Here is a 115,343-nt window from a genome sequence, read left to right on the forward strand (position 1 = left end):
ACACGTACTTTAATGTACACACTGAGAGCTGATGACGAGGTCCTACGGGACTGAAGTAGTTGATGCCATGCTTCCAGGAAAATCTTCTAAGCTTCAGGTTAGTGGGAATCGTACCCCAAACCGACACAGGTGGTCGGGTAGAGAATACCAAGGCGCTTGAGAGAACTCGGCTGAAGGAACTAGGCAAAATGGTACCGTAACTTCGGGAGAAGGTACGCTCCTGTTGGTGATGAGACTTGCTCTCTAAGCTGACGGGAGTCGCAGATACCAGGTGGCTGCAACTGTTTATCAAAAACACAGCACTGTGCAAACTCGCAAGAGGAAGTATACGGTGTGACGCCTGCCCGGTGCCGGAAGGTTAATTGATTGGGTTATCGCAAGAGAAGCTCATGATCGAAGCCCCGGTAAACGGCGGCCGTAACTATAACGGTCCTAAGGTAGCGAAATTCCTTGTCGGGTAAGTTCCGACCTGCACGAATGGCGTAATGATGGCCACGCTGTCTCCAGCCGAGACTCAGTGAAGTTGAAATTGCGGTGAAGATGCCGTATACCCGCGGCTAGACGGAAAGACCCCGTGAACCTTTACTATAGCTTGGCACTGAACATTGAACCTACATGTGTAGGATAGGTGGGAGACTTTGAAGTTGTGACGCTAGTCATGATGGAGTCGTCCTTGAAATACCACCCTTGTAGTTTTGATGTTCTAACCTAGGTCCCTTATCGGGATTAGGGACAGTGCCTGGTGGGTAGTTTGACTGGGGCGGTCTCCTCCCAAAGAGTAACGGAGGAGCACGAAGGTTGGCTAAGTACGGTCGGACATCGTACGGTTAGTGCAATGGCATAAGCCAGCTTAACTGCGAGACATACACGTCGAGCAGGTACGAAAGTAGGTCATAGTGATCCGGTGGTTCTGAATGGAAGGGCCATCGCTCAACGGATAAAAGGTACTCCGGGGATAACAGGCTGATACCGCCCAAGAGTTCATATCGACGGCGGTGTTTGGCACCTCGATGTCGGCTCATCACATCCTGGGGCTGAAGTCGGTCCCAAGGGTATGGCTGTTCGCCATTTAAAGTGGTACGCGAGCTGGGTTCAGAACGTCGTGAGACAGTTCGGTCCCTATCTGCCGTGGGCGTTGGATGATTGAAGGGAGCTGCTCCTAGTACGAGAGGACCGGAGTGGACGAACCGCTGGTGTTCGGGTTGTCATGCCAATGGCATTGCCCGGTAGCTACGTTCGGAATCGATAACCGCTGAAAGCATCTAAGCGGGAAGCGAGCCCTAAGATGAGTCATCCCTAGGAATTTAATTCCTCTAAAGAGCCGTTCGAGACTAGGACGTTGATAGGCATGGTGTGTAAGCGTTGTGAGGCGTTGAGCTAACATGTACTAATGACTCGAGAGGCTTAACCATACAACCCAGATGGGTTTTACTGAAAATGTTCCAGACATTTTCTAGCACTTCCTCCTTCCATGGAGGTCGTACGAAAGCCTTAGACAGAATACAGATACTTGATAAAGTTAAAGACTCAACAGAAAATCAGCTTTCCGAATTATTATTAACGTGAGCCAGAGATGGACACGGTAATAAACAGAATTTGCTTGGTGACAATAGCCTTGTGGAACNATAGGCATGGTGTGTAAGCGTTGTGAGGCGTTGAGCTAACATGTACTAATGACTCGAGAGGCTTAACCATACAACCCAGATGGGTTTTACTGAAAATGTTCCAGACATTTTCTAGCACTTCCTCCTTCCATGGAGGTCGTACGAAAGCCTTAGACAGAATACAGATACTTGATAAAGTTAAAGACTCAACAGAAAATCAGCTTTCCGAATTATTATTAGCGTGAGCCAGAGATGGACACGGTAATAAACAGAATTTGCTTGGTGACAATAGCCTTGTGGAACCACCTGATCCCATCCCGAACTCAGAAGTGAAACGCAAACGCGCCGATGGTAGTGTGGGGTCTCCCCATGTGAGAGTAGGTCATCGCCAAGCGCCTAATTATCTCATTGAGATGTAACGAAGCCAGCTGAATAAGCTGGCTTTTTTGCGTATGCAATTTGTTAAATTGTCATTTAAAGACCAATGCTATCTAGCATTTTTCTATTCATTTTAGTTTTGGTTCTTCTGCTAGTTCTTTACGTTTTTTCCTTCCTTTATTTCAGACTTTTCTACTCTAAGTTGATTATTTACATGAAGATCTCGCTTAGTTTGATAAGTCCTTTTGCTTAGTGGTTAGTTTCCCGTTAGCATACAAAAATATTAATTTTTTTGTTAACGGCCATCTGTTGCCTATGCTTCGTAAGCTTTCGCTCGCGGTACTGCTTCCTCTTTGTATGCTGACCCTATATTTAGTGTTGGTCATAGGTGAGTACCTGTTCGAAAGTGACCAAGTTAGGGCTGAACTTGCGCAGCGACAGTCGGCTTTGATAAAGCAACAGTTGTTCCGCATGCAGAATGTGGTTCAATCGGCGCAAGCTTTACAGGATGTGGAGCGGATTGAGCAGGAAGTTTCCTTGGCTGCACTGGATATGGGCACTATGGTGTATATCTTGGTTGATGCTGAAAGCCGTATTCGTTTTGCTAATCATACTGTGTGGCGTGATAGCAATGCGACTCAAGTCATCGATGGTTATGATGTAGATCTTCACCGCTCTGTGGTTCAAGCTTTTCTTCCGCAGATCCTCGTTAATCTCGACCGTTTAACTATTCAAGCATATTATCCCGTTCTTCCCCAGTATGGTGGGGCTGTTGATTTGATTTATCTTGAAGCCGATTTAGCCCCTTTAGTTGCCGAAGCTTCTGCTAAGTTGCAGCAACGTTTTATGCGGGTTTGGGGCCTTGGCGGATTATTGCTGATTGGCTTTACCTTTATTTTATATTTCCTGCTGATCCGCCCATTCCAAATGTTGAGCGAGGCAGCTAAGCTGGTAGGTACTTCTTCCTTTTCGACATCGATACCTTGGAGTTCATCTGAAGTTTTATCTTTGCAAGCCAGTTTGCAGCAGGCACATGAGCGTTTAAGTCGGGCAGTTAAACAGCTGAATGACAGTGAATTGCGTTGGTTATTTGCTGTGGAAGGTTCGCGTAACGGTATTTGGGATTGGGACATCAGTACGGGGGAGGTTTTTCTTTCTGATCGCTGGAAAGAGATGATTGGTTATGCGCCTGATGAATTGGCTGGAGTATTCCAGACATGGGAGACGCGGCTACATCCCGATGATAAGCAGATTGTGTTAGATGCTTTGCAGGAATACGTTAGCGGAAAGAGTAAAGAATTTGAAAGTGTTCACCGCTTACGGCATAGAGATGGCCATTATGTGTGGGTGTTAGACCGCGGTATGTTAGTTGATTGGGATCCCCAAGGCCGCCCGACTCGCATGATAGGCATTCATATGGATGTGTCAGAAAGCGCGAAGAACCATGCTGCAATTACTGAGCTTGTGGATCAATCTGTTGTCGGTCGCAAGATGTTGCCCGATGTCTTTATGGGGCGTTTATCGCAATTTTTAACCCAAGGTAATAGTTCGGGGCAATGGGGAGCATTGCTGCTCGTTGAGGTGGATCGCTTAGGATTGGTCGCCACTTTAAATTCCCATGAATTAGAGCGCTTGTTAACGCAAATCGCGGCCCGTTTATCGAGTTATTTCACTGAAAATATAACGGTCGGTCGATTAGGGTCTGGTAATTTCGTTTTGCTTGCTAAAGATTTAGCGGCAGATGCGTCAGCCGCTGCTCGTCGTGCTTTAGCCCTTGCGAGTGAGTTAAGGCAAGTGATTGCTCGACCATTCCATTACGGTCATCATCACTTTGAGCTGAGCGCGTGTGTGGGAATCTGTTTACTCGATAGTATAGAAACCTTAGATCCCGCTTTAGTGATGCGTCGTGCCGAGTTAGCAACGTTAAGATCTAAGCAAGCAGGTCAAGCTGGGTGCGCTTTTTACCATGCTGAAATGGACTTTCGCCAGAGCCGTGATGAGCTGTTGCAACAGGAATTACAAACCGCATTACAACAAGATAGCTTAACGTTAATGTTCCAGCCTGTGATCAATGCGACCAGTGAACTTGTCTCGGCTGAAGTGCTCACGCGTTGGTATCGTGCTGATGGAGAGTTTATTCCGCCAGCTGAATTTGTGGCGTTAGCAGAACAAGGGGGAATTATTGCTGAGCTTGATCTTTGGGTGGCTAAGCGGGTGTGTCTGTTTATTCAGAAATCGCGGGCTCAAGGAAGGAGTTTGCCTCCTTTGACTCTCAATATCAGTGCATTCTCATTTGGTCAGGCAGATTTTGTTGATACATTCGTTGGGTTGGTTAAGGAGCATGGTATTGGTGCTAATCAACTGGGTATTGAGCTCAATGAGGCCGCATTTTTAATGCAACCACAGTTTGTGGATGAGCGTGTCTCTAAGTTAGTTGAAGCAGGTGTAGGCATCATCCTCGATCATTTCGGTTCGGGCTCGAGTGCCTTGAGCTGCTTAGCGAATCAGCCATTAGTTGCGGTTAAATTGGATATGAGTTGTATTGATTCATTAACCACAATGCCAACAAAAGTGAATGTACTTATTACCTCTGCGCGGCAATTCAATTTGAGCGTTGTCGCCAAAGGTGTCGAATCATCCCAACAATATCAAGCTTTTGTTGAACTTGGCTGTGATGGCTATCAAGGCTATTTATTCAGTCGAGCCTTAAACCAAGCGGACTTTATCCAGCTTGTTTGTCCTCGTCCTTTATTGCGTAGCGTTTAAAGAAGTCGAGAGCATAGTTTAAGGCTTGGTTTCGGCAGGCGTCTTTTTCCATAAAAATCTCATGGGCAGCCCCAGCGATTACTTTCAATTGGCAATGGGTACTCACGGCGAGATTCTGGGCCGCATTATCAACAATCTTATCTTCACTCGCTTGCAGTATCAGTATCGGAGTGCGAATTTGTGCCGTTGCCAGTACGCAAGTATCTGCCGCATCTAAAGATTCAGTCAACCAACGGTTAGTGGGTGAACCGAGTTGTAACTTAGGGGCAGCATCATACAATTCTCGGTAGGCTTGGTATCGGGTTTGGCTGTGAGTTAGCTCATTCCCTTTGAACGGAACAGGTTTATAGTTTTGTCCTGCAAGTACATAATTAGGCTCGCCGCCATTGAGTGTGGTATCGAGTTTACTGGCTAACCAGCGCACGAACGCTTTTGGCATAGGTAATTTAATGCCATACATGGGCGCTGAAAATGCCGCGGCGGTAAAAATATCGGGATGCTGTTTGAGATACAAAGTGCCAATCGCGCCACCCATTGAATGGCCAAGTAGCATGAGTTGTTTGTCGTTTTGTGGTAACACTATCTTCTGCATAAATAGTGCAAAATCATCAATATAATCATTGAATCTTCGCACATGGCCCATGTGTGGATTGATTGTCATACGATCCGATAGCCCTTGGCCACGGTGATCTATGGCATAAACAGAGTAACCTTGTTGGTATAAGTCGAAGACCAATTCTTGATACTTTAAATAGGACTCGACTCGGCCACTGCTGAGAACGATTGCGGTATGCGCTTGGGGATGTTTGACCATCATATAGGCCAGCGTAACGCCGTCGGCAGAGGCTAGCGTGTCTTGAACAACGCTTTGCCAGAAGGCTTGCTGCTCTGAGGTATTTAAATCGTGTTCAGTCGAAAATGTCGCTTTGGCTTGGCTCATACTCAGTCGCAAATCATTTGGCTTGAATGGTTTGTTAGAGTGTAACAGACAACCATGGGAGTCTGAAAATACCGACTCCCATGAATTTCATTAACTTAGCGTGTCGCCTTTTTCGCTTCAATAAAATCATTGATTTGCTGTTCGAGGATCGACATAGGCACTGAGCCATTTTCGAGCACAGCATCGTGGAAGGCACGAATATCAAATTTGTCGCCGAGTTCCTGTTCTGCCTTGGCACGTAATCGTTTGATTGTTAACTCACCAATTTTGTAGGATAAGGCTTGTCCTGGCCACGAAATATAGCGGTCAATTTCGGTAGTGACATTGTGCAGTGATAGTGCGGTATTGCTGGCCATAAAGTCGATGGCTTGTTGACGACTCCATCCTTGGGCGTGCATGCCAGTATCTACGACTAAACGCGCCGCGCGCCACATTTCATAGGTTAAGCGACCAAAGTTACTGTATGGATCTTGGTAGAAACCAGCTTCTAAACCTAAATATTCGCAATATAGCCCCCATCCTTCACCAAAGGCAGAGATATAGCCATAACGACGGAAATCTGGGAGTGAGGTTAGCTCAGAGTTGAGTGAAATTTGCAGATGATGACCGGGTACGGCTTCGTGCAAGGTTAAGGCTTCTAGCTCGTAGAGTGGGCGTTTATCCAATGCATAAGTGTTGACCCAGTAGTAACCGGGTTCATCATCGCTGTTCGATCCTGAATATCGCCCAGTGGTGTATTTCGGTGCAATTTCGGCGGGCACTGGCGCTATACCATAGGGTTGGCGTGGGAGTTTGCCGAAGTACTTAGGTAGCATGGCATCGGCTTTTTTGGCAATAAATGCCGCTTCTTTGAGTAACTGCTCGGCACTGGTGGTGTAGAACTGGGGATCGGTCCGCAGGAAATGTAAGAAGTCGGCAAAGTTGCCTTTAAAACCTACTGACGCGATGATTTGTTCCATTTCTTGGCGGATACGTTGTACTTCTTTTAAACCCAGTTCATGCACTTCTGCTGATGTCATATTCAAGGTCGTATAGTAACGTACCCGATTCTCATAAAATTCAGCACCGTTAGGTAAGCTACTGGCCGCGATATTTTCCCGTGCATTGGGAATGTACTCTTTAGTCATAAAATCATAGAAGTTTTGGTACAGAGGTAGAACTTTTTGCTCAACTAAAGCGTGGCCTTCTTGGGTCAGCTGAGTTTTTTGTGCCTCAGTGAAATAGCTGGGATATTGAGTAAAAGGTTTGAAATAACTGCTCTTTTCAACAGGGACGATATAAGCACTGATACTGTCTTCAAAGCCATTGAGTGTTACTTTTGGCGGCGTTATTCCCTCGGCTAATCCTTGTTTTAGCCAGTGGGTTTGCTGGGCGAAATAGGTAGGGAGAGTATTGAGTTTGGCAATATAGTTGCGGTAATCCTCAAGGGTGCTGAATCTTCCCTGTGCGATTGACGTGATATAAGCGTGGAAGCCGCTTTCCGCCGTAATGGGCAGGTAATAATCCTTGAAACGATATAGGTCGACATCGTTTTGGATCTGATCTTCCAGTATTTGAGCGTTAATCTTATCTTCTTTACTCAAGTTGCTGCGGTCGAGTGCTTTGAGCTGCGCTAGTACTGCTATTTGACCTTGATTAAGCTTAGCGAGCGCGGCTGGCGAGAGATCCGCTAATTTTCCTGCTGCACTGGCATCGCCCATGCTGTAAGCCATTTCAGGACTCGCACTGAGCTGTAATTGCCAGCTTTGGTCGATAATCGCTTGCAGCGCTGGGGCGATTGGCTCAACTTGCGACTGTGCTGCTGATATTGTCTGTGACGATGGGGTTTGAATATCTTTTGTGGTTTGAGTGGCACTGCAGGCGCCTAATGCGCATATCAATAAACTGGGGGTTAAGAGTTTATGCATGTTAGATCTCTGATATTTTCGTTGTTATTGAAGTCATTATGCCTGATGAATGCGGCCGTTCCTTGTATGGATATTAAGCAGAATTGTGACTGAATGTGAATTTAAATGCGTTTGGCGCATAAATGCCCCCGAAAATGCGTGTTAAACTTAGTGTCCGCCCTCGACCAAATAACAAAAGCATTGGCTGGGTAGTTCAAATAGGGGTTAAATATGATTGATACATCCATTCCATTGGTGGATCTGCATCGTCACCTAGACGGTAATGTGCGGGTAAATACCATTTGGGAACTAGGACACCAACACGGCATTGCGCTACCTGCCGATTCTTTAGAGACACTCGCACCTTTTGTGCAAATTCAGGGGAAAGAAACTAGCTTAGTCGCCTTCTTAAAGAAGCTCGATTGGATGGTTGCTGTACTCGCAGATTTGGATGCGGTTAAACGCGTCGCCTATGAAAACGTTGCCGATGCGGCGTTATCTGGCTTAGATTACGCTGAGTTACGTTTTAGTCCTTACTATATGGCGATGAACCATAAGTTACCGATTGAAGGCGTAGTTGAGGCGGTAGTTGACGGCGTTAAAGCGGGCTTAAAAGACTATAACGTGAAGATCAATTTGATTGGCATTATGTCACGTTCATTTGGTCAAGCTGCTTGTACTCAAGAACTTGAAGGCTTACTCGCCCATAAACAACATCTCGTGGCTATGGACTTAGCCGGTGATGAATTAGGCTTCCCTGGCGAGTTATTTAACGATCACTTTAAACGTGTTCGTGATGCTGGCCTTGCGATTACGGCTCACGCCGGTGAAGCTGCAGGTTCACAAAGTATGTGGCAAGCGATTCAAGAACTTGGCGCAACTCGAATTGGTCATGGGGTGAACGCGATTCACGATCCTAAGCTGATGGAATATCTTGCTAAGCACCGTATTGGCATCGAATCTTGCCCAACCAGTAACTTGCATACTTCTACTGTGGCTTCTTACGCTGAGCATCCATTCAGAACCTTTATGGATGCAGGCGTGTTGATAAGCCTAAATACCGATGATCCCGGTGTGAGCGCTATCGATATTAATCATGAGTATCGTATCGCCAAATCTGAACTCAAGTTAACCGATGCTGAGTTAGCGCAGGTGCAACGTAACGGCGTTGAAATGGCATTTTTATCGGACAGTGAGCGCAAAGCACTGTATGCCGCTAAGGTATAAGTCGATTCTGAGTCGTTAATAAAAATAGCTATGAATAAAAAATCCGACTCTAGAGTCGGATTTTTTATGAGCGTTTACGAGTGCTGCGATAGGCGTTTTAGATCACGCGTGAGAACTGTTGCTGACGCGCTTTTTTACGATAGTAAAGATCGAAGCACATACAGATATTGCGGATCAATAAACGGCCAGTAGGGCTGATAGTGATCTGTCTGTCGACGATTTCAACTAACTTATCATCGATAAATGTCTGCATTAACTTAAGATCTTCCGCGAAATAGGTTTCGAAGTTAATCCCCAGTTTCTCATCAATTTTCGCCATATCCAGTTCGAAGTGGCAAATCAGCTGTTTAATCACTACACGGCGGATTTCATCGTCACGGTTTAGGCTGCAACCTTTCCACAAAGCATGGCCTTCCTTATCTATGGCCTCATAGTAAGGGCGGATATCTTTCTGGTTTTGCGCATAGCAATCGCCAATCTGACTGATGGACGATACGCCAAGACCTAACAAATCACATTCTTCTTGGGTTGTATAACCTTGGAAGTTGCGGTGCAGTCTGCCTTCGCGCTGTAACTTGGCTAACTCGTCATCGGGTTTAGCAAAGTGGTCCATACCGATATATTGGTAGCCTGCGCCAGTTAAGGTCTCGATAGTTTGGTGCAGCATTTCGAGTTTTTGTTTTGGCGAAGGTAAATGCTCGTCTTTGATCTTACGTTGAGCGGCAAAGCGCGCAGGTAAGTGAGCATAGTTAAATACCGACAGACGGTCAGGCGATAAATCTAAAACGCGCTGCATAGTAACGGCAAAGGTTTCTGGCGTTTGGTGTGGCAAACCATAGATTAAATCTATGTTGGTTGACACAAAACCCATGGCTTTCGCTTTAGCCATTAAGTCGAAGATAAATTGCTCATCTTGTTCGCGATTAACGGCAATTTGCACTTCTTTATTGAAATCTTGTACACCGATGGAGATCCGGTTAAAGCCCGCTTCTTTCAACGTGTCGAGCATTGACAGCTCAATCTCGCGAGGATCGACTTCAATTGAGTACTCGCCTTCTTCCGCAAAGTTAAAGTTGGCTTTAATCAATGACGTAAGTTTAAGAATCTGCTCTGGATTTAAGAACGTGGGTGTACCGCCGCCCCAATGCATTTGGGTCACACTGTAATGTTTGAACAGGGGCGCACGTTTAATAATTTCTTGGCTTAAATATTCAATGTATTGATCGGCTTTGTGTTGGTGGCGGGTGATGACTTTATTACAGCCGCAGTAATAACAAAGCTTGGCGCAGAACGGGATATGAATATACAGCGACAGTTTATCGCTTTTGCTATTTTCAATGGCCGTCAGCAGATTTTGTTCGGTGAATGTATCATCGAACTCTAATGCCGTTGGGTAAGAGGTATAACGGGGACCGCTGTAGTTATATTTTTCGATCATCGACTGATCCCAGCTAATCTGAGTGGGCTGCTTCAAGGCGTGTCCTCCGTGGGTAAATTAGCAACAAGCGAAGTATGCAAGGTTCTTAAGTAAATAACCTTGATCTAGGTTGTAAAAATGACGTCTGTCTTTTTAGAAGTTACGCAATATCTATCAAAAAAGTACGCTTGTCTGTCGATATTTGGCGGTTTTGTGCGCAGGCTCACGGGAGTAAGGAGGGTAAGATTGTTGTGGGTTTTATCGAGATAACCTCAAAACCACAATATAAGTGGTCTTGAGGTATAGCAATGGGCTGGTTTAATGCATCGCTTTGGCTTGGTAATCCGACAGTTTTTTCGCATCATCACTGATGCCTTGTTCTAATGCGGCTTCAGACTTCATTCTGATCAAGTCTAACTTCATTCTTTCTTGCTTAGGCAAGGCTTGACGAGCATCCATGATGGGATGATTTTTAATTAACTCAAAGTGTTTGAATAATGAAGGGTAATCGGGAGCCACACGCTCACTTAATGACAGGATTTCAAATAATCGCCCAATCCTGACCACGCCTTCAGAGATCTCACAGCGGTCTTCAATCATGGCTGTGGCGATATAGCGGATATCATCTAAAACTTGGGCACGTTTTGCGTTCGCAGTCACTTCACGCTCGGCTTGTTCAGCCTGCTGACGCTTTTTTTGTTGCTTGAGTTTTAGGATTAAGAAGGTGGCGTAGCTACTTAGCGCTACTATGATGATAAAACCGAGAATAATGATAGTCGTAGACACAAAGACTCCTTATATGAATGGCATAAGGAGCCACAGCTAAAAACTGAGTTCCCTATGCCTTAGCACTGAGAGGTTAGAACTTGTCTTGATAATCTTTTAGTAAGTCAGCGCCTGATTCGAACTTGTCGAATAACTCATCGTCAGACAAAGACTTAGCAGGTGATGAAGGTGTGTCATCATCCATATCGTCGCTAATGCCCAGTTTAATCATCAGAGCTTCAATCTTATTTAGCTGTTGATCTAACCACTTTTGGTCAACCTCGTTGAGGTCGCGGCCTTCTTCAAGCATATCTAACAGCTGATTTAGTCTTGGATCTTCTTCCAATTTCAGCAATTTTTGCTCGTCAGTCAGCTTAGCTTGTTTAACTTTTGGCTGAGCGGCTTTATCTGTTACCACTGCCGCAGGAATCGCTAAAGCCACAGGCTTTTTACTGCCATGACGCGGGTCTTTTTTCTTAGCGGCCTGCTGTTGCGGCGCTTGCGCTAAAATTAAGCTTTCGTTATGACGACTACCTGATTTATTGCCAGAATCTTTACGTTTGCCAGTCGCTACAGCGCGATCTTGCTTCTTCACTCTTGGCTGTAACTTAGGGCTGTTCTCGCCGCCCTTGCGTGTTTTCTTGCTACGAGACATGGTCTTCTCAATTATTTACAACGTATGGCCTTGCAGACTAAGGGTGAGCTTGTCTACAAGGTGCGAAATTAGGCCGAGTATTATACCAGATTATGATGTTTTTTGCATCAAAACGAGGTCCTTTGCGGCAAATAATAGTTCAAAATCGCTATTGTTTGCGAGGTACTCGAAGGTTTGTCGCTGATAAAAGCTCACATGGGTGAGGTTGTTCTTATAATGCCACTTAGCAAAACCATCTAATTCAGTCAGTAATGGTGTGCTTATCGCTAACCAACCACCAGAATGCAGTAGCCGAGAGAGCAAAGTCCACTCTTTTATAGGGTTTTGAAAATGCTCAAATACCCGATAACAGCAGATAAAATCATACTCTAGCTTTAACACGTCATGATTAGGGGCAAAAAAGGGATCATATTGATTTAACTTGTGGCCCGCATTTTCTATGGTCGTCAGGCTCTCATCATCGAGTATGCGGCCAAAATTCAATCCTAATAAACTGCCCGCTTGTTGCTGCTCTAATTGCGCTAACAGCGGCAAAATAAATTGCGATAACTGTTTTTGCTTCGACGCTATGCGTGAACGACCGTATCTTTGCTTCTCTGCCGCGGGGGGTAAATGGCTATTCGCATCCGCAAAGGTTAACTCACATGTCTTGCAAACATAAAAACTCCGCTTTTTATCTTGATGAAGGAGTCGTGTCTGACTGTTATGACAAAGAGGGCATCTGGGCATTGAGTCTGCTGAAGTGGTTATTAAGGCTTTGATTGTACCAATTATATTGGTTGAGTGCACATTTTAGACACTAATGGGGTGTTACAAAAGAAAAAAGGCGGCAGTTAAACTGCCGCCTTACAAAGGGTGCTTTAGCACCTTATCCTGATTCCAAGTATCCATACTTGCTATGCGACTTTCCCGGTCGGTATCCTTCTTTTTTTTACTGCTTTCCCTGCATTATTTTTGTTAATGGTCTTCCAGACACTTTATTTTTTTCTGTCGCCATCCTGACTACAGTTTCCGTAGATGGTCTCGCGACACATCTTTTAAAGCATCGTCATCATTGACGTCGAGTTAACCATCCATGTTACTTAAGTACCTTCCTGTGATAACAAGCATCCAGCCAGTGCATCCTAAGCTTATCGCTTCCTTTGCTACAGTTTACATCATGTAAACTATGTCCTGATGGGGCAAGTTACCCTTAGTGTAAGGTGTTTTGCTAGAAGCAAATTGGCGTTATCGGCCATCCCTTACAAAATTGTGCTGACCTGGATTTCAAGTGGAAATCACGACTCTTGTTATTATTAGAGAGTGGTCTTAAGTATATTATTGTTATTGAGTATCTTTATTCTTATATCTTGAATGTTAATTATACCGAAACCTGTAAGTTATTATTAATCTTTTTGTACAAACAGATGGGTTTATCTCGGTACGGGGCTTATTAAACCGAAATCTGTGATCTATGTCAAGCACGAATCTTAGCAGTTTACGTCCACGTCAACTTTGTGGTGTAAAAAAGGGTGACAATACACCCTTCTTTTCACTCGCGAAGATTACTTCAGGCTAGAAAGATACTTTGATAGCGCGTCGATATCGCTATCATTTAGTTTTTTAGCCACATCTTGCATCATGCCATTCAAGTCATTATGGCGGCCCGCTTCACGGAATTTTGTCAGCTGGATCTTGATGTAGTTTGCGTGTTGGCCTGCCAGCGTTGGAAAACCTGCAAGCTCAGCGCCTTTACCATCTGGGCCATGACATGCCATACAAGCGGTAATGCCACGAGAAACATCACCACCTTTGTAAAGTTTAGCACCTAACTCAGGAACATCTTTTGCTTCAGCCACTTGGATTGCTTGGCTAGAAAAATATGCGCTAATGTCGAGAATATCCTGATCGCTTAGAGGCATTGCCATGCCACTCATGATAGGATCCATACGACCATCTTTACCACCAGTTTGTGCTGCGCTACGGAAATCATGTAGTTGCTTTTGGAGGTAAGTGGCGTGTTGGCCCGCAATTTTGGGGTACATATCGATCATACTGTTACCGTCCATACCGTGACAGGCCGAACAGACAATGATTTTCGTTTTTCCCGCTTCAGCATTACCTTCAGCAATCGCAGGTGAAGATATGGCGGCAATTACAACAGACAGCGCAAGAGCTAGCTTTTTCATGGCGTTCCAACTTCTGGTTAAATTATTATCCTGAGCTTACTAGGGTGACCCGCAAGCGTGGTAAAATATGATTAATGTGATCGGAGTAATATTTTACACGAAAACGTGGGAAAGTAAGTAATTCTTCATAAATTATGGTATTGCGTAGAAAAATTTCGGAGTAAATAGTGACTGAATCTCGTATAGATTTTCGTAGGGCAAAGTTTTTAATCAGTGCACCTGACATTGCACATTTGGATCAATATCTGCCCGGCGATGTTGGAGTTGAGATTGCATTTGCTGGCCGCTCTAATGCTGGAAAGTCTAGTGCACTCAATGCATTAACTGAGCAAAAAAGTTTAGCAAGAACCAGTAAAACACCGGGCCGTACTCAACTAATTAACGTATTTGAGTTAGATGCTCAGCGTCGTTTAGTTGACTTGCCTGGTTATGGCTTTGCGCAAGTCCCACTTGCGTTGAAAAATAAATGGCAGCAAGCATTGGGTGAATATTTGCAAAAACGCGCTTGTTTAAGTGGCGTGGTTGTCTTGATGGATATTCGTCATCCATTAAAAGATCTCGATATGCAGATGATTGAATGGGCAGTTGCTAGTGAAATTCCTGTATTAGCTTTGCTAACGAAATCAGACAAATTAGCCCAAAGTGCTAAGATGAAAACCGTAAATGAAGTGCGTCTCGCACTAAGTGAGTTTGGCGACTGGGTGCAAGTTGAACCCTTCTCATCACTTAAAGGAACCGGTAAGCCTAAAGTGTTGGCAATTCTTAATGAATGGTGTCATCCACAGTGGTTGACTGATGAGTTAGATGCAGCGAATAACGCTGAATAATATCGCCTGTTTTGGTGTACATGGTAGAATTTGACTGTGTATACCTCCTCTTTGTTTTTACTGCAATTTTTTCTCTTTTGTTCAGTCTCATTCCCATCGGTTATTCGTTAATCTCAGGCAAAAAAATAGCCGATGATATTATCATCGGCCAAAAATATTAGCTCTTTTGGGGAGAAGCTAAATTCAACAAGACTCAAGCACCATCAAATTAGCTTCAATGGTTCTCAATGAAACTAGCATACAGCCAATCCATCCCTTATTAAAGCAAATACTCTAAAATTTACTTAAAGTCTGAAAAAAGAGCAAAAAAAAGCCTCAGCAAACAAGTTGCTGAGGCGCCAGAATTTGGCTCATCACTATAAGTGAAATAAAGGTCTGAAAGATAGAACATCTTAACCTCTGTACCCTACGCAGAGAATATTACTCTATTTATCTTTAAATGGAAAACAGTTTTTTCAAAAAAGAGGTAATTATGTGCGCTTGATCTCAGGTTGTGAGTGAAAAAGCATCTCAAATTGATCCTAAAATTTCAGTGAAAATGGTTAATTGGCTGATTTAAAGAGAAAACTCGAAATTTATATACAAAAGTGATCAATATTTGAGATTTGATTTTTTACTCTAATCCTGACCTAAGATTTTGGTGTACGCGTGAGAGAACAACCGTTATGGCATTCTTGAGCATATATGGCTGACTTGAATGCAGTTTCAATTCGAGTAAATCACACCTTTTAATATCCATCTGCTGTGGCAGTGTATCGATGAACTCTACTGCCAAATGTATCAGGTAAAGATTGTTTGGCTGTGAGTGAATCATTTTCTGCCGATGAAGTTTGTCTAACTTAACGAGCTAATTTGTATTGTGAAAGGGTTATTTATGCTGAGTGATGAAAAGGACTCTGTATTGATGTTCTTAGAGGCGATTAAGACGGGAGAGAGCTAATCTGAGCTCAAAATATTGAAGTCAGATTAGCTTTATTTTCAGTTAAATCATATTGATAGTGTTCTTCTGGATATTACTGAGATTAGTGGGCTTCATCCCAGTTATCACCAATGCCTGCTTCGGCAAGCAGTTCAACATCGAGATTAGCTGCTTGCGCCATCAAGGTGCAGATTGTCTTTTTAAGTGCCTCTGCTTTATCCGCATCGACTTCAAACACTAATTCATCGTGAACCTGCATGATCATAGTGATTTCGCCTTGGGTTTCTGTTTTGATCCACTGGGCAATATTGATCATGGCCTTTTTGATGATGTCAGCAGCCGTACCTTGCATTGGCGCGTTAATCGCAGCACGTTCAGCACCTTGGCGGCGCATCGCATTACGATCACGGATTTCGGGCAAGTAGAGGCGACGACCAAACAGAGTCGACACATAACCTAAGTCAGCAGCACCCGCGCGCGTTTCTTCCATATAACGTAATACGCCAGGATAACGGGCAAAGTAGGTATCGATATAGGTTTGTGCTTCATGGCGTGGGATATCAAGCTGACGCGCCAAACCAAAGGCTGACATGCCATAAATTAAGCCGAAGTTAACCGCTTTGGCACGGCGGCGTTGTTCTGTGGTTACTTCATCAAAGTCGGTACCAAATACTTCTGCAGCAGTGGCTCTATGAATGTCTTTGCCCTCGGCGAAGGCTTTGAGTAAGCCAGCATCTTGGGATAAATGGGCCATGATCCGTAGTTCGATTTGCGAGTAGTCGGCGGCCAAAATTTTACGGCCTGCTGGGGCGATAAAGGCTTGGCGAATACGGCGACCTTCTTCGGTGCGAATCGGAATATTTTGCAGGTTAGGTTCGCTTGACGATAAGCGACCTGTTGCCGCATTAGCTTGATGATAGCTAGTGTGTACGCGACCCGTTTTGGCGTTGACCATCAGTGGCAGCTTATCGGTGTAAGTGCTCTTTAACTTAGATAGACTTCGATGTTCGAGGATCACCTTTGGCAGTGGGAAATCTAAGGCTAATTCGACTAATACTTCTTCCGCGGTCGATGGCGCACCCTTTGGGGTCTTTTTGGTGATCGGATAACCTAGCTTTTCATAAAACAATACTTGCAGCTGCTTAGGTGAACCAAGATTGAATTTTTCACCGGCAATGTCGTAGGCTTTTTCTTCTAAGGTATCGATTTTACGCGCCAGTTCATCGCTCTGTTGGCCGAGTAACATGCTGTCGATTAAGACCCCTTGACGTTCAATGTCCGACAACACTTGGATTAGCGGTAATTCGACTTCGGTAAACATGGCGGCAAGTTCGGCTTCTTTCTCGAGTCTTGGCCATAAATGTTGGTGTAAACGCAGTGTGATGTCAGCATCTTCTGCTGCATAAGGTGCAGCCGTCTCTAGCGGGATTTGGTTGAAGGTCAGTTGTTTTGCACCTTTGCCAGCAATTTCTTCAAAACTGATATTTTTATGGCCTAAATACTTGAGTGCTAAACCATCCATATCATGGCGCGAAGCCACTGAGTTGAAAACATAGGATTCGAGCATAGTGTCGAAAGCGACGCCCTGTAGTTTGATCCCTGCATTGGCTAAGATACTGATGTCGTACTTAAGATTTTGACCGACTTTCTTAAGTTTTGGATCCTCAAGCAGCGGACGCAGTTTTTCTAACGCGACCGTTTTATCGATTTGAGTCGGTGCACCAACGTAATCGTGGGTCAAAGGAAGATAAGCGGCTTTTCCTGTCTCAACGGCGAAGGAAATCCCGACTAATTCGGCCACCATGTAATCTAAGCTGGTGGTCTCAGTATCGACTGCCATTAAGTCGGCTTGTTTAAGCTTAGCAATCCAAGTGTCTAATTCGGCTTCGGTGAGAATGCAGTCGTACTGTGTTTCAATCGCTTCGACTGGAGATGAGTATTCTTGTGTTTCTGTGGATGCCGCATCAATTGAGGTATTTGCCGTCATTTTATTATCTAAGACTTCAGCTAACCAACGTTTAAACTCCATCTCGCCGTAGCATTTGATCAGTTCATCTTTGTCTGCTGGCATGAGAGTGAGTTCGTGCCAATCTTGCTCAAGTTCGACATCGGTTTTGATGGTGGCGAGTTCGTAAGAAAGCTTGAGCATGTCGGCATTTTCAATGATTTTTGCCGCCATGGTTTTAGAACCTCTAAAGCCGAGCTCGGCGACTTTTTCGGGTTCAGCTAATAAGTTACTCACACTGCCGGCTCCCGTGAGCATAGCGAGCGCCGTTTTCTCTCCCACGCCGGGTAAGCCTGGAATATTGTCAGCCTTGTCGCCCATCAGTGCGAGTAAATCTATGATACGGTCTGGACCGACACCAAATTTGGTGACGACTTCTTCTGGGCCCATTATGGTGTCTGTCATGGTGTTGATGAGCGTAACGTTCTCATCCACTAACTGGGCCATGTCTTTATCGCCTGTGCTGATAAGCACGGCACGGTTTTCTAAGCTGGCTTGGCGGGCAATAGTTCCAATCACGTCATCGGCTTCGACGCCGGAAATTGAAATCAGTGGTAAACCCAGTGCGCGAATAATGCGATGCAAGGGTTCGATTTGCGAACGTAGATCATCAGGCATAGGTGGGCGCTGTGCTTTGTATTCGCTGTACATGTCATTGCGGAAGGTTTTTCCCTTGGCATCGAACACGACTGCTATATGGCTTGGCTGATAACGGGTCAACAAGCTGCGTAACATATTCACTACGCCATAAACGGCACCCGTTGCTTCGCCCTTTGAGTTTGTTAGGTGAGGAGGCGCATAATAAGCGCGATACAAATAAGAAGATCCATCCACAAGCACAAGTGGGTTTTTAGCGACGGTTGGCATAGGTATTTTTCGTTTATCGATGACTTAGATGGCGCTAAGCATGCCACAGAAGCACTATTTCAGCCATGGCAAAATGACTCTCAGCCTGTGGATAAGTCTGTGAGTGAAAAAGTCAACTGAGAATAATGGCGATGATTACGGCTTAGTGCGATTTTTTTAAGTTGTTGTTTTTTATGTTTATAAAAGATTTGTGTGAGTTCAATACTGTTTCTTAAAAAATCTTCCCAATTTGTGGATTTTTTATTGACTCCGTAAAATACATCTAAGGATTGGCTTAATTTTCGGCACTCGTCAGATTCGACGAATTAAGTTAGCACGATTTTTAATCAGATCAACTAGTTTGTTTATGGTTTGTTAAAACTTAATGACATAAGAAGGATATTTTTAATGAAAAAAGTCGCAGTGTTACTGAGTGGATGTGGTGTTTTCGATGGAACTGAGATACATGAATCGGTTTTAACGCTTTTATGCTTATCCCGATCAGGGGCTCACTACCAGTGTTTTGCACCAGATATCAAACAGATGCATGTGGTAGATCATCTCACTGGTGAGGTCGATGCTGCTGCAAGTCGTAACGTGCTGGTGGAGTCGGCACGTATCGCCCGTGGCGAAGTCAAAGCGACCACAGAATTAGATATCGCCGAATTTGATGCCTTGATCATTCCCGGTGGCTTTGGTGCGGCGAAAAATCTGTGTAACTTTGCGACGAATGGCAGTGAGTGTGAATTGGAACCGCTGGTGACTGATTTTATCAATGAGTTCATTCTGGCGAAAAAGCCCGTTGGTTTTATCTGTATTGCTCCTATGATGATCCCGCGTTTATATCCCCAGGGAGTAAAAGGCACTATCGGTAATGATAGCGATACTGTTGCAGCGTTTAATTTGATGGGCGGTGAGCATCAGGTTGCGACAGTACATGAGATAGTCGTGGATGAAGCGAATCGCATTGTCAGCACTCCCGCTTATATGTTGGCTGGTAATATTGCTGAAGCGCATTCAGGCATCGAGAAGCTAGTCGTTAAGCTACTAGAAATGACTGATCTGAGTTAGTTTGAGCGGTTTGCAGAGGGGTGAAGCGAGTTATTGAACCAAGATAAATTTTAGGATTTATCTTGGTTCACTATATTAGATTGAGTTATTAGATTGAGCTCGAGGATTTGCGGCTATCAAATAAACCTTGGGCTAAACCTATGAGTAAGCCGCCAATGTGGGCGCCGTTAGCAACCGAAACCCCTAGAATATCTGTGAATCCCAATGCCAACCATATCATCATAAAGCCCATATATGATGGTGGGAAATCTATTCCTGCTGCGGGTTTACGTATACCCATGATCCAAGTGTAACCCACCACTGCATACACAACGCCGGACAGCCCGCCAAAGTTAGGTCCACCGACATAATATTGGATAACGTTTGGCAGTGTTCCTGCGACAAACAGCAGGATGAGTAATGGTGCAGTACCAATACGGGTTTCGATTTTACCGCCTAAATACCACCACCAGAGCAAATTAAAGATGACGTGCATGGCGGAAAAATGCAGCAGGCTCGGTGTAAAAACACGCCAGAACTGGCTGAACTCTGAATGAGGTACTGCCCCAAAATAGGACAGTGCTTTGTAGGTTTGGTTGGCGAATCCTAAGTTCATCGCTGCAAAAATGAGTACGCAAGCCGCAAATATGATCAGCGTGACTGGGCCTGCGCCAGTAATAAATTGGGTGAACAACTGCAGCGAAGGGGCACCATAATCGAGTTTGGTTTGGGTATCGCCGTGTTCCCATGAGGCTTGCAGATATTTATTGTCGTAAGGGTGAGCAATAAAGTGGGCAAACTCTTTGCGTGCTTGCTCCACATCTTTGTCATGGATAACCAGAATGGCAACACCCTGAACCAGCGGCTCAATTTGGCAGTCAATGTCTTCCCCTTTGAGGTAATCGACAAATGCCTGCGCGGCTCTGCTGTTGGGGAGTCTGCCAATTTCTATCATGCATTCGCCTCATGCCAAGCGCTATAGCCGCCGTCTAGGCTGTAAACGTCATCAAAACCTTGTTCGCATAAATATTGCGCCGCATTTTGGCTGCTCATGCCGTGATAACAAACCACCACCAGTGGGCTATCCATATCGGCTTGGCTAATAAATTGCGCTAGGTTTTCGTTATTCAGGTTAGTTGCACCTGCAATATGGCCGTTGGTGAAGCTATTGCCATCGCGGATATCGACGATTTGCACTGGCTGTGCTTCGGTCATTTGCAGCAATTGATTAACGCTTAAGTGTTTAAAGGAAGACATAATAAAACCTGACAAAGCTAAGAGATGGAAATCAAGATGGGATAAGTGTGCAACAAGGGGCTGCGAGTGTACAGCCCCTATCTAGGTAATGCTCTGGAGGATTAATCCCAGCTGAGGATTACTTTACCTGATTGGCCCGAGCCCATAGCGTCGAAACCTTGTTGGAAATCGTCAATCTTGAAGTGGTGAGTGATGATAGGTGAAATATCTAAGCCTGATTGGATAAGACTGGCCATCTTGTACCAAGTTTCGAACATTTCACGGCCGTAGATGCCTTTGATGACCAAACCTTTGAAGATCACTTTGCTCCAGTCGATGGCCATTTCACCACTAGGAATACCGAGCATAGCGACTTTGCCGCCGTGGTTCATGGTATCTAACATGGCGTGGAAGGCTGAGGGTACGCCAGACATTTCTAATCCAACGTCGAAACCTTCGGTCATGCCCAGTTCTTTCATCACGTCTTTTAGGTTTTCTTTTGACACGTTCACAGCGCGCGTGGCGCCCATTTTACGGGCCAGTTCTAAGCGGTATTCGTTGACGTCGGTGATCACCACATGGCGAGCACCTACGTGACGACATACTGCTGCCGCCATTATGCCGATGGGACCTGCGCCGGTGATCAACACGTCTTCACCGACTAAATCGAAGGATAATGCTGTGTGCACAGCGTTACCAAAGGGGTCAAAGATTGAGGCTAAATCATCGCTGATATCATCAGGGATTTTAAAGGCGTTAAAGGCGGGGATAACTAAGTATTCTGCAAATGAACCTTCACGATTGACACCCACGCCAGAGGTGTTACGGCATAAATGGGTGCGGCCTGCGCGGCAGTTACGGCAGTGGCCACAGGTAATATGACCTTCGCCAGACACGCGGTCTCCAATCTTAAAACCACGAACTTCTTGGCCTATATCAACCACTTCGCCTACATATTCATGACCAACAACCATAGGGACTGGAATGGTTTTTTGTGACCATTCGTCCCAGTTGTAGATGTGCATGTCGGTGCCACAAATCGCAGTTTTTTTAATTTTGATCAGCAGATCGTTGTGGCCCATCACTGGCTTAGGCGCATCGACTAACCAAATACCTTTTTCGGCTTTTAACTTGCTTAGTGCTTTCATTGTCTTAAGTCCTAAATAATGCCCATTTCTTTGGCAATACGGGTAAAGGCGGTGATCGCTTTGTCGAGTTGCTCACGGGTATGTGCCGCTGACATTTGCGTACGGATACGGGCTTGTCCCTTAGGAACGACTGGGAACGAGAAGCCAATAACATAAATATGTTCTGCTAATAAGCGGTTAGCAAAGTCGCCCGCCAGTTTCGCATCACCAATCATCACTGGGATAATCGCGTGGTCGGCGCCGCCCAAAGTAAAGCCTGCTGCTGACATTTGCTCACGGAAATAACGGCTGTTTTCCCATACGGCTTCGCGCAGGGCTTGGCCTGATTTGAGCATTTCTAACACATGGATAGATGCAGTCACGATTGACGGCGCTAATGAGTTAGAGAACAGGTAAGGACGTGAACGCTGGCGTAACCAGTCGATGACTTCTTTTTTACCCGAAGTGAAACCGCCCGATGCGCCGCCTAAGGCTTTGCCTAAGGTGCCGGTGATGATGTCCACTCTGTCCATCACATTGCAATATTCGTGGGTTCCACGGCCGTTTGCGCCAATAAAGCCTACCGCGTGAGAGTCATCGACCATCACCAGTGCGCTGTATTTATCGGCTAAATCACATACGCCTTGCAGGTTAGCAATCACGCCGTCCATCGAGAATACGCCATCGGTGGCGATCAAGATATTACGGGCGCCCGCTTCTTTCGCGGCGATCAACTGAGTTTCTAAATCGGCCATATCGTTGTTGGCATAACGGAAACGCTTTGCTTTACATAAACGTACACCGTCGATGATAGAAGCATGGTTTAACGCATCAGAAATGATGGCGTCTTCTGCATCTAACAAGGTTTCGAATAGACCTGCGTTCGCATCAAAACATGAAGAGTAAAGAATGGTGTCTTCAGTGCCGAGGAATTCGCTCAGGCTAGCTTCTAGCTTTTTATGTATGTCTTGGGTACCGCAAATAAAACGTACTGATGCCATACCAAAGCCGTGGCTGTCTAAGCCCTGTTGGGCGGCTTTGATTAGCTCTGGGTGATTCGCTAGGCCTAGGTAATTATTCGCGCAAAAGTTAACAACTTCTTGGTGATTAACTTGAATGGCAGTTTGTTGCGGTGAGGCAATAACACGCTCGCTTTTATATAAGCCTTCGGCTTTGATGTCTGCAAGCTGTTGATTAATCTGTGCGTAGAATGAGGTAGAGGCCACCTGATATCTCCTTAGTTAACTTTATTCTGATTTTGGGAGTGGCGGCATTCTAACTCTAAACCTAATCGGCCTACAGCCTTTTTTTCATGCAGGTTCGCAAGATAAACTAGTTTAGGGCTAAAGTGGTTTTTACATTATAAAAACTAATGTGCAACATAAGTTTGCCACTGTTTGACTGAGTATTCTTTTAAGCGTTGTAGAGCGAAAACGGGTTCGCACTCAGTACTATAATTGCTTTGAGTTTAGTTCCGAATGCGAGTTCCCAACATAGGCGTTTGGGATGATGTTATAGGGATTCTTGACTCGCTAGCGCGTGGTAATGTTGCTCTAGGCGAGTAAAAGTCGCAACGGAAGTCGGGGTTGCATAGGCTTTGAAAATCATCAGCACCCTTAAAACGCCTTCATAAAGTGTCGCTTTAGTAATGGTGGACGTGCTGGATTGTGTGAGTTGATAACCAATCCAAAAGCTGACGATCATCTTAATGGTATCCGCCAGTGGCGTGATTTTGTCAGCATCGACACACAGAAATCCGTCTTGTGTGAGTTTATGCAGCACATGGCTTGAACGCGTTAAGACTTGCTGCTGTGCGTGCAAATAGCGTTTTTTTAGTTCTTCATCGCGAGCGAGAATATCCGCAAGATTGGCGTACATGAAGCGGAATTGCCACAAGGTATAGAACATAGCATCGAAGTAGCCGATTAACAGTTCTACATCCACTTGCTTATCTTCATAGGGTTGGAAACCCGATTCGAGATGATTCTCATAGAGACTGAAAATACAGCGGATAATGTCTTCTTTATTGCGAAAATGGTAATAAAGATTCCCGGGACTCATATTTAAGTGAGCGGCAATGTGATTGGTGGTGATGTTTCTTTCGCCATGCTCGTTGAACAGTTCAAGACTGGCATAGATTATTTTGTCGCGGGTTTTCATAAGTTATCCAAATTGCTAGTGAACGCCACATAATTGATCAAAGAAAGCTAACCAACGACCGCCGAACTGCTGGTAAATTATCCCTAATTTGGTGCATATGCTAACATTGCCGCTATTCATCAGGCAAAACTCATAAGCACGTTTTTAATGAATCGTTTTCTCTATTCCACGATCTTATATTTATTATCCCCTTTGCTAATCGTCTATTTAGCATTTCGTGCTATTAAAAGCCCTGATTACCGCGGTCGTTGGGGGGAACGTTTTGGATTAACCCGACTTAAATCGACGGATGTACTGGTCCATTCTGTGTCTATGGGTGAAACGCTTGCGGCAATCCCATTGATCCGTTTGATTATGCAATCACACCCTGAGTTAAGCATTACGGTTACCACAACCAGCCCAACAGGGTCTGCCGAAGTGCGTAAAGCCTTTGGTGACTCAGTGCAGCATTGTTATTTACCCTTTGACTTACCTTGGTGTGTGCGGCGTTTCTTGCGCCAAGTCTCACCTAAATCTTGCATCATTATGGAAACCGAACTGTGGCCTAACTTGGTTGCCTTAGCGGCCAAGCGAGGTGTGCGCTTGATGTTGGCCAATGCACGTCTGTCGGCCAAGTCGGCGGCGCAATATGCTAAGCGCCCTAAACTCAGTCGACCTATGTTGCAACGACTCGATGTTATTGCGGTGCAGACTCGAGTGGAAGCGCAGCGTTTTATCGAGTTAGGTGTATCGCAGGACAGAGTAACAGTATGCGGTAGCTTGAAGTTTGATCTCAGTATTACGCCCGAGCGTTTAGCCAATGCCAAGCTGTTGCGTCAGACTTGGGGGCGTGAAACCTCGCCGATTTGGGTCGCTGGCAGTGTGCATCCTGGAGAATTTGACGCCATGCTCACCGCCCATAGGCAATTATTGGCTCAGTGGCCTGATGCCTTGCTGATTATTGCACCGCGTCATCCTGAGCAGTTTTCTGCCGTTGCTGAGTTTGTTGCCAGCCAAGGTTTTGAATCTGTTCGCCGCAGCGGTAATCTTCCTGTGACGGCCACGACTCAAGTGCTGGTAGGCGATACCATGGGTGAACTTCTGACCTTTTATGGCGCCGCGGATCAAGCTTTTGTCGGTGGTACGCTGATCACTAACGGTGGTCATAATCCCTTGGAGCCTGTTGCTATGGGCGTACCTGTTATGGTGGGGCCGAACCATTGGGACTTTGCCCAAATTACGCAGATGTTGGCGGATGCTGGTGGGTTAAGGGTTGTCACTTCGGCGGATGAACTGGCGGCTAACTTGATTGCCTATTTTGCGAAATCTGAGTTACGCCTTCAGGCGGCAAACGCGGGATTGGCTGTGGTTGAGGCAAATCGCGGTGCCTTGCAACGACAATTTCTTCTCGCGCAATCTTTAATAACCGCTTAATTCAACAAGATAATTTGTTTAGTGGATCAGGCGCTTTGCATCGTCGCTTGATAGCCCAGCAGCAGTGATGACCAGTTATCAGCGGTGAAGGCAAGGTTTGGTAGCTTGGCTTGTTCTTTATTAAAGGAACGTAACAGTCTGTCTAGATTCGATTTCTGCCATTGCGGGCTCGGTGTTTTTAACTCACCACGGTCGAAATCGATAAGATAAAACCGCTCTGGCGTTAAGGGTTCAGTTTGTGCGGGCTGGAACAGAATATTCTTGGCATTGAGGTCGGCGTGGTACACACCACGCTGGTGGAATTGGGCGATAGTTGCTCCCAATGCTTGCCATTGCTCAGTACTCATGACCCCTTTGCCGAGTTTAGCGACTAAATCCTCGGCGCCTTCGACCCGTTCGATAATGATATCGGCGCGGTAAAATAATCCATCACGCACTATGTTGGCGGCAATCGGTTTAGGTACAGCAAAATCTTCGCGATACAAAATGTCTAATAAGCGTAACTCACCCATGGCGCGGGTATTTTCGAGGCCAGTATAAACGTAAGCATCTTTGCTGAATTTCTCCATTAAGCCGCCACGCCAATAATGACGCAATACCCAATGACTGTGCTCAAAAGCCACAAACCAAGTGGTGTAGCGGCCTTTGGATGAGCCGACGACAGCATTTTTAGCCCGCCAAAAATCCACCGAGAACCACGCGGGATCGATATCTGTTGGCGTATCTTGGCAAACTGCCATGTGACCTTGGGCGGTTTTTATGAGCTGTATCTGAGCATTCATCGGAGATTTGTTGACTTAAGCGTGGCACCTAGGGCCATTCTACATTAAGATCCTTAGCTTGCGCCAAATAACCTTAAGAGCTTTTAGCTTCAATCCCAATGAGTTTAAATCCCAATACCATGAATTCCCTTTGTTTGCTGCGCTTATCCGCTATCGGTGACGTCTGTCATGCCGTGGCTATGGTGCAGGCGATTCAGCGGCAATACCCCGAGCTCAAAATCACATGGGTGATCGGTAAACTCGAATATCAATTGTTGAAGTATTTACCCGGCATTGAGTTTGTTATTTTCGATAAATCTCAAGGATGGCGCAGCTATTTTAATTTGCGTAAGGCCTTAAAAGGCCGACGTTTTGACGTGCTGCTGCATATGCAGGTTGCGCTACGTGCTACCTTGGCTTCATTAGCCATTTCGGCAAAGGTGCGCATAGGCTTCGATCGTGCCCGCGCCAAAGAAGGTCAGTGGCTAGTGACAAATCACAGGGTGGAGCCCTTGGCCAAGCCCCATGTGCTCGAAGGATTTATGGGATTCGCTAAGGCGATTGGCGTTAACGATCTCACTCCTCAATGGCATATTCCTGTGCCAATTGCGGATACTGAATTTGCCCAGACGCAGATTAAAGACAATGAAAAAGTCTTTATCATTTGCGCTGCAGCCAGTAAGGCAGAACGTAACTGGTTACCAGAGCGTTATGCCGCCGTTGCGAGCCATGCGATTGCGAAAGGGTTTAGAGTCATGCTGTGCGGTGGTCCAACGCAGCTTGAGAAGGATTTAGCAGAGCAAATCTTGCAGGCGTGTCCCTCTAAAATCGATAATTTAGTGGGCAAAACCAGTCTGACTCAATTATTGGCCCTGCTAAAACGCGCAAGCTTAGTGTTAGCTCCGGATACGGGCCCTGCGCATATGGCGGTTACCCAAGGTACCCCAGTCATTGGTTTATATGCCCATTCCAATCCTGGGCGCACAGGTCCTTACCTATCGCAGCAATATGTGGTGAGTGCCTATGATAAGGCCATGAGATCGCAACATAGTGGACAAATTAAGTGGGGAACTCGCGCCAAAGGCGAGCATTTGATGGCTTTGATCGGTGTTGAAGCCGTGATTGAGAAGTTTGAGTTAGTGGTTCAGCAGACACTCAGTTAAGGCTTGTTAGTATCGTGCATTCTTGTTCAGCACTCTTGAAATATCGCTGCATTAGCGGTGGGTATTCAGAATATCATTTAGGAGATAAATCATGCGGATAGCCATTGCCATTGACAGTTTAGCGGGTGGCGGAGCCGAAAAGGTCATGATTACCTTAGCCAAGCAATTTATTCGCTTAGGGCATGAGCCGCATTTTTTAGTCATGGAAGATAATCGCTATTATGAAATCCCAGATGACTTACCCATTCATCAATGTTTTGCCCCTAAGGATAAAGATTTCGACCATTTTGGGCGATTGAATGCTTCGGTTAACAAACTCAGCGCAAAAATCGCGGAAATTGAATCTCAAGTGGGCAAGTTTGATTTGTTTTTATCAAACTTAGATAAAACCAATTTGATGATGACCAAAACCGGTGTTTCACCGCTTTATGTCATAGTCCATTCTTCTGTAGAAGAAGAGTTGAGCCGCCAATTTAAACTGGGACCGTTTGCTTATTTCAAGAAGCTAAAATCCAAAAAAGCGCTCAATGGCCAGCATTTGATTACTGTCTCAAATGGCATTGCAAAGGAGATTAAAGATAAAGGTCGTTTGCATCCAGCATCTATGCAAACTATCTATAATCCATTTGAATTTAACGAAATCACATCTCAATCACAGCAAGATAATCCGCAAATCCCTCAGGGAGATTATCTTATTCATGTCGGTCGCTTTGCTAAGCAAAAGCGCCATGATGTGTTGTTTGAAGCCCTCAAGCTCACGCAAAATCAACTTCCTGTCGTGCTCTTGTGTCATAACCACAAAAAAGCGATAAAAGCAGCGAAAAAGTTTGGTATTGAAAAGCGATTAATTATTCCCGGTTTTCAAAGTAATCCTTTTCCATGGATTAAGCAGGCTAAGGCATTAGTGCTCAGCTCTGATTTTGAAGGTTTACCGACAGTCTTGATTGAATCTTTAGCTTGTGGGACTCCTGTTGTGAGCACTGATTGCCCACATGGACCCAGTGAAATTTTAACGGGGAATTTAGTGCCTTATCTCGTGCCGCGTCGTGATCCCAAAGCGTTAGCTAAAATGATAGACGAGGTTGTTAGCTTGCCGCCATCCCTCGAGCAGGTTGAGATTTTGGCCAAAGTCGATGCGACCTTAATTGCCGAACAATATTTAGCATTGGCAAAATAATTTATTCGTTTGTGTTTTAGGAGCATGCTTGTGGAAGAAGCCAAACAAGCCAAACAAGCCAAAAGACGTTATTTATTTTACATAGCGCAAAACTATTCCTATGCGATGTTAAGGCCACTTCAACAAGTCATTTTGGAAAGAGGTGATGAGGTTAGCTGGTTCTTAGAGGGAAATGAGGTCGATCCTAAGTTTTTAAAAACCGATGAACTGCGCTTGCAGAGCATCGATGCTGTGAAAGCGTGGAAACCAGATGCGGTATTCGTCCCTGGGAACGTTGTCCCTCGTTTTATTCCTGGGGTTAAAGTGGGCGTATTCCATGGATTTAATGCGGGTAAAATGAATCATAAGGGCCGAGAAGATCACTTCGAAATCAGAGATTGTTTTGATTTGTATTGTACCCAAGGCCCTGCGACGACTCTGCCCTTTCTGAAACTAGAGAAAAAGTTTGGTACTTTTACTGTCGTTGAAACGGGATGGCCTGCGCTCGACCCCCTATTTCTTGAGAATAAAGATAATCCCTATATCAAAGCTGATGACCCAAGGCCAGTAGTACTCTTTTGCTCAACATTTTCCCCAAGTTTGACCTGCGCACCTGTGGTATTTGAGCAGATTAAAGCCCTGTCGCAAAAGAGCCAATGGCGCTGGCTCGTGCAATTTCATCCAAAGATGAACCCTAAGATTGTTGAGCAGTACAAGGCTTTAGAAAACGAGAATTTACAGTTTGTTGAAACTGATAATGTGATCCCTTTGTTGCAGGCGGGGGATGTGATGTTGTGTGACACTTCATCGATTCTGTTGATGTTTTTAATGCAGCGAAAACCAGTGGTGACCTTTAAAAATCAGTCACCGAAAGATCATTTAATCGATATCAGTCGGGTTGAGGATATTGAATCTGCATTAACGCGAGCACTGAGTCGTCCTGATGATTTGATGGCGCACATCCATGATTATTGCAATCAAATTCACCCTACGGGCGATGGTCAATCTAGCCAGCGAGTTTTAGCCGCAACAGATGCTTTGATTGATAAAGGCACAGATTGGCTAAAACCTAAACCATTGAACTTGTTGCGCCATTTTAAGATGCGGCGCAAGCTAGGTTATTGGAAGTTGTTTTAGCTAGTTGTCGTTACTTATGGGCCGATATTGAAATATCGGCCCATTTTGTTAGCCTTGCAGTTTCGTTTCTTCAACCAGTTTAAAGATGATTTCTTGCATATTTTTCTGGAAATCTTCAATACTGTGGTTTGCTTTGATGTAGTCAACTGCCTTAACCGCGAGTTCTTGTCTTAGTTGTTCGTTTTCCATCAGATGGCGTATACCATCGACAAATAAATCGACTTTATCAAAACCATCTCCGAGCACTGTACCTGTAAATACGCCAAATTGACTCGTCAGCTCGTCGGGGTCACGGCAACTGACGAGAAGGGTGCCATAAGATAACGCTTCTAAGAAAGAAATTGGTAGAGCTTCGTGAATTGAAGTGTTGACTAAAATTTTAGCATCTTTGATTAGCTGGTTTTTTCGATCGCCTTCTACATGCCCTACAAAATGTAGGTTGGGAATATTTAGGTAGTCATTCATGATGGACTGATTTTTCTTTGACTGCCTAAATGACTGACCTAACATGAAAAATTCATATTCAGGCATCAGTTTAGCTATCTCGCAAAATAACCAACCACGTTTGACTGACTCAATTCGTCCCAGAAAGATAATGTGATTTTTCTTCGGGTGTGCTTCTACATCGAAATTATGATCGATCTCGATAGGATTGGGTAAATATTTGATTTCTGTTTTATCATCGAGATTGTAGAGATCTCTGGCTTTACGATCTAAAAAGCGTGCCTGAGAAATAAATGAGACTTTCCCTGCCGCCCAAAGGTCATGAACAAACTGATAAATATTACTGTCCCAATAACTTTTCTCAGGGAAAAGTTTTACGGTATTAATTTCATCCCATTCATAATCAGGTCTTGGATCTTGAACCCAAAAGAGGAGTTTTTTATCAATATTGGGGATAGTTTTTAGAATACGATATGAGTGGGTTGTCATTTCTATTGACAGAAATATATCGTAATTCTTCTTTTTCAGAAACCTAATATTAAGGAAATCCATAAACTTAGCCGCTAAGCGGTAAACTTTAATGCCATCTATCATATAGCGACGAGGTATTAATCTTTGCTTGCTGCAGTCTTTTTTTATCAGCACTTCTACTTCAATATTTTCGTTGGGTAAGTGTTTGGCGATTAAGTGGCGTGCTAGAAAACCGTATCCACCATACACTGTTCCTGTACCACCAAAGTACTCATCAACTAATAAAGCCACTTTAAGCTTACTCATTACTACCCCAAAAAATCATTTATTGCTAATTCTACTTAGGTAGAATTATTTGATGGGAAGTATTTTGATATTTTTCAAATAGACTATCAATGAATTTATTTATTCATAAATACAGAATGGTTAACCTTATAATAAACTGTTTTATCGATGTTCAATAATAGTAATTATACAGGCTAAATGTATTGTATTTCTGTGTGTTATCACTCTTTGTTTGATGCATTTGTTAATGCATTGTGTTTTCGGGGGCTAATTCAAATGAGCCGTCATACTGTATCAGAGTGTAACAGGTGTTGGAGGTTAAGTAGAAACTCTACTTATATTCAATAGAGTTTCTACTTTTTACCGTATAAAGATATTTATTCGGCTAAGTCAAAATATTGCTTTGCAATATTTTGACTATCTACGGCTTTAAGAATAGCAAGGTCTTCAAGCGATGGAGGCGATGCCAGACATTCCAGAGCCTTTTGTGCCAACAATGCAGGTTGGCGAACGGGAACCAAATATTTAGCTAAATGTCCGGTAAGGATTTCATTCGGGCCGTGAGGGCAGTCAGTGCTTACGACGGGGGTGCCACAGGCCAATGACTCAATGACTACCGTTGGCAAGCCTTCAAAATCTGAGCTCAGTAGCATTAATTCTGCGTTGGCAATCCAAGCATAGGGATTATGTTGAAAACCGGGTGTGATAATTCGGTGCTCAACACCGTATTTTTTGGCTAATTTACGCGCTTTATTTGGTCGATTACAGAGAAGCACGAGTTTAGGTGCTGTCGGCATATCCCTCAATGCTTTGAAGAGAATGTCATGGCGCTTTTGACGAGTGACTCTACCCACATGGATCATATAAGGCTCATTGGGAATTTCGGCGATAACTTCTTGAGTCTTAATTTTTATTTCTTCTAAGCGAAAAGGGTTGTAGATGGTTTGCACGCTCTGGGGTTTTAACCAAGAAGTGGCTCTGAGTTCGTCGGCAATACCATTTGAGACTGTGATGATTTTTTTGCCGATCAGAGCCTTGGCTTTTTTCCATCTGCGCCAGAAGTGTACTGGACCGCGTTTTAACTCCATCAATAACTCTTGTTTTAACGCACAATGACAGAAGTAGTAGCAAGGATCGAAATGACAGCCGGAAACAACAACATCGCAGTCAGTTGAATTACTTAGAAAGAGTGAAAACTTGCCCGTTTTTTCGGCGGCGCTCACTTTAGCTTTGAGTTGTTGTATCTGCTCCTGTAGCGAAGGTTTTTGACCCGCTTCAAACAGATAATGAATGGTCACATTTTGCGGAGGTATAAAATCGCCTTCCCTGTGAAACACAAACAAATGCACATCTTGTCCTGCTTCCTGTAACACTTCTGCCTGCGACAAGGCGACTTTCACTGTGCCGTTGGAGAAAAAGTTATGGCAAAAAATCGCGATTTTCTTCATATATGCTCTTCTGCGTGTCTTCAAACGTCGTTTTTTAAACCTAACACTGCTCAGTGTATATCGTTAAACAGGGGGAGCAACATTGTATGTGGTCGGTTTTAATTTCGTGCAACATTATACCTGTTCGTGCCTTTACATGGGCTTAATCAATAGCGTTCTTGCTTATTTTTAAGTTTTTTATCGGTATTTAAAGTCGTTTTTGCTGCGATTATTCACTCGCTTGGCTAAAACGAGTAGACTGGCGAGCAATGATTTTTGGCATCCATGTGAGTTGAGTCAGCAAAGTGCATACAAGAGCTATTTATCCAGGAACTTTTGATCCTATCACCAATGGTCATGCCGACTTGATTGAGCGTGCGGCTAAACTGTTTAAACATGTGGTGATTGGCATTGCGGCTAATCCTTCCAAGCAGCCTAGATTCACCCTTGAAGAGCGAGTTGAATTGGTCAATCGGGTGACTGCTCATTTGGATAATGTCGAGGTGGTGGGGTTTTCGGGGTTGCTAGTGGATTTTGCCAAGGAGCAAAAGGCCAGTGTACTTGTGCGTGGGTTACGCGCGGTATCCGACTTTGAATATGAATTCCAATTAGCAAATATGAATCGCAGATTGAGCCCTGATCTGGAAAGCGTGTTTTTAACGCCTGCCGAGGAAAACTCATTTATCTCTTCAACCTTAGTAAAGGAAGTCGCTTTGCATGGTGGCGATGTGAGCCAGTTTGTTCACCCTGAAGTAACGGCTGCATTGGCGGCAAAGCTTAAGTTGGTTAAACCTTAGATTTTACCTGCGAACTAGATAGTTTTTACGTAGGAGTTTTGTGTTAACTTTGAGGCATTGTTGCCTTGTGATGATACTTAAAAGGATGTTATGAAGGCTTTTTTTCCCCCCACGATCCTTGCTACTAGCATTGCCTCTGGCCTGTTTTTTTCTTCAATGCTTGCTGCTGCACCTTGGGTCGATGCCTCTGATATTTATCTTAGAGCTGACATTCAAGCACTTGCTGATGCGGGTGTGATCACTGTGCCTGTGAATACTTATCCATTGATGTGGTCAGGCATTGGTGGTGATTTAGCGAAAATTGAGCCTGAGCTGCTTTCTCCCTCTTTAGTACAAGCCTTTGCACGGGTTAATTTTTATTATCAAAATGCTGTCGATAATCGTGGTAATGCACGGATAAAAGTATCGGCAGCATCTGATCCTGCTCGCTTTCAACATTATGGTTCTGGCTATCGCGAGAAAGGTGAAGTGCTGGGCTCCTACGAGTATTTAGGATCGCGTGTTGCTTATAAGGCGACGGTGGCAGAAACCTATGATCCGCAAGATAATAAAAACTTCCGCCTTGATGAGTCTTATTTTGCCATCATTTTTGGCAATTGGATCGCAACCTTAGGCGCGGTTGAGCAGTGGTGGGGACCGGGGTTTGACTCGGCTCTACATCGTTCTAATAACGCCCGCCCTATGTCATCGTTAACCTTGAGCCGTAACAATGCCGCGGCTTTTGAAACACCTTGGTTATCTTGGATTGGCCCTTGGACCTTTAAAACCGGATTTAGCTTAACTGAAGTGGATCGTGCTGTGCCTAAGACGGCTGAGTGGGATATGCGCTTAAGTGCAAGACCGATTAAACAGTTAGAAGTGGGATTGTCTTGGTCGACCTTATTTTGTGGTGAGGGCCAAGATTGTAACTTTGACTCTTGGTGGGATTCGGTTGCGAGTAATGCTGTTTGTATCGATGGTACAAATGATTGTGCGCCGAATGAGCGCCGCGATGCAGGCCATAGAACTCAAAGTATTGATATGCGTTATGCCGATACTTTGCAGGATATCCCTGTTGGATTATATCTCGAACATAGTTGTGAAAATGGTAGTGACTGCGGCTCACTTTGGGGGATTGATACCCATTTTGGCACATCGGGTAAGCAGTTTAAGTTGTTCATGGAATATTCGGACACCTATGTAAAATGCGATGGTGATAGTGCCAATTGTTTCTATGAGGATCCTGTCTATCTGAGTGGTGCTCGCTACTATGGTCGTGCTTTGGGTTCTACCTATGATAGCGATGCACAAGTGTTCGTGGTTGGATTAGTTGGCCAGTTTAATAACAGCCGTGGTTTTACCTCGTTGCTGCGTTATGCGAAGCTGAATAAAGATGGCTCCAATGTGGCGAACACTTGGGCACCACAACCGCCAAAAGAAGATTTATTGATGCTGGAGCTTTCTTACCGTATGCCTGTGTGGAAAGGCATGTGGAGCTTAGGTGGAACAGTATCGAGATCGGAATTTGAAGTTCAAGAAAATGATACAAATGCCACGCTATTTAGCAGTTTTGAGTATCGTTTTTGACAGATATAATTGATTAAATAACGAAAAATGCCAAGCACTTGCTTGGCATTTTGGCTTATAAATAACGCAATATTAGCGTGTTTGGCAAATGCCACAAAATACTGTGGTGCGCTGGCCTAAACGGATTTCACTCAGCAAGTTACCGCAGCTTGTGCAGGTTTCACCGCCGCGACCATAGACATGCAGTTTTTGGGCGAAGTAGCCCGGCTTGCCATCGGCATTGGTGAAGTCTTTCAGCGTGGTGCCACCCTGTTTAATGGCGTGGGCTAAGATTTGCTTCACTTCTGCAACTAAAACGGTCAAACGCTCGATATCGATTTTACCTGCTTCGGCCTCTGGGTGAATGCCCGCCGCAAACAGGGCTTCATTGGCGTAAATATTACCCACTCCCACCACTATATGATTATCCATCAGGCAGAGTTTGATGGCCTTTTTCTTGCCCGCTAAAGCTGCCGCTAATTGTGCGACATTAAAGGCATGGGTCAGTGGCTCTGGCCCCAGTTTGGCGAGTAATGGATGCGCTTCTTCTGGGAGTTCACACCATAGCCAAGCACCGAATCGTCTTGGATCGTTAAAACGTAAAATGCGGCTGTTGGCGAGCACTAAGTCGATATGGTCATGCTTTTCCACTGGGGTATCGTGGGGCAAAATCCGTAAACTTCCCGACATGCCTAAATGCACTATGCTAGTACCCGCGTCAGTGTCGATTAACAGATACTTAGCACGGCGTCGCACTTGGCGTATAACTTGGCCGATAATCTGTTTGGCTATGTCAGGCACAGGCCAGCGCAACGAGCCATTGCGGATCACAAGATCAACTACGGTTTGCTCGACAAGGTAGGGGGCAATACCCTGACGGGTGACTTCAACTTCTGGTAATTCCGGCATGGATTCTTTCTTATCTTAAGTAAAATGGGGTGGCATTTAAGTTGCGGGTTTCGCATCGAGGATCGGTTGCAGTTTAGATCTTAAACTCGGTGGTACTAAATACCAATTACCTGCGGGAGACTTTAAGGCGCCTTCATTGGGAAAATAGATCCACAGTTGAGCATCGCGGATATCTGCAATCTGTATAACTAATTCTTGCGGATTATCTGTGGTTTCTGGCGCGGCGGTTAAGGGGGATACCCGTATGGTTTGCCACGCCTTTGCCCATTCATCACAGTTGAGGACTTTAGTGTCGCACTCCCATTGTGATGCTTGCTTGTGCAGCCATAACCCGTCGAGTTGCAGCTGTGAAAGCGGTGCATTATCGTCAAACAGTCGCTGAGCATCACTCGGAACATTATTGGTTTTGTTATCCATAAAAGTCAGCACGGCGACCATAAAGGCGCAGGCGACTATGATGATGTTATTCCATTGCTTACGAGTTAAGGCCATAGAAATGTGTGACGCTAAGTATGGGGTGATGCTTCGAGTTTATCACGGCCAAATTGAGATGCTAGCCCTTAAGCGATGGAGTGGTGATGCTTAACCGCCTGTGGCGTTCATAAAGCGTAGGATTTGTACCTGATTATTGCCAAAGTCATGCTGCTTAGGTTTGAGATTAATTCCCGCGAGAATAGCGACTTTTAATCTTTCAATATCAGCCGGAAATTCCCGGACTATGCTTTTGAGATCAACGGCATGTTCATTGCCTAAACATAGCAATAATTGGCCTTCGACTGTGACGCGCACGCGATTACATTCGTGGCAGAAGTTGTGGCTGTGGGGCGAGATAAAGCCGATATGGATTGGGCTGTCGGCCATAGTGTAATAACGTGCTGGGCCGCCGGTACGTTTGTTGGAAAGCTGTAGCGGATAGTGACTATTGATGATGGCTTTTACTTCATCGCTGCTGCAATGACGGGCGCGTTTCCGCTCATCCATTTCGCCAAGCGGCATTTCTTCGATAAAGGCGATGTCTAAGTTGCGGCCACGGCAGAAATCAACTAAATCAATAACTTCATTATCGTTCTGTTGTTTTAAAATCACTGCATTAATCTTGATACGTTCAAATCCCGCCGCAATAGCCGCATCAATACCATCGATGACTCTGTCTAATTTGCCGTTACGCGTTAGCTGAGTAAACAGTGTGGGGTTTAAGGTATCTAGGCTGATATTGAGGCGCTTTAATCCTGCATCAAACATGGGTTTAGCGAATTTTGTCAGCCTTGAACCATTAGTGGTCATGGATAAATCCGTCAGCCCAGGCAGTTTGCCAAGCAGACCCACTAGCTGGTCGCAATCGGTGCGAACTAAGGGCTCACCGCCGGTCAGGCGAATTTTAGTCACACCAAGCTCGGTAAAGGCTTGGGCAATCCAAGCTAATTCTTCGAGGTGGAGTACGTGGTCCTTTGGCAGAAAACAGGGATCTTCCGTCATGCAATAAACACAGCGAAAGTCGCAGCGGTCGGTGACCGAGAGCCGTAAATATTCGACCTTACGGCCAAAGGAATCCACAATTAGACTCATAAAAACTCACTGGATCCTAAAGCAGATCCGCAAAGGGTTGAATAAATACAGTTTCACCTGCATTCACGGCTTCTGCATCATCCCCTATGATGATGAGGCAATTCCCTTTAACCATTGAACTTAACATTCCGGAACCTTGGTTGCCCGTACTACTCACGTGTAGGCGTCCATCTTTACCAAGTTGATAAATCCCGCGAATAAATTCGGTGCGACCTTGACGGCTTCGTAGAGTTTCATCACTTATTGCAGGGAATAGCTGCGCTTGCCAATTCACTTCACCTGCTAATTTTCGTAAAGCGGGCTGCACAAATTGCAGGAAAGACACCATGACTGCGACTGGGTTGCCAGGTAGCCCGAAGAATAAGCTGTCATTCACTTTACCAAAGGCGAGTGGCCGACCCGGACGCATGCTAATCCGCCAGAAATCAATTTTGCCGAGGCGTGCAAGCACGGTTTTAATGTAGTCCGCATCGCCGACAGACACGCCACCCGAGCTAATGACGACATCAGCAAGGTTGGCGGCTTTAGCGAGAGTTGCTTCAAGGGCGGCTTCAGAATCTTCGATAATGCCTAAATCGATAACGTCACAACCGAGACGTTTCGCCATTGCTTTGATGGTAAAGCGGTTTGAGTCATAGATGCAGTTAGTTTTGAGTACTTCACCGGGCTGGCTCACTTCATCGCCGGTGGAGAATACTGCAACAGTTGGGCGGCGATATACGCTCAGGTGATTGAGCCCGAGTGAGGCCAGTAAACCTTGTTCTGCGGCGCTTAGGCGAGTGGCTTTTGCAAGTGCGACTTGGCCTTGAGCAATATCTTCTCCAGCGAGGCGAACGTGTTGGCCAGAAAGAATGCGGCCTTCAAAGCTAACAATGCCATCGACTTCCTTGGCAAGCTCTCTGGGCTGCACAGTATCGGCACCTGCAGGCACTGTTGCGCCCGTCATGATACGCACGGTCTCGCCGACTTTAAGCATGCCCGAATATTGATGACCGGCAAGAACCTCTCCCACCAATTTTAAGGTGGTAGGCATGGGGTCTTGATAGACAAAGGCGTAGCCATCCATCGCCGAATTGGTTTGTTGTGGCACGTTGACGGGAGAAATGCTGTCGCTGGCTAGTACGCGGTTATCTAAGGCATCTAACTCAATGTCTTCAATCTCTGCCACAGGTGATACATGGGATAAAATCTGCGCTAAACCTTGGCTGACGGTAAGGTTTTTGTTGTCGCCTATGGCGCAGGCATCCACGGCCGAAATGGGGTATTGGAGTGGCGCTTCCCAGTTTTGGGTGTACTCCATCACAAAATCGGCAATCTGGCTGATATTGTTGAGATCGATTCGGCGCAGCTCACTCGGGAGTGCGTCGTTTGGCAACTGAGTGTCATCGCAACAGGCGATGGCGAGGATATTCTCATCTTGGGTGTAGATAAAAGGTTTGCCGTGGGCGGCGCGGTGCAATTCAATTTTAGGTAATGCGAGCTTTTTAAAGCCTTCGACGAGGACAATATCGACTTTGTCGGCTTCGATTTGCTTGAGTAAATGGACTAACTCAGGATCGCCATCGCGCGCATCTTCTGTCATCAGCGCCCAGCGTACATGGGAGGCAACCAGCATTTGTCGTGCGCCCGCTTTACGCATTTCGTAACTGTCTTTGCCGGGAATATCTACGTCGAAATTATGGTGGGCATGTTTGATTACGGCTAAACGCAGGCCACGTTGATTTAATTCGGGGATCAATTGCTTGAGTAAGGTGGTTTTCCCCGTGCCACTGTAGGCACAAAATCCGAGAACGGGAATAGCGAGCGGATTGACGAAGGGGTTACTCATTTGCACCTCTAATTTGGGTTATTGGAGCCTTTTTAGCTACTGGGTGATTTCTATCGCTAGTCGTTGTTTTTGTTCTGGCGTATTTACATTCACAAAAGCATTGGGCTGGTCGGCGAATGACGCTACGACGAAGTGATGTTTGATATACCAAAAGTCCACTTTACGCTCACCCGCCTCAAGAAACGCTTTCATCGAGTCACGTAAGCTAGGTTTTAAGAGTAAAACAACGGGTTGTTCATACTCACCGTCACTGGCGACAGCAATCTCGGCCTTTTCTGCTTCAATTGCTGCCAACATACGCGGAACAAGGTCGAGTGGCAGGAGTGGACAGTCGCAGGGTACTACCAATAAGTAGTCTGCATCTGTTTGGCCCATAGCGGTGATCATACCCGCTAAAGGTCCGAGGAAACCACTATGCTCGTCACTTATCACCTTAAAACCGAACTCAGCATAACGTGTTTGGTTACGATTTGCGTTGATCAGGATCTCCTTAACCTGAGGTTTTATTCTATCTATTGTGTGCTTAATCATGGCTTCGCCGTTTAATTCGACGAGACCTTTATCGTCGCCACCCATGCGACGGGCCATACCACCGGCGAGAATAACGGCATCAATTTGCGATGACATACAAAGGCTCCTGTGCTGGCAAAGATTCAGGCTGTTGATAAGAGGTCATCACGCGCTCACCTTCTATGTGCCACTGTTGTTCGCAGATGGCGGTTAGCGCGCAATTCTGATGGCTACTCAGTAACATTCCTGTGCCTTCGTGTTTGAGTTGTTGGATCATTTTTAATACTAGCTCTTGGGAATCCTTGTCCATATTGGAGGTGGGTTCATCGAGCATTAATAGTTTAGGTTGTAGGATCCAAGCGCGCGCAATCGCGAGGCGCTGTCTTTCGCCACCAGAGAGATTACTGGCCCTTTCGTGCAGCAGCGACCCTAGCTGCGCCATCTCAATTGCTTGAGTAATCCGCTGTTTCGCCTTGGCTTTTGTTTCTGAGCTGAAATTCAGCCCATAGGTGAGATTATATTCTACTGTGCCGTCGAACAAATAAGGATGTTGGTGCAGATAAACAGCCTTACCTAACAATGGATTGCGTCGCCACCAAGCATTTTGGGCAAAACCGACAGCCTCAATATGACCTTTGGTTGGTGGCATTAAGCCCGCCAGAATTTTCATCAAGGTTGATTTGCCTGTGCCATTGTCGCCTTGCAGATAAATCACATCTCCTTGGCAGAGCGATAATACGTCGGCTTTGAATAACAGGCGCGCACCAAAGGACATTTCTACGTCACGGGCGATCAGTTTGACCTTAGTCATTGCTTAATGGCTCCTTGGCATAGCTTTGCCGCGTAAACTACCTAAGGCAAAGTTGAGGATCAAGGCCAAGATTAGCAGCACTAGCCCGAGGGCGATAGCTTGGGCGAAGTCACCTTTGCTGGTTTCAAGTGCGATTGCGGTAGGAATATTACGGGTCACGTTTAAAATATTGCCGCCGACCATCATAGAGCAGCCGACTTCGGTCAGAATGCGACTAAAGGCCGCGACAATCGCCAGCAGTAAGGGCATGCGCAGTTCTCGGCATACTGTCCACACTGCACGGCACCAAGAGGCACCTAAGGTGCGTGAGGTTTCCCAAGCTCTGCGATCAACGCTAGTGAATGCGGCTTGGCTCATTGCAATTAGCACGGGGGCACAGATGAACATTTGCCCGAGAATCATGCCTTCTTGGGTAAATAACCACTTTAGATCGCCCAGAGGACCGTTGCGCGTTAGCAGTAAATACACGAGTAGACCGATAACAACTGTAGGGATTGATTGCAGAGTTTGAACTAAGTTAGTGACTATCCATTTGCCGCGAAATGGCGCAAACGCCAACACAAAGCCGAGCACCATGGAAGGAACAAGCGTGATCAGCAGTGCCGCGAAAGAAACCGAAAACGAGATCGAAATGATGGACCAAACGTCAGGGTCTAAAGAAAACAGCAGGCTTAACGCCTGCTGTAATAGTGCTAGCCAGCCGTCGTTCATTCGCTATAAGTTGCCTTGAACAATTGCTCGCCTTCAACTTTGAAGCTGTTGATCATGCTTTGACCTTCTTTGCTGATCAACCAGTCGCTGAATGCTTTAGCGCCTTTGTGGTTCAGATCTGGGTATTTAGCAGGGTTGATGAGAATGACTTGGTATGGGTTGGCTAAGGTTTTGCCACCATCGAAATCAACGGCAAGATCGAGCTTAGTTTTATAAGCAACGAAAGTACCACGGTCAGACAGAGTGTAACCTTGCATTTCGTTTGCCATCAGCAGGGTTTTACCCATGCCTTGACCTACTGAAGTATAACCTTTGAAGTTAGGAGTAACATTTGCCGCTTTCCATACTTCTAACTCTTTGATGTGAGTGCCTGAATTGTCACCACGAGAGATAAAAGGCACGCCTGATTTTGCCATTTTAACGAAAGCTTCTTCGGCTGTTTTGCTGTCACGGATTTTTGCTGGGTCGTTTTTAGGGCCAAGTACTACGAAATCATTTTCCATAATGCCACGGGGCTCAACACCAAAACCATCGGCTACGAATTTAGCTTCGGCGCTAGGCGCGTGAGTCATGACTAAATCCACGTCACCTTGCTCACCTAGTTTCAGGGCTTTACCTGTACCTGTGGCGATGACTTGAACCTTGTAGCCTGATTCACTTTCGAACTTAGGTAACAGTTCTTTCAATAGGCCTGAGTTTTCTGTGCTGGTGGTGGTGGCTAACTTGATAATTTCAGTCGAGTGAGCGGGTAAAACAGTGAACATACTGGCTGCAACAACCAGTCCCAGTAATGACTTCATATGAGATTTCATGTTTAGCATGGGTACTCCTTGGCGGAAAATAGGATTCCAACTCAAATGCCTACTGAGTGGAAGGTCTCGTAAATTGTAATACGTTCGGTTGAAAGCAAGTTAGATGCCAAGCTGAGAATGCGGTCATTTTCTTCACAGCTTAACCTAATTTGTGAGCTTGATCCCAAGCTTAACAAATACTCTACAGACAAATTGTCTCAGGACAAACTTCTGATGGTTCATAGTGACCTATTCATCTATTTTCAGTGCTAGAATTGGTCGCAAATGAGTCAAAATGTCCAGAAGCAGACAATATGAGCCAGATAGATAATAACCTCAAGCCTCTTCCATCGGCAGTATCGGTACTGATTGTTGATGATGAACCCGGAATGCGGAGTTTTTTAAATAAGGCACTCTCGAAGAAATTTGCCTTAGTCGAAACGGCGGGCAGTATCGAAGATGCGGAGCAGCTGCGTAGCCGTTGCCATTTCGATTTGCTTATCGTCGACATTCGTCTGCCTGGTCGTTCGGGTATCGAATGGCATGAAGCGTTGGATGAGCAGGGGCGTCGTTCGGACATCATTTTTATGACCGGCTATGCTGACATGGAAGTCGCGATTACCGCGCTACGCGCTGGTGCGTCTGACTTCATCATGAAACCTTTCCATCTCGAACAGATGATGACTGCGGTCGATCGCTGTATCGAACGTCGTCTGCTTAAACGTGAAAATTTGATGCTGCGTCGTGAGGTTTCAATCGGTTATTCATCGACCATTATTGGCAGCAGTGAAGCCATGAAGTCGGTGAAACATATCATCGAACGTGTGGCGCCGACCAATGCCGTCGTCTTAATCCAAGGTGAGTCGGGCACGGGTAAGGAATTAGTCGCACGGCAATTGCATTTGCTTAGTGGACGTCAGGGACCTTTTGTCCCAGTTAACTGTGGCTCTATCGCCCCTGAACTGCTCGAAAGTGAATTGTTTGGCCATACCGCCGGTGCCTTTACGGGTGCGAAAGGCAATCGTGAAGGTTTATTCAGTTTTGCTTCTGGCGGGACGATTTTTCTCGATGAAATTGGCGAAATGCCACTGAAAATGCAAACGGCTTTACTCCGAGTATTAGAGCAAAAAGCGATTCGTCCTGTGGGCAGCGAGAAAGAAGTGAACATCGATGTGCGAGTGATCGCGGCCACTAACCGTACTCTGATTGATGAAGTGGATTCAGGGAATTTCCGTCGAGATTTATATTATCGGCTGAATGTGCTAGATATTTTAATCCCGCCATTACGTGATAGACCCGAAGATGTCGTGGAGTTAACCCATCATTTCACTCGCCAACTTGCCGCTGAATTAGGGGTAAGAGAAGTCGTGTGGAGCCATGAAGATATGGTGAAACTACAGCAACACGAGTGGCCTGGTAACATTCGTGAACTGCGCAACATGATTGAGCGTTGTATTTTGCTGGGTAAACCGCCAGCGGAATATTGGAAGCAACAGCTGAAGAGTGAGTCTTTATCCACATCGGGTTATCCATTGGATTGGCCATTGAAAGACGTAGAAAAACACCATGTGACCAGTGTTGTGGACTTACATTCTGGCAATAAGTCTGCCGCGGCGAGGGATTTAGGCGTTTCGCGTAAGACCTTAGATCGCAAGTATAAAGAGTGGTTTGATTTTAGTGGCGAACAGGAGTCATAGGGTGTCATTCTTCACTCACTTTTTTGGTGTCAGTTGGCAGCAAATGCAGGCCAAGGTGCGCTATCGCATATTAATCCTGACGTTACTGCCCATTCTACTGACACTGGTGAGTTTAGTGTTTATCACTATTTACTGGAACATCAGTTATACAGGTAAGCAGCTGTTTATGAAGGTTAAAGCTGACTTATCTGTTGCCGAAAACACCTTGCAGCAAGTGCAAGTACGCCAAGAAAAACAACTTGAACGTGTGGTGACGTCTTGGACTTTTCAAAATGACTTTAGGCCACTTTTCAGTGGTAAAGAATTAAGTGGCGAAGTCAGCTACCGAGCCAGTATTGATGCTTTTCTTCTTGAACAGAAAAAACAGCTAAATCTCGATTATTTGCGTTTAGTTAGTGTTGCCGAAGCGGCCGCAGACCCCGATTTACGCCAAATCCTTCCTAAGTTAGACGGTTTATTACCTTACTCCGGCTTGATGGTGCTGCCGCCCGAGCGTTTAGCACGTATCGACCCCGAATTGGCTATCACTGCGAGCATTCCGATAGTTGCAACCTTGCGGGCGCAGAGCCCCGTTAAAACCGTTGAAGAACGTGGTTTATTGAGCCGTAGTCTATTGCCCGTCCCTGATATGGAAGGCAAAGTGGCTTGGTATCTCGATGGTGGGATCTTGTTTAATCGCGATACTCGAATTGTCGACCACATTCGTGATCTGGTATACGACAAAGGCACCTTGCCCGAGCGTTCCATCGGTACTGTGACCATCTTCTTAGATAACATCCGTATTTCCACCAACGTGCCGCTGCATTTTTATCCCACAGGCAATGAGACGCTGGGCCGCGCGCTTGGCAGTTTAGTATCGGAGGAAGTGAAAGACAAAGTGTTAACTCAAGGTGAGCAGTGGGTCGATCGCGCTTTCGTATTTAACGATTGGTTTATTTCCGCTTATGCCCCCTTGGAAGATGTTCGCGGCCAACGTGTCGGTATGATCTATACCGGCTTTTCTGAATCGCCATTTATCCATAATTATTTACTCAATATCATAGAGCTAGGCACGATTCTAATGTTAGTGCTGTTGGTCTCTGGCCTGCTGGTTTATCGCGGTGCTTATAGTTTATTGCAGCCAATTGAACGTATTCACCATGTTGTACAAGCTGTGCAGTCGGGGCGCAATATTCGTATCGGCGCCTTAGGATTAGATAGGGATAATGAGTTATCGAACTTAGCCGAGCAATTTGACAGTATGCTTGACTTGCTACAGCGTCGAAATGCCCAAATTCAAGCGGCGGCAGAACAGCTTGAAATGAAGGTTGAAGAGCGTACTCGCAGCCTGCAGGATAAAACCTTAGAGCTGCAACGTAACGTGGCGTTACTAAACGAAACGCGTCAACAGCTCGTCACTAACGAGAAGCTCACAGCTCTTGGCGAATTGACCGCAGGTATTGCCCATGAAATCAATAATCCGACGGCCGTAATTCTTGGCAATATGGAATTACTGCGCTACGAACTTGGTGATAATGCTGAAGTAGTAAAAGAAGAAATTGATTTAGTCATTCAACAGGTTGGGCGGATCAGCACTATCATCCGCAGCCTGTTGCAATACAGCCGACCTGGCGAATTCAACGCACCACTAGAAATGCATCCGATGACTCCTATTATCGAAGAAATGTTGGTGTTGGTGCGACATTCGATTCAAAAACAAGAAGTCGTGCTTATCACTGAGTTGAACGCCAGTTGTCCAGTACAAGTCAATCGACCTCAACTGCTGCAAGTGTTGATTAATCTTGTAGTAAACGCGGCGCATGCGATGGACGGTAAAGGACGTATTTGGGTGCGAACCTATGACTGGGTGCAGCAAGATATGCCGATTGGCGTCAAAATCGAAGTGGAAGATGAAGGCTCAGGGATAGCGCCAGAGCAGCTTGGACGGATTTTCGACCCTTTTTATACCACACGTAAGGATGGCACTGGTTTAGGTCTTTCGCTCAGTTACGGCATTATCAAGCGGATTGGCGGTACGATAGAAGTAAGTTCAACTTTGGGTAAAGGGTCTTTATTTACCATAGGTTTGTATCATGAAGCGAAGGAAGATCAGCAAAATAATTCCTACGATGGCTTACACTTTGCGGGCAACTACAGCGATATGTCTGCAGATTAGTCTTATCCCGTTAGATAGGCCGTGTGTTGTATTTGGCTGATTAGGTTTGAATTAAAATATGTCGAGCGATTGCTAGCTTTGCATTACTGATTTTTAGGCAAAAAAAAGCCGGATGATGAGTCCGGCCACAAAGAGTGTGTGTGAGCAATGTCGTGCTTGCAAACTCAGGAGCTCCATAACAACGTCGATTACCAGTCATCGTTGTTAAAGATGAGTTTTGGAACGCACGTTAACGATAATCATTCTCAATTGTGTTTGCAAGCTATTTATTGCAAAAAGTGCACATCTTTACAAATATCGTTTTGCCCTCATCCATTAACGGTTTAGATCGACTTGCACAGATACAGTTTATGATCGACTAAGCTTTTAGGATCGGCTGTCAGTTCAGTAATTAAATATTGATTACTGATCAATAAATTAAGCATCGCAGGGAAGCGGTTCAGCGTCTTCACTTGAATATGATTATATCCTTGGCGGCGCGCCCAAGTTTCTTGATATTCGAGTAGACTCTGCGCTAAGCCTAAACGTCTAAAGTCGGATGCAACGCCACCTAACCAGCTATAAAATATGGCTTCTTCTTGCTCGTAACCCAGTTTAAACCCTGCCAATTCACCTTCTACATATGCGACTAAGATCAAACATGTCTTGCCCTGTAAGCGCTGGTCCAACACTTCGTTTGTGAGTGGGTGATCGAGCTCAGGGATTTGTTGGCTAAGTTCGATAAGCTGAGCGGCTAACTCGGGAGTCAAACTTGACTCTGCTTTAATTTCAATAGAATACATAGTTTACTCTCATAAAAAATCAGCCCCACTCGCGCGTTAACAGGAGCAGGGCTGAGCTATTAACTGGTTAAATTATAACAGGTCTGGCCAGTTGGGTTAATTAGGAAATTGATTCTTGCGGATTGGCTCGCAAAATCTTGTCCTGTAAGACTTTTAGCAAAACACCGTATGCCGGTAGGAAAAGGCCTAAGCTCACGATTAGCTTAAAGCCGTAATCGACTGTAGCGATTTCGGGCCAATTGGCTGCCATAAAGCTATCGGAAGAGGCGTAAAAGGCGATACTGAAAAAGACTAAAGTATCGACCAGATTTCCGACTAAGGTTGAGGCGGCTGGGGCGACCCACCAAGAGCGACTGGCTCGAATACGGGCAAAAACCTTAATATCCATCAACTGACCAATCAAATAAGCCGCGAAGCTGGCAAAGGCAATTCGGAACACAAAGGTATTCCACTGTGCAAGTGAATCAGCACCTTGAAAGCTGCCTTGATGGAACATCACTCCCATCACGTAGGAAATCATCAAAGCGGGAATCATAGCTTTGAGTATGATGCTGCGTGCGGCTTGTTGGCCAAAAATACGGACAGTGAGATCTGTGGCTAAGTACACGAACGGAAAGCTGAATGCCCCCCAAGTTGTGTGGTAGCCAAACAGTTGAAATGGCAATTGTACTAAGTAGTTGCTGACGCAAATAATCAGTATGTGAAATCCTACTAATAGGAATAAAGCGCGGCGAAGCTGCGCTGTGGTTAACATTAACATATGTGGCCTTTTTAGTTGTGTAGGGCGGGGTGAGGGAACCCGCTAATATTCAATTTATTATGTTTACGACTTTATTGCCGGTGACAGCGTGCTGAAATCGGGTCGCCATTATAGTGGTCGAGTTTTAAGATGCAAGTCTGCTGTTTAAATGTGCACATAGAATGAAAACTCTTCTACACTTTGAATACGTCGAAGGAGGATAGCCATGAGACGATTTTTTGCTACTTTTTGCTTATTTTTAGCTGTGTTACCTGTGTCTGTTTCCGCCGCTCAGCCGATAGTGGTCGATGTAGCAACGTCAACTTGGGAGGGATTTGCCAATCGTGATAAAACGGGTTACTACTTCGAGTTACTTCAGCGGATTTTCCCTGAGCCAGAATGGCAACTCAATGTGCAGTTTATGCCTTTTGCCCGCAGTTTATATCTTGTTGAGCACAATCGTACCGATATCACGCTCAGCGTTTACAAGGGTGATATTAAAAAGGGGCTATTAACAGAGAATATGGTTGAAGTGGACTCTATCGATGTGGCTGTTACTCCCGAGGTGGCAGCAGGCTGGACCGGTATTGAAAGCCTATCCCACAAGAAGGTTCAGGCCATGCTGGCCTACAGATACAATATGCTGACACCTGTGCCTATGTATTACGAAGAAAGTAGCGATATGTTGACTATGCTCAATAGCTTAAATGCTGGACGTATAGATGCCGTGCTAGATTACAAACCTAATTTGCTTACGTTTGTTCCTAAATTAAAGGCGCCACAAAATTTTGTGATTATTCAAGGTGTACTCAAGGCCGAAACCTATTTTGTTTTCGCTAACACCGAGAAAGGCCAGATGTTGAAACAACATTTTGACCTTGCACATAAGCGCTTAATCGATTCGGGTGAACAGGACAGGCTTTACCTTGAAACGATTGAAAAACGAAGGGCTGATGGCGCTGAATAGTCTTAATGTTTACTAGGCTTATTACATTTCGAATAAAATCGACATTATGGTTGCGAGTTTATTTTCAAGCTCTTGCCACTCAGCTTCAGGCTCAGAACCTGCAATAATTCCCGCCCCCGCAAATAGATTAATCCGACCTGGTTCGATCAGCGCACTGCGGATCGCTACCGAAAACTCACTCTCATATTTATTGAAATAGCCGCAGGCACCGGCGTACCAACCGCGAATATAACCTTCACGTTGACGAATAAAGTTTAGCGCTGAATACCGCGGCAAGCCGCCAACTGCAGGAGTAGGATGCAGGGCTTGCAAAAGTTGGAAATCATTCACGCCCGGCTTCAATTCGGCTCGAATTGCACGGTGTAAATGTTGAATATGGTTCAGCTTAAAAATAGTCGCTAATTCATCGGCGCCAACATAATTGCTCAGCGGCGTGAGCATATTCACTATGTGACTGCGAACAAGTTGGTTTTCAACGCTATTTTTGTTGTCTTCTAATAAAGCGTTCGCCAGCGCAACATCTTCTTCTTGATTGAGACCGCGTACCGTTGTACCAGCAAGTGCCTCGGTAAATAGCTCCTGCTGACGGCGGCGGAATAAACGCTCTGGTGAGCAAGAGATAAAAGTGCGATCTGGACTAAATTGAAAGCCAAACTGGAAACTATTGGGATTACGGCCCTGCCAGCAAGCCAGCACCATCCAAGGATCGATAGGTTCATTGACTTCAAGTTGTGTTAAGCGGGATAACACGACTTTTGGGGTATCTTGATTGAACTTAGGATCCACCACTTGCTCGACTAATGTCTTCCAACGTTCAAAATCAGGTTTGTCACTGCGCCCAAGTGGAACGATCTTTTTAGGTGGCGAGAGTGGCTTCGCAGGCATGACGGCTTCGATAGCGCCGATGGCCTTATCTATCTCGCTATGGTGATCATTATCAGCAAAATTAAGATTCACTAATAGGCTAAATTTGTTCCCACTGCGTCTAAATTCAATGCGCGGCAGGATAAAGCGGCTATTACCGAACTCAGGCCAAGACTCTATAGTGCGATCGAAGGCAACACCGCCATAGTAGCGAATATTCTGATTCGTCGATAAGGCTCGCTGCTCTTGGTAGGCCATGGCCAGTTGCTGATCATTGATTCCGGTTTCAAATCTAAAGTCTTTGCACGCCCCTATCGCCGCGACTTCTTCGATTCTGTCGCGCCCATGCCAGTAGATCCTTGGGTATTGAGTCTGTGATGCCAGCCATGAAATTAAAGGCATAGCGACAGTGTTTAGTGACAACTGCACTATCGGTTCCGTCGGTGGAACTTGCTTTAATTGAATGAGTTTGTCGATGAGAGACTTAAGGTCTTCAGACAGGGCATGAACGGGCAAATAGAACTCCAAAGATAACGGATGAAGGCGAAAGCTGAAGGTCACTCTGTCAGCGTCAGTAAATTCGACTCAGGTTAATGTCCTCTTTTACAAGCCATTTACCTGTAGTGATTTTAGTCTGTAAATAAGAATCTTTCGCTCAAATTAAAGGCCACGGTCGAGTGTGTCAAGATGTAAGGCCCTATCGTGTGACTTTCGCCATAGTCTCATTTTACGCTGATAAAAAATGTGACTTGAGTGGGTCTTTTTGTCGGGCAAGTCACCCTCGGTGGACATTTTGTCTCTTAGTCGCTAAATGTACTTTCCCTTTGTCGTAATTAGTCGATCTAGGTTGGTTTTTAAACGTTTTTCGGTTGAGACAGAATAATCGCGGTCCACAATAGCTGGCACATCTTAAATTTTCTACGTGACAAGTTAGATGTCTATTAACGTATGACTCGCCGTGGGAATGAAAAGACGACTAGGGTGAAGCCTTGTCATAGGCTGTTCGTTAGATCTTTATAGGCAGATATAGCATGAAACTCTTAGATCTCGAAGGCGTTAGCTTCAACTATGGCAGCCAGTTACCGACGGTATTGCAGGAAGTTAACTTGGCGATTGGTACCGGCCAATGCCATTGCGTGAGCGGTCCTACGGGCTCAGGAAAATCGAGTCTGCTAAATCTACTGGCGGGCGTGTTAAATCGCCCGCATGAAGGTGACATCTGGCGTTATCCTCAATTGGTTACGGGTCTGGTAATGCAAGACCCACAAACTCAGCTACTAAGGCAAACCGTTGGTGCCGAGGTGGCTTTCGCCTTAGAAAACCTCGATATTCCCGCCGAGCAAATGCTACCTAAAGTGCAATTAGCACTACGGCGCGTGGGCTTGTATCTGCGCCTCGATACCCAAGTCAGCACGCTTTCCCTCGGTCAAAAATATCGCTTAATGATCGCCGCCCAGTTAGTGTCAGAGCCGCATTTACTGCTGCTTGATGAACCTTGGGCACAACTCGATGATCACGGTGTGAGTGAGCTACTGGTCGTGCTTCGCAATCTTATCCAAGATGGTATGGCGCTAGTATTAGTTGAGCATAACGCCTCGGCATTCGCCGAGATTATTCAGCATTATTGGCAGTTAGAGGCTGGCAAGTTGTCCGAAGGCATCTATACCGTGAGCGATGCGCCGCAAATTGAAGCGCCTGCGTGGCGAAATCAGGCTAAGTTTGAGCATTTAGGTAAAGTCTTGGTCAGTGCCGAAGCCTTTGATTTTGGGTTCGATGCTTGTCCCACGTTATTTGCGTGTCCACAAGGATTCCAATTGCAGTCGGGGGAGATAGTGACCTTAGTGGGCGACAACGGCTCTGGTAAAACGAGTCTATTGAAAACCATAGCGGGTGTGCACAGTTTAAGGCAGCGTCTTCCCCTTAAAGTGCTAGGGCGAAGACCTAAATTGGGGATTTATGGCGCTGAATTGGGACTGTTGATGCAAAGGCCGAGTCGACAATTATTCGAGTCTAACGTGCTAGCCGAAATGCAGTTTAGCCTTAGGCGCTTTGAACTCCCCAAAGAGCGAGCGGTGCAAATGTTGGACGAGTTGGATTTATTTAGCTTAGCCCATCTGTCGCCCCACAAATTATCCTACGGCCAACAGCACTTGATTGCCTTAGCGTCACTCGCCTGTTTACGCCCTAAGGTGCTGCTTTTGGACGATCCATTGGCGGGGATGGATAAGCATTACTACGGCAAAGTGTGGTACTTGCTAAAGCGGTTAAGCTCCCAAGGTTGCGCTATTTTGCTCAGCACTCACAGAAGCATTGAACACAGTGCAGTGTCACGGCAACTGAGTTTACGTAATGGTTTATTGGTGGAAGAGTCAACTGAAATGGCTGAGCGTTATGTGGGGTAGTTGTGAGCTTTTCGCGCGTGAGGGTCGCTGGTTTTGAATGCCTAGCCCTTAGGCATTTGTTGAAATAATGAGAGATTGAAATGAGTCTAATCGACACCTTAAGCTCTGATTTCATCGTATCTTGTTTAAGCCCCTTTATTTACCAAGAAAGTCTATGGTGATTTTCTAATCCTCGTCTTAGAATGCCCCTCACGTCTGTTCTATAATAATCAAAAATAACAACAGAACATTTGAGCGTAAGTCGCTTTAATGTCGTATGGTTAAGTTGATATTTTATTCAGGCACATCATCCTTGGGGTTGTAGATATGAGTGAGTCGGCAGAATCAGTTGAACTTATCAAATTACCAGTGTCACAGCTGACATTGGGTATGTTTGTCAGTGCCATAGACAAAAATGATAAAGGTCAACTTGCTATTGCAAATGCAGGACAAATTAAACACAAGGATGCGATTTTAAAGTTAGCTAAAAGTGGTATTAAATTTGTTTGGGTAGACGCTGATCGTTCGGCTGAACATTGTGGGTTAAAGAAAAAAATCACTAACGATAATCAAACTGACAATAAAAAAGCGCTCATTAGCCGCGATAAGCAACAAGCTCAAGCTAAAGTCATGCTTACCGAAGCGAAAGACCTCATTCGTAAAGTCTTATCTGAGACCTTCGAAGGTAAAGCCATCGAAGTTGCCCCCTTCGAAGCGTTAGCCGATACCATGATAGAGTCAGTGATGTTGGATGCTGATGCGCTTAAATGTATGTCTGCACTCCGTTCAAAAGATGCCTATCTACTTGAACATTCAGTGAATGTCGCCTTTCTACTGGTTACCTTTGGTAAATACTTAAAGCTAGATCGTGTCATGCTACGGGAAATGGCGGTCGGGGGTATTTTGCATGATATTGGCAAGATTAAAGTCGACAATAAAGTGCTGCACAAGCCGGGCAAACTGACGCCGGAAGAGTTTGAACATATGAAGCTGCATCAAGTGTATGCGCTTGAAATTATGAACGAAACTACTGGTCTTTCGCAGATCAGTAAAGATATCTGCTTGATGCACCATGAAAAATTAGATGGCAGAGGTTATCCAAGGGGGTTGAAGGGTGATGAAATCCCCCGCCATGGCCGTATGAGTTGTATCGTTGATATCTTCGATGCTTTGACAGCGACGCGATGTTATAAAGAGGCTATGAGCCCTGCCGCGGCCTTTAAAATTTTACTCAGTCTAACGCCATTCCATTTGGATCAAGAATTGGTCTATGAGTTTATTCGTTGTATTGGTGTTTACCCTGTGGGTTCCTTAGTTGAATTGTCGGATGGTCGTGTTGGTATTGTTTGGGCCTCGAAAGATAGGGATGCGCTACATCCAATCGTAAAGTGTTTTTATTCTTTAAAAGTAAAACGTTACACTGATGTCGCTATGGTGGATTTATTAAAATCTGAACTTTATATTGAACGCGGTGTGTCACCGAGTACATTAGATATCGATCCGACTCCTTTCTATTAATCTTCAAATCCTACCTTAAATGCCGGTCATCTGAGTCGATGGCTGGTGTGAATGATTGCAGAGCCTGCGCTAAAAACCGTAAACTGAAAGTATTTCTCTGGTCGAGCAATGCTATGAACAGTGCTATGAAATCACTATTTCCTATTTTTATCATTCTCTTATCCTTGGCTTTGTTAATCCCTGGGGTGACTCAACCTATTTTGAGTATCAGCGGCAGTATCGATAAGGCCAAGCTGGCGGAACAAGGCATAGAGCAAGTTGCCCAAAGCTTTGATGAGGACTCTGGGCGTGAAAGTGCCCGCGGTATGTTAAGCATGGTCAGTGGCTTGCTTGGGTTTAATAGCCTTAAAGGTGAAGTCCAAGTGTTGCAGAAGACTCGTAGTATTTGGGGGACGGTAACCGAACTTTATCACTCTGGGAATGGGCTCGTCGCGGGATTAGTCATGTTATTCAGTGTGATAGTGCCAGCCTTGAAGTTGAGCTTAATGTTGGCACAGCAATGTGTTAGCTCGATTGGCCTGAAACTGAGGATTAATGCCGTCGTCAACGCACTCGCCAAGTGGTCGATGGCCGATGTGTTTGTGATAGCGCTGATCATCACCTTTATGGCGGGGAACGCCTCAGGTGACATGGGGGAAATGTTAAAAACCCAAGCGCAATTTGAAAACGGTTTTTACTTCTTTACCGCTTACTGCATTTTATCGATCCTGAGTGGTTTTTTAGTGCGGCGTCCAACGCCAATTTTGTAGCTATTTTATAAGGCATCCCGACCTTAGCGATAAGGTCGGGATGCCGAGATTTAACCGCTCAGCGAGTTAGGACAAAGTGCCATTTTGATAGATGGGCATAATCCAATAGCGACAGGGATTATGTTTGCAGACCAGCGCCAAAGCAGCGAGCAGCGCGGCTTGTTGCGTAGCGGGGTGCATGATTTCGAATTTGCAGAACTCCCGATAACCTTCCACTTGTTCCTTGATATTAAAATGGCTGTGTTCACGGCTAAAACCACAAATATTCCCTAGGCTAAAGCCCGATAGAAACTCCAACTCTATCAAGGTATCGACTATGTCGTCCTTAATATCATTTTGGGCGATCAGTACTAACAGTTGTTCTGTGCTCATTTACGTTTATCCAGCCAAAAATACAGAATTGGCAGTAAATACAGTGTGGTTATGGTTGAAGTGAGCAGACCGCCAATCACCACAATCGCTAAAGGTTTTTGAATTTCAGCCCCAGGACCTGAGGCAAACACTAGCGGCATAAGACCAAACATGGCCGTTGTCGCCGTCATCAAAATGGGGCGTAAACGCCGCGCTGCACCTTGTTCTACCCGTTCGCGCAGATTACTGAACATGTGCTTGGTTTGTTCGTAATAGCTGACCATCACCACGCCATTGAGCACAGCAACCCCAAGTAGGGCGATAAAGCCAACTGAGGCGGGCACGGACAAATATTCCCCCGATAAATACAGGCTAACTATGCCGCCCATCATAGCGAAGGGAACGTTGGCGAGGATTAAGCCCGCTTTGGCCAGTGAGCCAAATGTGGTGAATAAAATCAAAGTGATCAGTGCGATAGCAATCGGGATCACTAACAGTAAATTGCTGGTGGCCCGCTGCTGGTTTTCAAACTCACCACCAAAACTCACGCTATAACCGCTCGGGAGTTTGATTTCCTTTGCTATTTTAGCGTTGAGCTCTTCTACAAAACTCACAATATCGCGACCCTGCACGTTGGTGGTGATCACTGAAAAGCGATTCCCTTGCTCACGCTCGATAAGGATGGGGCCTTGCTTATAACTTAAGGTGGCGACATCACTCAGGCGTTTTAAGGAGTGATCTGGCATCACCAGTAACTGATTTTTAAGCTCATTGATGCTGCTTAAGTGGCTCTGATTATTAGCCATCAGTACGGGTGTGCGCTTCTTACCTTGCAGCACTTCGGTCACGATCACGCCTTCGAGCTGGCTTTTCAGGTAGCGGGCAAACTCCATGGTGCTCATGCCAAAGCCTCGGGCGAGCTCGTTATCTAAGGTGAGGTTGATAAAAGGACTGCCTTCGATCATCGCCATTTTTACATCGACGCTGCCACTGGTGGCATTAACGAGCTGTTGGATCTGGCTCGTGAGCTGGCCTAAGGTGTCGATATCATTACCAAAGACCTTAATCGCCACGTCGCCAATGCTGCCGGTGAGCATTTCGGACACACGCATTTGTATCGGTTGAGTGAAGTTAAAATTAACGCCGGGATAGTCCAATAACACAGTGCGGATCGCATCGATAAGCGCTTCTTTATTGGCAAAGCGCCATTCGCTGCGGGGCAGAAGTTCTAAGAATACATCGGTTTCATTGAGCCCCATGGGATCTAAGCCGATTTCATCCGCGCCAGTACGCGCCACCATTTGTTTGATTTCAGGAACTTTAGCCAGCAAGGTTTGCTGAATTTGCTTGTCGATGGCAATCGAAGCTTCGAGTGAAATCGACGGGGATTTCTCCAGCTGCAGGATAATGTCGCCTTCATCTAAGGTCGGCATAAAGGTTTTTCCCACTAACCCGAACAGCCCTAGGCTGACGATAAGCAAGCTAAAGGCGATCACCATAAAGCGTTTTTGATGGCTAAACGTGCTCTTGAGGCTGGCCAGATAAAGCTGTTTAAGCTTTTCAATCGCCTTAGGTTCCTTGGCGGCTTTTTCGTTGACGAGATAAGAAGCGATAACCGGAATAACAGTTAACGACAACACCAGCGCCGACAGCATGGCAAACACGATAGTGACCGCAACTGGGGTAAAGAGTTTGCCTTCGAGCCCGCTCAAGGTCAGCAAGGGTGAGAACACTATCATGACGATCACAGTGCCCGACACTACGGGAATGGCAACGTCCTTGGTCGCGCGAAAAATCAAATGCAGCCGCGGTAATCTCTGCTTAGTAGCGATAAGATTCACCATGTTTTCGACTACGACCACAGATGAATCCACTAACATGCCGATGGCGATAACCAGTCCGCCTAGGCTCATTAAGTTTGCAGAAAGATTGAAGTAATCCATCATCAAAAACGTCATCAACGCGGCAAGAGGCAACGAGAGTGACACGACCAATGCGGCGCGCACGTTACCTAAAAATAGCGCCAGCAAGATGATCACCAACACTACGGCTTCGAACAAGGCATTGGAGATGGTATCAATCGCGGTATTGATCAGATTCGCGCGGTCGTAAAAGGTGTTGATCTGGCTCCCTTCTGGCAAGGTTAGGCTGATTTGATCGAGTTTTGCTTTAATGTTTTTGACTACTTGTGCTGTATTGGCGTCTTTTAGGGCGATGATCAAGGCTTCGGCGGTTTCGTTGCCGTCTTTCGTGACTGCGCCATAGCGGGCTAAGTGGCCAATTTGAATATCGGCCAAATCCTGCAGTCGATACACTCTGGCATCATCGGCCTTGATCACTAATTGTTTGAGTTCGTCGATATCATCGATGCGACCTTCGGCGCGCACTATTATGGTATCTGTACCAATAGTGAGCTTGCCCGCACCTTCGTTGTGATTATTCTCAACTATCGCCTGTTGCAGCGCCGCAAAACTTACGCCCGCGGCCGCCATAGCCGCAGGTTTGGGGGTCACACTAAAGCTTTTGGCATAGCCACCGAGGATATTCACATCGGCCACACCCGCAACGGTTCGTAGTAGTGGACGGATTTCCCATTCGAGCAACTGCCGTCTTTCCATCAGCGAAAGATTGGGATTTTCGAGTGAAAACATAAAGATTTCGCTGAGCGGCGTACTCATTGGCGCCACACCGCCCGTCACACCTTCAGGGAAACTGTCCCACACGGCGGCGATGCGTTCGCTCACCTGCTGGCGCGCCCAATAGATATCTGTTCCTTCGTCGAAATCGAGGGTGATATCGCTGATGGCGTATTTAGTGGTCGAGCGCAGAATCGATTGATGGGGAATACCTAACAGTTCAGTTTCAATCGGCACGGTAATTTGCGCTTCGATTTCCTCCGGCGTCATGCCGGGCGCCTTGAGGATAATCTTCACTTGGGTGGGCGAAATATCGGGAAAGGCATCCAAGGGAATGGAAAACCAGGCTCGCGCTCCCGCTAACATGATGATCAGCGCCACAATCAGCACAAATAAGCGCTGCGTAAGCGAAAAGCGGATGACTGAGGTCAACATCTTATTCGCCTCCTAAGCCAAGCATTATGCCTTTGACTGCAGCAACTGACTGGGATAACACTTGGATTTGGCTGAGTTCTTGATCGCTTTCAACGATATATTGCTCAGGGGTTGAGCCAAGAATATCGATTGTAATCGAGGTGAGCGTGTCTGCGGTTTTAGTGAAGACTTGGCTGTCTTGCTCCCAACTGAATACGCTATTTTTAGGCAATAAATACACCGCCTTTTGATACTCGGGTATCACAGTGATCTGTTGTCCTAACAGTAAGTTACACTCCTGCGGTACGGGTGATGACCAAGCGGTCACAAACGCACCTTCGGCGATGGCCGACACGGACTCAATGGCGATATGGCACTGATTGATATTCACCGCCGAAAGTGAGTGCGACTGACTCATTGGCACACTGACCTTGACGCGAATGCTGTTGCTGGGCACCAGTGAGAATAGCTGCGAACCCGCCATATAAGGTCCATTCACTTGGTTGAGTTTAACGATCCCCGCCACTGGCGTGCCTACCACTAGGGAGTCTGTGGTGGCATCTGTGCTTTTGACTATCTCCATAAAATGCTGCATGTGCTCGTATTCGAGGTGAGTACTGAAGTAGTCTTGGCTGATCTCTTGCCATTTTTCTGCGCTGATACTGCCATTGTTTAATAAGAGTTTATTGCGCTCATAACGGCTTTTGGCTAGTTGATACAAGCTGCTGGCGGCTTCGACTTGGGCGAGGTAGTGGAACACTTCTGGCCCTGTCAGTTTGACAATCGCTTGGCCTTTAGTGACGAGCTGGCCTTGGCCGACGAGAAAGCTGATCTGCTGGATATTCTCCGGCGTGCTGATCCAGTAATCATTACCGGGGAGGATTTCAACCTGCGCGGGCAACGGGCTGCCCTCATAACTGGCGACTTTCTGTGGTTGCACGTAGCTCAGGTCTAAATTACCGAGGGAACTTATCGTTAAGGATTCAGCCTGCACTAAGGTGGCAACACTGGCGGATAAACAGAAAAGGCATGCGCCGTACTTGGCCATCATAATGAAATTCCTAAGGCTTGCAGTTGTTGGGAGTGCAGTTGTTGCTGCGCGACTTGGTTCAGTGCCAAGCGGGATTCGGTATCGAGGGCATCCATATAGCGGCGCAGCCAGACTTCGTAGCTAACTTGGTTTTGGTCTTTGACCTTAGCCAGCTCCTCTGTGATGGTGCGGCTAAGGTGTAAGGCTTGAGTCAGCAATGTTTGTTGGTCGAGCAGATTTTGTTGCTGTTGCTCTAGTTTTTTAAGCTGAGTTTTCAGCTCGATATAGGTACGGTCGAGGTTGAGCGTGTGCTCGGTATTGGCTTGTTGCCATTGGGATAATTCGGTTTGTGATAGGGCAGAACCTAAGGTCAGCGGTACAGAAACGGCGATGCCAAGCTGTTGATCATCGACTTGATTATCTGCGGTATTTTTGGCCGTGAGTGAGACTGCCCAAGGATCGTTATTCCCTGCTTGCTGACTCTGGATGATCAACAGCTGTTGCTGTTTCTGCAGGCTCAGTAGTTGCCATAATGGATGCTGCGCGAGCATGTCATTGGGTTGGTTGTTGGCAGAAAGTGGCCGCGCGGTTTCGGCTATGTTCTGCGGTATTTGCTCTTGTCCGGTGAGTTGTTGATAGAGGGCACGCGCCTCGGCCTGTTGCTGATTAAGATCGACCCGCTCCAGTGCAATATCCACCAGTTCGCGTTCTAACAAGAGAATGTGGGCAATCGGCAGTTCGCCCGCATCTGTGAGTTGCTTTTGCTGACTATGAAGCTTGTCGAGTAATTGGCTCTTGCGATCTAATTGGACCAGTTTCACTGCAGCAAGACGATGTTCCCACAGGCTTTGTCGCAATAATCCCGATAAATACAGACCTTGCAGCGCGGCTTGTTGCACCTGAATGCCTTGGGTGAGTTGTTTAATTTGCTTATCGCTGCTGTGCAAAGCAGGGGATTTTATTGGCAAATTGAGTGAGAGTTCCTGCTCGTAGCTGTTACCATTATCTAGGCTACCTAAGTGACTCAGGCTAATGCTCGGCAGGCCACTGAGCCAAGCTGAGCTGCTCAAGCTTATTTGTGATTGCGGTAACTGGCCGCCCGATTGAGATAGAGAATGTAATCTAGCTTGGCTGGTGGTGAGTGCTTGAGATAGCTCGGAATGCGCGGCGTGGCACAGGAAACTGCTGCTGACTAAGGTCGCCAACAGACATAACTTGATACAAGACGTACTGACAGACATAGGACGATTCTATGGTAATAAAGTGTGCTGTCAGTGTAGGGATTGGTGGGCGAAAGTCGTGGGGGACATGTATCATAAAACCGTCTATGGTACATATGTCCCATAAATTAATGGGTTGATTTTGCTTTTATTTAGGAGTTTTTCGATGAAGGATCTTGTCATTATTGGTCTGTTGGCCTTGATCATATGCTTTAAGCTTTTTGACATCACTTCCGACATTCAATTGGGCATTCCCCAATGGCATATTGTGCAGGAAGCCATGTTATTAGTGCTCACTGTGATTGGTGCCATGTACTTAAGTTATGACCTTATTCGTCGCTCCCGCGAAGTGAAAGCGTTGGCTAAACGGTTGGAGCATGCGGATAAAAAAATCGACAATATGTCGACGCAAATGCGCTCTGCCAGACAAGAATATAGCCAAGCGGTGTCGCAGCAATTCGAGACTTGGGGCTTTACTAAGAGTGAGCAGCAAGTGGCATTTTTATTACTTAAGGGCTTAAGCTTTAAAGAAATTGCCGAAGTGCGCCAGACTAAAGAAAAAACCGTCAGACAACAGGCATCGACCATTTACAGTAAAGCGGCAGTCGATGGACGCCATACTTTTTGCGCTTGGTTTATGGAAGATTTTATTCAAGAACATAATCAAGATCTTGCTGCGAATGAAGCAGCATCAAGCCCTAAGGCGGCTTAATCAACGCAGGATTGGCTTAGCTGTTATAGCTATTTGTTATTGAAAATCGATATTTGCTGAGTTTTTAGTTCTAAACAATAATGAGCATCCCCTAAGTTTGCAGGAAGATGCAATTGAAAAACTGGTTGATTATCGTGTTTTGCCTGATTGCCTTGGTCGCTTCGACGCAAACCACAGGACTCGTGCGCTCACTTATCGAATTCTCCGCCTTTGTTGGTGTTCTCTACTGGGCTTGGCGAATGAAGCTGACGGCAGAGTAGATTGGTTTTGAGTTAAATCTTAGCTATTGAAAATAAAGAATATACACTAAAGACGTGATACCAATCGCTGCCCACAGCATCACCCCAAGCAACAAAGGTTTGGGGCCACTCGCCCGCATTTTCTGCACTGTAATTCCTGCACCAATCAAAAACAAACACAGGACTAATGCCCGTTTCGACACCATAAATAAGGTGTCATAAACAGCGTGGAATTGTGGCAACCAATGGGCCACGGCAATGGCTAAACAATAAAAACCGATAAAATACGGCAGGTTAAGCTTGCGCTTATCGCCACCAAACAACATAGCGCTGACCAATGCGATCGGGATAATCCACAGGGCGCGGGCGAGTTTTATAGTGGTTGCGGTTTTTAAGGCTTCATCGCCGTAGGCCGAAGCCGCGCCGACAACCGACGAAGTATCGTGGATGGCGATGGCACTCCACACGCCAAAATCGTATTGGCTCATATTGAGCAAGTGGCCGAGTGCAGGGAATAAAAATAGCGCGACTGAATTGAGCACAAATACGCAGGCTAACGCAGTGGCGGTTTGATCGTTACGCGCATTGATGGCCGGAGCGACTGCGGCAATGGCGCTGCCACCGCAAATAGCGGTACCAGAGGCGATTAAGTGGCCCGTGACATGATCAAATTTCAGGGCGCGGGTGAGCACAAACCCTAAGCTGAGGGTGAAAAAGATTGAGCCAACAATCAGGCCGAAGTTGTGGGTGCTCGCCTCGATCGCCGCGTTTAAGTTAATCCCAAACCCTAAGCCAATGATCGAATAAGACAGGAGTTTTTTGGTAAGTGCAGCGATATTCCATTGCACTGGCACCCAACCAAGGCTGGCTAAGGTAAAACCGAGCACTAGCGCCATAGGCGATGAGATAAAAGGCGCGAGGCATAACAAACCCGCACAGATGAAAACGATGCGATGAGTCTTATTATCTTGCTGTGATGTCGATGAAGAATTCATAACGCCTTAGGCTCGAGCGATTCGGTTTATCGTTCCAACCACAGATCTTCACATTAAGCGACGGATACAAAATGGCGATCAATTGGATTGATCATGGAGACAGATGCAAGAGGGCATTATAACTGTGTGTATGAGCCTCAATAAAATCAATTAAACTTATCTAGTCAGTCAGTTTTATTGACTATCAGAGGATTGTGCAAAGCAGGAGGATAAATTGAAGAAGATGAACTGAGCTCAGTTCATCTCCTTGGCGAAATTGTAAATGGCTAGATTATAAAGAGTGAAATTATAAATTTACGATACTTTTCAAGTTGTAATCGCTGCCATCCTTTGCGGTAAACAACTTATCTTGGGTGTCGTTGGCGCTGGACATTCCCGCATGTAATAGGCTGAGCCAATGGCGCGATGCGGCAGAACGTGACTCTGGTGTTCCGACTACCATGTTTAATGACGTTCCGATTTGGATATCTTCCAGATTGGCAACGTCTCTCGCACCTATCATGCCACTGCGGTCGAAACTGAGTTCAACGTGGCAACCTAGGTCCTGTAACACTATGGCGCAAGGCGCATCTTTAGTGCCGTTAAAGGCCACAAACTGTTTTGGCTGACGTAAACCACTGTGGCTGCCGTCGGCAAAAAAGGCCAACAGGTGTTGATAGTAAACCACATAGCTGCTCACATCTTGGTGTGAACCAGAGTTAAGTGGAAAGAGGCGGTCGAGGAATTGTTTCGCATTAGCGATCTTCTCGTGCTCGGCGACATTCACTTGGGCCACGGCTAGCACTTCTTCTGCGATGAGGCTGTTTAGATTCGGTTGGATCTGGTTGCTCTTGATAATTGACATATTCATCGCTTGTTCCTCTCACTCTTTCAATTTAAAAAAATTCAGGGTTTTGATTTAACTTTTGGCTTATCAAAGTTTGTCTTCAATTTGGTTTGTCCGCTTTGAGTGCTTAGCCACTTTTAGTGGGAGTGGTTAAGCATTTCTTGTACTGGAATGGCTTAGCTTGTTCGCATTAGCCTTTCCTTGATTGCTTGATTTGTAGTCTAGTCTTTTTTTGACTACAATTTCACAATAAAAATTTTACACTGTGAATTTTACAAAATGCGCAATGACCAGAGCTTGATGAGAAAATCACATTTCCTAGGCACAAAAATACGTAACCTACGGAAACGTAATAATTTAACGATGGAAGATTTGTCGGCACGATGCATTCGAGTCGACGCGGGAAGTGCGCCCTCTGTGTCATATTTGTCGATGATCGAACGTGGCAAGCGTGTGCCGAGTGCAGGAATGCTGGCAGTGATCGCCGCGGTTTTTCAAAAAGACGCCGAATGGTTCTTAGACGATGTGCCTGAAGAAAACGCCATTACGCCAGACAAGGGCCGACGTGGCGGCATAAGCGGTATGGCGCTCGAACCCAGCTTTTTGTTTTCCAATGATATTTTACAAATAGCGATACCTGAGATGCTGTCGCAAACAGGGATCTCAGGTCGGCAGTTTGCCCATTTATTGATCCGCGCCCATCAAGAACATCATCAAAATCATTTCCCTGATCTTGAACGTGCCGCCGAAGAAGTCGGCCTCAAACGTATGCCCTTATCTCTGGACGATATGCTGGATATCGCTAAGGGAATGGGATTAAAAATCAAGTGGATAGACAGTACGCCGCAGGAAGTTATCGATGAAATGGGCGTGAGTTCGCGTCAGTTGGTCACCTCATTTATTGAGCCGCCGAGCACGATTTATGTAAATAAAATCCTCAAAAATCGCCCCAACAGACTCAAATATGATTTAGCCGTGCACATAGGTCATTGCGTGTTGCACAACAAGGACGGCCTCAAGAGTGTGATGATCTCAGGCCGCAAATTAGAAGTGGATGAAGAGGCGGGTATGCAGTCCAATACCTTGAACGCGCAGGATATCTTGCATGCATGGCGCGATTTTGAATCGAGCTTCTTCGCCGGTGCGCTGCTGTGTCCTAAAGTGCCTTATCGCCAATTACTCGACCGCCACGGTTATGAGATTGAAGTACACAAGCAACTGCAAGTGTCAGCCTCAGTCGCCATGCGGCGCATGACAGTGGTATCTCCTTATCCTCATTGGCATTATTTCGACGCTTACGCACCAGGCAAACTCAAAGCCGTTTATCGTGGTAACGGTATTCCACTGCCTTGGGGCAATATGCGGTTAGTGGAAGACCCTTGTCAGCATTGGGCCGTCTTTAGGATGATCAGTGAGCCGACGGTCGGTACTTCGGCACAGATTTCGATTTTAAACGTCGGCAACGAACCCCGCATTTACTGCTGTGAGTCGATTAAAGTCGAAGATTCTGCGGGCAACCCGCATGTGCTCTGCGCTGGTATCGATTTGAATCCAGCGATTGAAGCCCAAGGTAAAGATGCCCTGTCTATCGCCCACGATTTGAAGAATGCCTGTGTCGCCAGCGGCGGTTCAGTCACTATTCCCAAACACATTAAAAGCGATCTGGTGAGCGTCGCAAAAATCCTCAATATCAACTGGATAGAACGCGGGATTAAAAACGACGCCCGCCTTATTTGCTCCCGCGGCGCCGTATGCCCACGTCAACCAAGTTGCTATCAAGCAGGTAAGTCACAGTGTGATGGTACTGAATAAAGTATCGCAGATGGGATTGATGTTACTCCAGTGACTCGCCGTAAACTCGTCCCTGAGGGCTCGACGGCGGCATCCATGCCGCCAACGGTCACTTCCATGAGAGTGCTTAACTCTGTGGACTCCTGTGTTTGTCTGTATCGCTCATTTAGTTGATAGTTAAACAAAATAACGACTTTATTCTGAAGTATGAGTAACTGATTAATAAAAAGGGATTTTATGTCTGATGATATTGTAGAGTTTAACTGGCAGAAGCCTATTTTATGCACTGATGGAACAGAATTATTTCCAAAAGACACATTAAATAGAGCAAGATACGCTTCATTTTTGCACAACTATTTGGCAAGTAATGCCATCGATGGTGGTTATGTATTAAACCTAAACGCTAAGTGGGGATCGGGTAAAACCTATTTCATTAACCGCTGGATAGAGAGCATTAAAGAGAGTCACCCTGTCGTTTATATTGATGCTTGGAAGCAGGACTATTCAGACGACCCAATGCTTACGGTGATTTCATCTTTGATAAACGCTTTAAGTGAGCAACTGCCACCTGACAATAAAGCTGTGTTAAATATTGCCAAGAAATCTGCTCGTTTTATCAAGGCCGCTGCACCTGCTTTACTCAAAGGATTGGTGAAAAAGGCAACTGGTTTGAATCTCGATGATGTTTCAATCGAAGACGAAGATAAAATATCGCCTGAGCATAAAAGTGATGGCAAAGGTTCATCGGATATTTTCGGTGAGTCAGGCGCGGCCATTGCACAATGCTTAGTGAAAGATCACAACGATAAACTGAAGTCGGTTGAATATTTACGATCTGAAATTAAAGAATTAATTACTGCGGTAATTGCACATAAAAAGGGTACTTTAAAAGCACCAGCTTTTATATTCATCGATGAATTAGATCGCTGTCGTCCAAGTTACGCAGTAGAGATGTTAGAAGTCGTGAAGCACTTTTTTGAGCTCGATAATATTGCCTTTGTTGTTGCGACTGATACGGAGCAATTACAGCATGCAGTGAAAGCTGTTTATGGTGAGGGCTTTGATGCTCAAACCTATTTAGGCAGATTTTTCCGGCGGCGTTACTCGTTAACAGAGCTTTCCCGCTATGAGTTTGTAAGCCGTATTGCAGAAAGCAAGGTAACTTACAATCCGAAATGGAAGGAATACGTACCTAGTCTAGCTGAATTAGATGACTTTACTAACGTGGTTTCTACTGTAGCGGATAGATTTAGGCTTTCTCTAAGGGAAACTGAACAGTTAACGGATAAATTTATAGCTGTTTTAAGCAATACACCCAAGACATTTACCCCTTATTTATTGCTGACTTTATTTGTCTTGAGGGATAAGCATTTTTCTCTTTATAGTGAATGGGTTGAAGCAAATGATAAAGACCATGATTTTTCTCTTTCAATATCAAGTATTGGATATTTCATAGATGATATGCCTATTTGTTTTTATAATCGTGAAGAAGGCTTTTTACCTAAATTAGTTACATCACCACGTGGCCTTTCTTTTAATTTAGGATTAAATGGATTGCTGGCTGAAATGAATAAAATGTGCTCGAATTGGATACCTAGAGATAAGAGTATGTATATAAAGCATTTAGATGAAAAACATGAAAAAAGTATATCTTACTTTGATAAAATAGATTGTTACCGTCAAGAGCAATTATTAAATCTCTCTGCAAGTAAAACGGATTATAAAAACTGGGTAGAGTTAGCAGTGTCTTTTGATGAATAGAAAGAAGCGCTTATCTATACTCCTTAGTCATTTTAGAGCTATCCATTTATGAAATTTTGGTATTAATGTAACAATAGTAAGCTTCAAAAATACACAGAGATTAACGAGATTAAGCACTCGCGTGTAAGTGACCGTTGGCGGTATGGTCGCTCTTTCACATCCATGTGATCGCGACATTCGTAGGTCCTTCTACATCAGATGCCGCCGTCGAGCCTATAGGGATATATTCACGGCGAGTCACTGGAATGAGAGTGCTTAATCATTAGTTATGTCGTCACTCATGTGTTTATCGTTTTAAAAAGAACTCATCTCACAATCCCTCCTCTATGATTTTCTATCAATCAGTCTCGCTCATGGTTGACGTAATTTTGTTTTTAAAATCATTGGTTAATACAACAATCCGAGCAAACACACTACGGTGCTGGCGGGTAATATGGGCTGTAACCAGCGTGGTTTGTAACTGAGTAAAATCACTAGAATTATCGAACTCAAACATACCCAGCCGAGCAGTAATACGCTGGCGTACGCTGGGCCGTAATGACGACAGGCAAGCCAATAGCACAGGACGAGCGTTGCAGTACCAGCGGTGCGAAATCCGCGTGCCTGTGCATCGGTTAACGGGCGGTTACGCACGGCGCGGTGGTGGCTAAAATAAGATAAGGCCAACAGCCCCATGGCGATAAAACAGGTTAACAATTCGCCTGTGGCTGTCATGATTCAACTCCTAATTCTGTCGTCGCTTTGGTTACCCGTGTAACCAGCACTTTTTTAGGGCTACGCAAGTGTTTCGCTGCCATGTAAAACAGCACTGCAAGCACGAGCATCATAAGGTCAAATCCTGCGAGAACATAGGCTTGGCGCTGTAGATTGCTTATCAGCTGATACTGCGAAGTCATGGCATTGAGCAGGGGTAGCAGGCCATAAAGTAAGGCTGTGAGTAAAAAAAGTCGTTGCCATGTTTGTTTATCTCGTTTGAAACAAGCGAGCAGTGCGACTAACGCCCAACTGATAAAGAAACAATGGATTTCCCAGTTCTCTCTATCTGCAAAGGTGACGGGTAAGAGTCGATTGGCATAAAAATAACAGGCTAGCGCAATGGGCAGGCCAGCAAAGGTGGCGAGATTCAACATGTTCACTAGCGTGAGCCCGCTATGATTCTTATCTTTTTTAAGCTGCTTTTGTGCCAGTTTATCGGCCCACATAATTGCGCCGCTGGCGATCATCACGCAGCCTGTTAATCCCGCCAGTAAATACAGTAAACGTAGGCCTTGGCCTGCAAAGCGACCACTGTGCAGGGCTATCATGACACTTTGGGTTTGATTCGCTCCCGAAGTCACAGCCGACTGCGCCAACACAGCACCTGTCACAGTAGACAAGTGATACCAAGGCGCTTGCTGATTTAAGCTGTGCTCAGGGGCGATTTTGACTGTTACGCTGGCATTGCTGTCGTTGAGATTATCAAACTGCAAGCCTTCAAGTGGCGACTCACCCACGACACTGTGAATCGCACTGAGTAAACTCTGACTATCGAGCATAGTGGCTGGTGTGCCAGTGGCGGCGGGAGTTTGGTAAATGGGTTTCCATTGCGAATAAAAGGCTTGAGTTTCATCACCATATTGCGTGTTAAGTCCCCATGGCATATACATAAACATCAGGGTCACTAGGCCGGTGTAAGTGATCATAAGATGAAAGGGTAATGCGAGAACTGAGCTGGCGACATGGGCATCTAACCAAGAGCGCGGGCCTTTTCCGGGGCGAAAACTAAAAAAATCCTTAAAAATACGTTTGTGGATCACTATCCCGCTGATGATGGCGACCAGCATGAACATAGTGCAAAAGCCGACAATCCAACGCGCCGTGAGCACACTCATGTAGTACAAGTCGAAATGCAGTCGATAGAGAAAGTCGCCCCCTCGGCTTTCCCGTGCTTTAGGTAAGGCTTCACCTGTCGCAGGGTTAATAAAGCCTTGATGATAATCACCAAATCGCTGGCCTTCAGCGGCGGGATCGCTCCATGCATAGGTCAGTAATGGCACCCGTTGTGTGGGTAAGTAAATCCACCATGACTCAGCGTCAGGCGCTTGTTGTGCCAAGGACGTGAGGCCCTTGAGTATCAATTGTTGATTATCCGCATTGGCATCATATTGGCTGCCGTGGTTTTCGGGTTGCATCCACAGGTTGATTTCAGCACGGTAATAGGCCGCTGTTCCGGCGAAAAAAACCAGAAACAACACCCAGCAGGTGAGTAATCCAACCCAAGTGTGCAGCCAAGTCATTGAACGAAAAAAGGAGTCTTTCATAATCCACTCCCTTGAGCACTTGTAGCATCAAACGCTTTAGCGGCTAGGTAAGCTAAATACAGCAGACCGCTGAGCGCGAATAAATCCAGCCAGTATCGCCATGTTGATTTAACGCTGAACACCCAAATCACGGCGCAGGTGTACACAGTAAATGACAGCATCATGGCGGTTAACACCCGATCAACCTGAGATAACGGCAGGATTTGCGCGAGCAAAATAGTCGCGACTGCACTTAACAAATAGCCACCAAAGGTTGCTGCGAGACAGCGATTACCTATGTGCAGGCTATCGCTCCAGATGGCTGACGTTTTCCAGCGCATCAGTCTTTGTGTTAACGGCGGAGTCATGTTGGTTTTTTCAGTCATGATGGTGTGCCACTTCTGCTGAATTTGTCTTGTGGGTGCGGGATAGCACAGAGATTAACAGGGCGGGTAAAAAGGTTAAGCTGAGTAGCGTTGCCACGATAAGACCTGCCAGCACCACTATGCCAACGCCGCGGTAGAGTTCGCTGCCAGCACCGGGGAATAACACCAGCGGCAATAAGCCAAACAAGGTCGTCGCGGTAGACATTAGAATTGGTCGTAATCGACTGGCGACGGCAGATTTGACGGCTTCAACGACACCAAACTGACCCGATTGCAGGTTTTTACGGCTCTGTTCCACGATCAAAATCGGGTTGTTAACGACAGTGCCGAGTAGGATTAAAAATCCAAGCATAGTAATCATATCAAAGGGTTGGTGCCAACCTTGGCCGCCAAAATACGCAAATAAGCTGCCAGTATAATTAAGCGCTTGTAAGCCGACTAAACCGCCAGCAAGTCCTAGCGGGATAGTGATCAGCACAAATAACGGATAACCCCAGTGATTAAAAATCGCGACTAATAACAAGTAGATGATCAACACGGCGACCAGAAAATTGCTGGAGAGTGCCGCTTTCGTCGCTTCGAGCTGATCGGCTGCGCCCGAAATATCCAAACTGACATCTTTGCCGACAGCACCCTGTTGATAGAGGATGGGGACTAATTCTTCCCGCACCTTAGCCACAGCGGTTTCTAACGCAATGGAACGCGGCGGAATAATGTAAAGAGTCACGGTTCTGCGGCCATCGACGCGGCGTAAACTGTCGCTATCCATCTGCTCGCTAATGTCGGCCAAGGCTTGCAGTGGCAGTACATTGCCCTTAGGCGTGACTATCGGAGCGAGCGCTAATTGCGACAAACTCTGTTGATTGCCTGCCAGACTAAATAGAAAGATATCCACCTTGTTATCATTGAGGAAAAACTCGTCGACATAGGCGCCATCGCTCAGTGCCGAAACCGCATAGCCAAACTCGCTGCCGCTAAAATCTTGTTCTACAAGACGTTGCCAGCGAGGGGAAATCTGCCACAGCGGTTGGTCTAGCGATAAGGTCGATGGGTCTGAATACAGCTGCGGCTCGGCAAATACTTTTTCCGCCGCTTGATACGCCGCTTCGGCTGCACGATAGAGGCTGGCTTGATTTGGGCCAGAAATGTCCAAGGCGACAGCGCGGGTGCCACCATCGTTGCTGGAAATAATCGACCCCCGCGATGAATAGGCGCGCATGCCAGGATATTGCTCAAACAAGGCGGTGAGTGAGCTCATCATGGCATCCATATCTTGGCTGCGAATGGGTTCGCTCATCACCCAAATACTGCCGACACCCACGCTGAGGGTATAGTATTTTAGCGGCGGGATCTTTTGCTCACCACGTTCAAAGGATGCCGCCTCGGCATTGACTCTTGCGGATAGCTGAGTCGTTAATTCTTCTGCAATTTTAGCCATTTCCGATAGGTTGTAACCCGGCGGCGCGACCATAGAAGTAAAGGCTTTTGGTTCTTCACCTTCGGGTAAATATTCGGCCGGGGGCATCAGCCAAGCAGCAAGCCCAATCGTCGAGATTAGTGACAGCACAATCACAAAGGCGCGGCGTCTTGCCGACAGTACAAGTTGGCTGACTAAGCTCAATATGCGTGATGCTTTGGGGGGCTCACTTTGGTTTGTCTGCGCCGAGTGCATCTTACCGAAACCAAAACGGGCAATAGCTGCGGGTACGATGAACACCGCGACCAGCATAGAAGCGATAATGGATGAAGCGATGGCAATCGCGATATCCGAGTACAGTTGTCCCGCTTCTTGTTTGATAAATAGAATGGGTACAAACACTAGTACTGTGGTGAGCGTCGAGGCCAGTACCGCAGGCCACACATCGTAGATACCACTTATGGCTGCTTCGAGACGATCTAATCCGCGTCTGCGCGCTTGTTCAATGCTTTCGAGCACCACAATGCTGTTATCGACCGTCATGCCTATGGCAAAGGCAACACCCGCCAATGAAATGACATTAATGGTGCGATCAAACACCAGCAGCCCGACGAAGGCGGCTAAGGTACACAGCGGAATACCGATAACACCAATCAGGGTGGCTCGATTCGAGCGCAAGAAGAGGTACATGACCAAGGTTGCCAGTAAGGCACCTAGACCTAAATTCACCCACACATTTTCAACTGAATCTTGCACATAGCGCACATCATCACTGAATAACTCTAACTGCATGGCGTGCTGGGCGAGTTGATTTTGATTGATCTGCGCTATCACGGGCATCATGGCATCTTTGATGGCGATAACGTTAGAACCGACATCCCGTTTGACCGCTAAGCTGAGGGTGCGTTCTTGTTCGGCAAAGGACAGTTCACGGATCTCGGCGTGGTCGAGTTTTATCTCGGCAACGTCTTGCAGCAGAATATTCGTATTACCTTGGCGTTTTAAAATCAGTTGCTTAAGTTGATTTAAATCCTCAAAACGGCCAATTACCCGCAGTAAATAACGTTTTTTACCACTGTCGATATCGCCCGCAGAAGTGTCCTTGTTGCGATCTCGAATGGCTTGGCGCACGTCCATAATGCTGATGCCACGTTGGGCGAGTTTGGCGGGATCGAGCCGTATTTGAATTTGCCGTTCAGCGCCGCCTTGAATAGTGACGGAGGAAACGCCTTTGACGCGCTCCATTTGTGGGCGAATAAAGTCGTTAGCAAAATCGCGCATCATGTCTATGTCTAGATTCAGCGGGTTCCCCGCGACAGGCACCAGGCGGAAATACATGAAAGCGTTGTCTGAATATGAACTGCTGTAAAGCCTTGGTTGATCGACGTTTTCAGGGTAGGACGACACTTGACTGAGCGCATTGCTAACACGAATAAGCGCATCGCTTATCTCAGTGCTTTGGGGGAATTCGAGTTCGATCCATGCCGAACCCGTATCTGCCCAAGATGTCATGCGTTGTAAGTTGGGCAGGGTGCGCAGGTAGCGTTCCTGCTCAAGTAGAATTTCTTTTTCGACGTCTTGCGGTGTCGCTCCCGGCCAACCTGTGGCCACGCTGATGGTGCGCACATCTAAGTCGGGGATCATTTGGATTGGGATACGCAGTGCTACAGCCGTGCCCAATACGCAAAATATCAGGACTATGACAGACAGTAAGGTGCCATGTTTAATTCCAAACTTCAGCATCCCACTAACCTCCTACAGCAGAGTTGAGTACAGAGACTGGCTGTTGGTCTTGTAGGCTCTCGTTACCTCGGATCACTACGGGCGCATCTTTGGGTAATGGGCTAAGGATTTCAATCCCGATGGCGCTCGTATGGCCCACTTGAACGGTATGCCGTTGGGCTATGTTGTTTTGCACGGTAAAGACACTGAACTGGCCGTCGGGGTGACGGACTAGCGCATCTTGCGGCACGACAACACTGTGTTGCGCCCGCTGTAAGTGGAAGGTCGCAGTGGCCGATGTGCCGGGCATCAAAAGTCCACTCGCATCAGGAATGGTTAAGCGCACCAAGAAGCTGCGAGCATTGTGGTCGCTCACGGGGACGAGTGCATTCACATGGCCGATAAACTGCTGTTCAGGCATCATATCTGCAGCAATATCGACTTGAGTTGCAGTGGCTATATTTTGGAACATTTCCTGTGGGACTTGAATATCGAGCCAGAGCTGTTCTTGGGATACTAAGGTGAAGATTTCAGTGCCAACATTAACCCACTCACCGGTTTCAGTTTGTTTGCTTGAAATCACTCCCGCAAACGGCGCGATCAGTTGGTGGCGGGCGACCACCTCTTTTTGGTGTGCTAATGCTGCCGTTAAACTCTGCAGATTAGCTTCGGCTTCGGTTAACGCCGCTTGACGAATCGCGCGCTCAGTTTCGGGGAATAATTGCTGAGAACTGAGTGTTTGCGCTTCGGTGAGGAGTCGCTGTTTTTCTAGCAGCATGGTCTTAGCGGCCATTACACCGGCTTGACGCTGTGCTAATTGATGTACGGCTAAGGTGTCATCGAGTGCGAGCAAAGGCTGGCCAGCGGTAACGTTAGAGCCCGCATCGACCAGTACTTTGGCGACTAGGCCATCGGTACGTGCCGATAAGCGGGCTACCCGTGCGGATTTAATGGAGCCACTGAGTGGCAAAAGTTCATTGGTACTGCCTGTTTGGGGCAAGGCGACTGTTACAGGTGCTGTGCTTGCGTGTACTGCAGAACACAGCATGTATAAACCTATCATTAAATAACGCACGTTAACTCCATCTCACTATAAGATTATTACTGAGTGATAAAACTCGTGGTGGTGATGTGTAAAACGCTATCAACCTCGTTGCCTGCGAGTGTTTGTTTACCTTCTGTAGTGTGATTACTGACGAGTAAGTAGCGGCCCGCATCTGGGGTATCGAGGGCGAATTTACCTTGGGCATCGGTGGTGAAAGATTTACTCCAAAAACCGGGGCGATAAACTTGTACTGGATGATTCACCAGTGGTGCGCCTTTATAGCTAAGCACAAACTCGGGAACGCCTGACTTTACTGGCGTAAATTCAAAATCTTGCAGCGCTTTTGTGTGTTCTTGTCCCGTGCGGGCATAGAGTATTGCGGCCTGCAATCCGGTCTCAGTTTTCCATGGTTGCCACGCGGTATCGGCATAGAAACTGATGTCACTCTTGCTATCTTGGGTTTTGACCAGTAGATGATCGGCCTGCGCTGTGGCGGTTAACGGTGTCTTGGCATTGGCGGCGAAAATACGCGCCGCGCTTAACGATGCTAACTCTTCTGCCGAAGCTTGCTCTGAACCCGGTTCGCCAAATTGCACTTTAACCGAACCATCGTTATTACGCTCAAGCCATACTTCATGTGCTTGAGCCGAAAAAGCGATACCGCCGAGTAAAGTGAGTATTACAAGTGCTTGTTTCATTTGATTATCCTTAATGTTATTTCGGGTTAGGGCTATGTTTTAGAGCGTCCAACGTAGTGACAGTGTGGCATTACGTGGTTCGCCAAAGTCGGCGTAACCCCAGAGTGAACGGTTGTAGTTCTTGTCGAAAATATTGTTAATGTTCAATTGCATAGAAATAGAAGGTGTGATTTGGTAGCCAAACATTAAGTCAACGAGTGAGTAGGCGGATTGTGTTTGGCGGTAAGCCACATTCGGCGCGCCATCGACACCCCAAATAGTGCCTTGATAGAAGGTGCTGCTCTGCCAGCGCCAGCTCGCACCTGCAGTAATGCCCGGTAGAATATCTTCAAAGTTATATTTAGTGGTGAGTTTGAAGATATCTTCGGGCAGATAAGTTTGACGACGTAGGCCATCTTTATCTTCTGCATTGTTGTGGGTATAACCACCGCTGATATCCCATAAGTCGGTAAGACGTCCGGCAATTTCTAACTCATAGCCTTTGGTGGTAATCCCATCCACACTTTCGTAGATAGAGTCACCGGAAGGTAGCTGACCTTTCCCTGCATATTCGGGTTCGTTGTCTTTATTGGTTTCGTAGACGGCGGCTGACATGTTTAGCGTGTCATCGAACAGCGCGACCTTGACGCCGCCTTCGACGTTTGTGCCTTCTGCAGGTTCGAGCAGTTGGCCATCTTCACCAAAATAGGTGCCAGGTTTGAAGATTTCAGTACGGCTAGCGTAGACAGCGATCTGCTCGGTCACATCGTAGACTAGGCCGTAGTAGGGGATGAAAATACCGGTTTTTTCCATGGTTGCATCTGTGCTGTTACCCACGAGATCATGCTTTTCATAGGACCAGTTACTTACGCGTCCACCGACCATTAATTTCAGTGAATCCAACAGATTGACACGGACAGTGCCGTAAACACCCGATTGGCTTTGCTCATTGGTTTGGCCATTGGTGGGTGAATTAGGAATATTAGGCTTGGGGTAATTGCCCTGATCCGCGACGTTATAGCGACGTTGGGGGGCGGAGTTCGTGTTGATGTTATCGAACTCGTTGTCACCATAGTTAAAACCGATCACAGCGCTATGTTCACGGCCGAGTAAGTCGAAGTTACCCGTTGCATACAGGTTGAAACTGTTGGTATCGGATTCACGATCATGTTGGGCTGCATAGGTATCGCCCCAAGGGCCAACAAATTCGCCGGTTGATTTGACGATATAATCGCCAGGGTAAAAGGCCAATGCGTCTATGGTGGCGTTGGCGATACGATAGGCACTGACGAGTGACCAGTCGTTATCGAATCTATGTTTAAATTCGGCCATGAGACTCTTTTGGGTCACGTCCCAATGGGTCCAGTCCTGTGAGCTAGAGTAGTTGCGGCCAAAATCGACAGCTGTGCCATCGGTATAAAATGCGGGATTAGAGTTCCAGTTATACACACCGTCGGTTTGTGATTTTTGATAGTCCGCAAACAGCGACAAGCTAGCATCTGTGCCGAGACTCGTTTCAACTACGCCATAGAGCACTGTGGTATCGCGTTGATAGCGATCGATAAAAGAATCGCCTTTCTTCACTGCACTTACGAATCGACCTTTCACATTGCCCGAATCCGTTAGCCAGCCAGAAACATCGGCCTCAAGTCTATAGGTATTCCATGAGCCATAACTTGCACTTGCCGTGGCACGGGTGTCATCCGTTGGACGTTTACGAATAAAATTAACCGTGGCAGAAGGTTCACCTAAACCGCTTAAAATCCCTGCCGCCCCTTTTAATACTTCAACCCGTTCGGCAATCACAGGGTCTAAACCTTGATCAATTGAGCCGCTGTAAACATGGGATGAAGAGGTTGTGATTAAGCCGTCAATTTGCACCCCGCTGTCGAGTGCATAACCGCGCACGAATATCTGACTATTTTCAGAGGCATCGCCCACCATAGTGACGCCAGGAGTGTGATTTAACACTGACTCCATAGTGACCAAACCTTTGTCACTGATCATCTCTTCGGTAATCAAAGTGACGCTTTGTGGGGTTTCTTGGAGTGACATAGACAAACCCGTGGCGCTATTCATTGCCGCGCGGGTGTATGTTCCTACCACGTTCAATCTTTCTATCTGTTCTGTATCTTTTTTCTCATCTTGCTTAGGGTCAGTATTGGCTTGAACCGTCAGAGTAAGTGTGCTGAGAAGTACAGGGATCAATGGCGAGCGCCAAGACGTTAAAACAGATAGGGGAGGCATGGTATTTCAATCCTTTCAGGCGATTTCAGATTAAATAATGATTGGTGATCCTGAGTGCAAACAAAGTGTTTAGGTGCAAATGAGAATCGATCGCATGATAGGTTTGTTTAAAATAAATGCAATATGCTCAATGTGTAAATTGTTTAAGCTGGGTTGTAACTTATTGGCGAATAGCTTGTCAGCGAGCTGTGATAAGCCGTCGCAGTGGGATCTGCACTTTTAGCGCATGCCTTACTATAACTCGGTTTCAGGGCATTGACTGGGAACTCAGGCTGTTGTGGTTCGAGTCAATTTAGCCAACAAAAAGGCCACAGTCGTTACTGACTGTGGCCTTTAATCTTTACAATTGAATCGAAATCCAACGGACTTGTTAAGCCTAAAAGTGTGATTTACAGCTTAGGTTTACGCCCGCACTTGGCCTGTGCCTGAGACTAAATACTTCTCAGCGGTCAAGGATTCGAGTCCCATTGGGCCATAGGCATGTAGCTTAGAGGTCGCGATGCCGATTTCTGCTCCAAGGCCGAGTTCGCTGCCGTCGGAGAAGCGCGAAGAGGCATTGACCATTACCACAGAAGCATCGACCGCACGTTGGAAGTGTGCGGCAGTGACTTCGTTTTCGGTGCAAATCACTTCGGTGTGCTGGCTACCAAAACGGGCAATATGTTGGATAGCATGGTCAAAGTGATCGACTTGGCGAATGGCAATTTCGAGATCTAAATACTCTTGGCCGAAATCGTCTTCTTCCATATACGTACAGTTTTCGAAGTAGCCACCGGCTTGAGTACAAGCGTTGATTTTAACCTTATGCTCGGCCAGCGCTTTGGCTACTTTAGGCAGGAATTGCGAGGCAATTTCTTGGTGTACTAATAGGGCTTCGAGGGCATTACATACGCCAGTGCGCTGGGTTTTACCATTGAGCAGTAAGTCCATAGCAATATCCAGATCGGCATCTTTATCGACGTATAAATGACACACGCCTTTAAAATGCTGGATCACTGGGATTTTACTGTTGTCAGTCACAAAGTTAATCAAGCCTTCACCGCCGCGGGGAATGATCACATCGATATAATCTCGTTGCTGCAGCAGTTCTAGCATGAGGGCGCGATCTGGGTCGGGCACTACTGTGATTAACGCCTCGGGCAAGCCGTATTGTTTCAATACGCTTTGCAAAATCGTGGCGATAATTTTACTGCTGTGCAGCGCCTCTTTACCACCGCGCAGGATCACGGCATTGCCGGATTTAAAGCACAGGGCACCCGCATCGGCGGTGACATTGGGGCGCGCTTCATAAATCATACAAACCACGCCCAATGGAACGCGCATCTTACTGATGGATAAACCATTAGGTCGTTGACCAATATAGCGTTCGTTGCCAATGGGATCGGGTAAGGCGGCGATGGTTTCAATGCCTACCGCCATAGCTTCGATACGCTCTGGCGTTAGCGTTAATCGGTCGAGCATGGCTGGGCCGACGTTATCGGCGGTCGCTCTGTGTAAGTCGATTAAATTTGCGCTTTGGATTTCATAGGACTTTTCGCGTAATGAGCGTGCCATATCGAGGAGTACAGTATTTTTAAGCTGTTCGTCAACTTGGGCGAGGATCAGAGCCGCTTTGGCAGCTTCTTGAGATAAATTTTTGATTAAAGTCATATTTACTCCGCTTAGATGTTTACTCGCTTAGTTTTATTCGGCTGATGCTTATTCGAGAATGGCGATGTTTTTCTCGGAAATAATCGGCCCAGTCTTTTGCTGAAATTCACTGGCAAACTCGCGATCGTCTTGGTCTGTGATAAAGCTAAGTAAACAACTGCTGTAATTGGATTTGGCCTTGGCCAATTTAGTGCCATCGTCTTTGCGTACTAAAATGGTGTCACCGACAGAAAAGTCCCCATTGATGGCAACGACATCGTCACTGGTCAATTGCTCGCTATGGATATCAAGGGCGATATTAAAGTCATTTTCAACAATGACTTCGCCTTGAGCCTGCGAGGTATGTGTCATCCAGTGCAAGTGATCCTGCATTGGCTTTTCATCGGGGGTAAATAAGGTTCCTGGGTTTTGGCCCTTCAACAATTGGTTGAATGAGTCGGCATCAAAACCATTGATAATAAAGGTTTCGATCCCGTGGGAAATCGCCTTCTTGGCGGCTTGTATCTTAGTCCGCATTCCCCCCGTACCGACGGCACTGCTAGCGCCGCCCGCCATGGCGTAGATCTCGGCATTAATCTCGGTAACCTGCTTGATAAGCTGTGCATCGGGATATTCATGGGGGTTTTGTGTGTAAAGCCCATTCACATCCGAACAGATAATCAGCGTATCGGCATCGGCCGCCGCGGCGACCATGGCCGAGAGATTATCGTTATCGCCAACTTTGAGCTTGTCGGCGGTGACGGCATCGTTCTCGTTGATGATAGGCAATAGCCCATGTTCGAGTAGGCTGAAAATCGTGTCTTTAATACTGATGTAACGATCTCGATTGCGTAAATCACCGTGGGTTAACAGTAGCTGTGCGGTTGGGAAATCAAATAACTTGTTCCATGTGGCCATCATATCGGCCTGACCCGCTGCTGCCATGGCTTTCTTCACTGTGACGCTCGGTTTATCAACCTCGCCAAAGTGATGCCATCCTGCAGCGACTGAGCCCGAAGAGACCAAGACAACTTGGATCCCTTGGGCACGACAATAAGTAATAAATTGGGCAATGCCGAGTAAGTAGTGACTGCTGCAACCTTGTTTGTGTGGAGCAATCAGGGCACTACCTACCTTAACGACAATGCGTTTCCAGGGTAAGTCAGTCATACCTGCGCGCCTCATCTGTCTTCGGCTAAAACACGGCCAGCCTTATGGAATAATTTAGTGGTTTTGGCACAGGGATCAGTATCGAGTAACGAGACTATCCAAATCACCACACTGCTCACGGCAAAGCCGGGGATCATCTCATACACCACTGTGGTTAAAGCTTTACCGTCAGCAAGTACTGGTGCATAAATCCAAAACAGCACTGTGGCTGCGCCTGACACTATGCCGGCAATCGCGGCTTTGTGGGTTAGGTTAGCTTTATACAAGCTAAACAAGACTAACGGACCGAAGGCTGCACCGAATCCTGCCCATGCATTACTCACCAGTGATAGCACACTGCTAGAGCGGTCAAGCGCCAGTAGACTTGCGACAATTGCCACGCCAGCTACGCCAAAACGTCCCATTTTCACCATGTCTTTTTCGCTAGATTCTTTCTTCGAGATCACGCGATAGATATCTTCCGTTAGCGAGCTTGATGACACTAATAGTTGCGATGAAATAGTGCTCATGATCGCGGCCAGAATTGCGGCTAATAAGAAGCCACTAATGATCGGATGGAACAACAACTCAGAAAACACGATAAAGATGGTTTCAGGATCGGTCAGCTTCATGCCAAATTTATTGGCGTAAGCGATGCCGACAAGGCCAGTTGCCAGTGCACCCACAATGGTCACTGTCATCCAGCCCATACCTATGTGTCTGGCGGTTTTAATGTCAGCGACTGAACGAATTGCCATAAAGCGGACAATAATATGTGGTTGGCCAAAGTAACCGAGTCCCCAAGATAAGCTTGAGATAAGCCCTAACATAGTGACGTTCTGCATGGCATCGGTGAAGTGTGGAATCGATTGATACGCAAAGTTCAGCATAGTGTCAGCGCTGGTAAACTCTTGATATGCCACCACAGGCACTAAGATTAAAGCGACAAACATGATACAGCCTTGGACAAAGTCAGTGAGGCTCACTGCTAAGAATCCGCCCAACAAGGTATAAGAAACCACTACGCCGAGGGTGACGACTAAACCTATGTCGTAGTTCAGGCCAAATGCTGACTCAAATAACTTACCGCCAGCCACTAAACCCGCTGAGGTATACAAGGTAAAGAAGATCACAATGATCACGGCCGAGATAATTCGGATACTGCTGTTGGCATTGCCGAAGCGTTTAGCAAAAAACTCCGGGATAGTGAGGGCGTTATCCGCGACTTCGGTATAGACCCTTAATTTGGGTGCAACGACCAAGTAATTAATTAGAGCACCAATCAATAGTCCAAGTGCGATGTAAATGGTTTCGAAACCAACCAAAAACATTGCGCCGGGAAGACCCATTAGCATCCAGCCACTCATATCAGATGCACCCGCTGAGAGTGCGGTGACCTGTGGGCTCACCTTGCGGCCGCCCAAAATATAGCCGGATACATCGCTGGTGGATTTTTTATAGGCGAATAAGCCAATAGCAAGCATGGCGATAAAGTAAATCGCTAAGGAAACGTAAGCCAGGTAATTCATGGGTTATTTGTCTCCTAACGCTTTGTTATTTTGAATAATACTCGGTTTCAAAATGACAAAGAGATAGGTGCTTAATATTGCGCATAAACACATAAACTGCATTGTTTCCTTGGCGTGTAATCGGGTAAAGCTTGCTACTTGCGAGATAAGATTTTCCTCTGGTGGGTTCTCCGTAGACATAATTGCTCCTTGGTTGATAATTGAATTTATATCACCAATATAGTTAGTGATCTAATTATATTAAGGCATTTTATCGGCCAAATATCAAGCTTCTATTGGATTTAAATGGTTTTGGCGGCGGTGCGAGAGTGGCTTTGGGGGCGGAAAATAGTTTGAGAACTGACTATTTTTCAGAGGTGTTTTTCTGCTCGGCGATACTGTGGGCAGTACGTTCGAAGGTTAAGGTGATGCGTTCAAACATCCCAGTAATCAGAGTGAATTGTTCGTGGGGTAACGGGCATTGCGCCAGCGCTTGTAATAAGGCTTCGCTGCTGATGTTAAACTCTTCTGCGACTTGGCCGTGGGCGCAGGCGATAAATGCCTGACCTAAATTGTGTTGCCAGAGGTTGAGTGCATTTTCTAAGCCTAAGTCTGAGTGCGTATCTGAAATCCCCTGCAACATGCGCCGCATTCGAATCGACACATGGCCTAGATTCAGTGCAGTGAACACCAGATCGGTAAATACCCTCGAACTCTTGCCCGAGCCTTTTTCGTAACTGGCTATCCGCAGCAGTCGATCGCCCATGCGGGCGTTAAACCAAGGCTCAGGATCATCATGCTGCGCGATATGCACTAGATCTTTTTGGATAGATTGCAGCAGACGATATTGCATCAGCCGCTGGCTAGGTTCGGTAATCAATTTAAACAACCAATACAGCACAGTAACGCCAACAAAAATCGCTAAGGCATTGCTGACAGTGTTTTCTATCGCAAATGAAATGGTATTACTGGGCTGTACTAATACCGCAAACGGCACGCAAATCCCGAGCCCATAGGGCAAGGTCGGTCGATTCGCTAAGGCGAGTAGCCCAATAAAAAAGGGGCCTGCGAGCACTAAAATGAGGATTTCGAAATCGCCGCTACTCTCTGCCAGCAAAGGTAAAGCGTAAAACACTGTGAGGGGCACAGCGATAGTGATACCAACAAGAATACGGCGCAAAATCGTGGTTAGCATCGGCAGTGGCTGGCGCGCCATCATGATGGAAAAGACTACAGGCATCAGGATCATCATGAGTACCGCACTCGACCCTGTGCCGATCCACAGCGAAGCCCCAATGACAAATACCGCCATGCTGCGTAGACCGGTCGTAAACCCTATCAGTGGATCTCGGTGAAATTCCATTGGCGGCGCGTTGAGTTGTACCGCAGAATTGCTTGTCAGTACGTTATAACTCTTGAGCACCATGATCAGATCGGCGCTTAACTCCATCGCAACTTTGAGTAAGCGAGTCTCTAATGGGTTTCGGTCGCGGTATTGCATCAGGTTTTGTTGGAGTTGATACCTTAAAGTACGCGCCATTTTGTAGCATTCTTGGTCATCAGTGGATTGCGCCATCAGGGTAAAACTGCTGCGCATATTGGCTAAGGTTTTCGCGAGCGGTTCGCTGACCAGATGGGAATGATTACGTTGTAGTCGGCCAAATATTTGGATTGCCGCCAACAGCGAAAGGGTTTTATTGCAGAGAAAGTTCGCCGCATGGCTCTGCCCGCGTCCTTCGGGGCCTTCATAAATCACTGCGCTGGAGTCGTCACTCAGCGCCGATACTGATTCCATAATAGTGTCGATATGTTCATGGCGACTCGCATGTTCCCCCTGTAAATCGAGTTCTAATGCAAGATAGTTAAGCGTATGATTAATGGTGTTTTTAGCATGCAATTGCAGACTATGTTTTACCTTGGTCGGCCAAAGTAGCGAGCTGACCAAGACGGCGCATATCGCCCCGACGACAATCTCGCTGATCCTCGACTGTGCCACATCGAATATTTTTGCACTATCGGCCGTGCTTGGGCTCGCCATCACAATGAGCACTATCAAGCAGGCTGTCATGCCCGCCATGGCAAAGGCATAGACAAAGTTTTGCTGGCGAACCATGGCCGACAACCCAGAATTTAGCCCTATCCAGCAGGCGAGTAATCCTAAGGCGAGTTCGGGATAGGGCGTAAACCCGTTGAGTATGGCAATCCCCGCGAGCGCGCCGACTAAGGTGCCGCCGATTTGGCATAAGCCCTTTTCGATCACGAGCCCGCTTTCGGGGCGGATTTGCAGAAATACCGCCGACACCAGCGCCCAATATGGCCGTTCTAAATTTAAGAACATGGCCACATATAAGGCGAGCGCCATCGAGATCACGCCTTTAATCGCGAAGATGATGGTTCGTCGGTCAGGAAAAAATAAACTCTTAAGTAACAGCGTCATAATGACTATTTGTCAGTCTGTAGCTGGATGGAAACTGTCATGCCGACGCTCAGCTCTATGTCCTTAGGAATGCTGTCTAGCTGGATATCGACCGGAATACGTTGTGACAATCTCACCCAATTAAAGGTTTGGCCGATTTGCGGCAATAACTGCCCATTAGTGGTGACATTGGTATTGGCAATCGCCTTACCTATGCTGACCACTTTTCCGTGCAAGAAATGGCCGCCACTCATTAGGCTGACATCGGCGTTTTGACCTATGTGAACCAAGGGGATTTTGGTTTCTTCAAAATAGCCTGTGATATAGAGAGAGTCTTGTTTGACCAGCGAAAATACCGAGTTGCCTTTGCTGACATAGTTGCCATTACGCAGGCTTAAATTGATCAGGGTGCCATTTTCAGGGGCGTGAATTTGCGTCCGCGCTAAGTCAATTTTGGCGGTATTCAATTGTGCCTGTGCGAGTTCATAACTGGTTCTTGCCAGTTCGGTATTGATAAAGGCTTCGTCGAAGGTTTCTTTGCTGACTAAGTTGGCGTTGGTCAAACCGATACGGCGTTTGTATTTATGTTTTGCCAGTTCCCATGCCAATTTTTGGCTTTCTGCTTTGGCATTCAATTCGGCAATGGTGGCTTTGTAGCGGGTATCGTCCACTGTGAACAATACATCACCTTTATTAACGACTTGATTGTCTTTTACATTCAGTTGGTTTACCCAACCGGACACATCTGGCGCTATGGTAATTATTTCGGCGCGAACTCGGCCATCGCGGGTCCAAGGAGAATAAAGGTAGTGCGACCATATCCAATGTCCGGCGATACCAGCAATCGTGACCACAATAAGGGTGAGGCTGATACGAAAGATTTTTCCCATGAACAATCAACTCCCAAGCAAGTAAATGACCAAAGCCAGATAGCAGATAAACAGCCCAACTTCGAACCAAGCTGCGCGCCACAGCGTGTGATAGAGCCCAGTTTGATAGAGTACCAAGCGAGTGATGCAGGAAAGCAGAAAAGCTAAGGGGATAAAGATAATTAATGGACTAAATAACAAACCATCGAACGCGAGTTCTTTAAGCATTACGCTATTCATCCCGATAACAGTGGCGCAGCGATAACCGCGCTAGGTGTTTAAAATGCAAAGTACTCAGTCGAGATTATAGGAAAGTCGCGTGAGAGTTAATGGTTTTATACTATCTGTGATCAATTAGGGCCAGCATAAGCTGGCCCTAAATATGATGAAATCAAAGCGAAAATCGCTTCTACCTCATGGTAACAAACTCTTCGGCGCCCGTTGGGTGGATAGCAACGACCGCATCGAAATCGGCCTTAGTTGCACCCATTTTCATGGAGACGCCGAAACCTTGAAGGATTTCGTCCATACCAAAACCAATACCATGAATACCGACGACTTTTTCGTCCTTGCCAGCGCAGACTAGCTTCATCTTACAGGCTTGGCGATGGGCCGTAACGGCTGTGTACATTGAGGTAAACGTCGATGTATACACTTTGACGTTATCGTCGCCGTATTGAGTACGGGCTTCTGGTTCGGTCAAGCCCATAGTGCCGATAGGCGGATGGCTGAATACAACTGTTGGGATCAGGTTGTAATCCATTTTGGCATCTGTCATACCGTTAAATAAACGCTCGGACAACAAACGGCCCGCTTTAACCGCAACAGGAGTGAGCTCTACGCCGCCCGCCATAATGTCGCCGACACAGTAAATCCCTTTGTGAGTCGTATTTTGCTGCTCATCAGTGATGACATAGCCTTTGCTATCTAATTGCACTTCAGTATTTTCTAGGCCGATATTGCCTGTTGCAGGTGAGCGGCCAATTGCCCAAATCAAGCAATCGACTGTAATGCTTTCACCGTTTTCTAAGTTTAATGTCAGGCTGTCATCGGCATTTTTAACCACGGCTTTTGGCACGCTATGGGTGTGCAATGTTGGGCCTTCGGTTGCCATCGCATCGACGAGAGCATCGACTAATATAGGGTCAAAGTTACGCAGCGGCGCATGTTTACGCACTAATAAGTGAGTTTCACTGCCCAGAGCGTGTAACACGCCAGCGACTTCTACGGCGATATAACCCGCGCCAACAACGGCAACGCGCTTAGGTTGCTCGCGCAGGGCGAAGAAACCATCGGAATCGATACCGTATTGCGCGCCAGGAATGTTCGGAATCGTCGGCGCGCCGCCAGTGGCGATAAGGATGTGATCGGCAGTGTAATGTTCGCCGTCCACTTCGATGGTGTTGCCATCCACAAAACGGCCGTAGCCATTTAACAGCGTCACTTTGTTGTTGGCAAAACCACGGTCATAGGCATCGTGAATACGACCAATGTAGGCTTCGCGGTTTTCGACCAAAGTGTTCCAATCGAATTTATTAACAGTGACGTCGAAACCATAATCTTTGGCGTAAAGGTTCATCGCTTCGGCAACATGGGCGCCATACCACATGACTTTTTTGGGTACACAACCTACGTTTACACAGGTGCCACCCACGTGTTTGGCTTCGATGAGTAGAACCTTAGCACCACGCATTGCCGCTCGGTTTGCTGAGGCGATACCGCCGCTGCCTGCGCCTAGGCAGATATAGTCAAAATGTTGAGCCATGAGTTTCTCCGTCTTACTTCAAGGATGAGATGCTTTACAGCAGAATGTCATTGTAGGGGGCTTTGCGGTAACAGACCAGCCTATTGCATCATTAACGTATAAGGCATTGCTTTTAATAAAAATACTCCTAAAGTTGCTTTCAGTTGTTATCGCGTGGCTGTTTCGCGGCGATATTGGCACTTAGAGTGATCGTTTTGAGCTGGGCCTTCTGCACCACATTTTAAACACTGCCACTCTTTTTGGCGGGCGCTGAGTTCGTCGGCTTGATGTTTAGCAGCGTTATCTTGCTTGTCGCCGAGTAGGGACTCTAGCTGATCCATACGTTTATCGAGCCAACGGCAGTTAGGATCATTGGCGACATGTTCACGACTGGCGAGCTGTTGTTTGCGACTGAGTTTTTTACTCTTAGCGGCTTTGTTCGATTGAGTGGCTTTAGTTGATTTATTGGTTTTGGATGGCTCTGCGGGTGTGACAGTGGGGGGCGAATACTCGAATGCACTTTGCACTTGGTTAGGCACATTAATCGGCTTGCCCTCATTGTCGAGCAAAGTGCCTAGGGGCAAAGGCGCGGTTTGTGTCGGTTGCGCTAAGGATTCTAGACTCGGTTCAGGCTCAGATACCTGCTGCGCATTAGTCGAGCTTGTCACTGGGATAAAAAGCAGGAGCAAGGTAATGACAGCGGTTCGGATAAGATAGAAATGATGCGTTAACATTCCCTGTTCCTCGGCAAAATCGATATGAATAGTGAGTCGCTCCGTCGACATTTTGAGTTTAGTTAGTGAGCTTTGTTTTTGCCAAATGTCACGGGATAAATTGACAGAGGAAGGTTGCAATACAGCGCTAGAAACACAGAGCTAAAACGACGTTAAAACGTTATTGCAAAGTGGATGCCTGCATAGGTTTGATCCTGTGAACTCATATCGCCATTGGCTGAGGCTTCTTGCTCAATATCACTCTGGGCAATGCTGTGGCTAATGTGCCCGCTAATATTCATGCTTGGGGTCAGTTGATAATTCGCTTCGAGGCCAAACTGCAGGTTATTACTGCCATCGTGTTCTTCTGTGCGGTATTTAAAATCAAACCCTTGAGTGATATAGGGCGTGAGGCTGAACTGGTCTGTGATATTCCAATAACTGTGCAAACTCACTTCAACAAAGTAGCCTGCCGCTTCTGTGGAATAGACATAACTCACCGATGGTACCAACCAAGCTGTGGCGCTGTAGGCGAGTTCTGCAAATAGCTCGTTATCTTGGCAGCGGCTATTGCTATAGCCTTCAATGCGCTGATATCCCAAATTGGCCTCTAGGTTTTCGGCTAAGTTGAACCCATATTCAAGGCCGATATTCCACTCTGTATAGGCTTGGCTATCACCGCGTCCGACTAAGGCATAAGTGGTTAAGTTGCCGTGTTGAACAGCAGCATTGAGCCAATAAATACCCCCATTTTGCAAGTTATTGCGACCCTGTGAGACATATTTGCTGTCCCAACCTAAATCCAGCGTCACCGCCAAAGGTTCTGTTATCTGGCGGGGTAATATGGTGTTTGAAATACTATCGACTTGTTCTAGGCCCTCATTAGCAACTGCGTTGTGACTAAGGCAGTTGATCCCTAATGTGCAGAGGACGCTGGCGATAAGTTTCACTGAGTGTGTTGCCATATTTTTACTGATTTTGGTCGAGGTACGTTAGTTACGCAGATAATACCTTGCTCACATACAAACATTAATGCGAATTGATTCGATTTGCGATCGAGATTGCAACAATGTGTAGGTAAATAAAACGTAAATCCTAAATGCGAACTAGTTCACTTTTTTTCAGGGGAAATAGGGTTAAGTAAGGCGTTCGAAGGGGACAATCGGTTTTCTCGCCTTGATAAATAGGCCATTAGCCCTTATTTATAACAGATACAGATTGTTGAGGAGTCAATATGAGCAACCCTTTGCTTAGCGGCGCAAAATTACCGCTTTTTTCACAGATTAAACCGGAACATATTCAAGTCGCCGTTGAGCATGCCATTGCTCAGTGCCGCACTAAGATTGATGAAGTGCTGCAGAACCAAGGTCCTTTTACGTGGGACAACTTGGTCGCGCCATTAGAACAGGTTGACGATGAGCTAAGCCAAATTTGGTCGCCCGTTTCTCATATGAATTCAGTGACTAGCACAGATGAGTGGCGTGCCGCCCATGATGCTTGTTTACCTCTTTTATCGGAATACGGTACTTACGTTGGCCAACACCAAGGTTTGTATCAAGCCTATAAAGCGCTGCGAGCATCCAATGAATTTGCACAATTGAGCCAAGCGCAGCAGATGGTGATAGAGCACAGCCTGCGCGACTTTGAACTATCGGGTATTGGTTTAGATGACGCGCAAAAAGTGCGTTATGGCGAGATTGTAAAACGTCTTTCTGAACTCACCAGTGGTTTTTCGAATCAATTACTGGATGCGACGCAAGCTTGGACTAAGTTGATCACTGATGAAGCTGAGCTTGCTGGTTTGCCTGAGTCTGCCAAAGCCGCCGCTAAAGCGATGGCGCAGTCGCGTGAGCTAGAAGGTTGGTTATTTACCTTAGATTTTCCATCTTATCTACCCGTCATGACCTACAGCGAAAACCGCAGTCTTAGGGAAGAATGCTACCGTGCGTTTGTCACTCGCGCTTCAGATCAAGGTCCCAATGCCGGAGAGTTTGATAACAGCCCGCTGATGGACGAAATTCTTGCTTTGCGCCACGAACTCGCATTGTTACTCGGTTTTGACAGTTTTGCTGACAAATCCCTAGCGACGAAAATGGCTGAAACGCCGGCGCAGGTGATGGCATTTTTAAATGAATTAGCGCTGCGCTCAAAGGATCAAGCTAAGGCAGAACTGGCTGAGCTGAGAGCGTTTGCTGAGGCCGAATATGGCGTGACTGAAATGGCCTCTTGGGACTTAAGTTTCTATGCTGAGAAGTTGCAGCAGCATAAGTATGAGATTTCACAGGAAATCCTGCGTCCGTATTTCCCCGAAGATAAAGTGCTCTCGGGGTTGTTCTACACAGTATCGCGTTTGTTCGGCCTTAAAATCCTTGAGCAAAAGGATTTTGACCGATGGCATAAAGACGTGCGTTTCTTCGATATTTTCGACGAAACTGACGAACACAGAGGTAGTTTCTACCTCGATTTATATGCCCGCACAGGTAAACGTGGTGGTGCTTGGATGGATGACTGCCGTGTGCGCCGTCAAACCGCCAATGGATTACAAAAGCCAGTGGCTTATTTGACCTGTAACTTTAATGGTCCGGTCGATGGCAAACCTGCGCTGTTTACCCATGATGAAGTGACAACCCTGTTCCACGAATTTGGCCATGGTATCCACCACATGCTGACCAAAATCGATGTTGCAGGCGTGTCGGGTATCAATGGTGTGCCTTGGGATGCGGTCGAGTTACCAAGTCAATTTATGGAAAACTGGTGTTGGCAGGAAGAAGCATTAGCCGAAATTTCTGGCCACTTCGAAACGGGCGAGCCATTACCTAAAGCCTTGTTAGATAAAATGCTGGCGGCGAAAAACTTCCAGTCTGGCATGATGATGCTGCGCCAACTCGAGTTCTCGTTGTTCGATTTTAGAATGCACCACGAATACGACCCAGCTAAAGGCGCGTGCATTCAAGAAACCTTAGACGAAGTGCGTCGTCAGGTGGCCGTATTAACACCGCCGGATTTTAACCGTTTCCAACATGGATTTGCCCATATTTTTGCGGGCGGTTATGCCGCAGGTTATTACAGCTATAAATGGGCAGAAGTGCTGTCGGCGGATGCGTTTTCTCGCTTCGAAGAGGAAGGTATTTTCAACCCTGAAACGGGTCGTCGTTTCCTGCACAATATCCTCGAAATGGGTGGTTCAGCCGAGCCGATGGACTTGTTCAAACAGTTTATGGGACGCGAGCCGAATATCGATGCCCTGTTAAGACATTCAGGCATTGCTGCATAAGCAATTGTGAGTTTTGATAAATCAGCCCCTTTTAATGGGCTGATTATCTGAGGGTATTTAGCTTAATCGAACGATAAAAAGACGCCCTAGGGCGTCTTTTTTGTGAGCTATATCCCGCTTGCCCTGTGGTATGACCTCTGTTAGCCTGTGGCTCTTATTTCAAGGGCGGCGCGTTATGAATCTGTATTTTCGTTTGTTTTGGTTGTTATTCTGGCGCACGCGCCATTGTCGTAAGATCGATTTTCTAGGGACAAGCCGTATCACTTATCGTGCTTTACCGAGCGATTGCGATATCAATTTCCATCTCACTAATTCTCGCTATCCCGCGTTTATGGATCTGGCGCGGACCTATATGTTGGCTGAGATGGGTCTGCTGAAACGTTTCTTAAAGTTGAAGTGGATGCCGATAGTTAACGCCGCCGAATTTACTTATATTCGCGATATTAAGCCGCTGAAAACTTTTGAGATTGAAACCAAAGTCGTCGGTTGGGATGAAAAATATTTCTATATTGAACAACGCTTTGTGAGCGAACGTGGCCTACATTGTATCGTGCATGTGCGCGGTGTGTTTGTGTGCAAAGGTAAGCAAGTGCCGTTAGATGTACTAGTGAAAGAGGCGGGTTATACCGATCCTGCACCTGAGTTGCCGCCAGAAGTCGTGAAGTGGAAAGCGTTTTTGCAGTTGAAGAAAGAACGCAATATGTGATTGTGTTGAGGCATGACTTACTCGCTAAGGTATGCCTCTTATTCCTGCCGTTTCCTCCATCTCAGCCAGTAACACCTCTTCTTGTACTAACATCCAAGCGCCACGCAGTTGTGCCTGCTGCCAATAGCGCACGATTTCATCTAAATCCAACAGGTTTAGATGTTGGAAGCTATAGCTTAAACAAGGGATGAGTGCACAGTCGGCTAAGGTAAAACTGTCGCCACAGACCCAATGATGTTGTGTGAGTTGCGCGTCTAAGCGTTGAAACTGTGTCAGTAGTTGCTTCTCTAATTGTTTGATTTCGAATTCATTGCTGTCTTCTATGTGCTTTAACTTTTCTAATTGAAATAATGGGTTGTTAATATCATTGTCTATGATGCGATCGAACAAACGTACCTGTAAGTTGCGTTGTGGTTCTTGTGGCAGCAGCTGGGTACTGTTTTCAAAATGCCTATCTAAGTACTCGATAATAATGCTGGATTCGGGTATCAGCTGTTCATTTTGGGCTTTAAGCAGGGGGATTCGCGCTTGCGGATAACGTTGGTGAAATTCCTTGCGGGACAAAGGGTCGCGTAGATCTATGATTCTGGGGTAGAAGTTGGCCTGCTTTTCATAAAGTGCGATGAGCACTTTCTGTGAATAGCGTGATAACGGGTGATAAAAAAGCTCCATAGGCACTCACTCCAAACCCAGTCTTTTACGGACTTTACGTTTTAACTTTAGTCGTAATTGAAGCGCTTGCTGTAAGAGTTTTCTTAAAAAATGCTGGAATAAACACAATTTTTCTTGGCAAAGCCAAGTGATCCATCAGGGGTAAAAATAGGTATTATGAGCCCATATAGGAAGTGTCGGGATTTAATCATTTTAAAGGTAATAATATGAGCCAGTTAGAGCGTTTTTCATCTATTTATGCCAGAGCCAGTGAGCGCAAAGGCGGACCTGCTGGACTCGAAGCCTTATTGTCTGGTTGCCTGTCTGATGATGAAATTCGCCAATATCGGGATGCTGAATTATTGTCGGCGATGAGCCGTCAGGTGTTTCAAAGTGGTTTTGTATGGCGGGTGGTTGTGAACAAATGGCCCGAGTATGAGAAGTCTTTCTTTGGGTTCGAACCGCATAAAGTATTAATGTTATCGCCTGAGCAAATTCAAGCGCGGGCAAGTGATGCGACCTTGATTCGCCATCTTAAAAAGACTCAAGCCATTTATGATAATGCTCTGATGATCCACGATGTTGCTCGCGAACATGGCAGCTTGGCGCAGCTGATCGCCGCTTGGCCGACGCAGGATATTATCGGGTTGTGGGCATTTTTAAAGAAACGAGGTACTCGATTGGGCGGGAATACGGGTCCCTATTTTCTGCGCGGTATTGGCAAAGATACTTTTTTGTTAACCGATGATGTACAAGGTTATTTTAAAGCACATAAGTTAGTCGATGCGGGCTTTTCATCACAAACGGCGCTTAAGCAAGTGCAAGCCGTATTTAATCAGTGGCAACAGGAGTCGGGTCGTTGTTTGGCTGATATCAGCCGTATTTTGGCTTGCAGCGTGGGCGATAATCGAATTTAGTCCTGTTAAGTTGTGATTGAAGATGAACAAATTAGTTTTAATAGACAAATATTGCTTTGCTAGCAATATTTGTCATTACAGAAGCATTATTTGTGGGAGTCTGAGTTTCATTTAATGGGGTATTAATCTGAATTTCGGGTTTGCTCCGTTTTGGGGTAACCACTAAAATAGCCCGCTAGCTATTATTTGTGACTGTTTAATTGTGTGGCGTTACCTCATAACGCTGGCGCTGCCTTTTAGCCGTGCACAAATAGTAGATGTAATAAACTGCACAGCAATCCGCTATCGGATGTATTCATGTTTTTACGCACAAGCAGTCTGAAGCCAGCTCTTTGCTTACTCTCTTTCGGTATTGTCAGTCTTGATAGGGTCGTTTTTAACGACTTGATGCTGAGAGTGGCCTGAGTAAAAACAAGCGCGCTGCGTTTTCGTCTCTATGTACAAATTATTGCAACAAGTGACGGTTAAGCTAACGTCATTGAGCTGTGGGCCTTGGCCTGCGGCAAGTCTAGAATATGAACAGATTTGCAACATATTCAATATGGAGTAGGCTTATTGGGTGTTTTACGGCATATCTCCCTAACAATGCCACTCAAAGTTAACCGATTTTTTAAATCGAATAACAATTCGATGAATATAGTAATGCTGAATGAGTGAAAATTTTCATTAGTTTACAATTTAGTTTCGTTATCTTCCTTGTTGATTCATATAGGCTATGAGATAAATAACGGATTTGATTTTAGTTACAATTACGGCTCGTGTCAGCGCAATAAGTGTACTGGTATGTGGGCAGTTAATATTTGAAGGAGTTCTCATGCGGCAGACAATTAAACTTGCCTCAGTTATAAGCGTGGCGTTATGGATGGCAGCTTGCAGCCCTCAAGAAGAGAGCGCTCAGGCGGGTGCTGGTCCACGTAGTATGGAAGTGGGAATCCTTAATGTTGTTGCCCAGCCACAAGTGATTCAGGTGGAATTACCAGGACGCAGTAAAGCTTTCCTCGAGGCTGAAGTTCGTCCACAGGTTAACGGTATTATCACTAAGCGTAGTTTTGTTGAAGGTGGCAATGTGAAACAAGGTGAATCCTTGTATCAGATTGACTCTTCAACTTATAAAGCTGCTTTAGTGAGTGCCAATGCTGATTTAGCCAGAGCGAATGCGGGCTTAGCCTCAGCAAAAGCTAAGGCGGCACGTTATCAGCAATTGGTAAAAACCAACGCCATCAGTAAGCAAGAGTTCGATGAAGCTGAAGCGGCTTATAAAGAAGCATTGGCAAATGTTACCGTGGCTGAAGCTGCGATTAACACCGCTAAAATCAACCTGCAATATACTGAAGTATTAGCACCTATCTCTGGTCGTATCGGTAAATCGAGTGTGACTGCGGGTGCGTTAGTCACTGCCAACCAGAGCCAAACGCTGGCGACGATTCAACAACTTGATCCTATCAATGTGGATATCGCGCAATCGAGTGCTCAGTTGTTACGTCTTAAAGCTAAGTTGCAGCAAGGTAAACTACAAGCTTCAGAAAATGCAGACGTGAAATTATTGCTTGAAGATGGTACTCAATATAGTCATCCGGGTAAGTTGCAGTTCGCTGAAGTGAGCGTGGATCCAAACACTGGCTCCGTTATTCTGCGCGCAGAATTCCCTAACCCTGAAGGTATCTTGTTACCTGGCATGTATGTTCGCGCTATGTTAAATGCGGGCACTGATCCACAGGCTATCTTGGTTCCACAAAAAGCGATTACGCGTAACTCTAAGGGTGAAGCTGTGGCTATGGTGGTGAATGACCAAGGTTTAGTCGAAGCGAAAACAGTGACGACCGCAGAAGTGATTAACAACCAATGGCGAGTCACTTCTGGTTTAACTGTGGGCGACAAGTTGATTGTGGAAGGATTACAGAAAGTTCGTCCCGGCGCTCCAGTAACCACCAAAGTTATTTCTGAAACGCAAGCACAATAGGGCATAGCTATGGCACGTTTTTTTATTGATCGCCCCATCTTTGCGTGGGTGATCTCCTTGATTATTATGCTGGCGGGGATCCTCTCGATCCGCTCGCTGCCAGTGTCCCAATATCCTAACATTGCACCACCGACCGTGGTGATCAGTGCTAACTATCCTGGCGCTTCCGCTAAGATTGTTGAAGATTCTGTGACTCAGGTGATTGAGCAACGTATGACGGGTATCGATCACCTCCGTTATATCGCCTCAGCCAGTGACAGTTTTGGTAATGCTGAGATCACTTTAACCTTTAACGCTGAAGCCGATCCGGATATTGCACAGGTTCAAGTACAGAACAAGTTACAGGGCGCTATGACCCTGTTACCGCAAGAGGTGCAGGCACAAGGGGTTAACGTTAACAAGTCGAGTTCAGGCTTCTTAATGGTATTAGGCTTCGTATCGACCGATGGTTCGTTAGATAAAGGCGATATCGCCGACTATGTTGGTGCGAACATTCAAGATCCTATGAGTCGCGTACCTGGCGTAGGTGAAATTCAGTTGTTTGGTGCCCAATATGCGATGCGTATATGGCTAGATCCGTTGAAATTGACTCAATACAACTTGACCAGTTTAGACGTTATCGCAGCGATTCGTTCTCAAAACGCTCAAGTTTCAGCTGGACAGTTAGGTGGCGCGCCCTCTGTGGCAGGCCAAGAGTTGAACGCAACGGTATCGGCTCAAAGCCGCTTACAAACGGCAGAAGAGTTCCGTAAAATTATCCTTAAATCGGATATTTCAGGCGCAAACGTCTTCCTAAGCGATGTGGCACGGGTTGAATTAGGTTCTGAAAGTTATGCTGTGGTGTCACTGTATAACGGTCAACCTGCGACAGGGTTAGCGATTAAGCTGGCAACGGGTGCTAACGCGCTTGATACTGCTGAAGCTGTTCGTGAAAAAATTGCTGAGATGAAACCTTTCTTCCCGCAAGGGCTAGAAGTTGTTTATCCATACGATACAACGCCTTTCGTTGAAAAATCGATAGAAGGTGTAGTGCATACCCTGCTTGAAGCTATTGTACTAGTGTTCATCATCATGTACCTCTTCTTGCAAAATTTCCGTGCAACTTTGATCCCGACTATTGCAGTACCTGTGGTATTGCTGGGAACCTTTGCGATTCTGTCGTTAGCGGGTTTCTCGATTAACACTTTAACCATGTTTGCTATGGTGCTCGCCATTGGTTTGCTGGTGGACGATGCGATTGTGGTGGTGGAAAACGTCGAGCGGGTAATGGCCGAGGAGGGCTTAAGTCCACTGGAAGCGACGCGTAAGTCGATGGATCAAATTACTGGTGCTTTAGTCGGTATCGGTCTGACCCTCTCCGCAGTGTTTGTCCCTATGGCATTTATGTCAGGTTCAACGGGGGTTATTTATCGTCAGTTCTCTATCACTATCGTATCTGCGATGGCGTTGTCTGTTCTAGTTGCTTTGATTTTAACTCCTGCACTTTGTGCGACTATGCTCAAACCGATTAAGAAGGGCCATGCTCATATCGAAACTGGCTTCTTTGGTTGGTTTAACCGTAGTTTCGATAAACTGACTAATCGTTATGAGTCGAGCGTTGCTGGGATCATCAAGCGCGGCTTTAGAGTGATGGCGATTTACGTTGTGCTGGTTATTGCAGTGGGTTGGATCTTTATCCGTATGCCTACGGCTTTCTTACCAGATGAAGACCAAGGTATTTTGTTCACGCAAGCCATTTTGCCGACTAACTCAACTCAAGAAAGCACCTTAAAAGTATTGGAGAAAGTGTCTGATCACTTTATGGCTGAGGAGGGAGTGAGATCGGTGTTTAGCGTGGCGGGCTTCAGTTTTGCGGGTCAAGGGCAAAACATGGGTATCGCCTTCGTTGGTTTGAAGGATTGGTCTGAGCGTGAAGCGTCTGGTATGGATGTGAAGTCTATTGCTGGTCGCGCTATGGGTGTGTTCGGTCAGATGAAAGATGCCTTAGTATTTGCCTTCGTACCGCCTGCGGTAATCGAGTTGGGGACGGCGAACGGTTTCGACATGTACCTGCAGGATAAGAACGGCCAAGGCCACGAGAAGTTAGTGGCGGCACGTAATCAACTGCTTGGTATGGCGGCACAGAATCCAAATCTGGTGGGTGTGCGTCCAAACGGTCAAGAAGATGCGCCAATTTATCAATTACATGTAGATCACGCTAAGTTGAGCGCGTTAGGCATTGAAATCACTAATGTGAACAATGTGCTTGCAACGGCTTGGGGTGGTTCTTATGTGAATGACTTTATTGACCGCGGCCGCGTGAAGAAAGTATATGTGCAAGGTGATGCCCAGTATCGTATGCAACCGGGAGATTTAGATTCTTGGTACGTGCGCAATAACAAGGGTGACATGGTGCCATTCTCTGCGTTTGCCACTGGTGCATGGGAATACGGTTCTCCACGTTTAGAACGCTTTAACGGCTTACCATCGATGAACATTCAAGGTGCCACGGCTCCTGGTTTCAGTACCGGTGCAGCTATGACAATTATGGAAGACTTAGCCAAGCAGCTTCCTCCTGGTTTTGGTGTCGCGTGGAACGGTCTATCGTATGAAGAACGTCTATCGGGTAACCAAGCGCCAGCGCTGTATGCTCTGTCGATCTTAGTGGTCTTCTTAGTATTGGCAGCACTCTATGAAAGCTGGTCGGTACCCTTTGCAGTTGTGCTCGTGGTTCCGCTCGGGATCATCGGTGCCTTGATTGCAATGAATGGTCGCGGCTTGCCAAACGACGTGTTCTTCCAAGTGGGGCTGTTAACCACAGTAGGGTTAGCGACTAAGAACGCCATCTTGATTGTGGAATTCGCTAAAGAGTTCTATGAGAAAGGTTCAGGCTTAGTTGAGGCGACCTTACATGCGGTGCGTGTGCGTCTTCGCCCCATCTTAATGACGTCTCTAGCCTTTGGTCTGGGTGTTGTGCCGTTAGCTATCAGTACCGGTGTAGGCTCTGGTAGTCAAAACGCCATTGGTACAGGTGTACTCGGCGGTATGATGAGCTCGACTTTCCTAGGGATATTCTTCGTACCATTATTCTTCGTGATAGTGGAGCGTCTCTTCAGTAAGCGCGAGAAGAAAGGTAAAGAACAGAAGCCAAACTCAGCTGAATAAGCTCGATCGTTTCTAAACTTCTAAACTAAAGCCCTGCAATTGCAGGGCTTTTTGTTATTTTAATGCTGTTAGTTATAAAGATGGATAGGCACTGTGCGCGAGTTCTGGCATATTGCGCTGAGGCAGTTAAGAGGACGAAACATGGATGATGCTGCGTTGGAATTGCAAAAACTAGATGCACTCATTGCTAAAGGTAAGATGTACGTCATTTTGGTCTTTGGCGTATTTTTCTGGGGTATGCTGACGTCCCTCGTGGTCGCCTTAATACATTATTTTATCTCGGGCGATCCATTCTGGGCGGAACTGCAAAGAGCGCTCTATATTTATCCCATTGGCGGTATTTTATTTGGTTGGTTTGTGTGGGTGCAGATTAATCGTAAGCGAGATAAACTTCGCGCCCAATAGTATCAATAGTTCTGGTTAAGCTGAGTGTAGGAGTGACATGGTGTTTTCGTGGGGTAATCTTGCCACTAAGCAACTTATCGTGGGAATGGTATGCCATGGCATAGCGCTGGCATTTTTGGCCTATGGCGTTTATGCATTTTACTTGCAGGAGCTTGTACTACCAGAGTTAACTCGCTGTGTCGGTGCTGCAGTGTTATTTGTGGGCATGGGGCTAGCCCCTCAATTATTTTTTATGTCAGTGAGCCAGATAGTATCGCAAGCTGAGGACACGACATTAAAATCTACCCTACAGACCTATGTGTTTAATCTAGGTATTTTTTTGATGATCTGCAGTCTGTTAATGGAATGGCTATACGAGTAAAGTTATCGAATAAAGAAAGGGCGTCGACTTTATCATCGACGCCCTTTTTATTGCGGTTAAGGCGTGTAGTAAGTCGCGGCTCCCGGCCCAACGGGCAGACCAAAGCCAAATACCCACAGGAAGAAGAACGCTGTCCAACCCACGAAAAACACGAGCGAGTACGGCAGCATAGTGGCGATCAGCGTACCTATCCCTAGGTTTTTCTGGTAACGACAGGCAACCGCTAAGATCAAACCAAAGTAGCTCATCATAGGTGTGATTAAGTTAGTCACCGAATCCCCAATACGGTACGCCGCTTGAATCGTTTCGGGCGCATAACCAACCAGCATCAGCATAGGCACAAAAATAGGAGCGGTAATGGCCCACTGGGCCGAGGCACTGCCAAGCATCAAGTTGATAATGCCGCAGAGCATAATAAAGAACAAAAATACGATCGGGCCCGTCAAGCCAATGGATTGCAGAGCATCGGCACCTAACACCGCCAATACTGCACCTAAATTACTCCAGTTGAAGAAGGCGACAAACTGCGCGGCGAAAAAGACGAGGACGATATACATGCCCATAGTGCTCATGCTGTGGGACATGGCATTGATGACATCTTTATCATTTTTGATGCTGCCCACGACTTTGCCGTAAATAAAGCCAGGTATGGCAAAACAGATAAAGATAAAGGCGACTATGCCCTTGAGGAATGGCGAACCTGAGATGAGACCGGTTTCAGGATGGCGCAGCGGTGCGCCTTCTGGTACGACTGAAATCGCTAAAATAACCGCGAGCACTAACATAGATAACCCAGCCCATTTTAAGCCGCGTTTCTCAATAGCACTGATGCTCTCCATCGATTGCAGTACGGTTTCGTCTGCATCATCATCTTGGTATTGACCTAACTTAGGTTCGACGATTTTTTCTGTGACAAAGGCGCCAAGGAAAGTGATCACAAAGGTGGAGACAAACATGAAGTACCAGTTTACTTCTGGGCCGACGTTGTATTGAGGATCTATCATGCGCGCCGCAGCTTCGGTAATGCCCGATAGCAAGGGATCGACAGTACCAAGCAATAAGTTAGCGCTATAACCTCCTGAAACCCCGGCAAAAGCGGCAGCTAAACCTGCAAGTGGATGGCGGCCAAGGGAGTGGAAAATCATCGCCGCCATAGGGATAAGTACCACATAGCCAAGCTCGGCAGCGGTGTTGGACATTATGCCGGCAAATACTATGGTCACAGTGACTAATCGTTTAGAGGCGCCCATGACTAAAGCACGCATAGCCGCAGATAATAAGCCAGAGCGTTCGGCAATCCCGACGCCGAGTAGCGCCACGAGCACAGTGCCGAGCGGCGTAAAGCCAGTAAAGTTGGTCACTAGATGCGAGACTATCATCCGCAAACCTTCGGCGTTCATCAGGCTCACCACATGGATTAAACCGTCGGCACTGCGGCCGTGTGAGCCAATAGGTCTAGGATCGACTACGGTTAACCCAAAGTAGCCCGCAATACCTGAAATAATGATCACTGCAACACAGAACAGTGCGAATAAGGTGATTGGATGGGGCAGCAGATTGCCTAAGCGTTCAACAATATTGAGAAAACGTACAAACCAACCACTAGAGCTGATATCGCCCTGTTGTGGATTGGGTTCAGAAGCTTTTTTTGGGGGAATATCGCCGGAATTAAAACTCATCGTCCTTCCTTTATGTCGACCTTTACGCAGCGCAATATTTGGACCCTATAACAGACTCGAGACATTGCCGACGGCCGATTGTGGATGACGTGGCTGAGGGGATAACTCTAGGTGCAAGACTCGGAGTGAAAGCTAAGGTAAAAGTTAAAAAATTAGCGGCAAAGTATGATTGTTAAGTTTTAATTGAAACTTAAATGTTGCTATTGACTGCGTTGAGGCGAGGAGGGCTAAAATTAGGATAAAAAAATGGACTCTCGAGGAGTCCAGTATTCACGAGCAAAATTGGATGCTCTAATGTTGTGCCATATCACTATAGACGTTGTTTGCTGTATCGGAGCTGAATATCGATAAATTTATAGTTTAAATGCTGTTTTTTATGCAGATGATCACTTTTCATCGTTGAATATGGCCAGTTTCATTGATGATTGCTCGTTAGATGACATCGCCAGCTCTGACCAGCGAGTAATTTCATTGTCTTAATCAGCCTGCAGGTGAAATTTTCACTCATTTATGGTTAGCTGTATCCTATTAACAAGAATAAGAAACCTAAGGATGGAAGATGGAAAAATTGTTATTGGGATTAACGCTGATTTTTATCGTGACCTATCTTTGGTACGTCAGCCTAGTCAAAAAGCGCAATACAGCGCTTGAAGCCTTGTCGGGTATCGATGTACAGCTGACCAAGCGTGCCGACCTTGTGCCTAATATTCTAAAAATTGCTAAACGATTTATGGAGCATGAAAAGTCACTGCTCACTGAAATCACCGAATTACGCACTCAGCTCAGCAATAATTACAACAAGGCCGATCCGAGTGCCGTTAAAGAGCATTTAGTTCAGGCCGAGCGGTTGAACGACAAAATGAGTACCTTGATGGTGAATGTGGAGAACTATCCTGAGCTCAAGTCCGACAACACTATGTTGCAGGCGATGCAGACCTATAACGAGGTCGAAGCACATATCTCAGCTGCGAGGCGTTTTTACAACTCGGCAGTTTCCGAGCTTAATACTGCGGTAGAAATCTTCCCCGGCTCGATTATCGCTTCTATGGCGAGTATTAAAGTGATGCCATTCTATGAGGTGAGCGAAGCGGCAAAAGCGCCCGTAGATGCGGCCGAATACTTGTAAGCTTAGCTGTGCAGGGTGAGTTATTACCCTGCACAGCTATGACATCAATATGAATATCATCACTTTTATTTTAGGTAGCCCGATTCGGACTTATCGGGGGCCTGTTGGTTTGACTGCGGATTTGGACGAACTACCTCAACTCGAAGCCTATTACGAAGAACATATCGCTCCAATCAGTCGCAAATATGAAACTAAGCGTGTGGCTTGCCTTAAGGCGGCGCGTAAACGTTTGTATTTGAGTTTGATGATAGTGCTTGGGCTGAGCTTGCTCACCGTTATTGGCTACTACAGCGGTGGCGCTTATTTCCCGCCTTTGCCATTGCTTGCCTTAGTCGGATTAAGCTGGTGGAGCTTTGCTCCGACTCGTGAGTTTAAGCATTTGGTTCAAAATGATATTTATCCGCTGATGTTTAAATATTTCGGCGATGATTTTATTTATAGCCGCGAAATGCGCCTCGACATGAATCGACTCGTTGCGGCTAAAGTATTACCGCGATACGACAAAGTCAGCTTCGGTGACTATATACAAGGCTGCTATAAGGGCGTTGAGTTGGCGGTTAATGAGCTTACCCTGACCAAGAATGTGCAAGTCGAAGAGCTGGATGTCAGTACCAGCAGGCGCAGAACTGTGACCCGCACGGAAACCCAGTTTCGTGGCTTAGTGGTTGAGCTGAGTAGCCATAAAGCGTTTATGGGTCATACTGTGGTGCTGAGGGATCGCGGTGGTGTAGCAAATTTCCTGTCCGACAGCCATGCGGGACTGGTACGAGTCAAACTTGAAGATCCGCAATTTGAAAAAGAGTTCGACGTGTTTTCAACGGATCAAATCGAGTCACGTTATTTGCTCAATACGGCATTTATGGAGCGCTTACAGGAGCTTGCCAAACATTTCGATGGCAATATTCAATGTGCATTTTTTCGCAATAAATTGACTTTGTTCCTACCGAATCGCAGAACGCATTTTCAAATGCAGTCCATTTTTCATGGCGCAACCTTTTCAGTAGAATTTAGTCAGATAAACCGAGAAATGAAGCAACTCTTTGCTATTATTGAAGTACTTAAACTTAATCAGTACACGGGACTTTGATGTTGCTTACTCGCTCAGCGCTTGCTCGTACACTGACTTTTGCAGCCTTTTCATTGCCCTGCAGATTTGAGGCGCTAGGCCTGTGCTTATTATTGATATCGAGTTTGATAATAAATGCAAATGCTGAGGAGACGCGCGAAAAAGCTAAGCCGCGTATTGTGGCGCGGTACTCACAGAGCGGCATAGTGAGTAGTGAAGGTCTAGAAAAACTCAAAATTTATCAATACCAACAAGCTAATGGTGTCACCGTATTTACCGACAAAGCCCCCGCAAATAACCAATATCAAATTTTGTTATATGACTGTTTTGCCTGTCGTCCCGATTCGACCATAGACTGGAATGGTATTCGGCTATTTACCGCTAATTATGACGCCCTGATCTCCCATGCAGCCCATAAGCATCAACTTGATCCCGCCTTAATTCGCGCTGTGATCCACGCGGAATCAGCCTTTAATGCGCGTGCACTTTCGCGAACTGGTGCCATGGGATTAATGCAATTGATGCCAGAAACAGCAAAAGAGATGGGGGTGGCAAATGCATTTTTGCCCGAAGAGAATATCTTAGGTGGCAGTAAGTATTTGGCACAAATGCTAAAACAGTTCAATGGTGATGTCGCATTGGCCTGCGCGGCTTATAATGCGGGGCCGACTACCGTGGTTCAGTACAATGGCATTCCGCCTTATCCTGAAACCCAAGCCTATGTTGAGCGTGTGAAAATTTTATTGAAGCGTTACCGCGAGCAGAAGGACGTTTAGTTACCGCATTGATAAGCTGAAATGAAGTGGCGAAAATCCGGAGATCATCGCCGCCATTTGAGTCGAAGGTTACTCGCCGACTTCCCATTTTACAGTAATGTTACCGTCCACTTGTCCAAGTGTTTTACCCAAGTAATCCATTAATTCAGTTGCGATTTCGTCTAACTGCCAAGGTGGATTGATGATCCATAATCCTGCCGCAGTCATGCCAAATTCATCTGAATCGGGCTTAATGGCTTGTTCAATTCTCAGCTGACGTTTAATGCCACTGTTGGCGAGGCGCGATAACATACCTTCGGTCTGAGCGCGATTTACGACTGGATACCACAGGATAAACACACCCGTAGCAAAACGCTTGTGCGCTTTTATCAGGGTTTCGGCCACATCTTGGTAGTCGGTTTTCATCTCGTAGCTAGGATCTACTAGCACCAGAGCACGACGCTCTAATGGTGGTACTGCGGCGATAAGGCCTTTTAAGCCATCACCTTTGATCACTTTAACTTGTCTGTCTTCGCAGAAATAATCATCCAATAACACATAATCAGTGCTGTGCAGCTCGTGCAAGACCATGCGATCTTTAGGCCCTAGCTCCATGTCGATAATGGCGGGTGAACCTGGGTAGAAGTTTAGTTCGTCTGGATTTTCTTCATTAAAATGGCGCACGGCGGCGACATAGTCCTGCAGTGATTGTGGTAGGTCAGTTTTATCCCAAAGCTTAGCTACACCTTCGAGGTATTCACCTGTTTTCTGTGCAAATTCATCGCTTAAAGCATAACCACCCGCACCTGCGTGGGTATCGATATACACGAGTGGTTTGTCTTTTTTGTGCATCAGCTGCAAGGTTTGTAGCAAGATGGCGTGTTTCAACACATCGGCATAATTGCCAGCGTGATAACCATGGCGGTAACTTAACATGGGGGATCCTAGTAATTTGCAAACATAGCAAAGAGAGGCAAATGCCAGTCGCCAATTATACCTGCGATGCTTCTAGGCGTAAATTTAATGCCTCAGTTGGCGCTCTTTTTATTGGCAAACCAATGTGTGGGGGTTTGCATTTGAAAGGTTTTCAGCCAGAGATTCGCTGGTGCGGGTTTACCGAATAAATAACCTTGAAATTGTTCGCATCCTAGCGCAGTGAGTTGCAATAACTGGGCTTCGGTTTCGATACCTTCGGCAATGACGTTGAGTTTTAAGCTCTTGGCTAACAGGATGGCAGCGTTAACAATTTGGGTATGGCGTTCACTAATGCCCATTTGACTGACAAAGTAACGGTCGATTTTAATTGTGTCGGCACTGATATCAATGAGCTGGCTTAATGACGCATGGCCAGTGCCAAAATCGTCAATGGCGATAGAAACCCCCATGCGAGCTAAGGTGTTTAGGCGTCGGCCTGTTTCTTTATGGGTTGAAAATACAGAGGTTTCAGTAATTTCAATTTCCAACAATGGGATGAGTTCAGGATGATTCATATAGGTTTGGATTAACACTTTAAAGAAGCGATCCGACAGAATATCTTGCCCTGATAAATTAAAGGCTATCCTAACCAGAGGCACATTCTTAGGCCAAGAACGGATCAGTTGTAGTAATTGCCTGAAGACTTTTATCGCAAAAATCGCCTGCAATTGAGATGACTCTATGATGGGGATAAAAGTGTTCGGCATGATCATAGTGCCGTCTTCGTCAAACATTCTGGCTAGCGCTTCAAAGCTAGTAATGTGGCCATTGGCCATCACTTTAGGTTGCAGCCACATTTCAAGGCGGTTGTGTTTCAGCGCGTCACGGATTCTGGCTTTTTGCGATGAAGCTTCGAGAAGATTGTTAATCAAACCAATGTAATACACCATCACTGGGCTAGCTTGGGTGGTTTGTTTTATGGCAATTAAACATTGCTCCGCGGCTTGCTGCGGTGAGGCTTTATTACCTGAGCTGCAACCGACTCTGCACTCGAGATGATATTCAGTCTGTTGTTCTTGCTTAAGTTGTAGGTTTGTTGGAATACGCTCGCGTAATTGTAGCGCTAGGTTTTCAGGGGAGATAAGCGGCAGGCTAGTAAACTCGAGTGCAAACGATGCTCCTCTAAATCGGTATATTTTTGCGATATGACCAAAGCGATTTTTGAGTTCAATAGCAAAGGCTTTTAGGATGGCATCTCCGACGCTGATACCGAAAGCAGCATTAATTTGGCTAAGATTATCAATTTTGATTAAGGCTACGGTCATTTCCTGATGGATCAAGCTTGGCGCTGGGTTATACCAGTGATTTTCGTTGGGTAATCCCGTCACTAAATCATAGAAATGCGTGCTGATGTGGTGCTTTTTAAGTCTACTCAGCTCAATCGCATGGTTTGCCTGTTCTGTGACATCGTGGCAGTGAAACAACAAAGTATCATGGTGCTGTAATGAGGCTTTTTGCAGCAGATATTTAGTGCTGTTATTGTTCTTTAAATGGGTCGGAAACGACGCCGCCAGTAAATTCGTGCTGGTATCTTCGGTAAGTTCAAAAATGTCACATAGGCGAGTGCGGTTTAGTGTGACTTCTCCAGCGATTTCCCTCGCGGCATTATTCAGGTTGAGAATGACTCCATCCTCATTGCAGAAGAAAGAGGCTGTACCATTATTTTCAAAGATTTCAGCATATTGATCTAATGTATGTTGCAGTGCATTTTGATGCTGGATCATTTGCTGTGCATGGATTTTCTGGGTTTTTAGCAGGCGCATCGCCGACAACGGGATGCAGATATTAAAAAACATAAACAGCAAACCGTTTAGATAAGCGTGGGTCGCAGGTAGGCTGATATCAATATCGATAATGGGAGGCAGGTTTTGGTTACGCAGTAGCAGTAAAAAAGGCAATACGTTGAAACACATCATAATAAAAGCGACTTTTCTGCCAAACAGGAAAAGCGCCATCAAGGGCAAGGTATATAAGAAAGTAATACCTACCTGCGATAAGTTAAAGTCAGGGATAAACAACAGCATAGATAAACAGGCTGCAATAACCATCGCCAGCAGGCTGATAGAGCTGACGAGTAAATATTTGCGCGTAAACCATAAAGACAGGAATAGTACGGTTAAAAAACTGACCGTAATGCTGATAATGAAAGTGAGGTTTAACTCATACGCAATTAAAGAGCTATGCAGCACTATACTAGTGGTCAAGATGGCACCACTGAGCAGAATAATCCGCAATAAGCTGGTTTTTAATATCGTTTTGTCAGGATTTAAAAAATCTTGCTCCCTGATAAACAAAAAACCTTTTAGCCATTGAAGCAAAAAAAGTCCTTATCCCGTACGGAAGTCACGCAGGTTGGCTGGGGACGTAACATATAACATAAATCACTAAACTGTTATACAAATAGATTGCTGCCTTTATAAATCAGTATATTACAGTGTGATGCTTGTTTGAATTTTTAAGGGCGTACTGAGACAAATTGGCTAAGACAGTGATGAGCTTGGTGATGTGTTTTGCTTACTAGCATATTCATAAACGAGATTTTTAGGCATAATGGCCATCATTTTCGTTGGTTAGAAGACAGCCTGTGACCCCGATTTTTTTCAATCAGCAATACCCAACACTTGTGGATATTTGTGCACGTTGGCAACTCGTCTACGATGCGAATGCGACCTTCGAATTGCGTTTTGAATCAGATACTTTATCACTGCATAAACGCGATGAGCCTAAGCTCGATGGTATAGTGGTGGATTTTGTGACTGGCGCCGTCGCCCATAGACGTAAGTTCGGTGGCGGTCGCGGCCAATCTATCGCTAAAGCGGTGGGATTAAAGCAAGGGGTAACACCGAGTGTTGTCGATGGCACTGCGGGTTTAGGGCGTGATGCGTTTGTGCTCGCAAGCCTTGGTTGCACTGTAACTATGGTTGAACGTCATCCTGTGGTTGCCGCATTACTTGAAGATGGCTTACGCCGTGCTTATCAAGATGCTGAAATCGGTGATTGGATGCGTGAGCGGATGCGCCTATTTCATGGTTCTAGCCTAGAAGCACTATCGAAATTGGCACAAGAGGTGGATGTGGTTTACCTCGATCCTATGTACCCCCACCGTGATAAATCGGCCCTTGTTAAAAAAGAAATGCGTGTATTCCAATCCTTAGTCGGTGCCGATTTAGATGCCGATGGCTTACTCGCCCCAGCTTTAGCCTTAGCAACTAAACGTGTCGTCGTTAAGCGCCCTGACTATGCCGAAGATTTGGACGGGGTTAAGCCTAATACGGTTATTGAAACCAAGAAAAACCGTTTCGATGTCTATGTAAAAGCTGCGATGAAATAGCGAAGATTTTTCTCATCGCGAACATTGTATGCTTTCAGTGACAACGGCTTAGCTCATGTCGATATTTCAGTTTTATGGGCTATTTTCTTTTTTATACCCACTTGTGATTTTTTATATGAAACTCATTCCTCTGCTAAAACAGCCGCGTATTCACTGACTATTCTAATGTAAAACTTCTCATAACATTATGTTTCGTATTAATAATTTTGTTTATAAAGAGGATTTGCAATGCAGAAAAAGCATTGGTCAAAAGTTCAGTTATTGCACGAGGTGGTCACCAATCCCAATATTATAGTCAAAGGCCAACATAGCTATTACAGTGATTGCTGGGATGCTGGCTTTGAGGGATCAGCAGTGAGATATCTTCATGGTGATGAAGTGAGCCGTGAGTGGGAGCCTAAGTGGCCTATCGATAAACTTTATATCGGGAACTATGTGTGTATCGCCGCCGAAGTTGTGATCTTAATGGGCGGAAATCATACGCATAGAGCGGATTGGTTTTGTTTATATCCCTTTATGGATTTCATCGAGGAGGCCTATGTAGGTAAAGGCGATACTCATATTGGTGATGGGGCTTGGTTAGGCATGAGATGTATGTTGATGCCAGGGGTGACGATAGGTGAAGGTGCGGTTGTTGCCGCAAATAGTGTTGTCACCCAAAATATCGAACCCTACAGTATTGTGGCGGGATCACCCGCGAAATTAATCAAGTATCGGTTTGATAAAGACGTTATTACTGAGTTACTGGCGTTAAAAATCTACGATTGGCCTGCCGAAAAGTTTGAAAGCTTAAAGCGGTATTTGTGTTCGGCGGATTTTGACGCGCTCAGCAAAGCGATCACTCGCTATGACCAATCCGTACATCAAAGCAAATAACCGTTAGTCCCAAAGTGAAAGGTCGCGCTCAGTCGAGGCCTTTTACTTATCCTGCCTTAAATCTGCTTTTGGGCGCTTTCGCTAAGTCGACCAGTTCTTCGATGATCACCCGTAGCTTGGGTTGGAGGTAAGGGGTTTTAAGCCAAATCAGGTGGATAGGTGTGTCGTCACTGGCGAGTTCGTCCAGTACCGAGATAAGTTCACCAGTTTTAAGATAGTCCTCAACCAACCATATTGGCACTTGCGCTAAACCCACTCCCGCCAGTGTGGCCGCTAAAATGGCTTCGCAATCAGCTATTTCGTGGCGTACTGGAATGTCATAGGCCTCAGTGACCCCATCCTCATTTTTAAGTAACCAGCGATGTTGCTGCCCAAGCGGCCAGCCGACAATGCATTGGTGCTGGCTGAGATCTTCTTTGTCTTGTGGCGTACCAAGTCGAGCGAAATAGGCGGGAGATGCGCAGATCACTCGGCGTTGTTCCCCTAATCTGCGGGCGACTAAATCCACAGTGTCGCCGAGTTGTCCGACACGCACCGCCAAATCAATGCCATCATTGAACAGGTCAGTCGCTCTATCGTTAAAGGTAATAGATAACTCGAGCTTGGGATATTTTTGCGATAGCGATAATAGGGTTGGCAGTATATATCGCCGCCCAAACGTCACAGGTAAATCTACTCGCACTCGACCTGAGGAATTTGCTGTTCGCTGCCGAGTCGGCTCTGTGCATTGTCTAGGATTGCCATGGCATTTTGGCAATCTGTGAGGTATGAATCGCCATCATTGGTTAAGCTCACACGCCTTGTGGTGCGGTGCAGCAGCTTAGTGCCTAAGCGGGTTTCTAATCGCACTATGCTTTTACTGAGTGCCGAACCAGTCATGCCTAACGCCTGCGCCGCTAAGGTAAAACTGCCGAGCTGGGCAACTGTGACGAAATGGCGTATCTCAACAAATTGATTATTTATCACGGCAATTAATTCCTTATAGGACTTAGTGAAGGTCATTTTAGTGACTTAATCATGGCAAGTGAATCGCGTAAGCAACTACCACAGTATGAAAATGAGCGTTAACGTACAAGCGAACGTCATTTTGTAATTGATTAAAAAGGTTTTTCTATACAATCAACCTTAACCTCCTATTGAGTGAGCTAACTATGAAATCGTCGAATAATCTGCAAGGTAAAGTGGCTTTTGTACAAGGTGGTAGTCGTGGTATCGGTGCCGCCATTGTTAAACGTTTAGCGAGTGACGGCGCAGCGGTTGCCTTTACCTATGTTTCATCTGAGGCGCAGTCGCAATTGCTAGTTGACGAAGTTATCACCCATGGTGGTCAAGTCATTGCCATTAAGGCCGACAGCACAGAGCCGGAGGCGATTCGTCGTGCCATCCGCGAGACCAAAGCGCATTTCGGTGGCTTAGATATAGTGGTCAATAATGCGGGCACGTTGATTTGGGATAGCATCGAGAACCTGACGTTAGAGGACTGGGAGCGAACTGTTAACACTAACGTGCGCAGTGTGTTTGTGGCGAGCCAAGAAGCGGCGCTGCACATGAATGACGGCGGCCGCATCATCAATATCGGTAGCACCAACGCTGAACGTATTCCGTTTGTAGGTGGTGCGATTTACGGCATGAGTAAATCGGCATTAGTCGGTTTAGCCAAAGGACTCGCGCGGGATTTAGGCCCACGAGCTATTACAGTGAACAACATTCAGCCAGGCCCTGTGGATACTGATATGAACCCTGATAACGGTGATTCATCTGAGCCCGTTAAGGCGATGGGCGCCCTAGGGCGTTTTGGTAAAGCCGAAGAGATCGCAAGCTTTGTTGCCTTTATCGCGGGCCCAGAAGCGGGCTATATCACTGGTGCGAGTTTGATGATTGATGGTGGGTTTTCTGCATAAGCTTTGTCTGTATTTATCTTTTCGGCAAAAAGTTTGATTCCAGTCATTAATAAGCCTGCACAAGAGTCACTCTGGCGGGCTTTGCTTAAGTTGTGGCTATTTATGCAGAATCAATATGTTAGAGCATAAAAACTCCTTGAGTATGATGGTAAGAACTTAGGTCGTTGTTACTCAAATTATCCGTCAGCAAAGCGTGGTTTTATTGAAATGGTGGACTATGGCTTGACTCAGGCAAGGCAAAATAATTTGCTTGTTGATGAACTATTGTTACAATCCGCCGGTCTTATCTTCAGCTATCTGTTGAAAGACACTCATTTTTTATCTTTATTATCAAAGAATAAGACGAAGGGAAATCCAAATATCTAAGTTATCGACTAAGCAAACAGGCAACCTATGGGGCGTGATGGTGTTTACCATTCTGACCTTGTTCTGTTTGACTCAAAATAGTGGAATACTTAACTTGTTGCTCAAGGAGTCGAGCGCGCAAGCGATGTCGGCTACGTCTTTTTCTGGTGCTAGTTTTAGCGCCAACTCAGTTTTAAACTCAAGTTCAGCTTTAAACAGCAGCTCAGCTTCAAACAATATGGCTAGCCACGCCGATGCTCAAGCGGCGGGTACTGAGCTGGTCAAAAGTGAACCTAAAAAATGTGAATTGTCTGAGAAATCGATCCGAACCTGTATCGACACTCCGAGTACCATCCCATTTCTTATCCTGCTGTTCCTACTGCCGTTACTTCCCCGCGCCTCCCGCGTGATAACACTGTTACCCATACAAGGTTATCAAGCTAAACCTAGGCGAATACATCTCACACATTGTCGCTTTCAAGAATAAAAACTTATTTATCAATTTGATAGGTGGGTTTGTTTAGGCATGCTTTCTCTCAGTCAATATTTGACTTTTCTCGCCAGTTTGCCGGTAGAAAAGAAAGTTAAGCGGCTGCAGAACATCCGATTTTACACATCACACCTCCCTATCTGACTGCTTGAACTTAAGCCTGCTATCACGCTGATGTTTCTTAAGCCATAACGATATTGGTAACCAGAACATAGCGTTAGCCAATATTTATATGGCCTAGAAGCAAGGTAAGCATGCACGCAGCAGCACAGAGTCTTGTTTAACTTAGTTTGGTCTAACAGCGCTTAAGTATTGCAATGGCAAATGCTGACGATATATCGAAGAGATTAATATGCAATTGAATAACAAACAGTTAATGCATATTTTGGGGGACAAAATGAGTACATTAAAATCCATGTTAACCAGATTCTGGATACTCGCCTTGATAGTGACGAGTCCGTCGCTAATGGCCGCATCGACGGGGTGGTTGGTTAATGATAATCACCCTCCAGCCAAAGTACGTTTTATGCTAACGGGGGAGGTTGATCCTGCAACGAATACTTTGCCCGCTGTGCTTGAAGTACAACTTGAGGGCGATTGGAAAACCTATTGGCGTAGTCCTGGGGAAGGCGGTATCGCGCCGACGATAAAATGGGATGGCTCACACAATCTACAGCAAGTGGATTGGAGATGGCCTGCGCCAGAGGAATTCTTATTATTGGGATTACAAACCTTTGGTTATAAAGGTAATACCACCTTCCCATTAACCCTAAAAGTCGATGATATCGCTGCTCCAACTCAGCTGCGCGGCAAAGTGACCTTGTCGACCTGTACCACCATCTGTGTACTGACGGATTATCAGATTAGTCTCGACTTCACGCCTAATGCGCTGCAAGCGGATACCGATGCTATGTTGGCTTACAACAAGGCCGTGTCGCTTGTGCCACAAAAAGTGTTGACCCAAGAGGGCCAAAATCCTGCCATGACAATGGGTTGGGATGCCGCCAAAGGTCAACTTGAAGTCAGACTCAATGATGCCAATTGGCAGCAACCCACAGTGATTATCGATGGCGAGCCAGATACCACATTTAAGCTAGTGAGCTTAAAACCGAGTGAAAGCGATGTTAACGGCAAGCAATTGGTCGGTATTTTTAGCGGTAAAAGTTGGCTGGGTGAGCCCGAAGTCTTAGGTAAATCGCTGAACATGACTGTCGCCGATAGCGAGCGGGCGTTGGAATACAGCGCCGAGGTTAAGCCTGTGGTAATTACCCAAGAAAGCACCTCGATATTTGGCATGATTTTGTTAGCGCTTATCGGTGGTTTGATCTTAAACGTCATGCCCTGCGTGTTACCAGTGCTTGGCATGAAGCTCAGTTCAGTGGTGGCCGCGCCAGATCTTAAGCGCAATCAAATCCGCCAACAGTTCATCGCATCAGCGCTGGGGATATTGGCCTCATTCTGGTTACTCGCTGGCTTTATCTTAATGCTTAAGCTTACAGGGCAGGCGATTGGTTGGGGCGTGCAGTTCCAAAACCCTTGGTTTATCGGCTTTATGGCGCTGGTGACCACAGTTTTTGCATTCAATATGTTAGGTGTATTTGAGATTAACTTACCCTCTAACGTGCAAACCAAGTTAGCGACGACGGGCGGCAATAATAACAGCGGGCACTTTTTACAGGGCATGTTTGCGACGCTACTGGCGACACCGTGCAGTGCACCATTTTTGGGTACTGCGGTCGCCTTCGCCTTGGGCGCCGATGTACTGAGCTTGTTTGCCATCTTCACTGCGTTGGCCGTGGGTATGGCGTTCCCTTGGTTGATTGTGGCGGCATTTCCGCAAGTGGCGGGTTATTTCCCTAAACCCGGTCGCTGGATGAACACAGTCAAAGTGTTTTTCTCCGGCATGTTGCTCCTCACCAGTTTGTGGCTGATTAGCCTGTTGGCTAGCTTTATTGATGTGTTCTACCTCTGGCCATTAGCTGGTGTCATTACACTGATATTTATGGTGTTTATGGCTAAAAAATATGGCGCGATTGCCATTGTGAGCTGCTTAGGTATCGGCATTTTACTGTCGGCGGTTATTGCATTTATGACGGCGAACCAGTGGGCTAAACCTTTACCTGCGGATCTTGCTTGGACGCCATTGGATCAAGCATTGATTAATCAGCAGGTCGCCCAGGGCAAGACAGTATTTGTCGATGTCACTGCCGATTGGTGCATTACCTGTAAGGCCAATAAAGTTGGCGTGATCCTGCAAGACCCTGTTTATAGCCTGTTGCAACAGCCGCATATTTTGCCGATGAAGGGCGATTGGACTACGCCTTCTGAGCCCATTACTCACTACCTGCAAAGCCATCATCGTTTTGGGGTGCCATTCAACGTGGTTTACGGCCCGGGTGCACCGCAGGGGATTGAGCTGCCGGAAATTCTATCGACTGACCTTGTGCTCGCTGCGATTGAGCAGGCCTCAGCGTCCCTTGAAAAGTCATCAGTAGCGGCAGAGAAATAACGCTAACGAACAGCCATTCACTCGGACATGTCATTCGGCAATATCACTGGCGAGTCTCATTCAATAGCGAGTCGAGTGGCACTCAACAAATACTCAGGTCAGGGATAACTCTGACTTAAGACAATGGAAATCGATTATGAAACAGACAATTGAAGCACAAAACATCACTGAATCAATGCAGAATACTCAAGTCATCGGAGGCACTAAGATGTCGAAATTTAGCTCTTTATTCAAACATCGCAAGTTGCAGATGTTTGCTGTCTCGGGTGTCGCCATGACAATGCTGGTGGTTTCCTTGCCTTCGGTGAGCACCATGGCCTATGCCAAGGACAGCAGTTTATCGGCTGCCCAGCAGCAAGAGGTCCGAGCGATTCTTAAAGATGCCTTGATCAATGATCCTGACCTAATGAGAGAAGCAATTATTGCGTGGCAAGCAAGGGAGCAAGAGGGTGCCAATACAGCCATGCAAACGAGCCTAGTAACCCATCATAAAGCCATGTATGAGACCAAAAGCGATCCGTGGAAGGGCTCTGCGACACCTGAGATTGAGATGGTGTACTTCACCGATTTTAACTGCCCATACTGCAAGAAAATCGAGCCTTCGCTGAACCAGCTGATTGAAGAATTTCCGCAGTTAAAAATCATAGTCAAAATGGTGCCGCTGCAGGGCGAAGGCTCTAAAATGGCGGTCGATTTTGCCCAAACGGTTTGGTTAAACGAGCCTGAAAAGTATCTCAAGGTGAAGGATATGTTGATGTCGAGTCCGCGTGGGCTCGATGCCGCCGCCATCGCTAAGGTCGCTAAACTGACGGCAACCGAGCGTTGGGTTGGCAACACAGATGAGCGCGTGGCTAAAATGGTAGATGACAATGTTAATTTAATGAATGAGTTAGGTATAGGTGGCACTCCAAGTATGATAGTGGCCGATACGCTTATTCCCGGATTAGTGCCTTACGAAGTGTTAAAAGAGCAGCTTGAAGCCGCGATTGCCGCTAAAGATAAGACGCAGAAGAGCAGTTAAGATGCCGCCAAAGGAAACTGAAAATATGAGCGCCGAACAGGTTTCGATATCTTTACCTAAACGCATATTGGGCTGGATTAAGCAGCTGGCACTTTGGCTGCTCATTGCTCTTATCGTGACCAGCGTGATGGACATCTGGCGCGGCAAAGATATCCCGCGGGATAATTTGCCGCAGCTCCAAGGGACGACGTTGGCAGGGGAAGCGCTTGATATTGCCACGTTAAGTCAAGATCAGGCGGTATTAGTGTACTTCTGGGGCACTTGGTGCCCTGTGTGTAATTTTGTCAGCCCGGCAGTCAATCAAATGTCGGCCTATTACCCCGTGGTGACGGTTGCCATGAATTCGGGGGAGGATGAGAAACTGAGAAAATATCTTCAGCATCAAGGCTATGGCTTTGACACTATTAATGATAGTGACAGCAAGATTGCCCGTGATTGGTCATTGCAGGCGACGCCAACCATTATGATCTTTAAAGAGGGTGATCTAAAACACTATACGACAGGCTTTACTAGCCTACCCGGTATGTGGTGGCGAATGATGTTCACTTAGAAGTGATGCTTCAGGGGCTGTTTTAGGAGAGAAAAAAAGCGCTAATCTTGGTTAGCGCTTTTGTATTATCAACTTATTTCAGGACTAGAGAACTAGCTGAAAGCTTAGGATTTACTTCACTAAAGTGAGCAGTGGTGCCTGACTCACAACTTGGAAGTCGAGCGCCATAGTCACACTGAGCGCCGTAATAGTGATGATTGAAAAACCAAACACTTGGCGAGCCCAGCGTTGCATGTCGACGCCGTGGCGATAACCTTTTAGTGCCATGGCAAGCCACCACAGGCTAGTGGCACAGGTGACTGCCATAAAGGCGATACCTGTGTAACCCGCGAGTGGTAACAGCGCACTGACTAAGGCGAACACAGCAATATAAAGCACGATATGCAGTTTTGCCTTGGTCATGCCTTCTGCAACCGGCAGTACTGGAATATTGGCTGCCGCATAGTCATTAAAACGGAAAATCGCGATGGCATAGGAATGCGGCATCTGCCATAGACTGAACATCAACAGCAAAATAGCTGCGCCCATGTCCATTTGCCCTGTCACACTGCAATAGCCAACCACGGGCGGTACTGCGCCCGAGAAGCTGCCAACTAAAGTGCCATACACTGAGTTACGTTTCATGTAGAGGCTATAAACCCCCACATAAACGATGTAACCAATAACGGCAAATAGCAGGGCTAATGCATTGGTAAACAAGGCTAAGATGCTAAAGCCCAACACGCCTAAGGCGAGTCCAAACGCGAGTACGTTACCCACGGCAATTTCGCCCGTGACGGTCACGCGTTTGCAGGTTCGCTGCATCTTGGCGTCGATATCACGGTCAATACAGTTATTGACAGCGCAGCCCGAGGCTACAACTAAGGACAATCCCACTAAGCTCGCCAGCATCAAGACCAAATTTACGTCGCCTTTGGCGGCTAATAAAAAACCGCCAGCAACGGAAATCAGATTCCCGAAAATGATGCCAGGCTTAGTAACCTGCACATACCCTTTGAAGCGTGCTTTCCATTGCGGTGACATAAATCTGTCTTGTGTTTGCATAGACTGTTTCTCGTTACATCATCAAAGCGTTGGCTTCGAGTATGATCCACACCGACAAGCCGACGACCATGACAATAATCAGGGCGGTAAACAGGAAGGAGAAGGTGTTCACTTTGCCTTCTTTCGAGAAATCTAAGTGCAAGAAGTACTTAAGATGTACCACTATCTGCACTATCGCCATCACTAGCACTAAGCTAAGGGTGGTCGCTTTCTCGAAGTGATGGGTCATTACCGCCCAAAATGGAATGGCAGTTAATACCACTGACAGCACAAAGCCCATTAGATATGACTTAATGCTCGCGGCCAGATCGTCAGTGCCATGGCTAGGCTTATCAGTATGACTATGTGCGCTCATTACAGTGCTCCCAATAAATACACGACCGTGAATACACAAATCCACACTATGTCGAGGAAATGCCAGAACAGGCTTAAGCAGCTCAGGCGGGTGATGCTGCGATGACCTAAACCGGTTTTCGCCACTTCAATCATCATGATCGCCATCCAAATCAGACCTGCGGTCACGTGCAAGCCGTGCATACCTACCAGAGTGAAGAAGGACGACAGGAAAGCGCTGCGCTGTGGGCCATTGCCATGTTCAATCAGGTGATGGAACTCATAGACTTCCATCCCGATAAACACACAACCGAGGGCGAAGGTGACGAGTAACCAAGCCAAGGTCGCGGCTTTGTTATGGCGCTTAGCAAAAATCAGCGCCATGCCATAGGTAATACTACTGACGAGCAGGGCGGCAGTTTCGATCAGCACAAAGTCCAATTCGAAAATGTCTTTACCCGAAACGCCACCGTCCGTGTTCATGTAGAGCACTGCATATGTTGCGAAAACCGAGGCAAACAAAATGCAGTCGGTCATCAGGTAAATCCAAAAACCAAACAGGGTGTTGCCACTCGTATCATGGTGTTCGTGATGA

The 115,343-nt window shown here is 46.2% G+C and carries 94 protein-coding genes, 2 rRNA genes and 1 pseudogene (1 of these 97 running past the window's edge); 39 read left to right on the plus strand and 58 right to left on the minus strand.

Annotation, left to right across the window (positions count from 1 at the left end; genetic code table 11):
- From HUB64_RS21850 to HUB64_RS21860, 3 genes are all read left to right on the plus strand, one after another.
- Positions 1 to 1,412: ribosomal RNA gene (locus HUB64_RS21850) — 23S ribosomal RNA — on the plus strand; the annotation flags it as partial.
- Positions 1,413 to 1,882: 470 nt separating this feature from the next.
- Positions 1,883 to 1,998 (plus strand): 5S ribosomal RNA (gene rrf / locus HUB64_RS21855).
- 299 nt (positions 1,999 to 2,297) lie between these two features.
- Positions 2,298 to 4,748, plus strand: coding sequence for a GGDEF domain-containing phosphodiesterase (locus HUB64_RS21860; RefSeq protein ID WP_173497792.1), 2,451 nt, complete (start codon positions 2,298 to 2,300; stop codon positions 4,746 to 4,748).
- Here the strand turns inward: HUB64_RS21860 and HUB64_RS21865 are convergent.
- Positions 4,705 to 5,688, minus strand: coding sequence for an alpha/beta fold hydrolase (locus HUB64_RS21865; protein ID WP_105250768.1), 984 nt, complete (start codon positions 5,686 to 5,688; stop codon positions 4,705 to 4,707). The two genes, HUB64_RS21860 and HUB64_RS21865, sit on opposite strands and share 44 nt — an antisense overlap.
- A gap of 95 nt (positions 5,689 to 5,783) precedes the next feature.
- Positions 5,784 to 7,595 carry a DUF885 family protein gene (locus HUB64_RS21870; RefSeq protein ID WP_173497793.1) on the minus strand — a complete coding sequence of 604 codons (1,812 nt, stop codon included), beginning with the start codon at positions 7,593 to 7,595 and terminating at the stop codon, positions 5,784 to 5,786.
- A 210-nt stretch (positions 7,596 to 7,805) separates the two neighbouring features.
- On the opposite strand from HUB64_RS21870, the gene add reads away from it, so the two are divergent.
- A complete protein-coding gene (gene add, locus HUB64_RS21875; protein ID WP_105250766.1) occupies positions 7,806 to 8,801 on the plus strand; it encodes an adenosine deaminase in 996 nt (331 codons plus the stop codon).
- 97 nt (positions 8,802 to 8,898) lie between these two features.
- Here add and hemN read toward each other — a convergent pair whose 3' ends face one another.
- The 5 genes from hemN to HUB64_RS21900 all read right to left on the minus strand — a co-directional run bounded on the left by hemN (position 8,899) and on the right by HUB64_RS21900 (position 13,806).
- Positions 8,899 to 10,275 (minus strand): oxygen-independent coproporphyrinogen III oxidase, encoded by a 1,377-nt coding sequence (hemN, locus tag HUB64_RS21880; protein ID WP_173497794.1) that lies wholly within the window; start codon positions 10,273 to 10,275, stop codon positions 8,899 to 8,901.
- Between the two features lie 261 nt (positions 10,276 to 10,536).
- Positions 10,537 to 11,004: a DUF2489 domain-containing protein gene (locus tag HUB64_RS21885; RefSeq protein WP_113940148.1), complete on the minus strand. Its 468-nt coding sequence runs from the start codon at positions 11,002 to 11,004 to the stop codon at positions 10,537 to 10,539.
- Positions 11,005 to 11,077: 73 nt separating this feature from the next.
- Positions 11,078 to 11,638, minus strand: a complete 561-nt coding sequence (gene yihI, locus HUB64_RS21890) for a Der GTPase-activating protein YihI (protein ID WP_105250763.1) — start codon at positions 11,636 to 11,638, stop codon at positions 11,078 to 11,080.
- A gap of 90 nt (positions 11,639 to 11,728) precedes the next feature.
- Positions 11,729 to 12,367, minus strand: coding sequence for a class I SAM-dependent methyltransferase (locus tag HUB64_RS21895; protein ID WP_105250762.1), 639 nt, complete (start codon positions 12,365 to 12,367; stop codon positions 11,729 to 11,731).
- Positions 12,368 to 13,182: 815 nt separating this feature from the next.
- The gene (locus HUB64_RS21900; RefSeq protein WP_105250761.1) at positions 13,183 to 13,806 is read right to left on the minus strand and encodes a cytochrome c; all 624 of its coding nucleotides are present in this window, start codon (positions 13,804 to 13,806) and stop codon (positions 13,183 to 13,185) included.
- A gap of 167 nt (positions 13,807 to 13,973) precedes the next feature.
- Between HUB64_RS21900 and yihA the strand changes: the two genes are divergently transcribed.
- A complete protein-coding gene (gene yihA, locus HUB64_RS21905) occupies positions 13,974 to 14,633 on the plus strand; it encodes a ribosome biogenesis GTP-binding protein YihA/YsxC (RefSeq protein WP_006079362.1) in 660 nt (219 codons plus the stop codon).
- 1,022 nt (positions 14,634 to 15,655) lie between these two features.
- Here the strand turns inward: yihA and polA are convergent.
- Complete coding sequence (polA, locus tag HUB64_RS21910) at positions 15,656 to 18,424, minus strand: DNA polymerase I (RefSeq protein ID WP_173497795.1); 2,769 nt, start codon at positions 18,422 to 18,424, stop codon at positions 15,656 to 15,658.
- 387 nt (positions 18,425 to 18,811) lie between these two features.
- On the opposite strand from polA, the gene elbB reads away from it, so the two are divergent.
- The gene (elbB, locus tag HUB64_RS21915; protein WP_173497796.1) at positions 18,812 to 19,474 is read left to right on the plus strand and encodes an isoprenoid biosynthesis glyoxalase ElbB; all 663 of its coding nucleotides are present in this window, start codon (positions 18,812 to 18,814) and stop codon (positions 19,472 to 19,474) included.
- A gap of 88 nt (positions 19,475 to 19,562) precedes the next feature.
- Here elbB and glpG read toward each other — a convergent pair whose 3' ends face one another.
- From glpG to HUB64_RS21940, 5 genes are all read right to left on the minus strand, one after another.
- On the minus strand, positions 19,563 to 20,408 hold the full coding sequence (gene glpG / locus HUB64_RS21920; protein WP_173497797.1) for a rhomboid family intramembrane serine protease GlpG: 846 nt from the start codon (positions 20,406 to 20,408) through the stop codon (positions 19,563 to 19,565).
- A complete protein-coding gene (gene glpE, locus HUB64_RS21925; RefSeq protein WP_006084745.1) occupies positions 20,405 to 20,710 on the minus strand; it encodes a thiosulfate sulfurtransferase GlpE in 306 nt (101 codons plus the stop codon). The genes glpG and glpE overlap by 4 nt, the downstream gene beginning before the upstream one ends.
- Positions 20,711 to 20,811: 101 nt before the next feature.
- On the minus strand, positions 20,812 to 21,837 hold the full coding sequence (tdh, locus tag HUB64_RS21930) for an L-threonine 3-dehydrogenase (protein ID WP_012090660.1): 1,026 nt from the start codon (positions 21,835 to 21,837) through the stop codon (positions 20,812 to 20,814).
- Between the two features lie 11 nt (positions 21,838 to 21,848).
- A complete protein-coding gene (locus tag HUB64_RS21935) occupies positions 21,849 to 23,042 on the minus strand; it encodes a glycine C-acetyltransferase (RefSeq protein ID WP_168826108.1) in 1,194 nt (397 codons plus the stop codon).
- 286 nt (positions 23,043 to 23,328) lie between these two features.
- Positions 23,329 to 23,976 carry a TetR/AcrR family transcriptional regulator gene (locus HUB64_RS21940; protein ID WP_113940155.1) on the minus strand — a complete coding sequence of 216 codons (648 nt, stop codon included), beginning with the start codon at positions 23,974 to 23,976 and terminating at the stop codon, positions 23,329 to 23,331.
- A 147-nt stretch (positions 23,977 to 24,123) separates the two neighbouring features.
- On the opposite strand from HUB64_RS21940, the gene waaA reads away from it, so the two are divergent.
- Positions 24,124 to 25,389, plus strand: coding sequence for a lipid IV(A) 3-deoxy-D-manno-octulosonic acid transferase (waaA, locus tag HUB64_RS21945; RefSeq protein WP_173497798.1), 1,266 nt, complete (start codon positions 24,124 to 24,126; stop codon positions 25,387 to 25,389).
- A 26-nt stretch (positions 25,390 to 25,415) separates the two neighbouring features.
- Here the strand turns inward: waaA and HUB64_RS21950 are convergent, their stop codons facing one another.
- Positions 25,416 to 26,171, minus strand: a complete 756-nt coding sequence (locus HUB64_RS21950; protein WP_173497799.1) for a 3-deoxy-D-manno-octulosonic acid kinase — start codon at positions 26,169 to 26,171, stop codon at positions 25,416 to 25,418.
- Positions 26,172 to 26,269: 98 nt separating this feature from the next.
- On the opposite strand from HUB64_RS21950, the gene HUB64_RS21955 reads away from it, so the two are divergent.
- The 3 genes from HUB64_RS21955 (at position 26,270) to HUB64_RS21965 (ending at position 29,606) form a co-directional block, all read left to right on the plus strand.
- Complete coding sequence (locus HUB64_RS21955; protein ID WP_173497800.1) at positions 26,270 to 27,313, plus strand: glycosyltransferase family 9 protein; 1,044 nt, start codon at positions 26,270 to 26,272, stop codon at positions 27,311 to 27,313.
- A gap of 91 nt (positions 27,314 to 27,404) precedes the next feature.
- Positions 27,405 to 28,490 (plus strand): glycosyltransferase, encoded by a 1,086-nt coding sequence (locus HUB64_RS21960; protein ID WP_173497801.1) that lies wholly within the window; start codon positions 27,405 to 27,407, stop codon positions 28,488 to 28,490.
- A gap of 24 nt (positions 28,491 to 28,514) precedes the next feature.
- Positions 28,515 to 29,606 carry a CDP-glycerol glycerophosphotransferase family protein gene (locus HUB64_RS21965; protein ID WP_173497802.1) on the plus strand — a complete coding sequence of 364 codons (1,092 nt, stop codon included), beginning with the start codon at positions 28,515 to 28,517 and terminating at the stop codon, positions 29,604 to 29,606.
- Positions 29,607 to 29,654: 48 nt separating this feature from the next.
- On the opposite strand, the gene HUB64_RS21970 is transcribed toward HUB64_RS21965, so the two are convergent.
- Both HUB64_RS21970 and HUB64_RS21975 read right to left on the minus strand, forming a co-directional pair.
- Positions 29,655 to 30,827 (minus strand): glycosyltransferase family 4 protein, encoded by a 1,173-nt coding sequence (locus HUB64_RS21970; RefSeq protein WP_173497803.1) that lies wholly within the window; start codon positions 30,825 to 30,827, stop codon positions 29,655 to 29,657.
- 356 nt (positions 30,828 to 31,183) lie between these two features.
- Complete coding sequence (locus HUB64_RS21975) at positions 31,184 to 32,254, minus strand: glycosyltransferase (RefSeq protein WP_173497804.1); 1,071 nt, start codon at positions 32,252 to 32,254, stop codon at positions 31,184 to 31,186.
- Between the two features lie 284 nt (positions 32,255 to 32,538).
- Here HUB64_RS21975 and coaD point away from each other — a divergent pair, with 284 nt between their 5' ends.
- Both coaD and HUB64_RS21985 read left to right on the plus strand, forming a co-directional pair.
- Entirely contained in the window at positions 32,539 to 33,030 is a 492-nt protein-coding gene (coaD, locus tag HUB64_RS21980; RefSeq protein WP_105250747.1) for a pantetheine-phosphate adenylyltransferase, read from the plus strand.
- A 90-nt stretch (positions 33,031 to 33,120) separates the two neighbouring features.
- Positions 33,121 to 34,596, plus strand: a complete 1,476-nt coding sequence (locus tag HUB64_RS21985; protein WP_173497805.1) for a capsule assembly Wzi family protein — start codon at positions 33,121 to 33,123, stop codon at positions 34,594 to 34,596.
- A gap of 72 nt (positions 34,597 to 34,668) precedes the next feature.
- On the opposite strand, the gene mutM is transcribed toward HUB64_RS21985, so the two are convergent.
- The 8 genes from mutM to HUB64_RS22025 all read right to left on the minus strand — a co-directional run bounded on the left by mutM (position 34,669) and on the right by HUB64_RS22025 (position 41,731).
- Positions 34,669 to 35,484 carry a bifunctional DNA-formamidopyrimidine glycosylase/DNA-(apurinic or apyrimidinic site) lyase gene (gene mutM, locus HUB64_RS21990; RefSeq protein ID WP_173497806.1) on the minus strand — a complete coding sequence of 272 codons (816 nt, stop codon included), beginning with the start codon at positions 35,482 to 35,484 and terminating at the stop codon, positions 34,669 to 34,671.
- A 36-nt stretch (positions 35,485 to 35,520) separates the two neighbouring features.
- On the minus strand, positions 35,521 to 35,976 hold the full coding sequence (locus HUB64_RS21995; protein WP_105250745.1) for a hypothetical protein: 456 nt from the start codon (positions 35,974 to 35,976) through the stop codon (positions 35,521 to 35,523).
- Between the two features lie 90 nt (positions 35,977 to 36,066).
- Entirely contained in the window at positions 36,067 to 37,050 is a 984-nt protein-coding gene (gene moaA, locus HUB64_RS22000; protein WP_131524425.1) for a GTP 3',8-cyclase MoaA, read from the minus strand.
- Positions 37,051 to 37,066: 16 nt separating this feature from the next.
- Positions 37,067 to 38,878: a bifunctional molybdopterin-guanine dinucleotide biosynthesis adaptor protein MobB/molybdopterin molybdotransferase MoeA gene (locus tag HUB64_RS22005; protein WP_173497807.1), complete on the minus strand. Its 1,812-nt coding sequence runs from the start codon at positions 38,876 to 38,878 to the stop codon at positions 37,067 to 37,069.
- Between the two features lie 36 nt (positions 38,879 to 38,914).
- A complete protein-coding gene (mobA, locus tag HUB64_RS22010) occupies positions 38,915 to 39,505 on the minus strand; it encodes a molybdenum cofactor guanylyltransferase MobA (RefSeq protein WP_113940167.1) in 591 nt (196 codons plus the stop codon).
- Positions 39,489 to 40,199, minus strand: coding sequence for an ATP-binding cassette domain-containing protein (locus HUB64_RS22015; protein WP_173497808.1), 711 nt, complete (start codon positions 40,197 to 40,199; stop codon positions 39,489 to 39,491). Before HUB64_RS22015 ends, mobA begins: the two co-directional genes overlap by 17 nt.
- Before the next feature lie 3 nt (positions 40,200 to 40,202).
- Positions 40,203 to 40,910 (minus strand): ABC transporter permease, encoded by a 708-nt coding sequence (locus HUB64_RS22020; RefSeq protein ID WP_105250740.1) that lies wholly within the window; start codon positions 40,908 to 40,910, stop codon positions 40,203 to 40,205.
- Positions 40,907 to 41,731: a substrate-binding domain-containing protein gene (locus HUB64_RS22025; protein ID WP_131524430.1), complete on the minus strand. Its 825-nt coding sequence runs from the start codon at positions 41,729 to 41,731 to the stop codon at positions 40,907 to 40,909. Before HUB64_RS22025 ends, HUB64_RS22020 begins: the two co-directional genes overlap by 4 nt.
- Before the next feature lie 284 nt (positions 41,732 to 42,015).
- Here HUB64_RS22025 and HUB64_RS22030 point away from each other — a divergent pair, with 284 nt between their 5' ends.
- Positions 42,016 to 43,398 carry a sigma-54 dependent transcriptional regulator gene (locus HUB64_RS22030; protein ID WP_173497809.1) on the plus strand — a complete coding sequence of 461 codons (1,383 nt, stop codon included), beginning with the start codon at positions 42,016 to 42,018 and terminating at the stop codon, positions 43,396 to 43,398.
- Between the two features lies 1 nt (position 43,399).
- Positions 43,400 to 45,553 carry a cache domain-containing protein gene (locus tag HUB64_RS22035; protein ID WP_173497810.1) on the plus strand — a complete coding sequence of 718 codons (2,154 nt, stop codon included), beginning with the start codon at positions 43,400 to 43,402 and terminating at the stop codon, positions 45,551 to 45,553.
- A 323-nt stretch (positions 45,554 to 45,876) separates the two neighbouring features.
- Here HUB64_RS22035 and HUB64_RS22040 read toward each other — a convergent pair whose 3' ends face one another.
- Entirely contained in the window at positions 45,877 to 46,335 is a 459-nt protein-coding gene (locus HUB64_RS22040) for a GNAT family N-acetyltransferase (RefSeq protein ID WP_173497811.1), read from the minus strand.
- 100 nt (positions 46,336 to 46,435) lie between these two features.
- On the minus strand, positions 46,436 to 47,095 hold the full coding sequence (locus tag HUB64_RS22045) for a 7-cyano-7-deazaguanine/7-aminomethyl-7-deazaguanine transporter (RefSeq protein WP_105250735.1): 660 nt from the start codon (positions 47,093 to 47,095) through the stop codon (positions 46,436 to 46,438).
- Between the two features lie 205 nt (positions 47,096 to 47,300).
- On the opposite strand from HUB64_RS22045, the gene HUB64_RS22050 reads away from it, so the two are divergent.
- Complete coding sequence (locus HUB64_RS22050) at positions 47,301 to 48,041, plus strand: ABC transporter substrate-binding protein (protein ID WP_173497812.1); 741 nt, start codon at positions 47,301 to 47,303, stop codon at positions 48,039 to 48,041.
- A 21-nt stretch (positions 48,042 to 48,062) separates the two neighbouring features.
- On the opposite strand, the gene HUB64_RS22055 is transcribed toward HUB64_RS22050, so the two are convergent.
- Positions 48,063 to 49,421: an isochorismate synthase MenF gene (locus HUB64_RS22055; RefSeq protein ID WP_131524435.1), complete on the minus strand. Its 1,359-nt coding sequence runs from the start codon at positions 49,419 to 49,421 to the stop codon at positions 48,063 to 48,065.
- Between the two features lie 515 nt (positions 49,422 to 49,936).
- Between HUB64_RS22055 and HUB64_RS22060 the strand changes: the two genes are divergently transcribed.
- The 3 genes from HUB64_RS22060 to HUB64_RS22070 all read left to right on the plus strand — a co-directional run bounded on the left by HUB64_RS22060 (position 49,937) and on the right by HUB64_RS22070 (position 53,553).
- Positions 49,937 to 51,307, plus strand: a complete 1,371-nt coding sequence (locus HUB64_RS22060; protein ID WP_173497813.1) for an ATP-binding cassette domain-containing protein — start codon at positions 49,937 to 49,939, stop codon at positions 51,305 to 51,307.
- A gap of 306 nt (positions 51,308 to 51,613) precedes the next feature.
- Positions 51,614 to 52,804 (plus strand): HD-GYP domain-containing protein, encoded by a 1,191-nt coding sequence (locus HUB64_RS22065; protein WP_105250731.1) that lies wholly within the window; start codon positions 51,614 to 51,616, stop codon positions 52,802 to 52,804.
- Between the two features lie 113 nt (positions 52,805 to 52,917).
- A complete protein-coding gene (locus HUB64_RS22070) occupies positions 52,918 to 53,553 on the plus strand; it encodes a paraquat-inducible protein A (RefSeq protein ID WP_173497953.1) in 636 nt (211 codons plus the stop codon).
- Between the two features lie 66 nt (positions 53,554 to 53,619).
- Here the strand turns inward: HUB64_RS22070 and HUB64_RS22075 are convergent, their stop codons facing one another.
- From HUB64_RS22075 to HUB64_RS22090, 4 genes are read right to left on the minus strand one after another with little or no spacing between them, the layout of a single operon-like run.
- Positions 53,620 to 53,925 carry a DUF3240 family protein gene (locus HUB64_RS22075; protein WP_173497814.1) on the minus strand — a complete coding sequence of 102 codons (306 nt, stop codon included), beginning with the start codon at positions 53,923 to 53,925 and terminating at the stop codon, positions 53,620 to 53,622.
- Complete coding sequence (locus HUB64_RS22080) at positions 53,922 to 56,975, minus strand: efflux RND transporter permease subunit (protein WP_173497815.1); 3,054 nt, start codon at positions 56,973 to 56,975, stop codon at positions 53,922 to 53,924. The genes HUB64_RS22075 and HUB64_RS22080 overlap by 4 nt, the downstream gene beginning before the upstream one ends.
- A gap of 1 nt (position 56,976) precedes the next feature.
- Complete coding sequence (locus tag HUB64_RS22085) at positions 56,977 to 58,005, minus strand: membrane fusion-like protein (protein WP_173497816.1); 1,029 nt, start codon at positions 58,003 to 58,005, stop codon at positions 56,977 to 56,979.
- Positions 58,002 to 59,225, minus strand: coding sequence for a metal transporter (locus HUB64_RS22090; RefSeq protein ID WP_173497817.1), 1,224 nt, complete (start codon positions 59,223 to 59,225; stop codon positions 58,002 to 58,004). The genes HUB64_RS22085 and HUB64_RS22090 overlap by 4 nt, the downstream gene beginning before the upstream one ends.
- A gap of 145 nt (positions 59,226 to 59,370) precedes the next feature.
- On the opposite strand from HUB64_RS22090, the gene HUB64_RS22095 reads away from it, so the two are divergent.
- Positions 59,371 to 59,916 (plus strand): LuxR C-terminal-related transcriptional regulator, encoded by a 546-nt coding sequence (locus HUB64_RS22095; RefSeq protein ID WP_173497818.1) that lies wholly within the window; start codon positions 59,371 to 59,373, stop codon positions 59,914 to 59,916.
- A gap of 113 nt (positions 59,917 to 60,029) precedes the next feature.
- Positions 60,030 to 60,176, plus strand: coding sequence for a hypothetical protein (locus HUB64_RS22100; protein ID WP_173496095.1), 147 nt, complete (start codon positions 60,030 to 60,032; stop codon positions 60,174 to 60,176).
- 23 nt (positions 60,177 to 60,199) lie between these two features.
- On the opposite strand, the gene HUB64_RS22105 is transcribed toward HUB64_RS22100, so the two are convergent.
- Positions 60,200 to 61,150 (minus strand): YeiH family protein, encoded by a 951-nt coding sequence (locus tag HUB64_RS22105; RefSeq protein ID WP_106648891.1) that lies wholly within the window; start codon positions 61,148 to 61,150, stop codon positions 60,200 to 60,202.
- Between the two features lie 286 nt (positions 61,151 to 61,436).
- Positions 61,437 to 62,000, minus strand: a complete 564-nt coding sequence (locus HUB64_RS22110) for a malate synthase (RefSeq protein WP_011845404.1) — start codon at positions 61,998 to 62,000, stop codon at positions 61,437 to 61,439.
- Positions 62,001 to 62,255: 255 nt separating this feature from the next.
- Between HUB64_RS22110 and HUB64_RS22115 the strand changes: the two genes are divergently transcribed.
- Positions 62,256 to 63,788 carry a DUF3612 domain-containing protein gene (locus tag HUB64_RS22115; protein WP_173497819.1) on the plus strand — a complete coding sequence of 511 codons (1,533 nt, stop codon included), beginning with the start codon at positions 62,256 to 62,258 and terminating at the stop codon, positions 63,786 to 63,788.
- A 216-nt stretch (positions 63,789 to 64,004) separates the two neighbouring features.
- On the plus strand, positions 64,005 to 65,528 hold the full coding sequence (locus HUB64_RS22120; protein WP_173497820.1) for a P-loop NTPase fold protein: 1,524 nt from the start codon (positions 64,005 to 64,007) through the stop codon (positions 65,526 to 65,528).
- A 387-nt stretch (positions 65,529 to 65,915) separates the two neighbouring features.
- On the opposite strand, the gene HUB64_RS22125 is transcribed toward HUB64_RS22120, so the two are convergent.
- From HUB64_RS22125 to HUB64_RS22205, 17 genes are all read right to left on the minus strand, one after another.
- Positions 65,916 to 66,242, minus strand: a complete 327-nt coding sequence (locus tag HUB64_RS22125) for a DUF3325 domain-containing protein (RefSeq protein WP_173497821.1) — start codon at positions 66,240 to 66,242, stop codon at positions 65,916 to 65,918.
- Complete coding sequence (locus HUB64_RS22130) at positions 66,239 to 67,828, minus strand: PepSY domain-containing protein (RefSeq protein WP_173497822.1); 1,590 nt, start codon at positions 67,826 to 67,828, stop codon at positions 66,239 to 66,241. The genes HUB64_RS22125 and HUB64_RS22130 overlap by 4 nt, the downstream gene beginning before the upstream one ends.
- Positions 67,825 to 68,193, minus strand: coding sequence for a hypothetical protein (locus HUB64_RS22135; RefSeq protein ID WP_105250720.1), 369 nt, complete (start codon positions 68,191 to 68,193; stop codon positions 67,825 to 67,827). Before HUB64_RS22135 ends, HUB64_RS22130 begins: the two co-directional genes overlap by 4 nt.
- Positions 68,186 to 71,353, minus strand: a complete 3,168-nt coding sequence (locus HUB64_RS22140; protein WP_173497823.1) for an efflux RND transporter permease subunit — start codon at positions 71,351 to 71,353, stop codon at positions 68,186 to 68,188. The genes HUB64_RS22135 and HUB64_RS22140 overlap by 8 nt, the downstream gene beginning before the upstream one ends.
- 4 nt (positions 71,354 to 71,357) lie before the next feature.
- On the minus strand, positions 71,358 to 72,407 hold the full coding sequence (locus tag HUB64_RS22145) for an efflux RND transporter periplasmic adaptor subunit (RefSeq protein WP_173497824.1): 1,050 nt from the start codon (positions 72,405 to 72,407) through the stop codon (positions 71,358 to 71,360).
- A gap of 26 nt (positions 72,408 to 72,433) precedes the next feature.
- Positions 72,434 to 73,075 (minus strand): nickel transporter, encoded by a 642-nt coding sequence (locus HUB64_RS22150; RefSeq protein WP_105250717.1) that lies wholly within the window; start codon positions 73,073 to 73,075, stop codon positions 72,434 to 72,436.
- Between the two features lie 39 nt (positions 73,076 to 73,114).
- Positions 73,115 to 75,301: a TonB-dependent siderophore receptor gene (locus HUB64_RS22155; protein WP_173497825.1), complete on the minus strand. Its 2,187-nt coding sequence runs from the start codon at positions 75,299 to 75,301 to the stop codon at positions 73,115 to 73,117.
- Positions 75,302 to 75,703: 402 nt separating this feature from the next.
- Positions 75,704 to 76,951, minus strand: coding sequence for a glutamate-5-semialdehyde dehydrogenase (locus HUB64_RS22160; protein ID WP_168826177.1), 1,248 nt, complete (start codon positions 76,949 to 76,951; stop codon positions 75,704 to 75,706).
- A gap of 48 nt (positions 76,952 to 76,999) precedes the next feature.
- The gene (gene proB / locus HUB64_RS22165) at positions 77,000 to 78,100 is read right to left on the minus strand and encodes a glutamate 5-kinase (protein ID WP_105250714.1); all 1,101 of its coding nucleotides are present in this window, start codon (positions 78,098 to 78,100) and stop codon (positions 77,000 to 77,002) included.
- 11 nt (positions 78,101 to 78,111) lie between these two features.
- Positions 78,112 to 79,608 (minus strand): sodium/proline symporter PutP, encoded by a 1,497-nt coding sequence (gene putP / locus HUB64_RS22170; RefSeq protein WP_168826179.1) that lies wholly within the window; start codon positions 79,606 to 79,608, stop codon positions 78,112 to 78,114.
- A 3-nt stretch (positions 79,609 to 79,611) separates the two neighbouring features.
- The gene (locus tag HUB64_RS22175) at positions 79,612 to 79,788 is read right to left on the minus strand and encodes a hypothetical protein (protein ID WP_168826181.1); all 177 of its coding nucleotides are present in this window, start codon (positions 79,786 to 79,788) and stop codon (positions 79,612 to 79,614) included.
- A gap of 163 nt (positions 79,789 to 79,951) precedes the next feature.
- Positions 79,952 to 82,024, minus strand: a complete 2,073-nt coding sequence (locus HUB64_RS22180) for an FUSC family protein (protein ID WP_173497826.1) — start codon at positions 82,022 to 82,024, stop codon at positions 79,952 to 79,954.
- 5 nt (positions 82,025 to 82,029) lie between these two features.
- Positions 82,030 to 82,893, minus strand: a complete 864-nt coding sequence (locus HUB64_RS22185) for an HlyD family secretion protein (protein WP_173497827.1) — start codon at positions 82,891 to 82,893, stop codon at positions 82,030 to 82,032.
- 6 nt (positions 82,894 to 82,899) lie between these two features.
- A complete protein-coding gene (locus HUB64_RS22190) occupies positions 82,900 to 83,100 on the minus strand; it encodes a DUF1656 domain-containing protein (RefSeq protein WP_173248380.1) in 201 nt (66 codons plus the stop codon).
- Between the two features lie 181 nt (positions 83,101 to 83,281).
- Complete coding sequence (gene gorA, locus HUB64_RS22195; protein ID WP_173497828.1) at positions 83,282 to 84,637, minus strand: glutathione-disulfide reductase; 1,356 nt, start codon at positions 84,635 to 84,637, stop codon at positions 83,282 to 83,284.
- 146 nt (positions 84,638 to 84,783) lie between these two features.
- On the minus strand, positions 84,784 to 85,350 hold the full coding sequence (locus tag HUB64_RS22200) for a hypothetical protein (protein WP_173497954.1): 567 nt from the start codon (positions 85,348 to 85,350) through the stop codon (positions 84,784 to 84,786).
- A gap of 152 nt (positions 85,351 to 85,502) precedes the next feature.
- Positions 85,503 to 86,294, minus strand: a complete 792-nt coding sequence (locus HUB64_RS22205) for a hypothetical protein (RefSeq protein WP_173497829.1) — start codon at positions 86,292 to 86,294, stop codon at positions 85,503 to 85,505.
- Between the two features lie 269 nt (positions 86,295 to 86,563).
- Here HUB64_RS22205 and prlC point away from each other — a divergent pair, with 269 nt between their 5' ends.
- Both prlC and HUB64_RS22215 read left to right on the plus strand, forming a co-directional pair.
- Positions 86,564 to 88,603, plus strand: coding sequence for an oligopeptidase A (prlC, locus tag HUB64_RS22210; RefSeq protein ID WP_173248372.1), 2,040 nt, complete (start codon positions 86,564 to 86,566; stop codon positions 88,601 to 88,603).
- 175 nt (positions 88,604 to 88,778) lie between these two features.
- Positions 88,779 to 89,309, plus strand: a complete 531-nt coding sequence (locus HUB64_RS22215) for a thioesterase family protein (RefSeq protein WP_011791203.1) — start codon at positions 88,779 to 88,781, stop codon at positions 89,307 to 89,309.
- 24 nt (positions 89,310 to 89,333) lie between these two features.
- Here HUB64_RS22215 and HUB64_RS22220 read toward each other — a convergent pair whose 3' ends face one another.
- Entirely contained in the window at positions 89,334 to 89,981 is a 648-nt protein-coding gene (locus tag HUB64_RS22220) for a glutathione S-transferase family protein (protein WP_131524442.1), read from the minus strand.
- Between the two features lie 206 nt (positions 89,982 to 90,187).
- On the opposite strand from HUB64_RS22220, the gene HUB64_RS22225 reads away from it, so the two are divergent.
- From HUB64_RS22225 to HUB64_RS22245, 5 genes are all read left to right on the plus strand, one after another.
- The gene (locus HUB64_RS22225; RefSeq protein ID WP_173497830.1) at positions 90,188 to 90,877 is read left to right on the plus strand and encodes a DNA-3-methyladenine glycosylase I; all 690 of its coding nucleotides are present in this window, start codon (positions 90,188 to 90,190) and stop codon (positions 90,875 to 90,877) included.
- An 814-nt stretch (positions 90,878 to 91,691) separates the two neighbouring features.
- Complete coding sequence (locus HUB64_RS22230; RefSeq protein ID WP_105250703.1) at positions 91,692 to 92,837, plus strand: efflux RND transporter periplasmic adaptor subunit; 1,146 nt, start codon at positions 91,692 to 91,694, stop codon at positions 92,835 to 92,837.
- A gap of 9 nt (positions 92,838 to 92,846) precedes the next feature.
- The gene (locus tag HUB64_RS22235) at positions 92,847 to 95,981 is read left to right on the plus strand and encodes an efflux RND transporter permease subunit (protein ID WP_168826196.1); all 3,135 of its coding nucleotides are present in this window, start codon (positions 92,847 to 92,849) and stop codon (positions 95,979 to 95,981) included.
- A 141-nt stretch (positions 95,982 to 96,122) separates the two neighbouring features.
- Positions 96,123 to 96,386, plus strand: a complete 264-nt coding sequence (locus HUB64_RS22240) for a hypothetical protein (RefSeq protein ID WP_168826198.1) — start codon at positions 96,123 to 96,125, stop codon at positions 96,384 to 96,386.
- Positions 96,387 to 96,423: 37 nt separating this feature from the next.
- Positions 96,424 to 96,747, plus strand: a complete 324-nt coding sequence (locus HUB64_RS22245; protein ID WP_168826200.1) for a hypothetical protein — start codon at positions 96,424 to 96,426, stop codon at positions 96,745 to 96,747.
- A 56-nt stretch (positions 96,748 to 96,803) separates the two neighbouring features.
- Here HUB64_RS22245 and HUB64_RS22250 read toward each other — a convergent pair whose 3' ends face one another.
- A complete protein-coding gene (locus HUB64_RS22250) occupies positions 96,804 to 98,426 on the minus strand; it encodes an AbgT family transporter (protein ID WP_168826202.1) in 1,623 nt (540 codons plus the stop codon).
- A 559-nt stretch (positions 98,427 to 98,985) separates the two neighbouring features.
- On the opposite strand from HUB64_RS22250, the gene HUB64_RS22255 reads away from it, so the two are divergent.
- The 3 genes from HUB64_RS22255 to HUB64_RS22265 are packed head-to-tail and all read left to right on the plus strand — an operon-like array spanning position 98,986 to position 101,394.
- Positions 98,986 to 99,552, plus strand: coding sequence for a LemA family protein (locus HUB64_RS22255; protein ID WP_173497831.1), 567 nt, complete (start codon positions 98,986 to 98,988; stop codon positions 99,550 to 99,552).
- A gap of 49 nt (positions 99,553 to 99,601) precedes the next feature.
- Positions 99,602 to 100,639 (plus strand): DUF3137 domain-containing protein, encoded by a 1,038-nt coding sequence (locus HUB64_RS22260; protein ID WP_173497832.1) that lies wholly within the window; start codon positions 99,602 to 99,604, stop codon positions 100,637 to 100,639.
- The gene (locus HUB64_RS22265; RefSeq protein ID WP_173497833.1) at positions 100,639 to 101,394 is read left to right on the plus strand and encodes a lytic transglycosylase domain-containing protein; all 756 of its coding nucleotides are present in this window, start codon (positions 100,639 to 100,641) and stop codon (positions 101,392 to 101,394) included. Before HUB64_RS22260 ends, HUB64_RS22265 begins: the two co-directional genes overlap by 1 nt.
- A gap of 69 nt (positions 101,395 to 101,463) precedes the next feature.
- Here the strand turns inward: HUB64_RS22265 and HUB64_RS22270 are convergent, their stop codons facing one another.
- Positions 101,464 to 102,309: a 23S rRNA (adenine(2030)-N(6))-methyltransferase RlmJ gene (locus HUB64_RS22270; RefSeq protein WP_173497834.1), complete on the minus strand. Its 846-nt coding sequence runs from the start codon at positions 102,307 to 102,309 to the stop codon at positions 101,464 to 101,466.
- Positions 102,310 to 102,401: 92 nt separating this feature from the next.
- Positions 102,402 to 104,666, minus strand: coding sequence for a bifunctional diguanylate cyclase/phosphodiesterase (locus tag HUB64_RS22275; protein ID WP_173497835.1), 2,265 nt, complete (start codon positions 104,664 to 104,666; stop codon positions 102,402 to 102,404).
- A 266-nt stretch (positions 104,667 to 104,932) separates the two neighbouring features.
- Between HUB64_RS22275 and HUB64_RS22280 the strand changes: the two genes are divergently transcribed.
- Positions 104,933 to 105,679 (plus strand): class I SAM-dependent methyltransferase, encoded by a 747-nt coding sequence (locus tag HUB64_RS22280; RefSeq protein WP_107949945.1) that lies wholly within the window; start codon positions 104,933 to 104,935, stop codon positions 105,677 to 105,679.
- A gap of 228 nt (positions 105,680 to 105,907) precedes the next feature.
- On the plus strand, positions 105,908 to 106,555 hold the full coding sequence (locus HUB64_RS22285; protein ID WP_012588864.1) for a CatB-related O-acetyltransferase: 648 nt from the start codon (positions 105,908 to 105,910) through the stop codon (positions 106,553 to 106,555).
- A 46-nt stretch (positions 106,556 to 106,601) separates the two neighbouring features.
- On the opposite strand, the pseudogene HUB64_RS22290 reads toward HUB64_RS22285, so the two are convergent.
- A pseudogene (locus HUB64_RS22290) lies at positions 106,602 to 107,521 on the minus strand (LysR family transcriptional regulator).
- A 185-nt stretch (positions 107,522 to 107,706) separates the two neighbouring features.
- On the opposite strand from HUB64_RS22290, the gene HUB64_RS22295 reads away from it, so the two are divergent.
- From HUB64_RS22295 to HUB64_RS22315, 5 genes are all read left to right on the plus strand, one after another.
- Entirely contained in the window at positions 107,707 to 108,456 is a 750-nt protein-coding gene (locus tag HUB64_RS22295; RefSeq protein ID WP_173497836.1) for a 3-oxoacyl-ACP reductase family protein, read from the plus strand.
- 403 nt (positions 108,457 to 108,859) lie between these two features.
- Positions 108,860 to 109,288: a hypothetical protein gene (locus HUB64_RS22300; RefSeq protein WP_173497837.1), complete on the plus strand. Its 429-nt coding sequence runs from the start codon at positions 108,860 to 108,862 to the stop codon at positions 109,286 to 109,288.
- Positions 109,289 to 109,688: 400 nt separating this feature from the next.
- On the plus strand, positions 109,689 to 111,800 hold the full coding sequence (locus tag HUB64_RS22305) for a protein-disulfide reductase DsbD (protein ID WP_173497838.1): 2,112 nt from the start codon (positions 109,689 to 109,691) through the stop codon (positions 111,798 to 111,800).
- 136 nt (positions 111,801 to 111,936) lie between these two features.
- Positions 111,937 to 112,821, plus strand: coding sequence for a thioredoxin domain-containing protein (locus HUB64_RS22310; protein WP_173497839.1), 885 nt, complete (start codon positions 111,937 to 111,939; stop codon positions 112,819 to 112,821).
- A 25-nt stretch (positions 112,822 to 112,846) separates the two neighbouring features.
- Positions 112,847 to 113,371: a protein disulfide oxidoreductase gene (locus HUB64_RS22315; protein WP_173497840.1), complete on the plus strand. Its 525-nt coding sequence runs from the start codon at positions 112,847 to 112,849 to the stop codon at positions 113,369 to 113,371.
- Positions 113,372 to 113,482: 111 nt separating this feature from the next.
- Here HUB64_RS22315 and cyoE read toward each other — a convergent pair whose 3' ends face one another.
- The 3 genes in view from cyoE to cyoC are tightly spaced (at most 13 nt apart) and all read right to left on the minus strand, a layout consistent with a single transcriptional unit that may run on beyond the window.
- Positions 113,483 to 114,415 (minus strand): heme o synthase, encoded by a 933-nt coding sequence (gene cyoE, locus HUB64_RS22320; RefSeq protein ID WP_131525506.1) that lies wholly within the window; start codon positions 114,413 to 114,415, stop codon positions 113,483 to 113,485.
- A gap of 13 nt (positions 114,416 to 114,428) precedes the next feature.
- Positions 114,429 to 114,770: a cytochrome o ubiquinol oxidase subunit IV gene (cyoD, locus tag HUB64_RS22325; protein ID WP_011787512.1), complete on the minus strand. Its 342-nt coding sequence runs from the start codon at positions 114,768 to 114,770 to the stop codon at positions 114,429 to 114,431.
- Positions 114,770 to 115,343 carry the 3' portion of a cytochrome o ubiquinol oxidase subunit III gene (gene cyoC, locus HUB64_RS22330; RefSeq protein WP_011787513.1) on the minus strand. 47 nt of this gene lie beyond the right edge of the window, so 574 of the gene's 621 nt are visible here — the last part of the coding sequence; its start codon lies beyond the right edge, outside the window; its stop codon occupies positions 114,770 to 114,772. Before cyoC ends, cyoD begins: the two co-directional genes overlap by 1 nt.

Source organism: Shewanella sp. ISTPL2, assembly GCF_013283205.1.
Lineage (GTDB): Bacteria > Pseudomonadota > Gammaproteobacteria > Enterobacterales > Shewanellaceae > Shewanella > Shewanella oncorhynchi.

Bases quoted from the DNA above. Each gene is read 5' to 3' on its own strand.
- HUB64_RS22160 (WP_168826177.1), bottom strand. From the start codon at position 76,951: ATGACTTTAATCAAAAATTTATCTCAAGAAGCTGCCAAAGCGGCTCTG.
- waaA (WP_173497798.1), top strand. From the start codon at position 24,124: ATGAATCGTTTTCTCTATTCCACGATCTTATATTTATTATCCCCTTTG.
- HUB64_RS22070 (WP_173497953.1), top strand. From the start codon at position 52,918: ATGAACAGTGCTATGAAATCACTATTTCCTATTTTTATCATTCTCTTA.
- tdh (WP_012090660.1), bottom strand. From the start codon at position 21,837: ATGAAAGCACTAAGCAAGTTAAAAGCCGAAAAAGGTATTTGGTTAGTC.
- HUB64_RS22180 (WP_173497826.1), bottom strand. From the start codon at position 82,024: ATGACGCTGTTACTTAAGAGTTTATTTTTTCCTGACCGACGAACCATC.
- HUB64_RS22150 (WP_105250717.1), bottom strand. From the start codon at position 73,075: ATGAAACAAGCACTTGTAATACTCACTTTACTCGGCGGTATCGCTTTT.
- HUB64_RS22270 (WP_173497834.1), bottom strand. From the start codon at position 102,309: ATGTTAAGTTACCGCCATGGTTATCACGCTGGCAATTATGCCGATGTG.
- HUB64_RS22185 (WP_173497827.1), bottom strand. From the start codon at position 82,893: ATGGGAAAAATCTTTCGTATCAGCCTCACCCTTATTGTGGTCACGATT.
- glpE (WP_006084745.1), bottom strand. From the start codon at position 20,710: ATGTCTTCCTTTAAACACTTAAGCGTTAATCAATTGCTGCAAATGACC.
- elbB (WP_173497796.1), top strand. From the start codon at position 18,812: ATGAAAAAAGTCGCAGTGTTACTGAGTGGATGTGGTGTTTTCGATGGA.
- HUB64_RS21995 (WP_105250745.1), bottom strand. From the start codon at position 35,976: ATGGCCTTAACTCGTAAGCAATGGAATAACATCATCATAGTCGCCTGC.
- gorA (WP_173497828.1), bottom strand. From the start codon at position 84,637: ATGGCTCAACATTTTGACTATATCTGCCTAGGCGCAGGCAGCGGCGGT.
- glpG (WP_173497797.1), bottom strand. From the start codon at position 20,408: ATGATAGAAATTGGCAGACTCCCCAACAGCAGAGCCGCGCAGGCATTT.
- HUB64_RS22300 (WP_173497837.1), top strand. From the start codon at position 108,860: ATGGTGTTTACCATTCTGACCTTGTTCTGTTTGACTCAAAATAGTGGA.
- mobA (WP_113940167.1), bottom strand. From the start codon at position 39,505: ATGTCATCGCAAATTGATGCCGTTATTCTCGCCGGTGGTATGGCCCGT.
- moaA (WP_131524425.1), bottom strand. From the start codon at position 37,050: ATGAGTCTAATTGTGGATTCCTTTGGCCGTAAGGTCGAATATTTACGG.
- HUB64_RS22085 (WP_173497816.1), bottom strand. From the start codon at position 58,005: ATGATGGCCAAGTACGGCGCATGCCTTTTCTGTTTATCCGCCAGTGTT.
- HUB64_RS22110 (WP_011845404.1), bottom strand. From the start codon at position 62,000: ATGAATATGTCAATTATCAAGAGCAACCAGATCCAACCGAATCTAAAC.
- HUB64_RS21970 (WP_173497803.1), bottom strand. From the start codon at position 30,827: ATGAGTAAGCTTAAAGTGGCTTTATTAGTTGATGAGTACTTTGGTGGT.
- HUB64_RS22090 (WP_173497817.1), bottom strand. From the start codon at position 59,225: ATGTCTGTCAGTACGTCTTGTATCAAGTTATGTCTGTTGGCGACCTTA.
- HUB64_RS22060 (WP_173497813.1), top strand. From the start codon at position 49,937: ATGAAACTCTTAGATCTCGAAGGCGTTAGCTTCAACTATGGCAGCCAG.
- HUB64_RS22265 (WP_173497833.1), top strand. From the start codon at position 100,639: ATGTTGCTTACTCGCTCAGCGCTTGCTCGTACACTGACTTTTGCAGCC.
- HUB64_RS22205 (WP_173497829.1), bottom strand. From the start codon at position 86,294: ATGGCAACACACTCAGTGAAACTTATCGCCAGCGTCCTCTGCACATTA.
- HUB64_RS22260 (WP_173497832.1), top strand. From the start codon at position 99,602: ATGAATATCATCACTTTTATTTTAGGTAGCCCGATTCGGACTTATCGG.
- HUB64_RS22005 (WP_173497807.1), bottom strand. From the start codon at position 38,878: ATGAGTAACCCCTTCGTCAATCCGCTCGCTATTCCCGTTCTCGGATTT.
- HUB64_RS21900 (WP_105250761.1), bottom strand. From the start codon at position 13,806: ATGAAAAAGCTAGCTCTTGCGCTGTCTGTTGTAATTGCCGCCATATCT.
- HUB64_RS22040 (WP_173497811.1), bottom strand. From the start codon at position 46,335: ATGTATTCTATTGAAATTAAAGCAGAGTCAAGTTTGACTCCCGAGTTA.
- HUB64_RS22015 (WP_173497808.1), bottom strand. From the start codon at position 40,199: ATGACTAAGGTCAAACTGATCGCCCGTGACGTAGAAATGTCCTTTGGT.
- putP (WP_168826179.1), bottom strand. From the start codon at position 79,608: ATGAATTACCTGGCTTACGTTTCCTTAGCGATTTACTTTATCGCCATG.
- HUB64_RS22175 (WP_168826181.1), bottom strand. From the start codon at position 79,788: ATGTCTACGGAGAACCCACCAGAGGAAAATCTTATCTCGCAAGTAGCA.
- HUB64_RS22140 (WP_173497823.1), bottom strand. From the start codon at position 71,353: ATGCTGAAGTTTGGAATTAAACATGGCACCTTACTGTCTGTCATAGTC.
- HUB64_RS22115 (WP_173497819.1), top strand. From the start codon at position 62,256: ATGCGCAATGACCAGAGCTTGATGAGAAAATCACATTTCCTAGGCACA.
- HUB64_RS22235 (WP_168826196.1), top strand. From the start codon at position 92,847: ATGGCACGTTTTTTTATTGATCGCCCCATCTTTGCGTGGGTGATCTCC.
- HUB64_RS21895 (WP_105250762.1), bottom strand. From the start codon at position 12,367: ATGCCCAGATGCCCTCTTTGTCATAACAGTCAGACACGACTCCTTCAT.
- HUB64_RS22020 (WP_105250740.1), bottom strand. From the start codon at position 40,910: ATGAACGACGGCTGGCTAGCACTATTACAGCAGGCGTTAAGCCTGCTG.
- yihI (WP_105250763.1), bottom strand. From the start codon at position 11,638: ATGTCTCGTAGCAAGAAAACACGCAAGGGCGGCGAGAACAGCCCTAAG.
- HUB64_RS22105 (WP_106648891.1), bottom strand. From the start codon at position 61,150: ATGAATTCTTCATCGACATCACAGCAAGATAATAAGACTCATCGCATC.
- HUB64_RS22245 (WP_168826200.1), top strand. From the start codon at position 96,424: ATGGTGTTTTCGTGGGGTAATCTTGCCACTAAGCAACTTATCGTGGGA.
- HUB64_RS21860 (WP_173497792.1), top strand. From the start codon at position 2,298: ATGCTTCGTAAGCTTTCGCTCGCGGTACTGCTTCCTCTTTGTATGCTG.
- HUB64_RS22255 (WP_173497831.1), top strand. From the start codon at position 98,986: ATGGAAAAATTGTTATTGGGATTAACGCTGATTTTTATCGTGACCTAT.
- HUB64_RS21950 (WP_173497799.1), bottom strand. From the start codon at position 26,171: ATGAATGCTCAGATACAGCTCATAAAAACCGCCCAAGGTCACATGGCA.
- HUB64_RS22200 (WP_173497954.1), bottom strand. From the start codon at position 85,350: ATGTTAACGCATCATTTCTATCTTATCCGAACCGCTGTCATTACCTTG.
- HUB64_RS22230 (WP_105250703.1), top strand. From the start codon at position 91,692: ATGCGGCAGACAATTAAACTTGCCTCAGTTATAAGCGTGGCGTTATGG.
- HUB64_RS22080 (WP_173497815.1), bottom strand. From the start codon at position 56,975: ATGTTGACCTCAGTCATCCGCTTTTCGCTTACGCAGCGCTTATTTGTG.
- HUB64_RS22125 (WP_173497821.1), bottom strand. From the start codon at position 66,242: ATGACAGCCACAGGCGAATTGTTAACCTGTTTTATCGCCATGGGGCTG.
- polA (WP_173497795.1), bottom strand. From the start codon at position 18,424: ATGCCAACCGTCGCTAAAAACCCACTTGTGCTTGTGGATGGATCTTCT.
- HUB64_RS22025 (WP_131524430.1), bottom strand. From the start codon at position 41,731: ATGCTAAACATGAAATCTCATATGAAGTCATTACTGGGACTGGTTGTT.
- HUB64_RS21985 (WP_173497805.1), top strand. From the start codon at position 33,121: ATGAAGGCTTTTTTTCCCCCCACGATCCTTGCTACTAGCATTGCCTCT.
- HUB64_RS21865 (WP_105250768.1), bottom strand. From the start codon at position 5,688: ATGAGCCAAGCCAAAGCGACATTTTCGACTGAACACGATTTAAATACC.
- HUB64_RS21975 (WP_173497804.1), bottom strand. From the start codon at position 32,254: ATGAAGAAAATCGCGATTTTTTGCCATAACTTTTTCTCCAACGGCACA.
- HUB64_RS22075 (WP_173497814.1), bottom strand. From the start codon at position 53,925: ATGAGCACAGAACAACTGTTAGTACTGATCGCCCAAAATGATATTAAG.
- HUB64_RS22305 (WP_173497838.1), top strand. From the start codon at position 109,689: ATGAGTACATTAAAATCCATGTTAACCAGATTCTGGATACTCGCCTTG.
- HUB64_RS22065 (WP_105250731.1), top strand. From the start codon at position 51,614: ATGAGTGAGTCGGCAGAATCAGTTGAACTTATCAAATTACCAGTGTCA.
- HUB64_RS22220 (WP_131524442.1), bottom strand. From the start codon at position 89,981: ATGGAGCTTTTTTATCACCCGTTATCACGCTATTCACAGAAAGTGCTC.
- HUB64_RS22295 (WP_173497836.1), top strand. From the start codon at position 107,707: ATGAAATCGTCGAATAATCTGCAAGGTAAAGTGGCTTTTGTACAAGGT.
- HUB64_RS21965 (WP_173497802.1), top strand. From the start codon at position 28,515: ATGCTTGTGGAAGAAGCCAAACAAGCCAAACAAGCCAAAAGACGTTAT.
- cyoE (WP_131525506.1), bottom strand. From the start codon at position 114,415: ATGCAAACACAAGACAGATTTATGTCACCGCAATGGAAAGCACGCTTC.
- prlC (WP_173248372.1), top strand. From the start codon at position 86,564: ATGAGCAACCCTTTGCTTAGCGGCGCAAAATTACCGCTTTTTTCACAG.
- HUB64_RS21870 (WP_173497793.1), bottom strand. From the start codon at position 7,595: ATGCATAAACTCTTAACCCCCAGTTTATTGATATGCGCATTAGGCGCC.
- HUB64_RS22250 (WP_168826202.1), bottom strand. From the start codon at position 98,426: ATGAGTTTTAATTCCGGCGATATTCCCCCAAAAAAAGCTTCTGAACCC.
- HUB64_RS22120 (WP_173497820.1), top strand. From the start codon at position 64,005: ATGTCTGATGATATTGTAGAGTTTAACTGGCAGAAGCCTATTTTATGC.
- HUB64_RS22130 (WP_173497822.1), bottom strand. From the start codon at position 67,828: ATGAAAGACTCCTTTTTTCGTTCAATGACTTGGCTGCACACTTGGGTT.
- HUB64_RS22095 (WP_173497818.1), top strand. From the start codon at position 59,371: ATGAAGGATCTTGTCATTATTGGTCTGTTGGCCTTGATCATATGCTTT.
- HUB64_RS21960 (WP_173497801.1), top strand. From the start codon at position 27,405: ATGCGGATAGCCATTGCCATTGACAGTTTAGCGGGTGGCGGAGCCGAA.
- HUB64_RS22135 (WP_105250720.1), bottom strand. From the start codon at position 68,193: ATGACTGAAAAAACCAACATGACTCCGCCGTTAACACAAAGACTGATG.
- HUB64_RS22045 (WP_105250735.1), bottom strand. From the start codon at position 47,095: ATGTTAATGTTAACCACAGCGCAGCTTCGCCGCGCTTTATTCCTATTA.
- HUB64_RS22030 (WP_173497809.1), top strand. From the start codon at position 42,016: ATGAGCCAGATAGATAATAACCTCAAGCCTCTTCCATCGGCAGTATCG.
- HUB64_RS22315 (WP_173497840.1), top strand. From the start codon at position 112,847: ATGAGCGCCGAACAGGTTTCGATATCTTTACCTAAACGCATATTGGGC.
- HUB64_RS22310 (WP_173497839.1), top strand. From the start codon at position 111,937: ATGAAACAGACAATTGAAGCACAAAACATCACTGAATCAATGCAGAAT.
- HUB64_RS22225 (WP_173497830.1), top strand. From the start codon at position 90,188: ATGAGCCAGTTAGAGCGTTTTTCATCTATTTATGCCAGAGCCAGTGAG.
- HUB64_RS22155 (WP_173497825.1), bottom strand. From the start codon at position 75,301: ATGCCTCCCCTATCTGTTTTAACGTCTTGGCGCTCGCCATTGATCCCT.
- HUB64_RS22215 (WP_011791203.1), top strand. From the start codon at position 88,779: ATGAATCTGTATTTTCGTTTGTTTTGGTTGTTATTCTGGCGCACGCGC.
- HUB64_RS22190 (WP_173248380.1), bottom strand. From the start codon at position 83,100: ATGCTTAAAGAACTCGCGTTCGATGGTTTGTTATTTAGTCCATTAATT.
- add (WP_105250766.1), top strand. From the start codon at position 7,806: ATGATTGATACATCCATTCCATTGGTGGATCTGCATCGTCACCTAGAC.
- HUB64_RS22240 (WP_168826198.1), top strand. From the start codon at position 96,123: ATGGATGATGCTGCGTTGGAATTGCAAAAACTAGATGCACTCATTGCT.
- HUB64_RS22285 (WP_012588864.1), top strand. From the start codon at position 105,908: ATGCAGAAAAAGCATTGGTCAAAAGTTCAGTTATTGCACGAGGTGGTC.
- mutM (WP_173497806.1), bottom strand. From the start codon at position 35,484: ATGCCGGAATTACCAGAAGTTGAAGTCACCCGTCAGGGTATTGCCCCC.
- HUB64_RS21940 (WP_113940155.1), bottom strand. From the start codon at position 23,976: ATGAAAACCCGCGACAAAATAATCTATGCCAGTCTTGAACTGTTCAAC.
- HUB64_RS22050 (WP_173497812.1), top strand. From the start codon at position 47,301: ATGAGACGATTTTTTGCTACTTTTTGCTTATTTTTAGCTGTGTTACCT.
- cyoD (WP_011787512.1), bottom strand. From the start codon at position 114,770: ATGAGCGCACATAGTCATACTGATAAGCCTAGCCATGGCACTGACGAT.
- proB (WP_105250714.1), bottom strand. From the start codon at position 78,100: ATGACTGACTTACCCTGGAAACGCATTGTCGTTAAGGTAGGTAGTGCC.
- HUB64_RS21955 (WP_173497800.1), top strand. From the start codon at position 26,270: ATGAGTTTAAATCCCAATACCATGAATTCCCTTTGTTTGCTGCGCTTA.